Below are 115,343 nucleotides of genomic sequence, written 5' to 3'. Positions count from 1 at the left end.
GTTTCCTCGTGAGCGAGGGCGTGCTCTCCTCCGCCGACGACGTGCGGTCGATCGTGTACTGCGCCGGGGCGACGGACGACGGCTCGAACACGTACAACGTCGTGGACGTGCGGCTCGCCGAGGGCGTGCCCCTCCCCGACTTCACCCTCGAACGGAACGTCTACACGTCCTCGTCGTGCGGCCTGTGCGGAAAGGCGAGCCTGGACGCGGTCCGTACGCGGACCCACTTCCCGCTCGCCGAGGAGGCCCCGCCCCTGCGCCTCACCCCCGCCCTCCTCTCCGCCCTCCCCGACCGCCTCCGCGCCGCCCAGCGCGTCTTCGACCGCACGGGCGGCCTCCACGCGGCGGCCCTCTTCTCGGAGTCCGGCGAACTCCTCGACGTCCGCGAGGACGTGGGCCGCCACAACGCCGTCGACAAACTCGTGGGCCGCGCCCTCACCGACGCCCGCCTCCCCCTGAGCCGCACGATCCTCCTGGTCTCGGGCCGCGCCTCCTTCGAGCTGGCCCAGAAGGCGGCGATGGCGGGCATCCCGGTCCTGGCAGCGGTCTCGGCCCCGTCCTCCCTGGCGGTGGACCTGGCCGCGGAGACGGGGATGACGCTGGTGGGTTTCCTGCGGGGGGACTCGATGAACGTGTACGCGGGCGAGGAGAGGGTGGTGACGGAGGAGGGCGCGGGGGTGCGCTGAGCACGCGCGACGCCGGTGTTCCCGGCCGCCGTTTCCCTGCCCGCCGCCGTCGCCAGAGGAGAACCGCGCAGCCCGTCGTCGCCGGGTTGCCGGGGTGCCGGGTTGCCGGGGTGCCGGGGTGCCGGCGAAGGAGACCGGGGCGATGCCCAGCTCCGGGAGGAGCGCACCGGCGCCCAGGGCCTTCGCGCGGCCGAAGCGGGCCACCACCGGGCCCCCGGCGAAACGGCCCGCCGCCCTCGTGGCAGCGAAGCCCGTGTGGACGAGCGAGCCGGGTCCGGCGGCGGGCATGTCGTGGCCGTCGACCATCAGGAGCGGGGGCCCGTCCGTCGCCGCGGCGCCCTCCGCGAGGGTCATGCCGGGGACGACGCCGCCGAGGAGGAGCGGGAGACCCCCCGCCACCAGGAGCGCCGCGGGCACCGCCGTGCCGAGCGCCACGGCGCCGACGCCCGGCGGGACCAGCGTCATGCCCGCGATGACGACGGGGCGGGTCGCGTACCGGGCCACCCGTGCGCCCGCGGCGAGACCAGTGCGCCCGCGGCGAGGATGCCGGGCATCGAGCAGATCGACAGGCCGGAGAGCACGAGCCCCATCCCGGCGGTCGAGGCGCCGAGGCTGTCGCGTATGTCGGGGTGCGGGTGACCCACGTGGCGAGCGAGACGCCGGGGACCGCGAGGCACAGGTTGCGGGCGGCGCGGTGACGGCGGACGTGCGGGCCCGGCGGGACGGAACCCATGAGGGCGGGGGTCTCCGGGAAGGAGCGGGACTGCGGGGCCGTACTCCCGCCCCCTCCTCACCCCCGGTCGCTCCCCGTCCCCACGGCCACCTCGCCCTCCGTCTCCGGGACCGCGTCGGCGGCCCTCCTGCGCGCGATCACCGCGCACACCATCAGCTGCGTCTGGTGGAACACCATCAGCGGCAGCACCGCCAGCGAGGCGTGGGCGCCGAAGAGGACGCTCGCCATCGGCAGCCCCGAGGCGAGGGACTTCTTCGAGCCCGCGAACTGGATCGCGATGCGGTCGGCGCGCGGGAAGCCGAGGCGTCCCGCGCCCCACCACGTGAGGCCGAGCATCGCGGCGAGGAGCGCCGCCTCCGCGAGGAGCAGGGCGAACAGGCGCGGGACGGTGACCTGGTGCCAGATGCCTCGCACCATGCCCTCGCTGAACGCCGTGTAGACGACGAGGAGGATCGAGCCCCTGTCCACGTACCCGAGCACCTTCTTGTGCCGGGTCAGGAAGCCGCCGAGCAGGCGGCGCAGGAACTGGCCCGCGAGGAACGGCAGGAGGAGCTGTACGACGATCTTGCCGAGCGAGCCCGCGGAGAGGCCGCCGCCGCTGTCGCCGAGGAGCGCGGCGGCGAGCAGCGGCGTGAGGACGATGCCGAAGAGCGAGGAGAAGGAGCCCGCGCAGATCGCGGCGGGGACGTTGCCGCGCGCGAGCGCGGTGAAGGCGATCGAGGACTGGACCGTGGAGGGCACGAGCGTCAGGAAGAGGAAGCCCGTGAAGAGGTCGGGGCTCAGGAGCCAGGGGCGCAGCGCGTAGGCGGCGAGGCCGAGCAGCGGGAAGACCAGGAACGTCGCGGCCAGGACGGTGACGTGCAGCCGCCAGTGCCGCACCCCGTCGAGTGCCTCGGCGGTGGACAGGCGCGCCCCGTACAGGAAGAAGAGGAGCGCCACGGCCGCCGTCGAAGCGCCCGAGACGCCGCTCGCGAAGCCGCCGCGCGCGGGAAGCAGCGCGGCGAGCGCGACGGTGCCGAGGAGCGACAGGATGTACGGGTCCAGCGGGAGCCGCAGGCGTTTCATGAGCGGGGGCCGTCCTCGGGGCGTACGGGGTGGGTGAGGGCGCCATCGATCGTGCCGCACCCCGCCGCTGATCGGGAACCCCGTACACCGCTCTGACTGTTATCGCATGACGCGATAACCGGCGACTAGACTCCCCCACCGTGTACGAGCCCTCCCACCTGCGCACCTTCCTCACCGTGGCGCAGACGCTGAGCTTCACGCGGGCCGCGCAGCGGCTCGGGGTGCGGCAGTCGACGGTGAGCCAGCACGTGCGGCGCCTGGAGGAGCAGACCGGGCGGCCGTTGTTCGGCAGGGACACGCACTCGGTCGCGCTCACCGAGGACGGCGAGGCGATGCTCGGCTTCGCGCGACGGCTCCTCGCGGTGCAGGAGCAGGCTGCGGCGCACTTCGCGGGGACGCGGTTGCGCGGGCGGCTGCGCTTCGGGGCATCGGAGGACTTCGTCCTGACCCGGCTCCCGGAGATCCTGGAGTCGTTCCGGCTGGCGCACCCTGAAGTGGACCTGGAGCTGACCGTGGAGCTGTCCGGGACGCTGCACGAGCGGCTGGCCCAGGGGCGCCTCGATCTCGTGCTCGCCAAGCGCCGCGCCGGGGAGACGCACGGGGTGCTGGTGTGGCGCGACGCGCTCGTGTGGATCGGGGGCGAGCGGCTGCGGCTCGACCCGGAGCGGCCGCTCCCGCTCATCGTGTACCCGCCGCCCGGCATCACACGCGACCGGGCGCTGCGCGTCCTGGAGCGCGAGGGGCGCGCGTACCGCGTCGCGTGCACGAGCGGCAGCCTGAACGGGCTCGTCGCCGCCGCCCGCGCGGGCCTCGGGGTCATGCCCCACGCGCGCGGCCTGATCCCGCCGGGCCTGGTCCGCGTTCCCGAGCGGACGGGCCTCCCCGCGCTCGGTGACGTCGATTTCGTCCTGGTCCACGACGACCGGCGCCCGGAGGCGCGGGAACCGGGGCGGGCGCTGGCGGAGGCGATCCTGGCGAGCGGGGACCGGCTGCACGGGGGCGGCGATACTCCGTACCGGCCGTCCGACCTGGCATGACATATTCCTGCCATGCGCGCAGAGGCGGCGGGAAACAGGGTGGGGACGAGCGGCGAGGGCGACGGCGGGGAGTGGGCGCTGCGCGCCGCCACCACGGCCGACCTCGACGCGCTCGTGGAGATACGGGCCGAGGTCATGCGCCCCGATCTGGAGCGGCTCGGACGCTACGACGAGCACCGGGTGCGGCAGCGGCTGCGGGACTCCTTCTCGCCGCGCCACACCTCGGCGATCGTGCACGGGGGCGCCCTCGCGGGCTGTGTCACGTTCCGGCCCGCCGGTGCGGGCCACTGGCTCGAACACTTCTACCTCGCCCCGCGCCACCAGGGCAGGGGCCTCGGCGGCGCCGTCCTGCGGTCGCTCCTGGAGCGCGCGGACGGGCGGCCCGTGCGCCTGCACGTGCTGCGCGGCAGCGCCGCCCAGCGGCTCTACGCCCGCCACGGCTTCGTCGTCGATGACGAGGGTCCCGTCGACGTACGGATGGTACGACCGGCGGGCGCCCTGATGCCGGGAGGGGCCCCCGCGACGGCTCAGGCGTGAACGAGGCGGACCCGGTCCACCCCCATCAGGCCGGTGAGCGGCACCCGCGCGGTGCGCTGCCGGGGGTCGACGACGAGTCCTGCGGCCCTGATCATGTCCAGGAGCATTTCGGCGAGGGGCAGGACCATGTGCCGTCCCCAGCAGCGTTCGGACGAATGCCCGAAAGGCAGATATCCGGGGGTGCGGTCGGGGTCCAGTTCCTCCCAGCGTTCCGGTCTGAATTCCTCGGGATTCTCCCACAGCGCAGGATCACGATGGCTGAGGAAAGGGAGGACGAGAACGTCGTCGGCGGGCGTGATACGGGCGTCGATCGCGGGATATTCGGGCGAGGAATTGCGCAGGACATTCCACGAGGGGGGCAGCAGGCGCAGGGACTCGTGGACGAGGTGACGGCTCGGGACCCCGGGAGCGAAGGGGGCGCCGAGCCAGAGCGCGTTGGCGACGAGCGTGGAGATCGTGAAGCACACGGGGGCCGCCGTGCGCCGGTAGAGCCCCATCGCGTACCTGCGCTCCTGGTACGTGGCGGCCCCGGTGCTGAGCGCGCCGAGCCGGGTCGTGCCGGTGCGGCGGCGCGGGGCGGGGAGGGCGGCTCCGGCCGCGATGACGGTCCAGGTGAGCTTCGGGGTCAGCTCCAGGGCGCGGTTCATCAGGACGCGCAGGCGGCGCGGGTCCCCGCCGAGTATCAGGTCCCGCAGGTAGACGTGCCCGACGTGGGGCCAGGGGCCGGAGAGGTCGGGGGCGCGCGGCGCCTCGCGCTTCAGGGCCGCGCGCACGTCGTGGCCGATGGCCTGCATCTGGCTCGCGGCCTGCTGGTGCGGGATCGCGCGGCCGAGGAGCGGTTTGAAGGTGGGGCGTTCGGTCTTGCCCGCCGGGCGCGCGGCCAGTACGCGATCGACGAGTTCGGGTCCCGCGACGCCGACCGTGTCGGCCTCCAGGCGGAAGAGGTCCGCGCCGAGGTGCGTGCGCAGCAGGGCGTCGAGGCGCGGCGCGAAGAGGGTCTCCCGCTCGCGACGGCGCGTCCGGGTGTGTGACGTCATCCGTGCAGCTCCAGAGGGCCGGGAGGGCGGCGCACGGCGGGCCTGCCGCCGCGCGCCGCCCCGGCCGAAGATGCGCTCCCGGAAAGAGAACGCGGCCGAGGGGGATCAGTACCAGATGTACCAGGCGTGCGCCTTCAGGCTCTTCTGCTGGGACATCTTGTTCTTGAGCGAGAAAAGCAGCCGCATTTCTTTCCTTCTTTCCGGGTGGGACGGTCAAGGAAAACATCGTGCGCCGCGCGGTCGATCGGTCGGATTTCCCTCCGGCGCGCCGATGATCACAGTGAAGCCCAGCAATTGATGGCCTGTCAACGCTCCTGGGAAGGATGTGACGTCGACGGGCTTCTCCGGCCTTTTTCCGGGCCCCGGGTGTCCGAAAGGGGCCTGGCGGGGTTTATTCGCTCGCCGCGGCGGGGAGCCCGTACGGAATCGGCGCGCCGATACGGGCGGCGCGGCACGCTCAGCCGGCGGTGCCCTCCTCGTACACCAGCTGCTTGACCTGCCGGAGGATCGGCGTGCACTCGACGCGGCGGACGCCGGGGAGCGGGCCGAGTGTGTCGCTGAGGTAGGCGTACAGCGCGCGGGTGTCGCGGCAGACGAGGACGGCGGTGAGGTCGCAGTCCCCCGTCACGGCGGTGACGCTCGCGATCTCGGCGTGGGCCGCGAGTGCCTCGCCCGTGCGGTGCCTGGCGCCCGGCTCGGTCTCGATCCACAGCAGCGCGGCCGTGCCGAAGCCGAAGGCCGCCGGGTCGTACTGGACGTCGAGGAAGAGCGCCCCCGAGGCGAGGAGCCGTGCCGTGCGGCGCCGCACCGTCGCCTCCGAACGGCCGGTCAGTTCGGCGAGACGGGGGAAGGGCAGCCGCCCGTCGCGTGCGAGTGCCGCGATGAGCGCGGCGTCCTCGGGCGCCGGGTCCGGTCCGTCCTCGTACGGCGGAGGTACCGGCGCGGGAGCGGGCGCAGGCCGCGAGCCCTCCCCCGGCCCCGCCCCGGTTCCCTGCCCCGGGCCTGCTCCCGGCCCCGGCCGCTGCCCCGCCCTCGGCCCCTGGCTCAGCGCGGCGCGCTGCTCCGCGCTGAGCGCCCCGGCCTTGGCGAGCCAGCCGCTGGGGCCGCCGAAGAAGCGGTGCAGGTGCTGGTGGGCGCGGATGCCGTCGAGCGCGGGGGTACGGGGCAGGGTGCCGAGCAGCAGGGCGTCGCGCGCGGCGGCGGAGTCGGCGCCTGTCGTGACGACGACCTCCGTGCCGCCCGACACGAGCACGATCCACGAGGTGTCGGCGCGCCGGGCGAGGGCGCGGGCGAGCCCGGGGGCCGCGTCGGGGGAGCAGCGCAGGCGCAGCGTCCACGACGCGACGACGGCCCGCGTACGGTCGCGTACGGCGACGACCCTGGCCCCCGCGTGCGCGCGCATCCGTGCGAGCCGCCTGGCCACGGTCTGGTCGCTGATCCCGAGCGCGGCGCCGATGCGGCTGAACGAGGCGCGCCCGTCGATGTCGAGCGCCTGGAGGACAGCGAGGTCGGTCCGGTCGAAGGCGGGGCGGGAGGCCGCCGCGCGGATGTCGGAAGGCATCGCCGGCACCCCCTTCTGTGTCGGATCACGTCGGTGCGGCCGTTCCGGCTGGTGCGGGTACGCGCCTCCGCCCATCGTACGGAGCGCATTCCGTCCGCCGGGCGGGAGTTGACCGGAGGGTGTGGGGACATGCGGAAGTGGGGACCGCTCGTGGCGGTCTGCCTGGGGGCGTTCATGCTGCTGCTCGACACGACGATCGTGGTGGTGGCACTGCCCGCGCTCGGCGAGAGCCTGGGGGTCTCGCCGAGCGGGCTCCCGTGGGTGATGGACGGGTACGCGCTCGCGCTCGCCGCGCTGCTGCTCGCCGCGGGGGCGCTCGCGGACGCGTGGGGCGGGCGCGCGGCGTACCTCGCGGGGACGGGGGTGTTCGCGTGCGCCTCGCTGGGCTGCGGGCTCGCAGGTTCGGCCTCAATGCTCGTGGCGCTCCGGATCGTGCAGGGCGTCGGAGGCGCGGCGATGCTCGCGACCTCGCTGGCGCTGCTCGGACAGGCCTACCAGGGGCGGGACAGGTCAGTGGCCCTCGGGGTGTGGGGCGCCTGCTCGGGCGCGGCCGCCGCGCTGGGTCCCGTGCTCGGAGGGCTGCTCGTGGACGGTCCGGGGTGGCGGTGGATCTTCCTCGTCAACGTGCCGGTGAGTGCCGTCGCCGTGGTGCTGACGCTGCGGTGCCTCGCGCAGGGGACGCGGCGCAGGGGGGTACGGGTGGACCTCGCGGGGACCGTGACGTTCACGGTGTTCGCCGGGGCCACGACGTACGCGGTGGTGCGGGCCGGGGAGCACGGCTGGGGTTCGGCGGGCGTGCTCGGGGAGCTGGGGCTCGCGGCGGCGGGGCTCGTGGCCTTCGTGCTCGCGGAGCTGCGGCGCGCGCGGCCGATGCTGGACCCGAGGCTCTTCCTGCGGCCCGCCTTCGGTGTGGTGATGTGCGCGGCGCTCGCCTACAACGCGGGGGCCTTCGGAGTGCTCCCGTACACCTCGCTGTGGCTTCAGACACTGCTCGGCCGCGACGCGACGGGGACCGGGCTCGCGCTGCTGCCGCTCGCCGCCACGTCCTTCGTGGTCGCCGCGCTCGGCGGGCGGCTGCTGCACGGGGTCTCCGCGCGGTGGGTGCTGGGCGGAGGGCTCGTACTGACCGGCGCGGGGACCGCGGGGCAGGCGGTGCTCGGCCCCGGCTCGGGACCCGGGAGCCTGGTCGTGGGGCTCGTGGTGGCGGGGGCCGGGGTGGGGCTCGCCGCGCCCGCGCTCGGCGGCGCCGCGCTCGCGTCGGTGGCGCCGGAGCAGGCGGGAACGGCGGGCGGCGCCGTCAACACGTTCCGGCAGCTGGGGTACGCGCTGGGGGTAGCGGTCTACGGCACGGTCCTCACCGCGCGGGTCGGCGACGACCTGCCAGGCCCGGCGGCGCACGCCCTCGTGGGCGGGGGCGCGGGGGCGCTGCGCGAGACGTTCCCCGAGCACGCGCTGCGCGGGGCCTTCGCTGCGGGCCTCGACAGGGCGGCCCTGGTCGCGGGGGCGACGGCGCTCGTGGCGGGACTCCTGGTGCTGCTCGCGCTGCGGGAGCGGGGGGCGCAGTCGCCCGGCGGGCGGGGGGTCGAGGAACCCGGCGGGCGGGGGGGCCGAGGAACCCGGCCGACGGGGGGCCGCGGACGCGGGCCGGCCGAGGGCGGAGGGGCGGGAGGAGCCGGGGGCGGGCGGGCCCGCTGAGCCGGGCGCGCGTCCCGCCCGTACCCCCGCGGGCGCCCCCGCTCCCCCACCCGCCTCCGCCTGACAGCCCAGCCGCCCCGCTCCCCCGCCTGACACCTCAGCTCTCCCGCTCCCCCGCCTGACACCCCCTCACCTGCGGAAACCCTCCGTGCCACGTGCGGCTTCGGTACAGATTCCGTGGAGGAGGGCCGCGCGGTACTTACCCATCAGTCAGTAATCCCCCGCGATTCTCCTCGGGTCCTGTCCCGCTGCGCCCCGGTTGGGGCGGGTTCCGGGGAGAGATCCGGGCATATGCGGGCGGGACAGACGCCGCGCGAGGGCTCCCCTGGTGGCGCTTACCTGCGGTAGCGTCTCGGCGCCGCACCCCCGCACCAGCCCGGCGCAGGGGTGCGCGGCGCCAGGGCTTGTCGCCACCGTCCCGTCGTCGCCCGGAGGGCGGCCGCACGGCGTCCGGTGCGCTCTTTCGGCGCGCCGCCCCCAGCCCCTCGTACGGGACGTACGCGGACGGGAAGGTGACGACGGGCCCTGAGAGGAGCAGCTTTGCGCGAGTTCAGTCAGCCCCCGCTGACCCGGGCGCGGCCGGTGGGCGGCCTCGCCGACTGTGTCTTCGACCATGCGAGCGAGGACCCGGGCCGTGTCGTGCTCGCGCGCAAGAGCGGCGGGCGCTGGCAGGACGTGACGGCGGCCGGTTTCCGCGACCAGGTCCTCGCCGTCGCGAAGGGACTGCTCGCCGAGGGCATCCGCTTCGGGGACAGGGTCGCGCTCATGGCGCCGACGCGGTACGAGTGGACGCTGCTCGACTTCGCGCTGTGGACGGTGGGCGCGCAGGTCGTCCCCGTGTACCCGACGTCGTCGGCGGAGCAGGTGTACTGGATGCTGCACGACGCGCAGGTCGCCGCCGCGTTCGTCGAGCACGAGGACCACGCGATGACCGTCGGCTCGGTCATCGACCGGCTACCCCACCTGCGCCGCCTGTGGCAGTTCGACGCGGGCGCCGAGCAGGAGCTGATGGCGGCGGGCGCGCAGCTCGACGACGAGGTGGTGCACCGGCACCGCAGGGCGGTCACGCCCGAGTCGGTGGCCTCGATCATCTACACCTCGGGCACGACGGGCCGTCCCAAGGGCTGCGTCCTGACCCACGGCAACTTCATGTTCGAGGCGGACACGCTGCTCGGCGCATGGGAACCGGTCTTCCAGCCGCAGCGCGGCGAGGAGGCGTCGACGCTGCTCTTCCTGCCGCTCGCGCACGTCTTCGGACGCGTCGTGGAGGTCGCGGCGGTACGCGGGCGGGTCCGTTTCGGGCATCAGCCACGGCTCAGCGCGGACGCGCTCATACCCGAACTGGCGTCGTTCCGGCCGAGTTTCGTGCTCGCGGTGCCGTACATCTTCGAGAAGATCTACCGCGCGGCCGCGCGGAAGGCGGAGGCGGAGGGGCGCGGCGGGGTCTTCGCGAAGGCGGTCGAGGTCGCCGTGCGCTACGCGGAGGCGCGCGAGCAGCGGGCGCTGGGGCTCGGCCCGGGGCCGGGGGCCCAGCTGCGGATGCAGCACCAGCTCTACGACAAGCTCGTGTACGCGCGCCTTCGCGCGGTGCTGGGCGGGCGGATGCGGTACGCGATGTCGGGCGGTTCGGCGATGGACCGCAAGCTCGGGCTGTTCTTCTCGGGCGCGGGCGTGACGGTGTACGAGGGGTACGGGCTCACCGAGTCGAGCGCGGCGGCCACGGCGAACCCGCCCGGCCGGGCCCGCTTCGGCACGGTGGGGCGTCCGCTGCCGGGGACGACGGTGCGGATCGCGGAGGACGGGGAGGTGTGGCTGCGCGGGGACCACGTCTTCCAGGGCTACCTCAACACGCCGCGCAGCGGGCACGCGGCGCTGCGCGAGGGCTGGCTCGCGACGGGTGACATCGGGCGGCTCGACGAGGACGGCTATCTCACCATCACCGGCCGCAAGAAGGAGATCCTCGTGACCTCGGGCGGCAAGAGCGTCTCGCCCGGGCCGCTGGAGGACCGCGTTCGGGAGCACCCGCTCGTGGCGCAGTGCGTCGTCCTGGGCAACGACCGCCCGTACATCTCCGCGCTCGTCACGCTCGACGAGGACGCGGTGGCCCACTGGCTGGAGATGCGCGGGCAGCCGGTGCGCGAGCCGGCGGCCGTGGTGCGCGACCCGGAACTGGAGCGCGAGGTGCGGCGCGCGGTCGTCGCGGCGAACACCCTCGTGTCGCAGGCCGAGTCGATCCGTACCTTCCGCATCCTGTCGCGGCCCTTCACCGAGGAGCAGGGGCTCCTGACCCCCTCGCTCAAGCTCAAGCGGAAGGCGATCGAGGACGCGTACGCGCGGGAGATCACGGCGCTGTACCACGGCTGAGGCAGGGGCCGCGCCGGCGGCACCCGGGCCGAGCGGCGGCGCCCCGGGAACACAGGTCCTGGTGGGCGTCGTTAAGGTCGGTGAGCATGACATCCGGTACGGGTGCGCGCGGCCCGCGTGGGCGCGGCCCCGTACCGGCCGATGAGAAGCCGACGAAAGCTAAGGATCGACAGACGCAGTGAGTGCGCACAAGGTGGTTCCCCCGATCGTCCTGAACAATGGCGTCGAGATGCCGCAGCTCGGCTTCGGCGTGTGGCAGGTGCCCGACGAGGAGGCGACGACCGCTGTCGGGCACGCGCTCGACGCGGGTTACCGCTCGATCGACACGGCCGCGATCTACGGCAACGAGCGCGGTACGGGCAAGGCCATCGCGGCCTCCGGGCTCGCCCGCGACGAGCTGTTCGTGACGACGAAGCTGTGGAACGAGGAGCAGGGGTACGACTCGACGCTGCGGGCCTTCGACGCCTCGCTCGACAAGCTGGGCCTCGACTACGTGGACCTGTACTTGATCCACTGGCCGTGCCCGGCCAAGGACCGCTACGTCGACACGTGGCGCGCCTTCGAGAAGCTCCTCGCCGACGGGCGCACCCGCGCGATAGGCGTCTCCAACTTCACGCCCGCGCACCTGAAGCGGCTCGTCGAGGAGACCTCGGTCATCCCCGCGGTCAACCAGATCGAGCTGCACCCGCACCTCCAGCAGAGCGAGGCGCGCGCCTTCCACGCCGAGCAGGGCATCGCGACCGAGGCGTGGTCGCCGCTGGGCCAGGGCAAGGGCCTCCTGGAGGTGCCCGCGCTCGTGGCGATCGCCCAGAAGCACGGCCGCACCCCGGCGCAGATCGTGCTGCGCTGGCACGTCCAGCTCGGCAACGTGGTCATCCCGAAGTCCGTGACCCCCTCCCGGATCACGGAGAACATCGACGTGTTCTCCTTCGAGCTGGACGAGGAGGACATGGCAGCGATCCGCGCCCTCAACGAGGAGCACAGGCTCGGCGGCCACCCGGACGACGTCAACTGACGCCGTTCCGTACGCGAGTACGCGAGTACGGGGGAACGGGGGAACGCGAGAGGGGACGCGCGGCGCGCACGCCGGGCGTCCCCTCCTCGTCTTCCGGGGCGGCGCGGCCCCGGCCCGCGGCGCGGCCCCGCCTCAGCCCCGGTTCCGCTTGCGCAGCGCGAGCAGCGTGTACGAGGGGTCCCCGCGCGGCACGTCGGGGCGGGGCAGCGCTTCGAGGCGACGGGCCAGGTCCTCGCCGCCCGCCGCGTACAGGCTGCCCTCGCGCACGCGCGCGGCGGTCTCGCGCGGGCTGCGGCCCTGGCCGTGCCCGGTGAAGCGGGCCGAGCTGTGCGGGCGCAGATCGTGCGCGGCGGCGAGCGCGGTCACGCGGCCGGCGCCGTCGGGGAGTTCGACGGGCCGGTACGGGGCGAGCAGCGCGTCCATGTCGCTGTCGCCCGCGTGCGCCGCCGACTTGTCGACCGTCGTCACGAAGAGGCCCCCGGGGCGCAGGACACGGGCGACCTCGGCGACGAAGGGCGCGGCGTCGTCGACGAGGTTGAGGAGCCACACGGCGGTGACGGCTTCGGCGCTGCCCGACGCGAGCGGCAGGGCGCGCCCGTCGGCACGTACCACGGCGTCGAGGCGCCCGGCGGCCTGCCGGAGCATCCCGGCGGAGAGGTCCAGACCGAGCACGGTGTACCCGGCCTCGCGCAGGCGGCCGCCGACGATGCCCGTGCCGCAGGCGAGGTCCACGACGGTGCGGGTGCGGCGCGGCAGGAGTCCGGCGAGCGCTTCGGCCGCGGCGCGGGCGCGCGGCAGGCCGCCTCTGCTCTCGTCGTAGCTGGCGGCCTCCTCGTCGTAGTCGAGCATCCTCAGCTCCGCACCCCGTGGGCGGCGGACAGTTCCTCGACGCGGCGCGCGAGCGTGACGTCGAGCGCGGTGATCTTCCCGCCCGCGCTGTGCGTGTGGGTCGCCACCTCCACGGTGTTGTAGCCGAGGGTGAGGTCGGCGTGGTGATCCATGTCCTCCTGGACGGAGGCGATGTGGAGCACGAAGGCGGCAGCGGCGAGGTGGCTGGGGAGGCGGTAGACGCGGGTGAGGCGGTCGTTCTCGCCGCTCCAGCCGGGCAGCGTGGCGAGGGCGGTGCCGATCTCGGCGGCGGGCAGCGGGCGGGCGGCGGGCAAGGCTGCTCCTCGGGAGGTACGTCCGGCCGGGGACGGGGCCGGTTGATGCGGGCTCAGGTTACCGGCCGGTCCACGCCGGTGGGCAGGCGGGCACGCGGGGCCGCCGGGGTGACGCGTTCGGCGGTATCGGGCCACCCGTGAGGCGCCACGCGGGGTGTGCCGTACGCCCCCTGGGCTCTCCGGCTGCCTAGCGTGCGCCGCACGAGGGCGAGCGAGGGAGCAGGGTCTTGACCGATACGCACAGCACCGCCACGCACAGCACCGCGGCGCGCGGCACCGCGGCGCGCGGCACCGCGGGCGCCGGTGCGCCCCCGGCCGAGCCCGGCGCGGCCCTGCTGCGCGCCGGGCGCTTCCTCCGCAGGGGCACGGCATCCCCCGACCTGCACAGCGTGGCCCTGACGGGCGGCAGGCAGGCGGACGGCTTCTACCGGGACCGCTGGAGCCACGACAAGGTCGTCACCTCCACGCACGGCGTGAACTGCACGGGCTCGTGCCGCTGGAAGGTGTACGTCAAGGACGGCATCATCACGTGGGAGACGCAGGCGACGGACTACCCCTCGGTCGGCCCCGACCGGCCCGAGTACGAGCCGCGCGGCTGCCCGCGCGGCGCCGCGTTCTCCTGGTACACGTACTCCCCCACGCGCGTGCGCTACCCGTACGTGCGCGGTGTGCTCCTCGACCTGTACCGGCACGCGAAGGCGGAGCACGGCGACCCCGTCAGCGCCTGGGCGGCCGTCGTCGGGGACCCGGAGCGGCGGGCGCGCTACCAGCGGGCGCGCGGCAAGGGCGGGCTCGTACGGGCGAGCTGGGACGAGGCCATCGAGCTGGTCGCCGCCGCGCACGTGCACACGCTCAAGACGTACGGTCCCGACCGGATCGCCGGGTTCTCGCCGATCCCCGCGATGTCGATGGTGTCGCACGCGGCCGGGGCGCGGTTCATGGGACTCATCGGGGCGCCCATGCTCTCGTTCTACGACTGGTACGCGGACCTGCCGGTCGCCTCGCCGCAGGTCTTCGGGGACCAGACGGACGTGCCCGAGTCGGGCGACTGGTGGGACGCCGCGTACCTCCTGATGTGGGGCTCGAACGTGCCCGTGACGCGCACCCCCGACGCGCACTGGATGGCGGAGGCGCGCTACCGGGGACAGAAGGTCGTCGTGGTCGCGCCGGACTACGCGGACAACGCGAAGTTCGCCGACGAGTGGCTGCACCCGCACCCGGGGACCGACGGGGCGCTGGCGCTCGCGATGGGGCACGTGATCCTGCGGGAGTTCTTCGTCGAGCGCCCCGAGCGCTTCTTCCTCGACTACACGCGGAAGTACACCGACCTGCCGTTCCTCGTGACCCTGGAGGAGCGCCCCGGCGGCGGACTCGTGCCCGCGAAGTTCCTGCGCGCCTCCGACCTCGGGCAGACCGGGGAGGGCGCGGAGTGGAAGACGGTCGTGCTCGACGCGGCGAGCGACCGGCCGGCCGTGCCGAACGGCTCGCTCGGCTTCCGCTGGACCGAGAGCGGCAAGGGCAGGTGGAACCTGGACCTCGGCGAGGTGGTGCCGCGCCTGAGCCTGTACGGGGAGCGCTACGCGGCCGGGGTCGAGGTGCTGCTCCCCCGCTTCGACACCGAGGGCGGGGAGCACGGGCAGGGGCGCGGCGAGGTGCTGCGCCGCGGCGTGCCTGCGACGCGGCTCGGGGGTGCCGAAGGCCCGCTCGTGACCACGGTGTTCGACCTGCTCCTCGCGCAGTACGGGGTGGGGCGCGCGGGCCTGCCGGGGAGCTGGCCGACGGGTTACGGGGACGCGAGCGCGCCCGGGACCCCGGCGTGGCAGGAGACGCACACCTCGGTTCCCGCCGCGCGGTGCGCGCGCATCGCACGGGAGTTCGCGCGCACGGCGGCGAAGACCGGGGGCCGCTGCATGATCCTCATGGGCGCGGGCACGAACCACTGGTTCCACTCCGAGACGATCTACCGCGCCTTCCTCGCCCTGCTCCAGCTCACCGGGTGCCAGGGGCGCAACGGGGGCGGCTGGGCGCACTACGTGGGCCAGGAGAAGTGCCGCCCTTCGACGGGCTGGGCGACGCTCGCGGGGGCGCTCGACTGGCAGCGCCCGCCGCGGCACATGATCGGCGCCGCGTACTGGTTCCTGCACACCGACCAGTGGCGGTACGACCGCTTCGGGGCCGACGTGCTCTCCTCGCCGCTCGCCAAGGGCACCTTCGGCGGGATGACGGCCGCCGACTGCCTGGCGCAGTCGGCGCGCCTGGGCTGGATGCCCTCGTACCCGACCTTCGACCGCAATCCGCTGGATCTCGCGGACGAGGTGGACGGGGATGTCGGGAAGGTCGTCGAGAAACTGAAGGACGGCTCGCTGAACTTCGCCTGCGAGGACCCGGACGCGCCGGGGAACTGGCCGCGCGTGCTGACGCTGTGGCGCGCGAACCTGCTCGGTTCCTCGGCGAAGGGCGCCGAGTACTTCACGAAGCACCTCCTCGGCACGCAGTCCTCGCTGCGCGCCGAGGAGGCGGAGCCTGGGCAGCGGCCCCGCGATGTGACGTGGCGCGAGGAGGCCCCGGAGGGGAAGCTCGACCTGCTGCTCTCGCTCGACTTCCGGCAGACCTCCTCGACGCTCCTGTCCGACGTGGTGCTCCCGGCGGCGACCTGGTACGAGAAGCACGACCTCTCCACGACGGACATGCACCCCTTCGTGCACGCCTTCACCCCGGCCGTGGACCCGCCGTGGCAGGCACGCACCGACTTCGAGACCTTCCAGGACCTCGCGCACAAGGTCAGCGAACTGGCCGCCGGGCACCTCGGGACGCGCAAGGACCTCGTGGCGAGCGCGCTCCAGCACGACACGCCGGGCGAGACCGGGCAGCCGGGCGGCGTGGTGCGGGACTGGCGGCACGGGGACTGCGAGGCCGTGCCGGGCAGGACGATGCCCGCGCTCGCGGTCGTGGAGCGGGACTACACGAAGATCGGCGAGAAGTTCGACGCGCTCGGACCGCTCGCCGAGGGCCTGGGGCTGCCGGCGAAGGGGGTCGTGCTGCGGCCCGGGCAGGAAATCGCCGAGCTGGGGCGGCGCAACGGCACGGTACGGGAGGGGGTCGCGGCGGGGCGCCCGCTGCTCGACACCGCCGTCAAGGCGGCGAACACGATCCTCGCGCTCTCGGGCACGACGAACGGGCACCTCGCCACGCAGGGCTTCCGCACCCTCGAACAGCGTGTCGGCACCCCGCTCGCGCAGCTCGCCGAGGGCCACGAGGGCGTCCGGATCACGTACGCGGACACGCAGGCAGCGCCCGTACCCGTCCTCACCTCGCCCGAGTGGTCGGGCAGCGAGAACGGCGGGCGGCGGTACACGGCGTTCACACAGAACGTGGAGCAGCTCAAGCCGTGGCACACGCTGACCGGGCGGCAGCACTTCTTCCTCGACCACGACTGGATTCACGAGCTGGGCGAGGCGCTGCCGGTGTACCGGCCGCCGCTCGACATGCACCGCCTCTTCGGCGAGCCGCGACTCGGGCCGGAAGGCGAACGGCAGGTCACCGTGCGGTACTTGACGCCGCACAACAAGTGGTCGATCCACTCCGAGTACCAGGACAACCTGTTCATGCTCGCGCTCTCGCGCGGTGGCCAGACGATCTGGATGGCGCCGCGGGACGCGGACGCGATCGGCGTGAAGGACAACGACTGGATCGAGGCCGTCAACCGCAACGGCGTCGTGGCGGCCCGGGCGATCGTCTCGCACCGGATGCCCGCGGGGACGGTCTACATGCACCACGCGCAGGAGCGGACGGTCAACGTGCCGAGGACCGAGACGACGGGCAAGCGGGGCGGCATCCACAACTCGCTGACCCGGCTGCTCCTCAAACCCAGCCATCTCATCGGCGGCTACGCGCAGTTGACGTGGGCGTTCAACTACCTGGGCCCGACGGGCAACCAGCGCGACGAGGTCACGGTCATCCGGCGGCGCGCGCAGGAGGTGAGCTACCGGTGAAGGTCATGGCGCAGGTCGCGATGGTCATGAACCTCGACAAGTGCATCGGCTGTCACACGTGTTCGGTCACGTGCAAGGAGGCGTGGACCAACCGCGAGGGCATGGAGTACGTCTGGTTCAACAACGTGGAGACGCGCCCGGGTCAGGGCTATCCGCGCCGCTACGAGGACCAGGGGAAGTGGCGCGGCGGCTGGGAGCTGAACCGGCGCGGAAAGCTCGATCTCCGTTCGGGGGGCCGCTTCCGGCGGCTCGCCTCGCTCTTCTCCAACCCCGTCCTGCCCGGGATCAAGGACTACTACGAGCCCTGGACGTACGACTACAAGAACCTCACGGACGCGCCGCTCGGCGACGACTACCCGGTCGCCGAACCGCGTTCGCTCCTCACCGGCAAGCCGATGAAGATCGAGTGGTCGTCGAACTGGGACGACGACCTCGGCGGCGCGCCCGAGGCCGGGCACCTCGACCCGATGGTGCAGCGGATGCGCGAACAGGCATCCGAGAAGGTGACGTTCGCCTTCGAGCAGTCCTTCATGTTCTACCTGCCGCGCATCTGCGAGCACTGCCTCAACCCGTCCTGCGTCGCCTCGTGCCCCTCGGGCGCGATGTACAAGCGCAGCGAGGACGGGATCGTGCTCGTGGACCAGGACCACTGCCGGGGCTGGCGGCAGTGCGTGACGGCGTGCCCGTACAAGAAGGTGTACTTCAACCACCGCAGTGGCAAGGCGGAGAAGTGCACGCTGTGCTACCCGCGCATCGAGGTGGGCCTTCCCACGGTGTGCTCGGAGACGTGCGTGGGACGGCTGCGGTACCTCGGGGTGCTGCTCTACGACGCGGACAAGGTCGCGGAAGCGGCGGCGACCCCGGACGAACAGGACTTGTACGAGGCGCAGTTGCGGGTCTTCCTCGACCCGTCCGATCCCGGGGTGGTGCGCGCGGCCGAGGCGGCGGGCATCCCGCACGACTGGCTGGAGGCGGCGCGGCGCTCGCCGGTCTTCTCGCTCGTCAAGCGGCACAGGATCGCGCTGCCGCTCCATCCCGAGTACCGCACGCTCCCGATGGTCTGGTACATCCCGCCGCTCTCGCCCGTCGTGGACGCGCTGAGCGAGACGGGGCACGACGGCGAGGACGTCGGCAACCTCTTCGGCGCGATCGACACGCTCCGCATCCCGCTCGACTACCTCGCGGGGCTCTTCACCGCCGGGGACGTCGGACCCGTACGGGCCACGCTGGAGAAGCTCGCGGCGATGCGCTCCCACATGCGGGCGGTCAACCTCGGCGACATCCCCGACCCGGGAATCGGCGCGCGCGTCGGCATGGACCCCGCGGGCATCGAGGACCTGTACCGGCTGCTCGCGCTCGCCAAGTACGAGGAGCGGTACGTCATCCCGACCGCGGCCGCGGGGGACGCGCGGCGCCTGGAGGAGTCCGCGGTCCCTGGCGAGTGCAGCCTCGACCACCTGGACACGGGTGAACAGCACAGCGGGGACGGGCCGTTCGGGCAGGACTCGGGGCGCAGGGAACTGCCGCTCGTGACGCTGGAGAACTTCCACCTGCGCACGCGGCGGCAGACGAGCGACCGCGAACCCGCCGTATCCGAGGTGAAGGAGCAGCGTTGAGCATCACGAAGGAGCGGGCCGCGCTCGTGCACCAGGCCGCCGCGCTGTGCCTCCTCTACCCGGACGACCGACTACCCCACCGGCTCGGCCTCGTGGAGGCCGTACGGCTCGGGGCGCCCGGCATCGACGCCTTCACGGCGTGGGCGCGCGCGACCGAGGCGGGCGAACTCGCGGCGCACTACGTCGCCGTCTTCGACTTCAAGAACCGGCACAGCCTGTACCTGAGCTGGTGGCGCGACGGCGACACGCGACGGCGCGGCACGACGCTCGTCGCCTTCAAGGAGGCGTACCGCGCGCACGGATTCGAGTGTACCGACGAGGAGTTGCCCGACTTCCTGCCCGCCGTCCTGGAGTTCAGCGCGCAGGCGGGACCCGCGCTGCTCCTGGAGCACCGTCCCGGGCTCGAACTCCTGCGGCTCTCGCTCGCGGCCCACGGCACGCCGTACGCGGGCGTACTCGAAGCGGTGTGCGCGACGCTCCCCGGGCCCTCGCCCGCCGACCTCGCCGAGGCCCGCCGGATGGCGCGCGTCGGGCCACCGCGCGAGGCCGTGGGCCTGGACGGGTACGGCGGTACGGGGGCGACCTCACCGGCCGCGTTCGGGCCGCCCGCCGCGTTCGGGCCGCCCGCCGGTCCGCCCGGCGCCTTCGGCCCGCCCGTCGGAGCGCGTACGCGTACTCCCCTGCCCCTGCTCAGCGAGGACCGCCCCGAGGAGGGGACCCCGTGAAGACCCTGCTGTGGGGCGCGCTGCCCTACGTCGCTCTCGCGCTGCTCGTCGCCGGGCTCGCGTGGCGCTGGCGCTACGACAAGTACGGCTGGACGACGCGCTCCTCGGAGATGTACGAGTCCCGCCTCCTCGGCATCGCCTCGCCGCTCTTCCACTACGGCATCCTCTTCGTCCTCGCCGGGCACCTGCTCGGGCTCTTCGTCCCCGCCTCGTGGACGGACGCGATCGGCGTGAGCGAGCACAGTTACCACCTGCTCTCGCTCTTCAGCGGCACCCTCGCGGGGGTGCTCGCGCTCGCGGGGATCGCGATGCTCCTGTACCGGCGCCGTTTCCGCGCCCCGGTGTTCCGCGCGACGACCGCGAACGACAAGACGATGTACCTCTTCCTGACGGCGGCGCTCGTTCTCGGGATGTGGTCGAAGCTCGCCCACTCCTCGCTCTCGGGCGGCTACGACTACCGCGGCTCGATCGCCCTGTGGGCCCGCAGCCTCTTCACGCTCCAGCCCGACACCGGGCGCATGGAGGGCGTGCCCGTGCTCTACCAGGTGCACGCGGTCGTCGGCATGGCGCTCCTCGCGATGGTCCCGTACACGCGCCTCGTGCACGCGTTCAGCGCCCCCGTGCAGTACGTCTTCCGCCCGTACCTCGTCTACCGCAGCCGTGACCCGCGCCTGCTCGGGGCGCGCGCCGAGCGGCCGGGGTGGCGGCGGATCGGGGGCTGAACGCCCTTACGGCGCACGGGAGTCGGGGGCGAAACGGGACATCCCGAGCGCAGGGTCAAGACTTCCTTTTGGTCTAGGCCAATCCATTGACGTGTTCGTTACAACGGCGGGACAGTCGAGGCGCCTCATTCACCCCCCGGGAGATTCCGTGAGACGTCTTCGTGCCCTGCTGTGCACCGCCGCCGCCTCCGCGCTCGCCGCGGCCGGGCTCACCGCACTGCTGCCCGCCTCGGCCGCCGGTGCCGAGAGCGCAACGCTGGACAAGCGCTGGTACGCCGCAGCGCCCTACCTCATGCCGCTCGACAACGATCCGCCCAGCGCCACCGCGATCATGGACGCCTCCGGGCTCAAGGCGTTCCAGCTCGCCTTCGTCCTCGCCCCCGACGGCGGCGGGTGCAGCCCGACCTGGGACGGCACGGCGCCCGTCTCCTCGGACACCGCCGTCGGTTCCGTCATCGACGCGATCCGCGCCAAGGGCGGCGACGTCTCCGTCTCGATCGGCGGCTACGGCGGCACCAAGCTCGGCCAGGCCTGCGCGGACGCCGCCTCGACCGCCGCCGCCTACCAGCAGGTCATCACGAAGTACCAGCTCAAGGCCATCGACTTCGACCTGGAGGAGCCCGAGTACGAGAACACGGCGGCGATCGCGCGCGAGATCGGCGCCGCGAAGATCCTCCAGCAGAACAACCCGGGGCTGTTCGTCTCGGTGACGACGGCAGGGACCGCGGACGGTACGGGCTGGTTCGGCCGGCAGATGCTGAACGAGGCGAAGGCGCAGGGCTTCACGCCCGACAACTTCTCGATCATGCCGTTCGACGGCGGCTTCGACGGGGCCGCTTCGCAGACCGCGGCGCTCACCGCCTTCAACGGCGTGCTGCGTTCGACCTTCGGGTGGAGCGAGGCGACCGCGTACGCGCACGAGGGCTTCTCGGGCATGAACGGCCGCAGTGACACGGGCGAGTACTTCGGCCAGGCCGACTTCCAGACCGTCCTGGACTACGCGACCGCGCACGGCATGGCCCGCTTCACCTTCTGGTCACTCAACCGCGACCGGCAGTGCAGCCCCGCCGACAACGGCGGCCGTACGAGCGGTACGTGCAGCAGCGTCCCGCAGTCCTCGTGGGACTTCGCCAAGTTCTCCGTGAAGTTCGCGGGCGCGACCCCGCCCACCGACCCGCCGGCCGACCCGGGCGGCCCGACGGACCCGCCCACCGGCCCCGGCCAGTGCGCCGCCGCTCCCTGGAGCGCGAGCGCGGTGTACGTGAAGGGCGACAAGGTCACCCAGGACGGGCACACGTGGGAGGCGAAGTGGTGGACGACGAACGAGGAGCCCGGCACGACGGGCGAGTGGGGCGCGTGGCAGGACGACGGCCCCTGCTGAGCAGGCGCCGAACGGGCCCGCGTACGGACTGAACGGGCCCGCGTACGGGCCGGGGCGACCGCACACCGTGGGGTCGCCCCGGCCCGCACCGCCCGCACCGCCCGTCGGCCCCGCTCCTTCAGTGCTCGTGGTGCGCGTGGACCACCGCGTGGCCCTTGCCCCGCCCGATCATCCACCGGTTGACCGGCGTCGTGACGACGAAGGCGAGGGCGAGGGAGCCCGCGAGCGAGAGCCAGAACAGGGCGTCGGCGAGCCCCGCGTCCATCGCGCCGGGGACCGCGACCATCGCCGTGTTGTCGATCAGCTCCATGACGGCGATCGAGACCGTGTCGGCGGCGAGCGCGACCTTGAAGGCGGCGCGCGGGCTCAGCCCGGCGCGCAGGACGCCGCGCATCGTGAGCGCGTAGCCGAAGACGAAGGCGAGCACGATCGACAGGGCGACCGTGGCCCCGTTGTGCAGCCCGGCAGCCGTGCCGATCACCATGCCGAGGATCTCGCCGATCGCGCAGCCGGTGAGGCAGTGCAGGGTGGCCTGCGCGGCCATCGACCAGGACGTCCCCGACCAGCCGGCCGGGCCCTCGTGCGCGCCGTGGTGGTGGCCCTCCTGGTGCGTGTCGTGCGCGTGCTCCATCGTGCTCCCCCTTCTCGTGCGTCCGCCGCGGCGTGCGCGGCGGCTCGGACAGCGCCGCGCACCGGAGGGAACACCATACCCCCCAGGGGTATTCCCGAGGGGGGTACGGTGCGGCGGTTCGCGGCTCAGTGCGCCACGGTCACGCGGGCTTCGGCGCGTACCCCCGAGACGGTCACCGCCAGCGTGACCGTGCCGGGGCGCAGCGCGGTGAGCCGGCCCGTCGCCGGGTCGTACGCGGCCGTGTCGCGCGGTCCCGCCGTGCGCGCGGGGCCGAGGTGCAGCCCGCGCGACGCGGACCAGTCGGCGCTGACGGGCCAGCCGAGCGGCACCGTCCGGGTGCCCTGGGTGAGGCTCGCCTCGACGGTCGCCCCGGCCCCTGCCCCGAGGCGCGCGGGCGCGTCGATACGGAGCGCGTCGGTGTGCGGGCGGGTCTGGACCCCGAGCCAGTCCGCGGGGAGCGCGGCGCCGGGGCGCGCCGCGCGGTCGACGCCGATGAGGCTCCACCCGGTGAAGCCGCCCTCGTCGGCGGGGGTCGCCGGGTCCTTGCCCGAGTTGCCGTTGACGAGGTACGGGACCCCTTCGGCGTGCGAGGCGTCGAAGGTGCCGACGTGCCCGGCGACGTACGCGACGCCCTTGCCGCTCGACCGGCGGAAGCCGGCGAGCCACGACTCGACGAGCGCGGCCTCCTTGCGGTCGCCGAGCTGACTGCCCTTCTGCGGGGTCGGGTCGCGCGGGGGCACGTGCGCGACCACGACGACCGAGTCGACGGCCCGGTCCTTCGCGGCCGCGTCGAGCGCGGCGCGGAGCCTTCCGAGCTGCGAGAAGTCGGAGGCGCGCAGGCCGAGCCCGGAGGTGTCGAGGGTCAGGAAGCGGGTCCGGGCGTGGTCGAAGGTCTGCTCGGCGGGCCCGAACTCCTTCGTGAAGTTGGCGATCTCACCGCCCATGACCTCGTGGTTGCCGGGGACGTAGTGCCAGGGCACCGCGTCGCCCAGCTCCTCGTCGAGCATGCGGTGCGCGAAGGCCAGGTCCTCGGGCGCGCCCTCGTCGACGAGGTCCCCGTCGACGAGGAGGAAGTCGGGCTTGGCGGCCTTGATCTCGCGCAGCGTGCGCCGCGCCTGCACGGCGTTCTCGCCGTCGGGATCGCGCGCGACGAATTGCGCGTCGGACATGACGGCGAACCGCCAGTCCTTGCCCCGCACATCGCGTGCGGTCGAGATGAGCGGGTCGTGGGCGCGTGCGCTCGCCGGCAGGTCCACTTCCGGCGGGACCTGCGCGGTGAGGTCGTCGAGTTCGACCTCGCCCGTGTACTGCTTCGTCGCGTCGGTCTCCGCGAGGTAGAAGCGGACGACGGAGACGGGGTAGGCGACGGACTGCGGCACGGGGAAGGTCACGCGGCGCCATCCGGTCCAGTCCACGTAGGGGCCGCGCAGCAACTGGTCCGTGCCGGTCGCGTCCTTGAGGTGGAGCGTCGCCCAGGCGCCGTGCCCGTCGCCCTTGAGCCACAGTGTGAAGCCCTGCGGCTGCCCGGGGACGGCGAGGGGCGCCGCCGGGCTCGCGTAGGCGGCGCGGGTCGCCGTGGACTGGGTGAAGTCGTACGTCATGCGCAGCCCGGTGCCGTCGTGGCTGTCGGCGACGGCGCTCAGCGAGCCATCCGCGCGGGCCTGGCTGAACGTCCAGTCCGCCGCGTCGTCGAAGCCGGTGAGGGCCTGGTCGGTGAGCCCGGCGGAGACGGCGAGCGCCGTGGAGTGCCCGGCGACCGTCGCGGTGACCGTGCCCGCCGCGCCTTCCGCGCGCGCCGTGACGGTGAAGCCGTCCGCGTCGGCGGTGACCGTGAACTGCTCGCGGTCGTACGTCAGGTGGACGTCGGAGGGCTCGATGGGGGCGCTGTTCCCCTCGGCGTCGAGCCCGGTGACGCCGAAGCGGGCGCTCGACTCCGCGTCGGGGAGCGAGAGGCGCCCGGTCCCGGTGTCGACGCGGTCGAGGGGGCCGAGCACGGTGAGCTTCGTGGTGCCCTCGGCCTTGCCCCTGCGGGCGGTGATCTCGGCGGTGCCCTTCGTGCGGGGCGCGGTGTAGCGGCCCGTCCGGTCGACGGAGCCCCCGCCCCGCACCGCCCACGCCGGAGTGCCCCGGGCGGGCCCGTACGTCTCGTCGTACCCCTCGGCGGTGAGCAGCCGGTGCAGTCCGGGGAAGACGCGGTCGGGGTGGCCGCCGGCGACGGGGTCGGCGGTCGGGGCGCCCAGCGGGTCCATCGCGGTGCTCACCCAGTAGCCGGTGAGGCGTCCGGAGCCGTCGGGCGCGGTGAGCACGAGGCCGTTGGGGACGGGGCGTTCGCTGCCGTCGGACGGCTGGTTGCCGACCTGGAGCGTGTCGGTGCCGGGGGCGCGTGCGAGGAGCGTGGACGAGCCGCCGCCGTCGAGGTTGATGGCGTTGTAGGCGCCCGTCTTCTTCAGCATGAGGCCGAGTTCGGTGAGCGTGACGCCGCCGCTGTCGGCCTGGCGGCCGTCCACGGTGACGACGTGCAGGGTGCGGCCGTCGCGGCTGAAGCCGACGGCGGTGCGGGGCGCGGCCGCGTCGTTGCCCTCGCCCGTGTGGTCGACGGGCTTGCCGTCCGTCACGAGGTATTCGTTGGCGCCGATCGCCTCGCGCGGCACCGCCGAGCCGTCGCCCGTGCGCGGGTGGTAGGTCCAGCTCACGGGCGCCCCTTCGGGCAGCGCGCGCAGCGCCTCGGCGCCCTTGCCCGCGCCGACGAGCGCGGTCGCCCCGGCCGGAAGGCGGCCGCTGCCGGGCCGGTGCGCGGTGTCCGTCGTCCGCCCGTCCACGACCGTGACCTCGGCGCTGTCGCTCGCGCTGTTGACGGTGAGGGCGCGGTCGGCCTCGCCCCACTGGGCGGTGTAGGCGCCGATGCCGTCGGCGGGGACGTCGGCCGCGTTGAGCGCGGTGAGCGGCCGGTCACCCGAAGGGAGGGTGAGGGTCCCTTCGAAGTAGAGGTCGAGCACGCGGCCCGCCTGCGCGGTGTCGAAGCCGATCGCGCGGGTGTGGGAGGGCTGCGGCGAGTTGAGGAGCGTGCCCGCGTGCAGCCCCGAGCCCTCGGGGGCACCCGTCTCGTTGATGTCGAAGAAGTCGCCGTTGAGCGCGGCGACAGTACGCCGCCCCTTGCCCGGGTCGTGCCCCGCGGCGAGCCCGGAGACGGGCTCGCGCGCGGAGACGCCCTTCGCCGAGCTGAGGTACTGCGCGCGCACGTCGGCGCCGAGTGCGGCGGACAGCTCGTGGACGCGCAGCCACTTGTCGCTCTCCAGGCGGTCGTACGAGGTGAGGCGCGCGCCGGGGGCGAGCGGACGGCTCGACCGGGCGGTCTCCAGTCCGTCGCCGTCGGGGTAGGCGCGCGGGGCGGGCGTGCCGGGGGCGGCGAGGGTGCTCGCGGCGGGCGGGGCCGCCGGCCCCGCGGTGGCGGGCGGGGGCGTCGCGGGCGCGGGCCCTGCCGCGTGGGCGCTCTGGATGCCGGCACCTGTGCCGAGGAGAGCGAGCGTCAGGGCGAGGGCGCTGAGGGTGGTGGAGCGGAGTGTTCCGGAGTGGGAGGTTCTGGAACGGGAGGTTCTGGAACGGGTGGGGCATGGGGGCACGTACTCCTCCTCGGACCGGGCCCCCGGGCGGGGGCCGCACCTCACCTTGACCCGTCCGGCTCCCCCGCACCAGGGATGCCAGAGGACGCACCATTGAACAGCGCGTGACGCGGCGGTCCCGGCTGCCCCGGTGGGGGCGGCCGGGACCGGACGGTGGCTCAGGCGAGCTTCGCCGACAGGGTGATGGTGGTGCCTGCCAGGGCCTGGCTCACCGGGCAGTTCGCCTTGGCGTCGTTGGCGGCGGCGGTGAAGGCGGCCTCGTCGATACCGGGCACGGTGCCCTCGACGGTGAGGTGGATGCCGGTGATGCCCGTGCCGGGCTGGAAGGTGACGTCCGCCGAGGTGATGAGGCGGGTCGGCGCGTGCCCGGCCTGGGTGAGGCCGTTGGAGAGGGCCATCGAGAAGCACGAGGAGTGCGCGGCGGCGATCAGCTCCTCCGGGCTGGTCTTCCCGTTCGGCTCCTCGGCGCGCGAGGCCCAGGAGACGGGGGTCGAGCCGATACCGGAGGAGTCGAGCGTGACGGTGCCGCTGCCCTTGAGCAGGTCGCCTTCCCAGACGGTGTGCGCGGAGCGGGTGGTGGCCACGGTGCGGTCCTTTCGCGAGCGAGGGGCCCGGTGCTGCCCGGGGCGAGAGCCCGGGGGCGGGGCCGGTCCGCCCGGCGGGGCGGTCCGTGGCCTATACGATCACATTCCGCCCGCGCCGGGCGGAGTTGGCGGCACCGGTACGGGTGCGGCCGCCGCCTCCGCGGGGCGGCTGGGCAGCGGGATCTGCGGGCCGTGGCTCTCGCGCAGCCAGCGCCGCAGCACCTCGTGCACCCGCTCCGCGCCGACGAGTTCCTCGCCGTCGGCGACCGGGGCGCTCAGCACGAGCGGCGAGAGCAGGAAGGGCCTGGACTGGTCGCCGCCGAGCCCGCCGTGCGAGCCGATCTGCTCCTCGAAGGCGAGGACTTCGCCGGTCTCCGGGTCGTACCAGGAGTTGACCATGATGTCCGCGCAGTGCGGGAAGGAGTCCGTGCGCCGTACGGCCTCGACGGCGCCGGGCCCGAAGACGGCGAGCGGTCCCAGCTCCTCGGCCGTCGGGTGCTCGCCGAGTTCGTCGACGCGCACCTCGGCCCCGTAGGCACCGAGCACGACACCGCCGTGCTCCTCGTCCCGTACGAGCAGGAAACCGATGCCCGGGTGGTGCGCCAGCGTCGAGAGCAGCGCGGGGTGGCGGCGCTCGATCTCCTGCCGGGTCATGCGGTGCGGGACGTCGGGGAAGGAGACGAGACCGAGGTTGCCCGAGGCGAGGACGACGGGCTCGGAGCGGCGCGGGGACGCGTGGTGCTCCTCGGCGTGCTCCTCGACGGGGCGGTGCAGCGCCGCGCGTACGGCGGCGCGCGCCTCGTTGCCCGAGTGCGTGCGGCGCACCTTGCGCGGCACGGGCAGGCCGCAGCCCGCGCGGACCAGCTCCCCGAGGCTGAGCCCGTAGCGCATCCGGAAGGTCTCGCCCGGGCTCTGGCCGTGGTCGGACAGGAGGACGATCCGGTACGGGCGCGGGGCGAGTTCGGCGACCTTCAGGACGAGGGCGAGGGAGCGGTCGAGGCGGCGCAGGATCTGCGCGGCGTCGCGGCTGCGCGGACCCGAGTGGTGCGCGACCTCGTCGTACGCGACGAGGTCGGCGTAGATCGCGGTGCGGCCCGCGAGCAGGTCGCCCATGACGGCCGCGACGACGACGTCCCTTTCGACGACCGTCGCGAAGGCACGGACGAAAGGGTAGAGGCCGCCGCGCCCCATGCGGGGGCGTTCGCGGCGCAGCCGGGCCCTGACCGACTGGCACATCTCGCGGCCGACCTCGGCGACGAAGGACAGGACGGTGCGGACGGCGTTCGCCGGGTCGCTGAAGTACGCGAAGTACCCGGCGCGCGAGCGGTTCTCCTTGCCGCGCCGTACCGCGACGGACAGGACGAGCGCGAGCTGGTCGGCTCCGCCGCCGAAGAGGTTGCCGCGGCTCGCGCCGTCCAGGCTCAGCAGCCCCGAGTCCCCGGTCCGCTCGACGGCGCGGCGTTGCAGTTCGGCCGCGCTCGCCGGGCGGTTCGACACGACGACCTCGCGGGTCTCCTTCTCGTACCAGCGGAAGGCGGGCACGTCGAAGTTGCTGCCGTGCAGGATGCCGAGCTGGCTCGCGCCCGTCTGGCTCGACCAGTCGGTGCGCCACGGCGTGAGACGGTGGGTGGGGAGGCCGCCGATGAGCCCGGCGACGGTCGGCATGAGGCCCTTGCCGACCGCGTCCACGAGGACGTCGTGGCCGAGCCCGTCGAGCTGGAGGAAGACCGTGCCCGGCGGCGCCGGGGTGCCGCTGGGGCGGCCGTAGCGGCGGTAGGCGAGGCGGTGGAGGCGGCGGCGGTAGGCGTTGTCGTCCCGTACCGCGAGCGCTCCCCCGGTCGCCGAGGCGACGGCGGACATGACGGCGGCGACCACGACGGCGGTCTCCGGGTTGACCTCGCCCCTGTTCACCGGGACGAGCCGCAGTGCGAGGAGCAGCAGCGAGCCGTTGAGGAAGAAGACGAGCACCGCGAGGACGAAGGCGGGCACGAGCAGCAGCGTGCGCACGAGCAGCGGCCACACGAGCGCGCCGAGCAGCCCGAAGACCCCGGCGCCGAGCGCGGCCGTCACGGCGATGCGCGTCGCGCTGTCCCCGTCGGCCGACTGGAGCTTGAAATCCGGCAGCAGCCCCGCGAGCACCAGCATCGTCAGGGTGCTCACCCCCCAGACCGCGAACATCCGCAACACGGCGCTCCCGGCCCCGCGCCACCTCTCCTCGTTCACCGCTCACCTTTTCCACACGTGGTCCGCGCGGAATGCCCTCGGACCGTCCCCCCCACCTTCGCACACCGCCCCGTACCGGCCGTGCGGACGGCGTGACGGTGGTACGACGGCGTGACGGTGGTACGGGGTCGGCCCCGCCCGGAGTCCTCCCCGCCCGAGAAGGACGCCCGCGGGCGGCCACGGGGTTCAGCGGCCGTCGTACCCGGCCGTCGGCATGGACAGCCTGCGGTGGATACGGGCCTTGTGGGCGGCGTCGTACCGGGGCTCGGGGAGCGCGGCGAGCGCGAGTGGGACGCCCCGCAGCGCGCACAGCGCGCGGAACTCCTCCACCGGGTGCACGGCCTCGGCGAGCGCCGCGGCCTCAGCGACGACGAAGAGGTCGACCTCGCCGCGGTCGACCGGGTCCCACAGCGCCTCGTGCGCGGGCGGGAGCCCGTGCGCGAGCACTTCCCGCACGAGGGTGTGCCCGCGTGCGGCCGCCCACTGCGCGCAGTGCGCGAACTGGCTGCGGATGTCGACGAGGTACGGCTGCGTGTCGAGCCGTTCCAGGGGTACGAGGGCGGCGATCGCCACCGCGCGGTGCCCGTTCACAGCACTCCCCCGATCCGCTTCGCTGCCGGTGGCCTGCCTCCGCCACGTGCGGCGCCCGGCCGAGGCACTTGTCCGGATGAGTGACGACTCTACTGGAGCCCGTACGCTCGACGGGAGCCCGCGGGCGGTGAAGCGCGCCGCGGGCGGGCCCGCGGGCGGCCCGCGGCGGTGGCGAGGAGGAGCGACGACGGTGGAGATCACCTGGTGGGGGCATGCGACCTGCACCGTGGAGGACGCGGGGACCCGGCTGCTCACCGATCCCGTGCTGGTGCGGCGGCTCGCCCATCTGCGCCGCCGTCAGGGCGCGCTGCCCCCGCCCCTCGCGCTGCGCGCGGACGGGGTGCTCGTCTCGCACCTGCACAGCGACCACCTGCACGTGCCCTCGCTCACGCGCCTCGCGCCGGGCACGGTGGTCCTGCTGCCGCGCGGCGCGCTGCGCGCGGTGCCTGGGCTCGGGCGGCGGCTCGCGCGCCTCGAACTCGTCGAGGTGGCCCCGGGCGACAAGCAGCGGATCGGCGGGCTCGACGTCCGTGCGGTCCCCGCCCGGCACGACGGGCGGCGCTTCCCCGTGGGTCCGCGTCACGCGCCCGCGCTCGGTTACGTCATCAGCGGTACGGCCCGCACCTACTTCGCCGGGGACACCGGGCTCTTCGCCGGGATGGCGCGCGAGGCGGGCCCCGTCGACGTCGCGCTGCTCCCCGTGGGCGGCTGGGGGCCCGGACTCGGGCACGAGCACCTCGACCCCGAGCGCGCCGCGCTGGCGCTGAGCGAGCTGCGGCCGCGCGCCGCGGTCCCGGTGCACTACGGCACGTACTGGCCGATCGGCCTCGACGCGGTGCGCCCGCACGAGTTCCACTCGCCCGGCGTCGACTTCGTACGGCAGGCGGGACGGCTCGCGCCCGACGTCGCGGTGCACCTGCTCGCGCACGGCGAGAGCGTGCGCCCCGAGGTGGCGCGGTGAGCGCGCGCGTGGCGGCCTGGGACCTGGCCGTGACGCACGCGCGGGGCGCGGCCTGGGACGGGGCGCGGGCGCTCTCGCAAGCGGCCGACCGTGTCGCCGACAAGGTGCCGGGGGTGACGCAGCAGGCGGTGGGCTACCCCTCGCTCTTCCTCCTCGTGCTGCTCGGCGCGCTCGTCCCCGTGATACCCACCGGCGTGCTCGTCAGCTCGACCTCCGTGGTGGCCCTCCACCACAACCTGCTCAACCTGCTCCTCGTCTTCGTGACCGCCGCGCTCGCCGCGTTCCTCGGGGATGTGGGCCTGTACTGGCTGGGGCAGCGCGGGATGCGCTCGAAGAACGGCTCGCGCTGGCTCGACGCGCTCCGCGACCGGGCCCCCGACGACCGCCTCGCGCAGGCCCAGCGCGGCCTGGAGAACCGGCGCGTCCCGGTCCTCGTGCTCTCCCGCCTCGTCCCGGGCGGGCGCGTCCCCGTCATGCTCGCGTGCCTCATGGCGCGGATGCCGTTGCGCGTCTTCGTGCGCGGCAACGCCCCGGCGTGCCTGGCCTGGGCGGTGACGTACCAGCTCGTGGGCATCCTCGGCGGCTCGCTCTTCCCCGAGCCGTGGCAGGGCGTCCTGGCGGCGGTCGTGCTGACACTGCTGATCAGCGGGGGGCCGCCGGTGTGGCGGCGGCTGCGGGGGGACCGGCGGAAGGACGCGGCGGCGGCGGGGGACGGCGCGGGGGCGGCGAGCGGTACGGAGGAGGGGCGGGCACGGGCCTGAGCGGGTCCGCGTGCCCCGTTCGTCCCGCCCCGTACCGCTCCGCCGGCTTCTGGCTCAGGTCCACGTCGTACACGTCGGAGGCGTCGTCCCACACGTCGGAGGCGTCGTCTTACACGTCGGAGGCGTCGTCCTCCTCCTCCTGGAGGGTGGCCTCCCCCGGTCCGTCGGTGTCCACCACGAACTGATCGTCCGGGATCGTCCCGTCGTCGAAGGCCGTCTCCTCGTCCGTGCCCCCGAACAGGACCTCGGGCGGTATCCCGAAGATCGTGCCCTTCTTGCCCTTGGGCAGTGCCTTCGCCCCGGCGGGAGCGACGATCTCGCCCGGGTCGGCGAAGCGGAGGACGATGTCGAACTTGTCGCCCTTCTCGAAGCCGTCGCCCGGCTCGGCGAACTGCGTGACGTCGAGGGTGATCCCGGACAGGGTGCCGTCCTTCAGGGCGAAATCGACGCCGGCCTTCTTGTTGGGCACCTCCTTGAGGTCCTTCTTCGTGGGGAGCGAGGGCAGCTTCCCGGCCGGGAGTTCGTCGGCCACGCCGCGCAGTGCCGCCACGACGTCGGTCACCAGCGCGCGGGCGGGGGCCTCGGCGCGGATGTGCTGGGTGCCGTCCTTCGTCCCCTGGTCGTCGAAGGTGACCCGGCGCGTGACGATCGACTTGAGGTCGGTCTTCAGCTTGCGCCCGGTCTTCGGCGAGATCGGGTCGCCGGTCTCGCCGGAGTCGTCGCCGCCCGCGAGGTCCTTCAGCGTGCCGGTGTCGGTCTTGACCCACTTCCCGAGGAACAGGTCCCGGAACGAGCCCATCTCGGGGGGCAGCTCGTCCGCGCCCGGCATCGGCTCGTCGACGGTCTCGCCCAGCTTCGGGAAGTCGGCCCGCAGGTACAGGGTCTTGTCGACCATGCGGACGTCGAGCAGTTCCTCGCCCTTCCCGGAGCCCAGGGAGAGCGCCACGGCCTTGATGTCCTTGTCCCCGGCCTCGGAGAGCGGCTTGGACGCCTGCACGGACACGGAGACGCGCAGCTGGGAGACCGCCTTCGCGGCCTTGGGCGAGAGCGCGTCCTCGGGGTCCCCGGAGTCGCTGACGCGCTCCAGCAGCTCCGGGTCGGCGTCGAAGCCGAACTCGACCGTGAGTGCCTTCTGCTCGCCCAGCTTGTCGGCGGCCTTCTGGATCTTCTGCGCGGCGCTCAGGTTCTCGACGGTGCCGCAGGCGGCGATCCCGGTGAGGGCCAGCGCGGCCGAAGCGGCGACGGCGAGGGTGGTACGGCGTGCGGTGTTGATGGTTCTCCCCTGTCCTCGTAGTACACACAGGAGACCCATCGGGTCTTCACACGGTTGCAGGGATACGGGGCTACGAATGCGTAACGGCCGGCGTGCGGGCTCACCCCGTACCCGCGCCGTCCTCCCGCACCCGCGCGAGGACACGCGAGGCGCCCACCGGAAGGTCCCACAGGTCCTCGCGGGCGCGTCCGGCGGCGCGCCAGGCGGCGCGCGTGCGCAGGAGGGGTTCGAGCACGGGCTCGGAGGAGAGCAGGAAAGTGCCCCAGTGCATGGGCACCATGCGGGCGGCGCCGAGGTCGCCCGCGGCGCGCACCGCCTCCTCGGGATCGCAGTGCACGTCCCCCAGGCACCAGCGCGGGTCGTAGGCGCCGACCGGGAGGAGCGCGAGGTCGGTGCCGGGCAGGCGGCGGCCGATCTCGGCGAAGGCGGGCCCGTAGCCCGTGTCCCCCGCGAAGTAGAGGCGCGCGCCGTCCGGGGCGGTGAGGACCCAGCCGCACCACAGGCTGCGGCAGGTGTCGGTGAGGCCGCGTTTGGACCAGTGGTGCGCCGGTACGCAGTCGAAGCGGACGCCGTCGAGGACGGCGGCCTCCCACCAGTCCAGCTCAGTGACCCGCGTGAAGCGGCGCCGCCTGAACCACGGGGCGAGCCCGGCGGGGCAGAGGACGGGTGTGGTGCGGGGCAGGCGGCGCAGCGTGGGGGCGTCGAGGTGGTCGTAGTGGTTGTGGCTCAGGACGACCACGTCGACACGGCCCAGCGCGGCCCACGGGACGCCGACGGGCGTGATCCGCGCGGGCGTGCCGAGGATGCGGCGCGACCACACGGGGTCGGTGAGCACGGTGAGACCGCCGATCCGCACGACGAAACTCGCGTGCCCGGCCCATGTGACGGCGAGTTCGCCGGGGCGGGGCTCCGGCAGCGGCGCGGGCGCGTACGGGATGCGCGGCACGTCCGCGAGCCCTGCGGCCCTCGGCCGCACGCCCCCCTCGCGGACCAGCCGCGCGTACGCGCGCACCCCGGGCAGCGGCGCGCTGAGCCGGTCGCTGAAGTCGCGCGGCCACACCCGCCGTTCACCGAGCGGCCGGGGTTCGGGCGGGGCGGGGTCGCCGGGGCGCCCGAGCGGGCGCGGGGCGTCCGACGGCGCGGGGGCCGTCATGCGGGGCCGCCCGTCCCCGCGCGGTGAGGGGGTCCGGGCCTCCCGCGTCCCTGGCCGCGGCCCGCCTGTGCCGGGGCCTCTCGCACCCCACCCCGGCACAGGACGGTCGACTTCGCGCGGGGGCCCACGTTCATTCCGTTCCCTTCCCTGTGCCTGTGCCCTCCTGCCGGTGCCCCGGCGCGGGAGCGTGCGGTGGCTCCGCTGCCGCGAGGTCGCGCAGGACGGCTTCGAACATGCTCAGGGCCCGGCGGGGCTCCGGCAAGGCGAGGGGGTCCGGGGAGGTGAGCGCGGGGGCGCGGGCGGCGGGCGAGGGCCCGAGGAGCCCGGCGGTCGGTACGCGCACGCGCAGCGCGGTGAGCGGGTCGCCGAAGCGGTGACCCCCGTGCACGGGGAAGGGGAGGCGGGCGCCGAGGTCCGCTTCGAGGTCGACGGCGTCGAGGACGCCGCGCGCGGCGAGGGCCTCGCGGAAGGGGCCGAGGTCGACGAGGAGCGAGCGGCCCGCGCGCGGGGGCAGCGCGAGGGCCCCGGCGGCGGTCGCCCGCGCGTGGGCGGCGCGCGCCACGATGCCGTGGGCGCGGGCGCTCGCGCGGGTCCCCACGCGCAGTGCGCGGGGTTCGGCGAGGGCGTGCGCGGCGGGCGCGAAAAGGGGCGCGGCGGGGCGGGCGCCCTGCGCGGTGAGCGCGTCGGCGGTACGGGCGCGGAGCGCGCGGCCCGCCGGGGTGCCGGGGAAGCGGGCCAGAGCGAGGGGCCACCCGGCGGGGAGGAGGGCTCCGGCGAGGTCGCTCAGGACGACGACGTCGTCCGGGTACGCGTGCGCGGGGCTCAGCACGAGGAAATGGTGCGGGGAGTGCGGGGTGTCGCGCAGCGACTCGTCGGCGACGACGGTGAGCCCGCAGCCGGCCGCCGCCTCAAGGGCCGCGTCGATCGCTTCGGGCCCGGGCACGGTCCCCGTCGGGTCGTCGACGACGCCGAGCACGAGGAGGCGCGGGTCGCCGCCCTCGCGCCGCACCCGCCGTACGGTCTCCAGGAGCGCGTACGGGTCGGGGACGCCCCCGTACGCGGCGGGTGTGGGCACGGGATGGGCCGCGCGCCCGAGCAGCGGCGCCTGCGGCAGCCACCAGGCGGCGCAGGGGCGCGGTACGAGGACGTCGCCGCCGCGTGCCGCGAGCAGCGCGAGCAGCAGGGCGCTCCCGCCGGGCGCGACGAGCACGTGTTCCGGGCGGGTCCCCAGGCCGCGCCGCCCCCAGTAGCCGCACGCCGCCGCGACGACGTCCTCTTCCCGCGCCGCGTCCCCGAGTCGTCCCCTCAGCTCGGCGGCCGCCGCGAAACCGGCCACGGCGTACGACGGCTCAAGGAACCCGGCATCGTGCTCGCCTCGACTGCCCACGCCCCCTACTGTGCCGCGCGGGCCCGCACCGCGCGCGGGGAGACGTCGGCGACCAGGTCCTCACCGGTGACCGGCTCGCGCGGGCCCGCACGGCGCGCGGGCAGACGTCGGCGGCAGGGCCCGGGCCCGCGCCGGTACGGCGGAGAGCCGCCCGATACCGGCGCGGCGCCGCGTACGGACCTCTCGCCGATCCACCGCTTTGCCGCCTTGCCGCCTTGTCGCCCGCGGACCCCGCCGCCGTGGCGCGGCGGCCCCGTCACCTCGCTCGTGCCACCCGCCGCTCGTCCCAGACGGGCTCGGGTGTCTCGCGGACGCGGCCGTCCTCGCCGAAGACGAGGTAGCGGTCGAAGGAGCGGGCGAACCAGCGGTCGTGCGTGACGGCGAGGACCGTGCCCTCGAAGGCTTCCAGGCCCTCCTGGAGGGCTTCGGCGCTCTCCAGGTCCAGGTTGTCCGTCGGCTCGTCGAGCAGGAGCGCGGTCGCGCCCTCCAGTTCGAGCAGGAGGATCTGGAAGCGGGCCTGCTGGCCGCCGGAGAGGCGTTCGTAGCGCTGCTCGGCCTGCCCCGTCAGCTCGTAGCGCCGCAGCCGCGACATCGCGGCGCCCCGGTCCTTGGCGTGCTCGGTCCACAGGATGTCGAGGAGCGTGCGGCCCTCCAGCTCGGGGTGCGCGTGCGTCTGCGCGAAGTGCCCGGGGACGACGCGGGCGCCGAGCTTCCAGGCGCCCGTGTGCGCGACGTCGTCGCCCGCGAGGAGGCGCAGGAAGTGCGATTTGCCCGAGCCGTTGGAGCCGAGGACCGCGACGCGCTCGCCGAAGAAGATCTCCAGGTCGAAGGGCTTCATGAGGCCCGTCAGTTCGAGCTTCTCGCAGGTCACCGCGCGGACCCCGGTGCGTCCGCCGTGCAGCCGCATCGTGATCTCCTGCTTGCGCGGCGGCTCGGGCGGCGGGCCGGCCTCCTCGAACCGGCGCAGCCGCGTCTGCGCCGCCTGGTAGCGCGAGGCCATCGCGTCGCTGTTCTTCGCGTACTGGCGCATGTCCAGGACGAGCTTCTTGAGCTGCGCGTGCTTCTCGTCCCAGCGGCGCCGCAGTTCCTCGTACCGCTCGAAGCGCTCCTTGCGCGCCTCGTGGTACGTCGCGAAGCCCGCGCCGTGCGTCCACACCTCGGCGCCGTCCGGACCGGGCTCGACGCTGATGATGCGCCGCGCGGAGCGGGCGAGCAGTTCGCGGTCGTGACTCACGAAGAGGACGGTCTTGCGGGTCTGTTCGAGCTGTTCCTCCAGCCAGCGCTTGCCCGGCACGTCGAGATAGTTGTCCGGCTCGTCGAGGAGGAGGACGGCGTCGGGGCCGCGCAGGAGCGCTTCGAGGACGAGGCGTTTCTGCTCGCCGCCCGAGAGCGTGCGCACCTCGCGCCACTGCGCCTTCTCGTACGGGACGCCGAGCGCGGCGACCGTGCACACGTCCCACAGCGTCTCGGCCTCGTAACCGCGCGCCTCCGCCCAGTCCGAGAGGGCCTGCGCGTACGCGAGCTGCGCGGCCTCGTCGTCGACGGTCATGATCGCGTGCTCGGCCTTGTCCACGGCGCGCGCGGCCTCGCGGACGCGGGGCTGCGCGACGGAGACGAGCAGGTCGCGCACGGTGGACTCGTCGCGCACGGAGCCGACGAACTGCGGCATGACGCCGAGGCCGCCGCTCGACGTGACCGCGCCGCCGTGCGGCTGGAGTTCACCGGAGAGGAGGCGCAGGAGCGTCGTCTTGCCCGCCCCGTTGGGACCCACGAGCGCGGCGACGACGCCCTCGCCGATACGGAACGACACGTCCCCGAGCAGCGGCCTCCCGTCGGGAAGGAAGTACTCCACGTGCCCTGCTTCGAGATGCCCCATGCCGCGCATTGTCCGCGTCCGTCCGGGTGCCGGGCAAACTCATTTCGGTCGCCCCGCGCAGGTCGTCAGGGGTGAGGCGGGGCGGCCGGGGTACGTGTGCGCCATGACCGCAGACGTCACCTCATCGCCCTGGCGGGACCGCCTCACCTCGCTCGACTCCACCGTCTTCCGTATCGCCGCCAGCCACCGCTGGCCGGGCGCCGAGCAGGTGCTCCCCCGGCTGAGCCGGTCCGCCAACCACGGCGTGCTGTGGTTCGCCGCGGGCGCCGGGCTCTACGCGACGCGCTCCCCGCGCGCCCGCCGCGCCGCCGTGCGCGGCCTCGTCTCGCTGGGGCTCGCCTCGGCGACCGTCAACACGATCGGCAAGCGCGCGGTGCGCCGCGCCCGCCCGCTGCGCGACGCGGTCCCCCTCGTACGGCAGCTCAAGCGGCAGCCGGTCACGACGTCGTTCCCCTCGGGGCACGCCGCGTCCGCCGCCGCCTTCGCCGCCGGGGTCGCCCTGGAGTCGCGGGCACTTGGCGCGCTCGTCGCACCCGTCGCCGCCTCCGTCGCCGCTTCGCGCGTCTACACGGGCGTCCACTACCCGAGCGACGTCCTCGCGGGCGCCGCGCTCGGCGTCGGCGCGGCGCTCGCCGTGCGGGGACTGGTGCCCACGCGCGACCAGATGCCGCTGCCCGCGCGCCTCACCGTGAGCGCGCCGCGGCTGCCGCGCGGGGCCGGGCTCGTCGTCGTCGTGAACACGGGCGCGGGCTCGCCCGACCGCGTACGGAGCCTGCGCGACGCGCTCCCGGACGCGGAGGTCGTCGCGTGCGAGGGGCCGGGCCTCGCCGAGGAGCTGGAGAAGGCGGCCGGGCGGGCGAAGGCGCTCGGGATCAGTGGCGGCGACGGCTCGGTCAGCACGGCGGCGGGGGTCGCGCTGCGGCACAAGCTCCCGCTCGTCGTGCTGCCCGGCGGCACGCTCAACCACTTCGCGTACGACCTCGGGATAGAGGACGTACGGGACGCCTACCGTGCCGTCGAGCTGGGCGAGGCGGTCCTGGTGGATGTGGGGCGCTGGCGCACCGCGTGCCGCGACGCCGAGGACGGCTGGACCTCGGGGCTCTTCCTCAACACGTTCAGCCTCGGCGTGTACCCGGAGCTGGTCCAGGAGCGCGAGAAGTGGTCCGGCAGGCTCGGCGGGCGCCTCGCCGACGTCGCCGCGGCCGTGCACGTCCTGCGCCGCGACCGGCCGCTCCTCGCCGACATCGGCGGCCACCGCGAGCCCCTGTGGCTCCTGTTCGCCGGCAACGGCCTCTACGGTCGCCCGGGCCTGACGGCGGGCCGCCGCACGGATCTCGCGGACGGTCTCCTGGACGTCCGGACGGTACGGGGCGGGGGCCGTCCCTCCGCCCGCCTCCTCGGCGCGGCTCTCGCCGGTCCCCTCACCCGCTCCCCCTTCCACGCCGCGCGCCGCCTGCACCGCCTGCGTGTCACGGGCATCGAGCCGGGGACGCCGCTGGCGCACGACGGCGAGGTGGCGGAGGCGGGCAGCGTCGTCGAACTGGACAAGCTGCACGAGGCGTTGACGGTGTACCGGCCGATAGACGTGTGAGGGCGGCTCCCTCGGCCCCGGAAGCCTTCGCGTCTCGTATCACAAGACGCCTGTCTCACGAAGCGACATGCGGCGTAGCGTGAACGCACCGAATCCTCCGGGACCGAAGGAGTTCCGTCATGCCGGAAACCGCTGAGACCCCCGCCGAAACCCCGGCCGAGACGGCCGTCTACACGCACGGCCACCACGAGTCCGTGCTGCGCTCGCACCGTTGGCGGACCGCCGAGAACTCGGCCGCCTACCTGCTGCCGCACCTCAAGCCGCACATGCGCGTGCTGGACCTGGGCTGCGGGCCGGGGACGATCACGGCGGACCTCGCCGCGCTCGTCCCGCAGGGGCACGTCACCGGGATCGACGCCTCGGAGGAAGTGCTCGCCAAGGCGGCGGCGGAGGCGGAGCGGCGCGGGCTCGCGCACGTGGACTTCACGACAGGGGACGGGCACGCGCTCGCGTACCCCGACGACACCTTCTGCGTCGCGCACGCGCACCAGGTGCTCCAGCACGTGGGCGATCCGGTGGGCGTGCTGCGGGAGTTGCGGCGGGTCGTGAAGCCGGGCGGCATCGTGGCGGTACGGGACGCGGACTACGCGGCGATGACGTGGTACCCCGAGGTGCCGGGGCTCGACGACTGGCTCGACCTGTACGCGCGCGTGGCGCGCGGCAACGGCGGGGAACCGGACGCGGGGCGGCGGCTGCGCGCGTGGGCGCACGCCGCCGGCTTCACGGAGGTCACCTCGTCGGCGAGCACGTGGTGCTACGCGGAGCCGGACGAGGTGGCGTGGTGGAGCGGCCTGTGGGCGGACCGCACGCTCGCCTCGGCGTACGCGGAGCGCGCGACGAGCGGCGGGCACGCCGACGCCGCCGGGCTCGAAGCGATCTCGGCGGCGTGGCGGGAGTGGGGACAACGCCCGGACGCGTGGTTCGGGGTGCTGCACGGGGAGATCCTGTGCCGGGTCTGAACCGGGGGCGGGCCTGGGACCGGGGGCGGGTGTTCGCGGGCTGAGGGCGCGGGCGGCCCGTCCCGGGGCGGGGGCGACGGGGGCTCGCGCGGGCAGCGGGCCTCGCGCAGGCGGCGGGGCGGCACCGGCTCCGTACCCCTCGTGGCACCGCCGCCGACGCGCCCCGCGCGAGCCGCCGCCGTCAGTTCACCAGCATCCGCACCGAGGCCGTGATCGCGTCCGCGTCGATGCCCGCCGCCGCGAGGCTCTGCGCGGGTGTCGCGGAGCCGGGCATGTTGCGTACCGCGAGGCGGACCAGACGCGGCGTGGGGCGGCCGTCGTCGAAGGCGGAGGCGACGGCGTCGCCGATGCCGCCCTCGGGGTGGTGGTCCTCGACGGTGACGAGGCAGCCGGTCTCCTCGGCGGCCTTCCCCAGCGTCTCGCGGTCCACGGGCTTGACCGAGTACAGGTCGATGACGCGGACCGCGATGCCCTCGGCGGCGAGCCGGTCCGCGGCGGCAAGGGCCTCGTGGAGGGTCTGGCCCGCGGCGACGAGGGTGAGGCGGTCCTCGCTGCCCGAGCGGAGCGTCTTGGAGCCCCCGACGGGGAACTCCTCGTCGGGTCCGTAGAGAACGGGGCTCGCGCCGCGCGAGGTGCGCAGGTAGGAGACGCCGTCCGTGCCGGCCATCGCGGCGGTCAGGTGCGCGGCGGAGTTGGCGTCGGCCGGGTAGAGGACCGTGGAGCCGTGCACGGACCGCATCATGGCGAGGTCTTCGAGGCCCATCTGCGAGGGTCCGTCCTCGCCGATGGCGACACCCGCGTGCGAGCCGCACAGGGCGAGGCTGACCTGGCTCACCGCTGCCATGCGGATGAAGTCGTGGGCGCGCGTGAGGAAGGCGGCGAAGCTCGCGGCGAAGGGCCGCCAGCCGCGCGCCGCCATGCCGACGGCCGCACCGACCATCTGCTGCTCGGCGATGTACATCTCGAAGTACCGCTCGGGGTGTTCCTTCGCGAAGAACTCGGCGCGGGTCGAGTCGCCGACCTCGCCGTCGAGGACGACGACGTCGCGGCGTGCGGTACCGAGCGCGGTGAGCGCCTTGCCGAAGGCGTCACGGGTCGCGACGTCGTCGCCTCCCTTGTCCCAGCGGGGCAGGTCGAGTGCGCCGGGGACCGGGTTGCGCTGGCCCGGGGAAGCCTTCGGCTTGTGGACGGAGACGCGGATGTCGCGTACGCCGCCGAGTTCGGCGATGGCACCCTCGGGGTCCTTCAGCGGCTTGCCGTGCAGGCCCTCGTGGTCGGCGGCGGCACGTACGCCCTGCCCCTTGACGGTGCGGGCGAGGATCACGGTGGGCTCGCCGCGCGTGGACTCGGCCTCGCGGTAGGCGGCGTCGATCTCGCCGACGTCGTGGCCGTCGATCTCGATGGTGTGCCAGCCGAAGGCGCGGAAGCGGCGGGCGTAGGCGTCGAGGTCGTGGCCGTGGCGCGTGGGGCCGCGCTGGCCGAGGCGGTTGACGTCGATGATCGCGGTGAGGTGGTCGAGGTGGAGGGCGCCCGCGGCCTCGGCCGCCTCCCACACGGAGCCCTCGGCGATCTCGCTGTCGCCGCACAGGACCCACACCCTGCTGTCGGTACGGTCCAGATCGCGTGCGGAGAGCGCGAGGCCCACGCCGACGGGGAGCCCCTGGCCGAGGGAGCCCGTCGCGACGTCGACCCAGGGGATGCGCGGAGTGGGGTGCCCGTCGAGGCGGCTGCTCTCCTTGCGGAAGGTGAGCAGTTCCGCGTCGCTGACGGCCCCGGCGGCCTTGAAGGCCGCGTAGAGGACCGGTGAGGCGTGCCCCTTGGACAGCACGAAGCGGTCGTTCGTCGCCAGGTCGGGGGCGTCGAAGTCGTAGTGCAGGTGCCGGGCGAAGAGCACCGCGACGAGATCCGCCGCGGACATCGACGAGGTCGCGTGCCCGGAGCCCGCGGCGTCTGTCGCGCGCACCGAGTCCACCCGCAACTGCTGGCCGAGTTCCGCGAGCGCGTCCAGGTTCTCGGGGTCGAGCGGCGTGGCGGTGCCGGTTTCACTCGGCATGGTGGCTCCTTTCGTACGCTTTCGTACGCGAGGTGCACGGGTCGTGCACGAGCGCGGCTCTTCGGGTCCCCGTGGGCACGAGGGGCAAACGTGCGCGCGAGGCGTTTCTCCCAGTTCTCCCAGTATGGAAAGGGAGGCGGCATCGCGCGCGGCGAGCCGGTTCGCGGCCGGAGGGCGGGGGCGCGATGGGGTGCGTGGGCGCGGGCAGGGCGGTGGAGCGCGGCGGGATGGGCGGGCGCGGGTAGGGCGGCGGGGCACGGGCACGGTGAGACGAGCGGGGCGTGGTGGGGTCGCCGGGGTGCGGCGGGGTGGCGGCCGAGGGGCCACGGCTGTGGAGTGGGGCGACGGGGGGGCGGGGCGGCGGCGGGGGCGCGCGTGGGGCTGCGGCGGCGGAGGGCGTGGGGCGTGAGACGGCGGAAAGCGGGTTGGCGGCCGGAAACGATCACCTTGCGCGGGCGCGCCAACTAGGCTCGGGCTCATGGAGATTCTGGGTACCACGCTCCGTGTCTGTGTCGATGACCTGGACCGCACGGTGCCGTTCTACGAACGGCTCGTCGGCCGTCCCGCCGAGCGTTTCGACCGCGGGAACGTATCGGTGGCCGCGGTGGGGTGTTTCTTGCTGATGAGCGGCCCCGCGGCCGAGATCGAGGTGTTGCGCCAGGTACGGGCGACGCTCGCGGTCCCCGACGTGGAGGAGGCGGCGGTCGCGCTGCTCGCCTCGGGAGGCCGCGTCCTGGCGGGACCGATCGGCTCCCCGGCGGGGCGCACGCTGGTCGCGCTGCACCAGGACGGCAGCATTTTCGAGTACGCGGACCGGGGTGGGGCGGAACGGGGGTGAGGTGAGGCCCGGCGCCCCTGCCCCACCCGAGACCGAGGCCGACCGCCCGTGCGGATCGCCCCACTTGGTGGCGCGGTGGCAGGCGGCGCGGTGGCGGCAGGTGGCGCGGTGGCGTGGTGGCAGCGGCTGGCGGCGTGGTGGCTGGCGGCGCGGCGGCAGGCGGCGCGGTGGCGTGGTGGCAGCGGCTGGCGGCGTGGTGGCTGGCGGCGTGGTGGCGCGGCGGCAGGCGGCGTGGTGGCGGCAGGCGGTGCTGTGGCGTGGTTGCAGGTGGCGCGGTGGCCGCGGCGGCAGGTAGCGCGGCGGCTGGCAGCACGGTGACGGTTGGCGCGCGGCGCTGGTGGCGCGGCGGGGGCAGGCGCGCGGCGCTGGTGGCGCGGCGGCGGCAGGCGGTGTGTGGCGCGGCGGCTGGCGGCGTGGCAGCAGGTGGCGCGGCGGGCGAGCTGCCATTCGGTGGGCGGCTCGGTGCGCTGCACAGCCCCCTCCCGCCCGGGGGGCGACCCCTATACAAGTCTCCCAAATCCCCCTCCCCGCCCCCCGCCCTCCCGCGACATCTGTGGATAACCTCGGTAAACCCACACAACCGCTCACCGGAACGAGTGAGCCGATGCGAGGATTCGCCGGAGTTATCCACAGGCGCGAAGGGTGGGTGAGCGCTCACTCACCTCGACGAGGCGCCATCCGGCCCCCGGGCGGGAGGGGCCGTGCAGCGCCCCCCTGCGACGAGGAAGCTGCCCCCCTCGGCCTCCGCCCCTCAAGCCCCCCAAGCCCTCTCCCCGCCCCGCCCCCGCCCCCGCCCCCGCCTCAACTCCCTAAGCCCCAAACCCAACCCGGTCATTCCCCCACCCCCATCACCCCCTCACACCCCCGCCGCCCCAACCCATAAGCCGCCGTGACCGCCACCCCCCGGTCCTCGTCCCCCGTGAGCGCTGTCAGGACCCGCGTCGCGCTCTCGCCTGGGATGTCCGTGAGCGCCTGAGCGATCCGCCGCCTCACCGCAGGCTCGCCGCCCTCCGCCACTAGCGCCTCGGCAAGCAGCCCGACGACGCGCTCCGCCACCCCTGCCGCACCACCCCGCCCCCCACCTCCCGCAAAGACACCAGCCACCTCTCCCCCACCCTCATCCCCATCGGCCCCCGCCACCCCCGGAAGCGCACCCGGAACCCCCGGAAGCGCCCCCTCGCCCTCATCCCCCGCACCCCCCGCCAACCGGCTCAGCACATCCGCCGCGTCCACGTCCTGGCGCCCCGCCACGACCAGGCCCACGAGCGCCGGTACCGCTTCCGCGTGCCCCCGCGCCCCCAGCGCAAGGGCCGCGTGGCCCCGTACCTCGGGGTCGGGGTGGCCGAGGGCCTCGCGCAGCGGTGCCGTGGACCCGGCGCCGGGCGGGAGCGCGGCGAGGGAACGCGCCGCTCGCTCCCGTACCTCCGCCGCCGGTGAGCCCAGGCCCCGCGCCAGCGGCGCGAGCGCGCTCCCTCCCGCCCGTGCGAGCGCCCAGCGCAGCGTCCCCGCCACGTACGGGTCCGGCTCGCGCAGTACCGCGTCCGCGAGCATCTCCCCCGGTACGGGCCCGCCCTCGGCCGCCGCGAGCGCCGCGCGCTGCCTGTCGTCCGCGTTCCACGCGCTCAGCGCCCGCAGCAGCGCGGCGCCGCGCAGGACGTCGTCCCAGCCGGCCGGTTCGGCGGCGCTGATGCGGTCGAGCCTGGTGAGCAGTTCGGTCTCCGCCGCGATGCGCTCCCGCGTCCGCCTGGCGAGTTCCCCGACGAGGCGCGCGGGCGCGAAGTCCGGGTCGTCGAGCGCGCGCCCCACCTCGCGCAGCGACAGGCCGAGCGAACGGAGGCTCTCGATGTGGAAGACGCGCCGCACGTCGTCGGCCGAGTACTCACGGTAGCCGGAGGCGCTGCGGCCCTGCGGTCGTACGAGACCGAGCGCCTCGTAGTGCCGCAGCATCCGGGCACTGACCCCGGACCGCCGCGCCAGCTCACCGATCAGCACCGTCCACCACTCCTCGCGGCCTCCGCTTCCCTCATACTCCCTCGCCCCCGGGCTCCTCACCCCTGCGGCGGCCCAGGGGGCCCGTCGGGCCCCAGCGCGACGGCGCGTTTCGCCGCATCGATCACCGAGGCGAAGCCGAGCGAGGGGTCCTGCCGCAGCCGCGCGGTGGCCAGAGCGTGCGCGCGGACCTCCGGGTCGGCGTCCTCCTCCTTCCGCGCGAGGACCGGCAGCGCCGCGTCGCCGAGCGCGATCAGCGCCCGGCTCAGGCTGAGCCGCACATCGAGGTCACCCCGGCCGAACTGCGCCGACAACGCTACGGCCAGCGCGGCTTCCCCGCCCTCGGGAACGAGTACGACGGCCGTGCGCCAGGCGGTGCGCGCCACCTCGTCGTCCGGGTCGTCCAGCAGGGCGGGCGTGATCGCCTCCCAGGTCGCCGGGTCGGCGATCTTCGACAGCGTGTGCAGGGCCTGAGCGCGTGCCTGAGCGGGCTCCGTCCGCAGCGCGGCAACGAGCGGCGGCACGGTCACCGCCTCCGGGTGCCTGAGCAGCGCCCACGTCAACATCTCCCGTACGCCGAACTCCGGCTCGACCGCGCATCGCGCCACGAGCGTGCCGACGTACCCGGGGTCCGGGTCCGTGCCCGCCGCGAGCGCCGCGCGCAGCCGTACGGACTCGTCCTCGCTCTCCAGCGCCCGCACGAGCCGCGTCGTGTACGGGAGCGCTTCCCGCATGGTCATGGGACCCCTCTCCTCGCCCCCCGTGGGAGGGCTTTCGTCGTCTCTCCAGTGAAGGGCTTGCCACCGTGTCAAGGTCAAACACCGACGGCAGGGTGCCCCCGCAGGGACGGAACCTGACAGGGGCGGTACGAGACGCGGCGCGTGTACGGGACGAGCCCGCCCGCACAAGGTCCAGCCCGCCCCGCACACGACCACCCCGCCCCGCACAGCACCACGGCACCACCCCACACAGCACCACGCCGCCACCCCGCACCACCCTCCCGTGCGGTCGCGCCCCTCTCAGTCGCGGGTGAACGCCGCCGTGAGCAGGTCGGCCAGCGTGTCCCCCGCCGTTCCGTCCGGGTCCTTGTCCGGGTCGTAGATCGTCACGTTGAGCCCCACACAGTCGGGGCTCGCGAGCAACGGCCGGAGCAGGGAGGCGAGTTCGTCCGGCTCCAGGCCATCGGGGTCGGGGCTGTCCACGGCCGGCATGACGGCCGGATCGAGTACGTCCGCGTCGCAGTGCACCCAGTACCCCGCCCGTCCCCCGCCGCCCAGCTCGGCCGCGAGCGCCGCCCCGACGGCGTCCGGGCCCCGCTCGCGCAGGGCCCCGATCGTGACGACGCCCATCCCGAGCGAGGTCAGCTCGGGGATGTCGGCGTCGCCGTCCCTGATGCCCGCGTAGCGGATGTCCTCCTCGCGCAGGTAGGGGCGCAGCCCGTCGATGTCCGCGAGGTCCGCCTGCCCGCGCCCGGTGGCGATCGCGACCTCCTCGCCGGCCGCCGCGCCGACGGCGGGCGCGTTGCCGAGGTGCCGGAAGTCGGCCGAGGCGTCGGCGGCGAGGAGCCCGTAACGACCCCTGCGGCGCAGCGCGAGCGAGGCGCCGAGCTGGATCGCGCAGTCGCCGCCGAGCACCACAGGGAAGTCGCCCGCCGCCAGGGAGGTCCCGATGCGGTCCGCCAGTCGCCTTGTGTACACGGCGAGTTGGGGTGCGTGGAAGACGCCGTCGCCCGGGCGCCAGTCGCCGCGGTCGTACGCGGGGGCGGGGACAGCGCCCCCGTCGTGGGCGCCGATCCGCCGGGGCAGGTCTCGCGCGCGCAGCGCCGCGGCGAGGCCGTGGCACCCGGGCACCGCGCCGGGCGCGGGGGGTCGCAGGCCGAGGTTGGAGGGCGCGTCGATTATCACCGTGCGTCGCATACCGCCCATCCTCTACGGTGGCGCGGCACGCTTCACCTCTGTTTCCGGGAAGGCACCATGAGCAGCGCCACCGCACCCGCCGGGCCCCAGGACGGGCAGCACACCTACCGCGTCACCCTGCGCGGGGTCTGGGCACCTCGCGACGAGGCCGAGCGCGAGACGCTGCGGGGCGGGCTCGCGGAGGCGGACGGTCTCGGCGCGATGCGGTTCACGCCGGAGGGCTCGCTCGCCTACGACCGGACGCTGAAGGCGTTCTCGTTCCGGATCGAACTGCGCTCGGACGCGGAGGACGGTGAGGAGATGGCCGCCGCGCTCGCCGAGGAGCGTCTTGAGCACATCCTGCGTGAACGAGGCTTGCACTGCGGTGAGTTGCGGTCGGCCGTGACCGATCTCGACACGATGAAGGTCAACCGCAGGCGGCGCGGCTGACGTTACGCGACCGCGGACACCATCTCGCTGGTGAGCGCGAAGCGTTCGTGCCCGCGCCAGGCCCCGTCGACGTACAGGAAGTCGGGCGAGTAGCCCTCGTGGCGGAAGCCGAGGCGGCGGGCGAGGGCGCACGAAGCGGTGTTCTCCGGCTGGACGTTGATCTCCAGGCGGTGCAGGCCGAGCGCGGTGAACGCGTACCGGATGACGAGGCCGAGCCCCTCGGTCATGAGGCCGCGTCCCTCGGCTCCCGCGAAGGCGCCGTAACCGAGCGCGCCGCAACGGAACGCTCCGTGAACGATGTTGTTGATGTTGACGAAGCCCGCCAGGGTGCCACCCGCCACGGCACCACCCGTCGTCGCACCGCCCGCCCCCACACCGCCCGTCCTCGCACCGCCCGCCACGGCGTCGTCCGCGCGGGTGCGCAGCAGGAATCCCGCCCGCTCGGGCTCGGCCAGGCGGTCCGCGTAGGCGGCGAAGGCGTTCGCGTCGGCGGGCATCGACAGCCACGGGTGGTGCAGTGCGCGGCTCGCGCGCACCCGCGCGACGAACGCGGGCCCGTCCTCGTGCCGCAGCGCGTGCAGCGTCGTACGGGGTCCTTCGGCGAGGACCGGGGCGGGCCCGGGCGCGGGAAACGCGGGAGGGGTCGCGAGGAGCGCGGCGGGGCCAGGGGACACGGGGGGTACGGGGCCTTCGGTCACCGCCGTACGCTAGCAAAGCCCGTGCGATCCGTGGCAGGCTCACGCACATGCGCAAGACCCCGCTCCTCCGCGCCGTCCTGCTCGACGTGGACGGTGTCCTGCTCGATTCGGCGGCCGTGCACCGCCGCGTGTGGGACGCGTGGGCGGCACGCAACGGGCTCGACCCGGACGCGGTGTGGCCCCTCACCTTCGGCAGGCGCCCCGAGGACACGGTCCGCGCGGCGGCACCCGGCCTCGACGTGATGGCTGAACGGCGCGTGCTCGACGGCATGTTGGCGGCCGAGGGGGACGCGGTGCCGCCCGTGCCCGGAGCCGGCCGGCTGCTCGCCGCGCTCGACGCCGCGCGCGTGCCGTGGGCGCTCGTCACCTCGGGGGATCGCGCCACCGTACCCGCGCGCTTCGCCTCGGCCGGGCTGCCGCTGCCACGGGTGCGCGTGTACGGCGAGGACGTCGTACGGGGCAAGCCCGCGCCCGACTGCTACGCGCTCGCCGCCGCCCGGCTCGACGTGCCGCCGCCGGTGTGCGTGGCCGTCGAGGACGCGCCCGCGGGCGCGCGGGCGGCGCGCGAGGCCGGGTGCCACGTCATCGGGCTCACCACGGCGTACGGGCCCGAGGCGCTCACCGCCGCGCACGCGCACGCCGCGAGCCTCGCCGAGGTCCACGCCGCGCTCTCCGCCCTCGGCGTACTCCCCGCGCCCGGCTTGAACCCCGTGAACGGCGCGGCGAACATGACCGGATGAGCCATCCCGCACGTTCCGTCGCCGTGCTCTCCGACATCCACGGCGTCCTGCCCGTTCTGGAAGCGGTCCTCGCCGAACCGGATGTCCGCGACGCCGAACTCGTGGTTTTCACCGGTGACTTGGCAGCGGGGCCACAGCCGGTCGCGGTCCTGGACCGCTTGACGGGCCTCGGCGGGCGCGCCGTGCTCGTACGGGGCAACGCGGACCGCGAACTCGTCGCCCTCGCGCGCGGCACGCTCCCCGGCGAAGCGGCCTGTGCCGTCGACCTGTGGGCCGCCCGGCAGCTCACGCCCGCCCACCTCGCCCTGCTCGACGGCCTCCCGCACCCCGTGGTGCGCGAGGTCGCGGGCTTCGGGCCTGTCGTGTTCTGCCACGGCACCCCGCGCGACGACGAGGAAGTGGTGCTCGTGGACACCCGCCCGGCGCAGTGGGCGGAGGTCTTCGCGGGGCTCCCTGACGAGGTGCGGACCGTGGTGTGCGGGCACACCCACATGCCCTTCGTGCGGCTCGTCGGCGGGCGCCTCGTCGTCAACCCGGGCAGCGTCGGAATGCCGTACGGCCGTCCAGGCGGCTCCTGGGCGCTCCTGCGCGACGGGCAGGCGGCCGTGCGGCACACGCCCGTGGACGTCCCTGCGGCGATCGACGCGGTGGTGGCGGGATCGGCGTACCCCGGGGCGCGGGCCTGGGCGGAGACGTACCTGCGGGCCGGAATCGGCGACCTGGAGGCGCTCGCGGCGTTCGGACCGCGCGACGGAAGGGAGATGCACAAGTAACTTGACAAAGTTACTTGTGCATTTTTACTCTCCTCGTATGCCCGACCCGTCCAGCTCCCCCGACCCGTCCAGCTCCACCGGCTCCCCCGACCCGGTCTCCCCCACCCCTGAGACCGCCCAGCGCCTCAATGACGCGATCCGGCGCCTCCGCGCCCGGCTGCGCACCGCGTCGGGCCAGCACGCGACCGGGCTCACGCCGACCCAGCTCACCGTCCTCGCGAGCGTCGTGCGTGAGGGCCCCGTGACCGCCGCGCGGCTCGCCGCGCTCGACCACGTCAGCGCGCAGTCCATCGCCCAGAGCCTCACGGTGCTCAAGGCCGCCGGGCTCGTCCGCACCGAGCCCGATCCCTCCGACGGCCGCAAGAAGCTCACGAGCGCGGCCCCCTCGGCCGCCGAGCTGATCGAACGGCTGCTCGCGGGCCGCGCCGCCTTCCTCGCGCGCGCCATCGACGAGGTCGTGCGCCCCGATGAGCGGCCCGTCCTGGACAAGGCCATCGAGCTGCTCGAACGCCTCGCCCGCGCGGGCCTCGACGACGAGGAACCGGTGTGAGGGCCGTGCGGCAGCGCCAGGAGGCCACCGGCGAGGACGCACCGGGCACCCCCGAAGCGCCCCGCACGCCCTTCTCGTGGCGCTTCACCACTCCCCTCTACCTCGGCTCCAGCCTCAACCCCGTCAACAGCTCGATCATCGCGACCGCCCTCGTCCCCCTCGCCACCGATCTGGGACTCGCGGTCGGCGCCACCTCCGTCCTTGTCTCCTCGCTCTACCTCGCGAGCGCGGTCGCGCAACCCACGGCCGGCAAGCTCGCCGAGGTCGTCGGGGCGCGCCGCGTCTTCCTCGGCGGCATCGTGCTCGTGCTGCTCGGCGGGATCGTCGGCGGCCTCGGGCAGGATCTGGCGACGCTCACGGTGGCCAGGGTCCTCATCGGGCTCGGTACGTCCGCCGCGTTCCCGTGCGCGATGGTGCTGATCAGGCGCCGTGCCGAGGAGGCCCGGATGACGAGTCCGCCGGGCTCGGTGCTCGGCGGCGTCGCGATCTCAGGGATGGCGACAGCGGCGTTCGGGCCGCCGCTCGGCGGTCTTCTCGTCGGCGCGGCCGGCTGGCGCTGGGCCTTCCTCGTCAACATTCCCTTCACCCTCCTCGCGCTCGCCATGACCGTGCGGTGGCTTCCGGCCGACCCTCCGCCCGACCGCTCCCCGCACCCCTTGCGCCGCGTCGCCGCACGGATCGACCTCGCAGGAGTCCTCGGTTTCGCCGCGTCGATGACCGCGCTCGTCGTCTTCCTCATGGGCCTGCCGCACCCCTCCTGGCCCGCGCTCGCGGTCTTCCTCGTCGCCGCCGTGCCGACGGTGTGGTGGGAGCTGCGCAGGCAGGACCCGTTCTTCGACCTGCGGGGCCTCGCGGCGAACGGCGCGCTGTCGCGCACCTACCTGCGCCAGGCGCTGTCGCTGCTCGGCACGTACACCGTCATGTTCGGAGTCACGCAGTGGACGCAGGACACCTACGGGATGTCCGCGCTGAAGACGGGGCTGATCCTGCTGCCGATGGGCGCCGTCTCCGCGCTCCTGTCGCGGCCGCTCGCGGGCCGCAACCTCGTCCGGGGGCCGCTCGTCGCCGCGGCCGTGTCGATGCTGCTCGGCCCGGCGGGCATCCTGCTCCTGGACGCGGACAGCCCGGTGTGCGTCCTCGTCCTCGTGTCCCTCGTCTTCGGGATCACGACCGCGACGACGACAGTCGGCAACCAGACGATGCTGTACGTCGCCACCCCGCCGGAGCGGATCGGCACCGCGTCCGGGCTCTTCCGCACCTTCGGCTACCTCGGCACGATCACGTCGTCCGTCATCGGCGGCATCGTCTTCCGCGGAGGCACGAGCGACGGCGGCCTGCACACGCTCGGTCTCGTCCTGGTCGGCGCGGGTCTCGCCGTCCTCCTGCTCACCGTCCTCGACCGGCGCCTCATGCGCGGCGGTGGTACGGGCGGCACGGGAGCCGGGACGGGCGGTACGGGGCACGGCGCCCCCGTACCGCACCCCGCCCCCGTACCGCCCCCCCGCCCCCGTACCGCACCCCGGGCCCGTACCGCGCCCCGGGCCCGAGTAGCGGGCGCCCACGGGTCTCAGGCGAGCGCGGGTTCCGCGAGCGTCAGCGTCCCCGCGTCCGCGTCGAGCACGGCCCGCACCCCGAGCGGCATCGTGAGCGCGCCGGTGCCGTGCCCGAAACCGAAGTTCTCGATCACGGGGACGCCCAGTCCTCCCAGGCGGTCGGCGAGCAGCGGGCGGACCTCGCTCTCGTACGGGCCGCACTTCTCCCAGGAGCCGAGGAGGATGCCGCGCACGCCGTCGAGCAGCCCCGTGCGCAGGAGTTGCGTGAGGACGCGGTCGATGCGGTACGCCCCCTCGCCGACGTCCTCCAGGAGGAGCAGCCCGCCCGCGCCGGTCGGTCTCGCGTGGGGGGTGCCCCGTTCGGCGGCGAGGAGGGAGGCGCAGCCGCCGAAGGTGATGCCCTCCGCGCGTCCGGGGACGAGGGCGCGGGCGCCTTCGGCGGCGTGCAGGACCTGGACGGTCTCGGGTGCGAAGAGACTCGCGCGCAGGTGGGCGCGGGCCCCTTCGTGCTGGAGGAAGTCGATCCCGGCCGCCATCGGGCCGTGCAGCGTGGCGAGGTGCAGGCGCGTCGCGAAGTCCTCGTGCAGCGCGGTGATGTCGCTGAAGCCGAGGAAGGGCTTGGGCCCCGCGGCGCGCATCGCGTCCCAGTCGAGCAAATCGCTCGTGCGCTGCGCCCCGTACCCGCCGCGTGCGCACAGCACGGCGTCCACGGCCGGATCGCACCACGCGGCCCGGAGATCGGCCGCGCGGTCCGCGTCCGTGCCCGCGAGGTACCCGAACTCCGGGTGCCTGTCGAGGACATGGTCACCGACGACGGGATCGAGGCCCCACTCGCGCAGGAGGTCGATGCCCGGCTTGAGACGGTCATGGGGTACGGGGCCGCTCGGCGCGACGACAGCGACGCGCGCGCCGGGTGTGAGGCGGGCGGGGCGGGTGAGCGGTTCGAGGCTCACCGCTGCTCCGCCCTGCGCAGCTCCAGGTGCGGGATGCCTGCGGCTTCGAAGCCGAACGTCTGCGCGTACAGCGAGAGTTCGGCCTCCAGGCAGCGCACCATCGTGTCGAGCCTGCGGAAGCCGTGGCCCTCGCCGTCGAAGGTGAGGTATGCGTGCGGGACACCGCCGCCGGGGGCGCTCGCGAGCGCGGCCAGGAAGCGTTCGCACTGCACGGGCGGGCAGATGGGGTCGTCGAGGCCCTGGAGGAGCACGAAGGGCGCGGTGACCTGCTCGGGGTGGTTCGCCGGGGAGCGTTCCTCGTAGCGCGCGGGGACCTCGGCGAGCGGGCCGATAAGCCCTTCGAGGTACTGGGACTCGAAGTCGTGGGTGCCGCTCGTGGCCCAGCCTGCGAGGTCGAGGATGGGGTAGAGGATCGTGCCGCAGGCGTAGACGTCGGTCGCGACGAGCGAGGCGCCCGTGGTCCAGCCGCCCGCGCTGCCGCCGCGCACCGCGAGGCGCTCCGGGTCGGCGAGGCCCTCGTCGGCGAGGGCGCGGGCGACGGCGGCGCAGTCCTCGACGTCGACGATCCCCCACTGCTCGCGCAGCCGCTCGCGGTACTCCTTGCCGTAGTGCGCGGAGCCGCCGTAGTTGACCTCGGCGACGCCGATGCCGCGCGAGGTGAAGTAGGCGATCTCCAGGTCGAGTACGCAGGGCGCGTAGCCGGTGGGCCCGCCGTGCGCCCACATCACGTACGGCGCGGGCGTCCCCGCGGGGCCGGTGGCCTCGGGGTGGTGCGGCGGGTAGAGGTGTACGTGGATGTCGCGGCCGCCGGGGCCGGTGAAGACGCGTTCCTCCGCGACGGGGTAGTAGGCGGGGTCGACGGCGTCGTGGTGCGGGGCGGCGACGACGCGGGCGTGTCCTGTGCCGGTGTCGAGTTCGACGATCTCGGCGCCCGAGGCGGGACCTGCGGCGACCCCGGTGACGCGGCTGCCGTGCACGGCGAGGGTCGCCGACCACTCGGTCCAGGGCCCCGCCGCGTCCACGAGGGTCCCCGCCGCGGGATCGAGGATGCCGAGCGCGTTGCCGCCGCGCCCGTGGAGCATCGCGACGAGCCCGCCTTCCAGGGGTGCGAACCAGCGCAGTCCCGCCTTCCACAGCGGGCCGCCCGTCTCCTCCTCGCGCGGGCACAGGTTGACGGCCTCGCCGCTCGCGGGGTCGACGCGGTGCAGGTTCCACCAGTTGCCGCGCTCGGTCGCCGCGAGCAGCGCGCCCTCGGGCGTGAACTCGGCCTGTGCGACAGCCTCCCCGGGCCCGCCGATGAGGGTGCGCGGGTCGGTGAGGGTGCCCTCGGGAGTGATGCTCGCGTGACGCAGCTCGGTCCCGTCCCAGGGCATGCGGGGGTGGTCCCAGGCGAGCCACACGGCCTGCGTACCGTCCGGGGAGAGCTTGGGCCCGGTGAGGAACCGGTGGGCGTCGTCGGTGAGTTCACGCACCGCCGTACGGTCCTCGGCGGCCGAGCCGTCGAGCGGTACGGCCGCGAGCACGCGCCGCAGGTCCGTCGGCCCCTCGCCCGTGAACTCCTCCAGGACGCACCACACTTCGTCGCCGCTGGGCGCGAACACCGGCTCGCACCAGCGCAGTCCCGCCCCGACGCCGGAGAGCGGTGTGAGCGGGCGCGGCGCGCTGTCGGGCGCGTCGGGCTCGACGGCGTACAGGCGCTGGTCGCCGAAGTGCGTGAAGACGACGAGTGGCCCGTGCTCGCCCGTGCGTCCCGTCCACGGGAAACCCCCGTACCCCATCACGCTGTTGCGCACGTTCCACGGTGCGGGCAGCGCGCTCTCCTCGGTGCCGTCGGCGCGCCGCCGCACGAGTGTCCTGCGGCCGCCCTCGGCGGGGCGCGGCGCGGTCCACCACAGCTCGTCGCCGACGTGGCCCAGGTGGTCGGGCGAGCCGTCGTGGCTCGCGGCGGTCGCCGCGTCGATCGGCGACGGCCAGGTGCCGTAGGGGAGTTGTGCGGGGGTGCTGCTGCCCATAGGGGCCCCTCTCGGAAGGTGCGTACGACGGAGTACGGGAGCCTCGCCGCGTCCGCTCAGGCGGTGCGCAGGAAGCGGTCCAGGACGCGGACACCGAAGTGGAGGGCGTCCACGGGGACGCGCTCGTCGACGCCGTGGAAGAGCGCGTTGTAGTCGAGCCCCGGCGGCATGCGCAGCGGTGAGAAACCGTAGCCCGTGATGCCGAGGCGCGAGAACTGCTTCGCGTCGGTGCCGCCCGACATGCAGTACGGGACCGGGATGCCCTCGGGCGCGAACTCCCGTACGGCTTCCCGCATCCGCGCGTACGTGGGCGAGTCGAGCGGGGCCGTCAGCGCGGTCTCGCGGTGGTGGAACTCCCACTCCACGTCGGGCCCGGTCAGCTCGTCCATCGTGGCCCGGAACTCGTCCTCGTGCCCGGGCAGGAACCGGCCGTCGATCATCGCCGTGGCGCTGCCGGGGATCACGTTGACCTTGTAACCGGCGTCGAGCATCGTGGGGTTGGAGCTGTTGCGCACGGTCGACGCGACGAGCGAGGCGGCGGGGCCGAGCTTGGCGAGGTAGGCGTCGACGTCGAAGTCCGGTGCGTCCAGGTCGGCTTCGAGCCCGTAGACCGCGCCGATGTCCTTGAGAGCGGCGCTCACGACGGGCGTGAGGCGGACGGGCCACCGGTGGGCGCCGATGCGCGTGACGGCGGCGGCGAGGCGGCTCACGGCGTTCTCCGCGTTCGCCTTGGAGCCGTGCCCGGCACGGCCTCGCGCGGTCAACTTCAGCCAGGCGGTGCCGCGTTCGCCTGCGGCGATGGGGTACAGCTCGTTGCCGGAGCCGTCGTGGAAGGTGAAGGCCCCGGACTCGCTGACGCCCTCGGTGACCCCCTCGAAGAGGTGGCCGTGCTGTTCGGCCAGGAACTCGGAGCCGTCCTCGGCGCTCGCCTCCTCGTCGGCGGTGAAGGCGACGACGACGTCACGGCGCGGGCGAACCCCGGTGCGGTGCCAGGAGTTGAGGACCGCGAGGATCATCGCGTCCATGTTCTTCATGTCGACGGCACCGCGCCCCCACACGAGCCCGTCGCGCACCTCGCCCGAGAACGGGTCGACGCTCCAGTCGGCGGCCTGCGCGGGCACGACGTCGAGGTGGCCGTGCACGAGGAGCCCGGGCGCCGTGGGGTCGGTGCCGGGGACGCGGACGACGACGTTCGCGCGGCCCTTGGTGCGCTCCAGGAGCACGGGCTCGTGCCCGGCCTCGGCGAGGCGGGCCGCGCAGTACTCGGCGGCGGGGCGTTCCTGGCAGTCGCCACCGCCCCTGTTCGTGGTGTCGATGCGGATGAGGTCCGACGTGTAGGTGACGACCTCGTCGAGGGAAAGGGCGTCGGGGCTCCCGGCCGCGGGGCTCCCGGCCGCGGGGGTCTGCTGCTCAGCCATACTGCTCCTCCACTGCTCCGGAGGCGATCGAGCACACCGACTTGAAGGTGCGGTACGCCTCGTACATGGTCGGGCTCTCGAAGGAGACCTTGCGTTCGCCCGCGCGCTCGACGCCGGGGATCGCGGTGACGGACTGCGAGAGGTGGGCCGCGTCGAACTCGACTTCGACCGTGTGCGGCGCCGCGGGTACGGGCTCGTGGCGGCCTGCGAGCGCGACGGCCTCCCTCGCCGCCGCGTGGATGTCCCTGGCCGTACGGGTGGGGGTGCGGCAGATCGCCGCGTACCGCGAGACATGGTCCTTGACCGCGACCTTGCGGGCCTCGGGCGCGTAGCCGTCGGCGTCCCGGCAGGCGAGGTCGTCACCGGTGACGAGGATGACGGGGATGCCGTACTCGGCGACGAGCGCGGCGTTGAGCAGGCCCTCGCTCGCGCGCCGCCCGTCGAGCCACACGCCGGTGATCTGGTTGGCGAGGAAGGTGTGCGCGAGGACGCCCTCCATACCGGCCCCCGCGTGGTAGCCGACGAAGGCGATCGCGTCGGCGGCACGGGCGCCCTCGTACTGCGCGCCCTCGACCATGCTGAGGTCCTTGTGCTTGCCGGTGAGCATCTCGACGCGCTCGTCCATCCGCTCGATGAGCAGATTCCGCATCGACCAGTGCGCCTCGTTGACGAGCACGGAGTCCGCGCCGCCGTCGTAGAAACCGCGCACGGCGGCGTCGACGTCGGAGGTGAACATCGGCCGGCACCGCTCCCAGAGCGGGGTGCCGGGGAGTACGTCCCCGGGCCAGGTGACCCCGGTGGCGCCCTCCATGTCGGCGCTGATCAGAATCCGCACGCGTCCTCCTTCCCTCGGGGGCCGGGCCCGTGCCGGGCGGCCCCGTCAGAGTAGATCTTGCGGCAGGCGCGCAGGTCAATGGCCTTCCCACCGAGGTGAAGGCACCGCCAATGGCCGTACCGGTGACGGCACGGCTGCCGCGTGCCGGCCCGGGGTCCTGCCGCGGGACGGCCTCAGCACGGCCCCCGGCCTCCCGCGCCCGGCGGGCGGAGCACGCGTGCGCCTCGCCCGTGTCGGCCCGTGCCGTGCGGCACGGGCGCGAGCCGGCGGTGAGGGCCGCGGGGCCGGGAGGGCGGGCCGCCGCGAACGCAGTGGGCTCGGCGACAGCGTCCGGCGGGGGCGGCGCGGGGGCCGGGGGCGTACCGGGCACGGCACCCGCGGAGCGCGGCACCCGGGCGCGCCAGCCAGGGCGTGGAAAGACGCCCGCCCTCCTCCCGGAAGCGCTCGGGAAGGAGGGCGGACGCCGGGGCGGCCCGGCAGGGGAGGCGGCCGGGACCGCCGGTCTGTGCGGCCGTCAGCGGCCAACGACGCCATCAGCGGCCATCAGCGGCGTCAGCGGCCATCGGCGTCAGCGGCCATCGGCGTCAGCGGCCATCAGCGGCGGCGGCCTTCGGTGGCGGCGGCAGGCCCGCCGTTCGGGGCCCGCCCGGCACGTGTGCACGGGCGGCCGCACCCGGCCGGGCAGGTCAGTCCTCGTGGCCCAGGAGGAGGTCGCGTTCCGTACGGCCGCCGCCCGCCACCTGGAGGACCGTGGCGACCGGCGGGTAGCCCGCCGCGATGACCGTGTACTCGCCGGAGGACAGGTCCACGAAGCGGAAGCTGCCGTCGGCCTCGGTCGTGAGCGAGTCGACGACGTTGCCCGCCGCGTCGAGCAGCGTGACGCGCGCGTCCTCGACGGGGCGCCCGCCCCTGGCCCGTACCGTCCCGCGCAGCACCGCTCCCCCGGCCAGCTCGATGTCCTGCCGCGTCTCGCGCGCCGCCTGCACGCTGAGCGGCAGTGCGGCGGGCCGGAAGGCGGTCGCGCTCGCGGCGAGCGTGTACTCCCCCGCGACGAGGTCGTCGAGCACGTACGCCCCGTCGTGCTCCGCGCGCGCGTGCCCGACGACCTCGCCGCGCACGTCCGTGAGCGTCACCGACGCGCCCGCCACAGGCGTGCCGTCCGCCGTGACGACCCGCCCCGCGAGCCGCCCCGCGCCGCCGAGCACGACATCCAGTTCCACGGGCCGCTCCGCGACGGTCACCGTGACCGCCTGCGGCTGGTGCCCTCCCGCGGCCGCGATGAGCACGTACGAGCCGATCCCCGGCGTCGCGAGCGCGTACCTGCCGTCCTCGCCGCTCGCCCCGCGCCCGACCTGCTGCCCCGTGATGTCGATGAGCGTGAGCGCGGCGCGCGGTACGGGGCTGCCGTCCGGGTGCTGGACGCTGCCGCACACGGGGACGCCGGGGCCCGCGTGCGGGGTGCGGCTCGCGGGGAGGCGGACTTCGGTGGTGTCGGCGAGCGTCTCGGGCCCCGGCTCGGCGGGCTGCTCTGCGGGGGTGTGCGCGGCGGCGGTGGACACGAGGGGGGTCTCCTTCAGGAAGCAGGCGATCAGCAGGCCGAGGGCGAGCACCGGCACGAGGTAGAGGAAGATCCTCGGCATCGCGTCGGCGTACGCCTGGATGAATCCGTCCCGCAGCGCCGCCGGGAGGTGGTGCACGAGCTGCGGGGTCACGGACTCGGGGTCGGGCAGGGTGTCACCGGCGCCCGCGGGCAGCCGGTCGGCGAGCGCGTCGGCGAGGCGGCTCGCGAAGAGGGTGCCGAAGATCGCGGCGCCGACGCTGCCGCCGATCTGCCGGAAGTAGTTGTTCGCGCTCGTCGCCGTGCCGAGGTCCCCGGGGCGCACGGCGTTCTGCACGGCGAGGACGAGGACCGGCATGATGAGCCCGATCCCGGCGCCGAGCACGGCCATCCACACGCTGTAGGTGAACCGCGAGGTGCCGATCTCCAGGCGGGACAGGAGCCACATGCCGAGCGTGGAGAGGACCCCGCCGAGGATCGGGTAGATCCGGTAGTGCCCGGTGTGCGTGATGAGCTGGCCCGCGACGATCGAGGCGATGACGACGCCGCCCATCATCGGCAGCATGAGCAGCCCGGACTCGGTGGCGCTCGCCCCGTCGACCATCTGGAGGTACGTGGGCAGGTAGCTCGCCGCGCCGAAGAGCGCGACGCCGACGACGGCCCCCACGAGCCCCGTCACGTTGAAGGCGCGTTCGCGGAACAGGCGCAGCGGGATGAGCGGTTCGGCGGCGTAGTGCTCGGCGAGCAGGAAGAGCGCGGAGCTGACGACGGCGCCCGCGCCGAGCCCGATGATCATGCGCGAGCCCCACGCGTACTCGGTGCCGCCCCAGCTCGTGAGCAGCACGAGGCACGCGGACGCGACGGCGAGCAGGGTCGCGCCGAGCAGGTCGAGCTTCGCCTTGCCGCGCGGCTTGGGCAGTTTGAGCACGACGGTGACGACGGCGAGGGTCAGCAGTCCGAAGGGGACGTTGAAGTAGAAGCACCAGCGCCACGAGACATGGTCGGTGAAGAAGCCGCCGAGGAGCGGCCCGGCGACCGAGGCGAGCCCGAAGGCGGCGCCGATGAGGCCCATGTACCTGCCGCGTTCGCGCGGCGGCACGATGTCCCCGATGATCGCCTGCACGCCGATCATGAGCCCGCCCGCGCCGATGCCCTGGATGGCGCGGAAGGCGATGAGCTGGTCCATCGAGCGGGACCAGCCCGCGAGCGCGGAGCCGACGACGAAGACGAGGATCGCGAACTGGAAGACGCCCTTGCGCCCGAAGAGGTCGCCGAGCTTCCCGTAGATCGGCAGGCCCACGGTCGAGGTCAGCAGGTACGCGGTGATCGCCCACGACATGCGGTCGAGGCCGTGCAGTTCCCCGACGATCTTGGGGAGCGCGGTCGCGACGATCATCTGCTCAAGCGCCGCGAGGAGCAGCGCGAGCATGAGCCCGAGGAAGACGGTGCGGATCTGGGCCCGGGTCAGGGCGGGCGCGGGTTCCCGCGGGGGCGGGTCTTCGGTCCGCGGGGGTACGGGGCTGGGGTGCGCCGGCTCGGCGAGGGGCGCGCCTCCCCGTTCGTCGAGCCCCGGCCAGTTCTCCGCCAGCGTCGTACCGCTCACCCTTGTCCCCTTCGTCCGCCCGTGCGGGGACCGTTCTCGCATCGCGTTCCGTGGCGACGCAAGTACGAAGAGTGGGGAGAAAGGGGTGGTGGTGCGCGGGCGCGCGGGCATCTGCGCCGGTGAGGGCCTTACGGCGTATGGCGGGAGGGATACGGAGATCCACTCGTCTCAGTGACATTCCTCCGCGGGCGGGAGGGGACGCGGGTTGACGCCCGCCCGGCTTGCGGCGACTCCGCCCGGGACCCCGTTCACCGAACGCCGGAGGGGCTGGGCACGCCCAGCCCCTCCCGAACGCGCCGCGGGCTGGTCACGCCCCGAAGTGCGCGGCCAGCTTGGCGAGTTCCGCGTCATAGATCCGCGCGAGCCCCTTCGGCGCGAACGTCTTCTCGAAGAAGCCGCCGATGCCGCCCGCCCCGTCCCACGTCGTCGTCACGACGACCCGCGAGGCGCCCTCGCCGCTCGGGGTCACCGTCCACGTCGTCACCATCGAGGAGTTGCGGTCCTTCTCGACGAGCTGGCCGTCCTGCGGCTCACCGACCTCCAGGAGGCAGTCCCTGATCCGCTTGCTCGTCGCCTGGAGCTTCCAGTGCACGAGGGTGCCCTCGCCGTCGCCGCCCTCGCGCACCTCGTACTCGCTGAACTGTTCGGGCAGGAGCTTCTCGCGCGTGCCGCTGTAGTCGGCGAGCGCGTCGAAGACATCCTCGGGGCCGGCCGCGATGATCCGCTCCGTCGTGGCCTCGACCTGCGCCATTGCACTACCTCCAGGGACTTCGCCGGGTGTTCCCGCACGCCCGCCGGGCGGCGGTGGGGCCCACCCAACCATCGCGGGGCCACGCCGCCAAATCCAGCGTCCCGGCGATCAAGGGAACAAATGTTCTATTGTTCGAGCGCAGCCGGTCCGCTACCCCGAGGAGGCCGCCATGCGCTGGGACAACCTGAACGACACCGTCAACGACGCGACGACCGCGAGGAACGCGCTGTTCTCCGCCGAGTCCGTCACGACCCGCACCTTCGACACACCCGAATTCGCGGGCATCACCTTCCACGAGATACGCGCCCGCTCGATCGTCAACCGCGTCCCCGGCGCCTCGCGGATGCCCTTCGAGTGGACCGTGAACCCCTACCGGGGCTGCTCGCACGCCTGCGTCTACTGCTTCGCGCGCAAGACGCACAGCTACCTCGATCTCGACACGGGCCTCGGCTTCGACAGCCAGATCGTCGTCAAGGTCAACGCGCCCGAACTGCTCCGCAAGCGCCTCGCCTCGCCGCGCTGGCACGGCGAGCACATCGCGATGGGCACCAACGTGGACTGCTATCAGCGCGCCGAGGGCCGCTACGCGCTGATGCCGGGGATCATCACGGCGCTCACCGAGCACGCCAACCCCTTCAGCATCCTCACGAAGGGCACGCTGATCCTCCGCGACCTGCCGCTGCTCGCCGAGGCCGCGCGCGTGACGCAGGTCGGCGTCTCGGTCTCGGTCGGCTTCACGGACGAGACGCTGTGGCGCACGGTCGAGCCCGGCACCCCGGCCCCCGCCAGGCGGCTCGACGTCGTACGGCGCCTCGGCGAGCGGGGCCTGGACTGCGGCGTCCTCATGGCCCCCGTCATCCCGTACCTGGGCGACAGCCCCGAGCAACTGGAAGCGACGGTACGGGCCGTCGCCGAGGCGGGCGCCACCTCGGTCACCCCGCTCGTGCTGCACCTGCGGCCCGGCGCGCGCGAGTGGTTCATGTCCTGGCTCGCCCGCGAGCACCCGCGCCTGGTCGGCCCCTACCGGCGCCTGTACGGGGACGGGGCCTACGCGCCCACGTGGTACCAGCGCCGCATCACGCGCCGGGTCCACGAACTCGCCCGGGCCTACGGCATGGGCGAACGGCGGGCCGCGTCGTGGCGCGCCCAGGAGCACAGGGACGGGCGCGCCGGTTCGGGCGAGGGCGTACCGCTCGCCGAGCAGGCGCACGTACCGCCTCCGCACGCCCCGGAGCGCGCGCGGGGGCCCGAACCGGCGGGCCCCACCCAGCTCACCCTTCTGTGAGCCGGTGGCGCACGGCCCGCACGCCCCTGCCCCGGGGACCCGAACGGCCCTCAGCCCCCGGTCCCGGCCTCCTTCTTGCGCAGTTCGGCGGGGCGCCGGTTCCGCGGCGCCGGGATGCGGGCGAGCGCGGCCGAGGCGGCGGCGCCGAGCCCAGGGTGCTGTTCGGCGGCCTGGAGCACCCGGCGCGCCCGCCGGTCCCCGAGCACGCCGAGCCCGGCGACGCACGCGAGCGCGACGTTGCGGTAGGGGTCGTTGCGCACGAGCCGGCGCTCCAGCGTCGCGATGAGCGCGGGGACGGACTCGGGGGCGCGGAGCGTGGTGAGGAGCCGTACGGCCTGTCCCGCGTAGGCGACGCGCAGTTCGTTGGTGGCGAGCGCGGCGGCGGCGCGCGCCGTCCTGGGGTCGCCGAGCGCGGCGAGGGCCTGTGCCGCCGTGGCGCAGCGCTGGGGGTCGCGGTGATTGAGGAAGAGGACAAGGGTCTCGAAGGCGCGCGGGTCCTTGGCGAAGCCGAGGCGGTAGGCCGCCAGCTCCCTGGCCCACAGCGGGCGGCCGGGGTCGCTCAGCACCCCGGCCAGTTCCTCGGGCCCGGCCGCGCGTGCCAGTCGTTCGCACTCGTCGACCGCCCGCTCCCCCTCCACCACCGCCTCGCACCGTAAGCGGTCCGTGAGCGCACGCAACTCTTTGTTCATGGCAGCCGAGCGTAGCGGCTGAGGCGGCGCAGGGTCAGGGGGCCAGGAAGAAGGAAAAGCCCTTCCTCCTCGCCCAGTTCACCCGTGCCGGGGACGGCGGGCACGCACGGCCGCTCATCACGTGCGAGGGTCGCTCATCGGAGCGCGACGGCGAGGGGCGGGAGGGGCGCGGGGCCACCCCCGGGCCCGTACGCGGTCGGCGCGCGGCGCGCGCGAGGGGCGTACGGGCGGGGTCGCGAGCGGCGGGCAGCGCACACGCGCGCGGCGCGATGCAGTACGTTCGGGAGCATGTCCCAGTCGGCCACGCCTCCGTCGCCCCCCTCCGCACCCCGTACCGCCACGCCCCAGGCCCCGGCAGGCACCGAGAACGGCTCCGGCGGCCGGGCCGCGGCCCAACGCCTCAAGATGCGCCGCGAGCTGGCGTCCGCGGCGATGGAGCTGTTCGCGACGAAGGGGTACGAGGCGACGACCGTCGATGAGATCGCCGCGGCCGCAGGGGTCGCCCGCCGGACCTTCTTCCGCCATTTCCGGTCGAAGGAGGAGGCGATCTTCCCCGACCACGACGACACCCTGGTCCGCGTGGAGGACGTCCTCAAGGCGGCGCCCGCGCACGAGCACCCGCTCGACACGGTCTGCCGGGGCATCAAAGAGGTCATGAAGATGTACGCGGCAGCCCCTCAGGTCTCGGTCGAGCGCTACAAACTGACACGCGAGGTGCCGACGCTGCGCGAGCGCGAGATCGCCTCGGTCTCGCGCTACGAGCGGCTCTTCACGCGCTACCTCCTCGGCCACTTCGACGAGCACGAGCAGAACGGCAACGACGAGCCGCTGCTCGCCGAGGTCGCCGCTTCGGCCGTCGTGACCGCGCACAACCACGTCCTGCGGCGCTGGCTGCGGGCCGGCGGCGAGGGCGACGTCATGTCCCAGCTCGACCGCGCCTTCGCGATCGTACGGGCCACGGTCGGCGCCAACTTCGCCGTCGGCGGCCTCACGCCCGGCAGGCCGGGCCCCGCGGCGACGGCGAGCGCGCGCGGCGAAGTGCTCGTGACGGTGGCACGCACGGACGCGCCGCTCGACGAGGTCATGCGCACGATCCAGCAGGCGCTGCGCCCGCAGGGGGACTGAGCGCACGGGGACTTCACCGCGAGGGGTGGCGGGCCGCACAGGTCCCGCCGCCCCTTTTCGTTGTCCCCGCACCACCCCCGTGGGTGCGGCACGCAGTGCCAAGATCGCGTTGGCTCCCCCATCGTGCCACGCCTCCGCCTCCGCACGGAAGCCCCTGCTCCACCCCGCCGCGATCGATCATTTCCGCCCACCTTGGCCGCACATCCCTTTCCCCACTTGGGATGATCGATCATCGCTCATGTGAGCACTCTCTTTGCCAGATTAATACTCGCGAGTAGCTTCACCGCCTTGCTGACTGACACCGCGTGCCATACGTTGAGGAAGTCCGGGCGGCCCCTCCAGGAGCCGCATCGCCGCAGCCCCCCGCCGGAGGCACTCGTGAAGGACACCACCGACCTCTCCAGGACCACAGGGACGGCCGCACTCGCCCTCGTGTGCGACGCGCCGACGCGTGCGGGCTTCGACCCGGGCGAGGCGGCGGGCGGCGCCTTCGGGCGCGCGGGGGTGTCGCTCGCTCACCTCGGTGACGTACGGCGGCTGTTCGACGGGGTCCCGCTCGGCCGCGTGCGTCTCGCCCTCCCCGGCGGTCCCACCGGGATGTGGCTGCTCGCGCTGTGCCTGGTCGCCGCCGAGGAGCAGGGCCTCGCGCCCGACGAGCTGAACGGGACGACGCACGAGGAGCGGCCCGCCGCGACGGCGCTCGCGCTGCGCCTGCGCGGCGACCTCACCGCCTACGCCTCGGCCTCCCTGCCCCTGTGGTCCTTCCGTACCGGCACCCTGCCCGGGAGCGGCCCGTCGGCCGCCGGGGAGGGCGAGGAGTGCGCCGCGGTCGCCGCCCTCGCGCGCTGGCGGGAGACCCGCGAGGAGTCCACCGACCGGCAGGGCCTCGCCGACCCGTACCTGTGGCCGAGCGTGCGCCAGAGCCTCGAACGGCTCGCGGACGCGGCCATCGAAGGGGACTGCCTCATGGAGGCCACGCTGGACTGCGTGCGCGCCGGGGTGACGACGGGCGAGTGGGCGCGCACGCTGCGGGCGGCGCTCGGCACGTACGAAGCGCCCGCGACGTCCCCGCGCGAAACCCCCGGGACGCCCTCGCGCGCGCCGTCCGCGCCGCACCCGTTCCCGCCCCGGGGCGGGCGCCACCGTGCCCCCGCCGGAGTGCGGTGATCACCCCCCGTAGGGTCGGGGGGAGCACGTACCCGCCGCTCCCCCGGAGGTCCCCGCATGACCGGCATGCCAGGCCCGCGTCCCGTCCGCCCGCGCCGCTCCTGTCTCGCCGTGCCCGGCAGCAACCCGCGTTTCCTGCGGAAGGCGCAGTCGCTGGCCGCCGACGAGGTGTTCCTCGACCTGGAGGACGCCGTGGCCCCGCTCGCGAAGGCGGAGGCGCGCGAGAACGTGGTGCGCTTCCTCAACGAGGGCGACTGGGGCGGCAGGACGCGGGTCGTGCGGGTCAACGACTGGTCGACCGAGTGGACCTACCGCGACGTCGTGACGGTCGTCGAGGGCGCGGGCAGGCACCTGGACTGCCTCCTGCTGCCGAAGGTGCAGGACGCGCAACAGGTCGTCGCGCTCGACCTGTTGCTCACGCAGATCGAGAAGGCCACGGGTCTCGACGTGGGCCGCATCGGCATCGAGGCGCAGATCGAGGACGCCCGGGGTCTCGTCGCCGTCGACGCGATCGCCGCCGCTTCCCCGCGCCTGGAGGCACTCGTCTTCGGCCCGGCCGACTTCATGGCGTCGATCGCCATGAAGACGCTCGTCGTCGGCGAGCAGCCGCCCGGGTACGGCGCGGACGCCTATCACTACATCCTCATGAAGATTCTCCTGGCCGCGCGCGCCCACGGGCTCCAGGCGATCGACGGCCCCTACCTCAAGATCCACGACGTGGACGGCTTCCGCGCCGTCGCCGGGCGCTCCGCCGCGCTCGGCTTCGACGGGAAGTGGGTCCTGCACCCGGCGCAGATCGAGGCGGCCAACGAGGTCTTCGCGCCCGCGCAGGAGGACTACGACCACGCCGAACTGATCCTTGACGCGTACGCCCACCACACCTCGGCCGCGGGCGGGGCCAGGGGCGCAGCGATTCTCGGCGCGGAGATGATCGACGAGGCGAGCCGCAAGATGGCGCTCGTCGTCGCGGGCAAGGGCCGCGCCGCCGGCCTGACCCGTACGGCATCGTTCTCCGCGCCGGAGTGAACGGCGCGTGCGCGGAGCGCTGCCCCGTACCGCCCGTCGAGATCCCTGTCACACCGCACGGTGCCGTGGGATGATGAGAAGACTGACGGAAGGACTGACGGGTTTACCTCGCACGTACGGAGGTGCCCCTGATCACATCCGGTGAGGGCCGTTGGCCCGTCGACTCGCTTCCTGGCTTGCCCAGTTGCGGGCCGCAACCGATACCATCCCCGGAAAGCCGCCGTCCCCCGTCTCATCCGCGCGGCATTCATCCGCTACGAAGGTCATCCATGCCCGACAGCCACACCCCTGTAACTCGCGGCCGGGTCCGCCTGGCCCGCGGCGCCTCTCCCTGGCTGCTGCCCACCGTCGCCACGGCGGCCCTCTCCCTCGGCCGCGCCCGCCGCTCCGGGCGCGCGGCGGCGCTCGCGGTACCGGCCACGGCCCTCGCCGCGGGGATGCTGTGGTTCTTCCGCGACCCCGAGCGCGAGATCTCCGAGGGCAGGGTCATCTCGCCCGCCGACGGAGTGGTGCAGAGCATCATGCCGTGGAAGGACGGCCGCACCCGCGTGGCGATCTTCATGAGCCCGCTCAACGTGCACGTCAACCGCGCTCCGCTGGCCGGCACCATCACCTCCGTGGAACACGTTCCCGGTGGTTTCGTGCCCGCCTTCAACAAGGAGAGCGAGAACAACGAGCGTGTCGTGTGGCACTTCGACACGGAACTCGGCGACATCGAGATGATCCAGATCGCCGGGGCCGTGGCGCGCCGCATCGTGCCGTACGTGCCGAGCGGCACCAAGGTCGAGCAGGGCGAGCGGATCGGCCTGATCCGGTTCGGCTCCCGCGTGGACCTCTACTTGCCGGAGGGGGTCGAGGTCGCCGTGGAGGTCGGGCAGCCGACGCTCGCGGGGGTGACTCGCATTGACCGTGACTGACCGCGGTACCCACGACCGCGAGACACACGACCCCGAGACGGGGAGCCCCTGGGGGCTCGACGCCGAGGAGGCGGGCGAGCCGGAGATGCCGCTCTCGCTGCGCCTGTCGATAGCGGACGCCCTCACGCTCGGCAACGCGACGTGCGGCTTCATGGCGGTGTACTTCACCACCACGGGCATCCTCATCCCGCACCTCACCGGCAGTGACGAGTTCGGCATGGCGCGTCACTCGGCGGCGACCGCGGTGATCCTCATGCTGTGCGCGGCGGTCTTCGACCTCTTCGACGGCCTCGTGGCCCGCAAGCTGCGCAGCTCGCCGATGGGCGCCGAGCTGGACAACCTGTCGGACCTGATCAGCTTCGGTCTCGCCCCGGCCTACTTCGTACTCGTGTACGGGCTCGTCGCGGACGACGCGCATCAGAGAGTCGCCGCGCTCGGGGCGATCGTCGTGCTCCTCGCCGTGGTGCTGCGGCTCGCCCGTTTCTCCTGCGTGACGCTGCGTGACGGCGTCTTCCAGGGGATGCCGAGCCCCTTCGGGGCGCTCACGGTCGTGTCGGTCGTACTCCTCGAACTGCCGTTCGTGGCGACGCTGCTCGCGATCATCGGGACGGCGTGGCTCATGGTGAGCCGCGTCGAGTACCCGAAGCCGCGCGGGCCGCTCGCCGGGGCGATGCTCAGCTGGATCGTCGCGGCGATGGGGCTCCTCGCCGCCTGGGCCTTCGACGCGCCCGGCGGGCAGCTGCTGCTCCAGACGGGGTGCGCGCTCCAGCTCGTGCTCGCCGCCGTCATCCCGCTCTTCGCGACGGCGCGCCGGGTCAACAACTTCCGGGGCAACCGTCGCGAGGCGCGCGCGGTACGGCTGCCGTAGGCGTTCCCGGTACGTGCCAGGGCCCCGCACCTCGCGAGAGGTGCGGGGCCCCGCGCGTACCGCGGCCGCGGGCCCCGCGCCTGCCGCGCGTACCGCGGCCGCGCGCGCCGTCCTACAGGCGCTCGGTCGCGATGCGGCCCGCGAGGCGTTCCAGGAGCGGGCCCGCTTCGCGGACACAGGTGTCGACGTCGGGTTCGATCGACGTGAGGGGGTACGCGGCCGCGATGCCCGCCGCGCGCAGCTCGGCCTCCTCCAGCGCGAGCCTGCCGCACACGGCGACGACCTCGACGCCGCGCGCGCGGGCGGCGGCCGCGACCCCGGCGGGCGCCTTGCCGCGCAGCGTCTGCGCGTCGAGCGAGCCCTCGCCCGTGATGACGAGGTCCGCGCGCTCCAGCGCCGCCGCGAAGCCGAGCACGTCGAGCAGCACGTCGATGCCCGGCCTGAAACGCGCGCCGAGCCCCACGAGCGCCCCGTAGCCGACGCCGCCCGCGGCTCCCGCGCCGGGCGCCGTCGCGCGCTCGCCCCCGTCGAGTACCCGCGCGTAGTGCGCGAGCGCCGCGTCGAGCGCGGCGACGTCCTCCGCGTCGGCGCCCTTCTGCGGGCCGTAGACGGCGGCGGCGCCGTGTTCGCCGGTCAGCGGGTTGTCGACGTCGGAGGCGAGGACGAGATCGGCGGCGGCGAGGCGCGGGTCCAGGCCGCTCAGGTCCGCGCGCGCGAGCGCGGCGAGCCCTCCGCCGCCCGGGCCCACGGGGGCGCCCGCCGCGTCGGTGAACCGCGCGCCCAGCGCCGTGAGCATCCCCGCGCCGCCGTCCGTGGTCGCGCTGCCCCCGACGCCGAGCACGAGGCGCCTCGCGCCCGCGTCGAGCGCGGCGCGCAGCAGCTCGCCCGTCCCGTACGTCGTCGCGGTACGCGGCGCGAAGCGCCCGGCCGGCAGGTGCTGGAGCCCGCTCGCCTCCGCCATCTCGACGACGGCGGTGTCCGCGCGCAGCGCGAAGGCCGCGGTACGTGGCTCGCCGAGGGGACCCGTCACGGCCACCTCGTGCCGTGTGAAGCCGGCGGCGACGGCGGCGGCGACCGTGCCGTCGCCCCCGTCGGCGACCGGCAGCGCCTCCACGGCGATCCCGGGGCGCACCGCGCGCAGCCCCGCGCCGACGCGCTCGGCCACGTCGACGGCGGTGAGCGAGCCCTTGAACTTGTCGGCGGCGATCAGCACCCTCGGGTGCCCGTGCTCCTCGGTCACAACTCTCCTTCGCGCGGCTGCTCGGTCGCGTACGCGCCCTCGGACCGGCCCGGTCGCGCACGCCGCAGCGACCCTAACCGGCGCGGCGGGCGGGAGCCGGGGCGCGTCCGGGGAGTGGGCAGAGGACCGGGCGGGTCCGTGCGGGGGCCACTAAGGTCGGTGACCGTGAGTCGGAACGAAGTGGACAGCGCGTACACGCACTACATCGCGGGCCTCCCCCACGTGCTCGCGGCGGCGGCGACGCTCTTCAGGGACACGGAGGGACGGGTGCTCCTCGTCGAGCCCAACTACCGGGCCGGGTGGGGTCTGCCCGGCGGGACGGTGGAGGCGGACGCGGGCGAGTCGCCGCGCGAGGGGGCGCGGCGCGAGACGCGCGAGGAGATCGGGCTCGACCTGCCGCTCGGGCGGCTCCTCGCGGTCGACTGGTCACGCAGTCCCGTGCGCCCCCCGATCGTCATGCACCTGTACGACGGCGGGGTGCTGACCGAACGGCAGCTCGGGGCGATCCGGCTCCAGGAGGCCGAGCTGCTCTCGTGGCGCATGGTGCCGAGAGCGCGCCTCGCCGACTTCCTTCCCGGGCAGCCGGCGGCGCGCGTCACGGCGGCGCTCGACGTGCTCGACCGCGGCGAGGGCACGGTGGAGCTGGTGGACGGGGTGCTGCCGCCCGGGATGGAGGACTGAAATCCCTTCGCCGCGCGCCCGGCCCCCGTCCTCCGCTCGCCCCCATGACGACCACCCGGCTCCCCCTTCTCGCCCTCCTCACCGGCGCCGGGATCTCGACGGACTCCGGCATTCCCGACTACCGGGGGCCGCAGGGGGTGTGGCGGCGCGATCCCGAGGCGGAACGCCTGGTCACGTACGAGGACTACGTGGGCGATCCGGACGTGCGCCGACGCGCCTGACGGTTGCGGCTCGGCCACCCCGCGCGCGGCGGAGCCGAACGCGGCGCACCGGGCGATCGTGGACCTGGAGCGCGCGGGCGCCCCGCTGCGGGTTCTCACGCAGAACGTGGACGGCCCGCACCAGCGCGCGGGGCTCGCGCCGCGCACGGTCTTCGAGCTGCACGGGAGCGCGCACCGCACGGCGTGCGTGCGCTGCCACGCGCGGCGGCCGATGGAGGAGGCGCTCGCGCGGGTCGCGGCGGGCAGCCCGACCCCTCCCGCGCCACCTGCGGCGGCGTCCTGAAACCGGCCACCGTCATGTGCGGGGAAGCACTCGATCCGCAGGTGCTCGCGCGCCGTCGCCGTGACGAAGGCGGCGGACGTCTTCCTCGCCGTCGGCACGACGCTCCAGGTGCACCCGGTCGCCTGGCTCGTGGAACTCGCCGTGCGGCACGGCGCCCGGTTCCTCGTCGTCAACGCCGAGCCGACCCCGTACGACCACCTGGCGAGCGAGGTGGTCCGGGAGCCGATCGGCACGGCGCTGCCGGAACTCCTGGAGCGGATCGGGGGCCGCGCGACGGCATGACGTGGCTCGGGGCGGGGGCGGGGGCGGGGCGGTCCCGCCGGAGGCCGGGGCCTCAGGACGCAGGGCTCAGTTCAGCGCGAACAGGGCCTCCTCGCCGACCGGGCCGCTTCCCGTGGCCGCCGTCGCCCCCGTACGCGCCCGCTCGAAGGCGAGCAGCGCCTTCTTCTTCTCGACGCCGCCCGCGTACCCCGTCAGGCTTCCGTCGGCGCCGACGACGCGGTGGCACGGGACGATGATGCTGATCGGGTTGCGGCCGTTGGCGAGTCCCACGGCGCGCGAGGCGCTGGGTTTGCCGAGGGCGGTGGCGAGCTGTCCGTAGCTGCGGGTCTCGCCGTACGGGATGCGGACGAGCGCGTCCCAGACGGTGCGCTGGAAGGGCGTGCCGTCCTGGTGCAGCGGCAGGTAGAAGGTCGTCAGCTCGCCGGCGAAGTAGGCGCCGAGCTGGTCGAGTGCCGGAGCGAAGGGGCGTGCGTCGCGCTCGCCGAAGGTCTCGTCGGCGGGACGGTGGCGGTGCCGCGGCAGGTAGAGGCCGCTCAGCACGCCGTCCGTCGCGACGAGCGTGAGCGTGCCGTAGGGGCTGTCGGTCAGGGTGTGCTGTCGGCGCACGGGGAACACTTCCTCACGATCGGGTGGGGGGGTCAGGAACCTGGCATGACGTTGATGGGGTGCGTGGACGTCGCCCACAGGTACTGCGTCGCGTAGGCGCGCCAGGGGCGCCAGCCGGCGGCGCGGCGGGTGAGCGCGGCGGGGGTGGCGGGCAGCCCGAGCGCTTCGGCGGCCTGGCGGACACCGAGGTCGGTGACGGGGAAGGCGTCGGGGTCGCCGAGCGCGCGCATGGCGATGATCTCGATGGTCCAGGGGCCGATCCCCGGCAGTTCGGCGAGGCGCGCGCGGGCGAGGTCCCAGTCGCTGTCCGCGCCGAGCGCGAGAGTGCCCGAGGCGAGCGCGTCGACGAGGCCGAGGAGCGTGCGGCGGCGGCTGCGGGGCATCGCGAGCTGCTCGGGGTCGAGCGCGGCGAGCGCGGCCGGGGCGGGGAAGAGGTGCGTGAGCCCGCCGTCGGGGTCGTCGACCTCCGTACCGTACGAGGCGGCCAGGCGCCCCGCGTGGGTGCGCGCGGCGGCGGTGGAGACCTGCTGCCCGAGCACGGCCCGTACCGCGAACTCGGCCTCGTCCGTCGTCCTCGGGACGCGGCGGCCCGGGGCCTTGCGCACGAGCGGCGCGAGTTCGGGGTCGGCCGCGAGCGCCGTGTCCACGGCCTCGGGGTCGGCGTCGAGGTCGAGGAGGCGGCGGCAGCGGCTGATCGCCGCGGGCAGGTCGCGCAGCTCGCGCAGGCGCAGGCGGCAGTCCACGTACTCGGGCATCGGGCTCAGCGCGACGATGCCGGGGCCGTGCGGGAGGTCGATGGTGCGGCGGTAGGCGCCGTCGCGCCACTCCTCGACGCCGGGCACCGCGGTCGCGACGAGGTGGCCGAAGAGGTTGTCGGGCGTGAAGGGGCCGCGCAGCGGGAGCCGGAGGCGTACCGTGCCGGCGCCGGGCTCGGCGGTGGCCCCCGCGCGGGCGCGCAGGGCGGAGGGCGGGAGCGCGTAGACCTCCTGGACGGTCTCGTTGAAGGTGCGGACCGAGGAGAAGCCGGAGGCGAAGGCGATGTCCGCCATCGGCAGGGCCGTCGTCTCGATGAGCAGGCGCGCGGTCTGCGCGCGCTGGGCGCGGGCGAGGGCGAGCGGGCCCGCGCCGAGTTCCGCGTTGAGCTGGCGCTCGATCTGGCGGGCGCTGTAGCCGAGGCGCGCGGCGAGTCCCGGCACACCCTCGCGGTCCACGACGCCGTCGGCGACGAGGCGCATGGCGCGGGCGACGAGGTCGGCGCGGTGGTTCCACTCGGGCGAGCCGGGGCTCGCGTCGGGGCGGCACCGCTTGCAGGCCCGGAACCCGGCCTGCTGGCAGGCGGCCGCGCTCGGCAGGAAGACCATGTTCTCGGGCCGGGGCGTGAGCGCCGGGCAGCTGGGACGGCAGTAGATACCGGTGGACGTGACCGCGGTGAAGAACCACCCGTCGAACCGCGCGTCCCGCGAACGCACGGCGCGCACGCAGCGCTCCCTGTCGGCGTGCAGCCCGCCCTGCGGGCCGCCGACGACGGCGCTGGTCGCTGCGGCCTCTGGGGCCGCCCCTGGAGTAGCTGACATGCCTCAAGGATGCGGCATCCCGGAGGGCGGAGCTGGCGGAAATCCGACATGGCGATGCGCAACCGGAACCCGCGGGCTGCGGGCCCCGGGGCCCGCGGCCACGGGACACCCCGGACACCCCGGACGCACGGACGCTCCGGACGCACCCCACGAGCAGCCCGCCCCCCCTCCCCGTCGTCCCTCCCCCGCCCGTCCCGATCCCCGCGAATTCCCCCCATTCGCCCGCACCCTCGGAACGGGGCGTTCCGTGGTCCCTCCGTCACACGCAGGAAACCCCGCCACCACCTCTTTACAACGATGTAATCCGAGTGCTGACATGAGATCCCACCAAGTGATGTCCCAAGTGGTGTCCCCGCGAGGAGAGTTCATGCCCGAGTACGACGGCATCTGTCCGCATCCGCTCGACGCCGGTCCCGAAGTGCCCCGGCCCGAGTACCCGCGTCCCTCTTTCGCGCGTGCGGAGTGGCTGAATCTCAATGGCACGTGGGAGTTCGCGCGCGACCCCGGTGACAGCGGTCTCGAACGCGGTCTCGTCGGGCAGGAGCTGCCCGAGCGGATCACGGTGCCGTTCTGCCCCGAGTCCGCGTTGTCGGGCATCGGGGACACCGACTTCCTGCACGCCGTGTGGTACCGCCGCACCGTGACGATCCCGGCCGAATGGGCGGGGCGCCGCCCCGTCCTGCACTTCGGCGCCGTCGACCACGACGCGACGGTGTGGGTCAACGGCACCGAGGTGGCGCGGCACAGCGGGGGTTTCACCCCGTTCAGCGCGGATCTGGGCGGGGTCGCCGCGCCCGGTGAGGAAGCCGTCGTCGTCGTGCGGGCGCGGGACGCCGCGCACGGGCCGCAGGCGCGCGGCAAGCAGTCCACCGAGTACGCCAACCACGCGTGCAACTACACGCGTGTGACGGGGATCTGGCAGACGGTGTGGCTGGAACCGGTCGCCGACGTGCACCTGCGCCGCCCGCGCGTCACGCCCGACCTCGCGGGCGGCTGCTTCCACCTGGAGCTTCCGCTCTCGGCCAACCGGCCGGGGCACCGCGTACGGGCGCGACTGCTCGACGCGGAGGGAACGGTGGCACAGGCGGCGGTACGGGCCGATCTCGACCTCGCGCCCCGCCTCGTCCTCGCCGTACCGCCCGCGCGGCAGCGCACGTGGTCGCCCGATGACCCGCACCTGTACCGGGTCCTGCTCGAAGTGACCGACGCCGAGGGCGAGGTCGTCGACCGGGCCGTGTGCACGGCGGGTCTGCGTGCGGTCTCGCTCGACGGGAAGCGGTTCCTGCTCAACGGAAAGCCCGTCTTCCAGCGCCTCGTGCTCGACCAGGGCTGGTACCCGGACGGGCTCATGACGGCGCCGGACGACGCGGCGCTCGTGCGCGACATCGAGCTGTCGCTCGCCGCGGGCTTCAACGGGGCGCGGCTGCACCAGAAGGTCTTCGAGGAGCGCTTCCTGTGGCACGCCGACCGGCTCGGCTACCTCGTGTGGGGCGAGTTCGGCGACTGGGGCGCGCACACGGGCGGCGGCACGGCCTGGGACAACCAGCAGCCGACGGCCGGTTTCGTGCACCAGTGGCTGGAGGCCGTGGAGCGGGACCAGGCGCACCCCTCGATCGTCGGCTGGTGCCCGCTCAACGAGACGCACCAGCGCCTCCACGACCGCCGCACCCAGCTCGACGACGTGACACGGGCGATGTTCCTCGCGACGAAGGCCGCCGACTCCTCGCGCCCCGTCATCGACGCCTCCGGCTACGCGCACCGCGTCGCCGAGACGGACGTGTACGACGCGCACAGCTACGAGCAGGACCCGGCCGCCTTCGCGAAGCAGATGGCGGGTCTCGCCGACGACGCCCCGTTCGTGAACCCGCAGGACCAGAGCCCGGATCAGGTGTGGTCGCTCCCGTATCGCGGACAGCCGTACTTCGTCAGCGAGTTCGGCGGCATCTGGTGGAACCCCGAGGAGGCGGCGGCGGCGGGCGAGGACCGCGACGTGTCGTGGGGATACGGCCACCGGCCGCGTGACGAGGAGGAGTTCCACGCGCGCTTCACGGGGCTCACCGGGGTCCTGCTCGACGACCCGCTCATGTTCGGCTACTGCTACACGCAGCTCACGGACGTCTTCCAGGAGCAGAACGGTGTCTACCGCTTCGACCGCACGGACAAGCTCGACGTGAGCCGGGTGCGCGAGGCCCAGCTGCGGCCCGCGGCCTACGAGAGCACCAGCGCGAGCACCGGTGGGAACACCGCGCCCGCGGGGGAGGAGCGGTGACCCTCACGACGACCAGGCGCGGTCTGCTGCGCGGCGCCCTCGCCGGGCTCTCGGCCGCCGCGCTCGCGCCCGCGCTCGCCGCCTGCGGCTCGGTGGCGGGCTCGGTGTCCTCCTCGGCGGGCAAAGTGCGGTTCTGGCACCTCTTCCAGGGCGGCGACGGGGCGCTCATGCGCCAGATGCTCGCGAAGGTGCGCGAGGACGTCCCCGGGCTCGACCCCGAGGACACGGTCCTGGACTGGGGCGCCGCGTACTACACGAAGCTCGCGATGGCCTCGGCGGGCGGTCGCGCCCCCGACCTCGCGATCATGCACCTCTCCCGGCTCGCGGGATACGCGCCGGGCGGGCTGCTCGACCCGTGGGACACCTCGCTCCTCGAAGAGTTCGGCGTCCCGCAGGAGCGGATCAACCCGCGCGTGCGCGCGCTCGGGCGGTTCGAGAAGCAGCCGTACGCGATCCCCCTGGACACGCACCCCTTCGTCGTCTTCTACGACCGCACGGTCATGGACAAGGCGGGGCTGCTCGACAGCGACGGGCGGCTCCTGCCGCCCGAGTCGCCCGCGCACTTCCTCGACATGGCCGAGCAGCTGCGCAAGGGGAAGGGGAAGCTCGGCCCGATCATGGGGCTGTTCAACGACACGGCGCAGGCGTGGCGCATGTTCTGGGGGCTCTACAGCCAGACCGGTGCCCCGTTCGGCCTCTCGGGCCGGAAGCCCGACGTCGACCGGGGAAAGATGGCCGACGTGGTGGAGTTCTTCCGGAAGGTGGCCGTCGACTCGCGGACGATGGACTACCCGGCGGGGGTCGCCGCCTTCACCACGGGGCAGTCGCCTTTCATCTTCTCGGGCGAGTGGGAACTCCCCACGTTCCAGGGCGCGAAGTTCGACCTCGGGGCCTCGCCCATGCCGACCCTGTTCGGCTCGCCTGCCTCGTACGCCGACAGCCACTCCTTCGTGCTGCCGCACCAGGACAACGCGGACGAGGGGCGGCGGCGCGACGCGCACCGGCTCGTGGCGGAACTCCTCAAGGGCAGCATGACGTGGGCGCAGGCAGGCCACATCCCCGCCTACCTGCCGGTCGTCGGCTCGAAGGCGTACGCGAAGCTCGACCCGCAGTCCTCGTACGCCCCCGCGGCCGAGCACCCCGCGATCGACCCGCCCGCGTGGTTCACGGGCGCGGGCTCCGACTTCCAGGCGCGGATGTGCAGTGCCCTCCTCCAGGGGGTGCGCGGCGCCGACTCCGCGCAGCGGACGGTCGCCGAGATGCTCTCCGGGCTCGACTTCTTCCTCTCCAAGCCCAATCCGGCCTGACCGGGACAGAAAGGCGCTCAATGATGAGTACGGTCCCCACCACGGGCCCCGCGAGCCTCGCGCCCGAGGCCGCCACCCCTCCCGATGCCGGCGCCAGCGGCGCGCGCGGCCTCGGGAAGCGCTCGGCGAAAGGCGGTTCGGGGGGTCTCTTCGTCGCCCCGTTCATGATCTTCTTCGGGCTCTTCCTGCTCGTCCCGCTCGGCTACGGGCTGTGGATGAGCTTCACGGACGCGAGCCTGACCGGGCACGGTGACGGCTCCTTCGCCGGGCTCGGCAACTACGCCGAGGCGCTCACCGACTCCGAGGTGTGGAAGAGCCTCGGCAACACCGCCGTCTTCACGGTGCTCTCCTCCGTACCGCTCGTCGTGCTCGCGCTCGCGATGGCGCTCCTCGTGCACGCGAACCTGCCCGGGCAGTGGCTGTGGCGGTTCGCGTTCTTCGCGCCGTACGTGCTGCCCGTCGCCGTCGTGTGGCAGGTGTGGTCGATGATGTTCCAGCCCGATCTGGGACTGGTCAACAACTTCCTCAACGCGATCGGTCTCGACAGTATCGGCTGGCTCGTCGACGAGAAGTGGGCGATGTACGCGGTCGTCCTCGTCACGGTGTGGTGGACGGCGGGCTTCAACTTCCTGCTCTACCTCGCGGCCCTCCAGGCCGTCCCCGACCACCTCTACGAGGCGGCGGCGCTCGACGGCGCGGGCGCCTGGCGGCGCCTGTGGTCGATCACGCTGCCGCAGCTCACGCGCACGACGGGGCTCATCGCCGTGCTCCAGATCCTCGCCTCGCTCAAGGTGTTCGACCAGATCTACCTGCTGACGCGCGGCGGCCCGAACGGCTCGACGCGGCCGATCCTGGAGTACATCTACGACACCGGCTTCACCGGTTACCGGCTCGGCTACGCCTCGGCCATCAGCTACGTCTTCTTCGCGATCCTCGTGATCCTCTCGCTCGCGCAGTTCAAGCTCTTCTCGCGCAAGGAGGCGTGACACATGAGCACCCAGACCGTTCCGTCCGCCGGGCGGCCGCCCGTGTCCCCGCCCCGTCGCTCGACCTCGCCCGTCCCGCGCGGGCAGCGCTTCTCCGTACGCCCCGGGCCCGTGCTCGGCTCCGGACCGCTGCCGAAGGTCATCGCGCTGCTCGCCCTGCTCGTGGCGACCGTGCTGTGGCTGCTTCCGCTCGCGTGGGGGCTCGTGACGTCCTTCAAGAGCGAGACGGACGCGGCGACCCCCGACGACGGCTGGATACCCGCGCACGGTTTCACGCTCGGCGCGTACCGCAAGATCCTCGACCAGGGGAACCTTCCCCTGTGGGGGCTCAACAGCCTGCTCGTCACGGTCGTCGTGACGGCCCTGACCGTCGCCGTCTCGGCGCTCGCCGCGTACGGCTTCTCGCGCACCCTCTTCCGGGGCCGCAAGGTGCTCCTCGCGCTGACGCTCGCGTCGATCATGGTGCCGCCGCAAATCCTCATCGTGCCGCTGTTCCGCGAGATGATCACCGCACACCTCGCCGACACGTACTGGGCGGTGATCCTGCCGCAGGTCGTGGCGCCCGCGATGGTGTTCATCCTGAAGCGCTTCTTCGACGGGGTGCCGCGCGAGCTGGAGGAGGCGGCGCGCATCGACGGGGCGGGGAGCCTGCGGGTCTTCTGGAGCATCGTGCTGCCGCTCTCGCGCCCGATCCTCGCCGCGGTCGCGATCTTCGTGTTCATCACGACGTGGAACAACTTCCTGTGGCCCTTCATCAGCACGAGCGACCCGAACCTCATGACGCTCCCGGTCGGTCTCTCGACGGTGAAGGACTCCTACGGGCTCCAGTACGCGCAGTCGGCGGCGGCCGCGATGCTCGCCTCGCTGCCGCTCGTGATCGTCTTCATGGTCTTCCAGCGCCAGATCGTGAAGTCGGTGGCGACGACGGGGCTCGGCGGGCAGTGAGCGCACGCCGTACGGGGCCGGGGCTCCGCGGGGCCACGTCCCCGCCCCGTACGGCGTTCTCGCCGGCCGGATAGCCTCCTGGCATGTCGAACGATGATCACACCATCCTCTCCGCGGGCATCCTCCTGCGCCCGCTGGCCGGGGGCGACGCCCCCGCGCTCCTCGACGCCTACGTGCGCAACCGCGACCACCTCCGGCCGTTCGAACCGGTGCGGACCGAGGAGTTCTACACGCTCGCGGGGCAGCGCGAGCGGCTCGCCAACCAGCTCGCCGCGCAGGAGGCAGGGACGCTCTTCGGCTGGGTGTTCGTGGACGGCGAACGCATCGTCGGCACGATCACGCTGACGCAGCTCGTACGCGGCCCGCTCAACAGCGCGAACCTCGGCTACTGGGTCGACAAGGAGTACGCGGGCCGCGGCCTGACCGGCGCCGCGGCGGCCTTCGTCGTCCGGTACGCCGACGACGTGCTCGGCCTGCACCGTCTGGAGGCAGGGACCCTGCTCGACAACCTCGCCTCGCAGCGCGTCCTCGCGAAGGCCGGGTTCACCGAGTTCGGCGTGGCCCCCCGCATGCTCCACATCGACGGCGCCTGGCGCGACCACAAGCTCTTCCAGATCCTCCTCAACGACCTCCCGCCGCGCTGAGCCCCGCGGGGGACGGCGTGCCGCACACGCCCACTCGCCCGCGCAGCCTGTAGGAAAGCCGCAGGCGCGGTTAAGAAAACCTCGATGGACCGGGTGGCGTGCGGAGCGGCAGGATCTTGATGCCGGTCGTGCGCACCCTTCCGCGGGCCGCGGCCGTCCCCCACCCCTCCGTACCGCCACCGGCCCCCGCGGCCGCGCGGTACGGCGCGCACAGAGCACAGAAGAGGAGCCGCCGGAGTGAAGGCACTGGTCAAGGAGAAGGCGGAGCCCGGACTGAGCCTCGTGGAGGTCCCGGAGCCCGAGGCCGGTCCCGGGGACGTGCTCATCAAGGTGCTGCGCACCGGGATCTGCGGCACCGACCTGCACATCCGCGCCTGGGACGGCTGGGCCCAGCAGGCCGTCAGCGCGCCGCTCGTCGTCGGTCACGAGTTCTCCGGCGAGGTCGTCTCGGTCGGCCGCGACGTCAACGGCATCGCGGCGGGGGACCTGGTCAGCGGCGAGGGTCACCTCGTGTGCGGCAAGTGCCGCAACTGCCTCGCGGGCCGCCGCCACCTGTGCCGCGCGACGGTCGGGCTCGGCGTCGGGCGCGACGGCTGCTTCGCCGAGTACGTCGTGCTGCCCGCCTCCAACGTGTGGGTCCACCGCAACCCGGTCGACCTCGACATCGCCGCCATCTTCGACCCCTTCGGCAACGCCGTGCACACCGCGCTGTCCTTCCCGCTCGTCGGCGAGGACGTGCTCATCACGGGCGCGGGCCCCATCGGCCTCATGGCGGCGGCCGTCGCCAAGCACGCGGGGGCGCGCAACGTCGCGATCACCGACGTGAGCGAGGCGCGGCTGGACCTGGCCCGCAAGGTCGGCGCGGATCTCGCGCTCGACGTCTCCTCGGCGTCCATCGCGGACGGCCAGCGCCTCCTGGGCCTGCGCGAGGGCTTCGACGTCGGCCTGGAGATGTCCGGGAACCCGGCGGCGATGCGCGACATGCTCGCCAACATGACGCACGGCGGCAGGATCGCGATGCTCGGCCTGCCCTCGCAGGAGTTCGCCGTCGACTGGGCCCGCATCGTCACCTCGATGATCACGATCAAGGGCATCTACGGCCGCGAGATGTTCGAGACGTGGTACGCGATGTCCGTCCTCCTCGAAGGCGGCCTCGACCTCGCCCCGGTCATCACGGGCCGCTACCCGGCCGCCGAGTTCGAGGCCGCGTTCGCCGACGCCGCGAGCGGGCACGGCGGCAAGGTCGTCATGGACTGGACCACGTGAGCCGCTCCCGTACGGCCTGATCGCTACGTACCGCCCCCGCACCCACCCCTCCGGAGGAAACCCCATGTTCGGCTCCGTGCGCGACCAGCTGCGTGCCACTCTCGACGAGATCACCGCCGAGGGCCTCTACAAGCCCGAGCGCGTCATCGGCACCCCGCAGTCGGCGACCGTCGACGTCACCGCCGGGGGCCGCCCCGGCGAGGTCCTCAACTTCTGCGCCAACAACTACCTCGGCCTCGCCGACAACCCCGAGGTCATCGCCGCCGGGCACGCGGCGCTCGACCGCTGGGGCTACGGCATGGCCTCGGTCCGCTTCATCTGCGGCACGCAGGAGGTGCACAAGGAGCTGGAGGAGCGTCTGTCCGCCTTCCTCGGGCAGGAGGACACCATCCTCTATTCCTCGTGCTTCGACGCGAACGGCGGTGTCTTCGAGACGCTGCTCGGCGCCGAGGACGCCGTCATCTCGGACGCGCTCAACCACGCGTCGATCATCGACGGAATCCGCCTCTCCAAGGCTCGCCGCCTGCGGTACGCGAACCGCGACATGGCCGAGCTGGAGCAGCGTCTCAAGGAGGCGGGCGACGCGCGCCGCCGCCTCATCGTGACCGACGGCGTCTTCTCGATGGACGGCTACCTCGCGCCGCTCCAGGAGATCTGCGACCTCGCCGAGCGGTACGAGGCGATGGTCATGGTCGACGACTCGCACGCGGTCGGCTTCGTCGGCGAGAACGGGCGCGGCACCCCGGAGCTGGCGGGCGTGAGCGACCGGGTCGACATCATCACGGGCACGCTCGGCAAGGCGCTCGGCGGCGCTTCGGGCGGCTACGTGGCGGCGCGCGCCGAGATCGTCGCGCTGCTGCGCCAGCGCTCGCGCCCGTACCTCTTCTCGAACAGCCTCGCGCCGGTCATCGCGGGCGCCTCGCTCAAGGTCATCGACCTCCTCGAAAGCGCCTCCGACCAGCGCGTGCGGCTGCGCGAGAACACCGCGCGCTTCCGCACGGCGATGACCGAAGCCGGGTTCGAGCTGCTGCCCGGCGAACACCCGATCGTGCCCGTCATGTTCCACGAAGCGGCGCTCGCCGGCCGCATGGCGGAGCTGCTGCTCGAACGCGGCGTGTACGTGACCGCGTTCTCGTACCCGGTCGTGCCGCAGGGACAGGCACGCATCCGCGTGCAGCTCTCCGCCGCGCACTCGGCCGAGGACGTCGACCGCGCGGTCGCCGCGTTCGTGTCGGCGCGCGAGGCCTCGGAGACGGACAAGCCCGCGGTCTGAGCGAGGGACCCCTCGCGCGGGCGGCTCGGGGAAGTGTCCCGAGCCGCCCGCTCCGCCGATTTGCGACAATCGTTCCCATGATCGAGGCACGGCGGCTGCACATCCTGCGCGCGGTGGCGGACCACGGCACGGTGACCGCTGCCGCCGCCGCGCTCTACCTGACCCCTTCGGCGGTCTCGCAGCAGCTGAGCGCCCTGGAGCAGGAGACGGGGCACCGGCTCGTCGAGCGCGGGGCCCGCGGCGTGCGGCTCACGCCTCCCGGCGAGATCCTGCTCGCGCACACGCACGCGGTGCTCGCCCAGCTGGAGCGCGCGGAGGCCGAGCTGGCGGCCTACCGCACGGGCGCCTCCGGCACCGTCACGGTGACGTCCTTCGCGACCGGCATCAATCTCGTCGTGGCCCCGGCGCTCGCCGTCCTCACCGACACGGCACCGGGGATACGGGTACGGGTGAGGGACGCCGAGGGTGACGCGAGCCTGCGGATGGTGCTCGACCGCCGTACGGACGTCGCCGTGGCCGTCGAGTACCGGGGCGCCCCGGGCGCCGACGACCCGCGCCTGACCCGCGTCCCGCTCTACGCGGAGCCCTTCGACGCGGTCCTCCCGCCGGGCCACCCCCTCACGGCCGCCGTACGCGTCCCGCTCGCCGACCTCGCGGCCGACCCGTGGATCGGGCCCTTCCCCGGCAACCCGTGCCACGACGTGGTCGTCCTCGCCTGCGAGCACGCCGGTTTCCAGCCGCCCATCGAGCACCTCTCCGACGACTTCCGCGCGGTCGTCGCCCTCGCGGCGGCGGGCGCGGGCGTCGCCCTCGTCCCCCGCTCGGCGCTGCGCGGCATGGACCTCGACGGCGCCGTGGTCCGCCCGGTGGACGGCGTGGCCCCCACCCGCAGGGTCTTCGCGGCGGTGCGCTGCGGAGCGGAGGACCACCCGCTGATCCGGCCGGTGCTGGAGGCGCTGGGGAAGGCGGCGGGGTGAGAGCGCGGACCTGGCACGCGGGACGGGTGGCGCCGAGGGAGACGTGCGGGGTGCGGTTCGGGGCGGGAAAACCCGTCGCGGCGCCGCGGGCCCGGTGGTAGACCTCCGGCGTGCGAGAGATCCTGGACCGCCCTGACCCGCCGCGGTCGAACGACGAGCGTCCCTCAGCCCTCCAGAAGCCGGCATGCCCCGGCCCGACGCGGTCCCAGCCGGTCCAGCGCCGCCCGGACACGGTACGCGGGGCCCTCCCCGTCGGCGGTCGGCACCGGCGCCACGACGACCGGCTCGTGGCCGGGGAACCGGACGAGACGTGACGGACCTGTTCTTGCTGGTCGGCCTGCCCGGGGCCGGTAAGACGACGCGAGCCCGGCGGCTCGCGGAGGAGCACGGCGCCCTGCGCCTGACGCCCGACGAGTGGATGCTCCCGCTCTTCGGCGCGTCGGACCCGGACGGAAAACGGGACGTGCTGGAGGGCCGGCTGCTGTGGCTGGCGCTGGAGGCGGTGCGGCTCGGCACGCACGTCGTCCTCGACTACGGATGCTGGTCCCGCGCCGAGCGCTCCGCGATCCGCTGCCTGGCGGAGGCCGAGGGGGCTCGCTTCCGCATCGTCCACCTCCCGGTCACCGAGGAGACCAGGCGCGCCCGCATCGCCCACCGCCGGGCGACCGCGCCCGGCGAGACGTTCCCGATGACGGAGGCCGAGATCGCCTTCGGCCGAGCGCACTTCCAGGAGCCCGACGCGGCGGAAATCGACGGGACCGCGACGTACGATCCGCCTGCGGGCTGGACGACGTGGCGGCAGTGGGCGGCATGGCGGTGGCCGTCGTTCGGGTAACGAGGTCTCCCGGGCCGGCCGTCCGGGGCGCCCGTGGGCCGCCGGGGCTCGGGCGGGGTGGGAGGACCGCGTCTCGCGGGCGAGCGCCCCGTGGGGCCGGACCCCTCGGTGTCTCAGTCCCCGTTCGTCATCGCGCCGCGTCCCGCGCTCTCAGGGCTCGCCACACCGCTCGTGCCGCGTTGTGGCCGCTCATGCCGTGGACGCCGGGGCCCGGCGGGGTCGCCGATGAGCAGAGGAAGACGGCGGGGTGGCGGGTGGCGTAGGGGCGGAGGGTGGGGCGGGGGCGGAAGAGGAGCTGGAGGCCGCTCGCCGCGCCGCAGGCGATGTCGCCGCCGACGTAGTTGGCGTTGCGCGCGGCGAGTTGGGGTGGGCCCGCGGTGGCACGGGCGAGGATCAGGTCGCGGAAGCCGGGCGCGAAGCGTTCGATCTTGCGCTCGATGACGTCGGTGAGGTCGCCCTCCCAGCCGTGCGGGACGTGCCCGTACGCCCAGAAGACGTGCTTGCCCTCGGGGGCGCGGCCCGGGTCGACGAGGCTCGGCTGGACGGTGATGAGGAAGGGGTCGGCGGGCGGGACGCCGCGCCGCGAGACGTTCACAAGGGCGCGGGAGATGTCGTGGCTGCCGGGGCCGAGCTGCACCGTACCGGCGCGGCGGGCCGCCTCGGAGGTCCAGGGGACGGGCCCGTCGAGTGCGTAGTCGAGCTTGAAGACGGAGGCACCGTAGCGGTAGCGCGGGTAGGCGCGGTCGCCGAGCCCGGCGATGCGGGCGAGGGCGTGCGGGGAGGTGTCGAAGAGGTAGGCGCGCGCGGGCGGGAGGTCGTCGAGGCGGCGGACCTCGAAGCCGGTCTCCACGGTGCCGCCGAGGTTCTTGAGGTACGCGGCGAGGGCGCCGGTGATCGCGCCTGAGCCGCCCGCGGCGACCGGCCAGCCGCGCGCGTGCGCGGCGAGCGCGAAGAGGAGCCCCACGGCGGAGGTCGCCGGGCCGCTCAGCGGGGCGATGACGTGGCCGACGAGCCCGGCGAGCAGCGCGCGGGCGCGGTCCTCGCGGAAGCGGGCGAGGAGGACATGGGCGGGGGGCAGCCCGGCGACGCCGAAGCGGGCGAGGGCGAGCGGGTCGCGGGGCAGCGCGGTGGAGGGGAGCGCCATGAAGTCGCGCAGCACGGCGTCCCAGTGCCGCAAAAGCGGGGTGACGAGGCGCCGGTACGTGCCCGCGTCGCGCGCGCCGAGCGAGGCGGCGGTCTCGCCGACGGACCGGGCGAGCACGGCGGCGTCGCCGCCGGGCAGCGGGTGCGCCATCGGCAGCTCCGGGTGGAGCCAGCGCAGCCCGTACCGCGCGAGGGGCAGCGCCCGGAAGGCGGGCGAGGCGATGCCGAGAGGGTGGGCGGCCGAGCAGGGGTCGTGGTGGAAGCCGGGGAGGGTCAGCTCCTCGGTGCGCGCGCCGCCGCCGACCTCGGACGCGGCCTCGAAGACGGCGACGGAGAGGCCCCTGCGGGCCAGTTCGACGGCGGCGGTGAGCCCGTTGGGTCCCGCTCCCACGACGACCGCGTCCAGCAAAGTCGACACCTTCGGACTCCTCACGTCAGCCGACGGCCCGGCGGTCAGGATATGCCGCGGGGCACCGCCCGAAGCCACGCTTTCCCGGCCCTTGACGCTCCCTCACGCCGCGCTGTCCCTCGTCTCGCCCGCCAGCAGCGCGCGGACGCGCTCGGCCGTGGCCGCGTCGCGCGCGGTGGTGAAGGGCAGCGCGTTGCCCCCGGTGATACGGAACGGGGCGCCGTCGGTCGTCAGGTGCGCCCCGCCGGTCTCCTCGACGAGGAGGAGCCCGGCCGCGTGGTCCCAGGCCAGCTCCCAGCCGAAGGCCGTGGCGTCGAGTTCGCCGCGCGCCACGGCGAGGTATTCGAGCCCTGCGGAGCCGCAGGGGCGCGGCGCGAGGCCGGGCACGTCGAGGCGGCGGAGCTGGGCCTGCTGGGGTCCTGTCGTGTAGTCGGGGTGCGAGCAGGCGACGCTCAGCGGCTCGCCGGGCACGGCGGCCGTACGGGTCAGGGGCTCGCCGTTGAGCTGGGCGCCCCTGCCCCGCACGGCCACGGCCATGAGGCCGAGGACGGGCGCGTACGTCCAGGAGGCGACGACCTCGCCTTCGAGCGCGAGCGCGACGAGCGTGCAGAAGCCGGGCTCGCCGCGGACGAACTGGCGGGTGCCGTCGACCGGGTCGACGATCCACACGGGCGCGGCGCCGCGCAGCGCCTCGTACCTGCCCGGGTCCTCGGCGACGGCCTCCTCGCCGACGACGACGGAGCCGGGCAGGAGGGCGGGCAGGCTCTCGGTGAGGAGCTGTTCGGCCTCGCGGTCGGCGACGGTCACGAGGTCGTGGGGGCCTGACTTCGTGCTGACCTCGCTGTCCGTGAGGTGGCGGAAGCGCGGCAGTACGGCGCGGTCGACGGCGGCGCGCACGGCGGCCTCGACGGCGGCGAGGAGGCCGGTGTCGAGGCGGGCGGCGAGCGGCGCGGCGGAGGCGGGAACGGCGACGGCGCGGCCGGCGGGGTGGGCCGGGGCGGAATCGCGCAGGTCTTCGAGCATGGGTTCATGAGAGCACGGGGCACTGACAACCGGGAGCAGGAGGGGGAACGGGGGCTTGCGGGCAGGGGAACGGCGGGCGCCGGGCACGGTCGCTGTCTCCCGCCCCGCCACGCGTCACCCCCGCCACGGGAATCCCGCACCCCCCGCTAACGTTGCCCTGTCCGCAGGGAAATGACCGAAGTGCCCGTCCCGGGCCCGGAACAGTTGGAGGCGGCGGCCGTGCACGGTGAGTACAAGATCCCGGGCGGGAAGCTCGTGGTGGTGGACCTCGACGAGGAGGGCGGGGTCCTGCGCGACGTGCGCGTGGCCGGGGACTTCTTCCTCGAACCCGACGAGGCGATCGACGCGATCAACGCGGCGCTGGAAGGCGCCCCGTCCGGCACGGACGGCAGCGGGCTCGCCGCGCGGGTGCAGGCCGCGCTGCCGCCGGGCACGGTCATGTACGGGCTGACCGCCGAGGGCATCGGCATCGCGGTGCGCCGGGCGCTCGCGCGGGCGACGGACTGGACCGACTACGACTGGCAGCTCATCCACGACGGGCCGCAGCCCGTGGGCCTGCACCTCGCACTCGACGAGATCCTCACGCAGGAGGTCGCCGCGGGGCACCGCCCGCCGACGCTGCGGGTGTGGGAGTGGCAGGACCCTGCCGTCGTGATCGGCAGCTTCCAGTCGCTGCGCAACGAGGTGGACCCGGACGGCGCGGCCAAGCACGGCGTGACGGTGGTGCGCCGCGTGACGGGTGGCGGGGCGATGTTCATGGAGGCGGGCAACAGCATCACGTACTCGCTCTCCGTGCCGAGCGCGCTCGTCGAGGGCCTGTCCTTCGCGGACAGCTACGCCTACCTCGACGACTGGGTGCTCTCCGCCCTGGGCGACATGGGCATCAAGGCGTGGTACCAGCCGCTCAACGACATCGCGACCGACGCGGGGAAGATCGCCGGTGCCGCGCAGCGCCGCGTCGCCGCGCCGCAGGGCGGCGTGCCCGCCGTGCTGCACCACGTCACGATGGCGTACGACATGGACGCCGACAAGATGACCGAGGTGCTCCGCATCGGCAAGGAGAAGCTCTCCGACAAGGGCACGACGAGCGCCAAGAAGCGCGTCGACCCGTTGCGCCGCCAGACGGGTCTGCCGCGCGAGGCCGTCATCGCCAACATGGTCGCCTCCTTCCGCAGCCGGTACGGGCTCGCGGAGGGCTCCGTGACGGAGGAGGAGATGGCGCGGGCGCGTGAACTGGCGCGGACGAAGTTCGACTCCGAGGAGTGGACGGCGCGGGTCCCCTGACGGGTCCGCGCGGACCGGGGCGGTCGCACCGCTCCCGGGTCCGCGCGCACGACCCGCCCTCATGACGCGGACGTTCCCCACGGGGGCGTCCGCGTCGTCCTTTTCCGAGCGGGTACGGGCCCCGCTCCCCCGCACGCCTCGGCGCGACCGTCCGGCTGTCGAGACGCCCGTTGACCGCCTGTGGCCCACCTCGCTACGTTCGGCGGCATGTTGCGTTCAGCTCTGCTCACCTCGCGTGGTCACATCGACCTGCTGCTGGTGGCCTCGGCCGCGTGTCGTCGCGACCGCTGACGCCTTTCTCCCCCTCGTTCTCCCGCCTTCCCGCGACCTGATCAACCGGGCCGTGCGCCGAGGCGTACCCGTGTGCCGGTGTCCCGGCGCGCCCGCGGCGCCGCGTACCGCCCCGGTTCCTCGTCCGAGCGCCGGGTAACCGCCCGCACCCACGCGGGTCCTCGGCGTGCCCCGACGCCATCGCCCGGCCCCGCATCGCCTCCCTGGAGACGTCATGACTGTCGGCCATCCCCCACCAGGCCCCACCCCCACCCCCGTCCCCGTCACCGCAGACGCAGACGCAGTACCAACCCCGGACACAGGAACAGAGACAGGCGCAGGCAAAGGCTCCGGCGTAGCCGCCGCGCCGGCCGACGGGAAGCCGGAATCCGATACCGCGCGGGCGGCGGACGACCCCGAACTCGTGCCGCTGGCCGCCGTCGCCGGGCGGCGGGCGCGCGTACCGCGCTGGCTGCGGCGCACCTCGGGTCCCTTGCTGCTGCTCGCGGTGTGGGAGGTGCTGAGCGCGAGCGGAGCGCTGCCCGCGCACATCCTCGCCCCGCCCGCGACCATCGCCCGTGTCGGCGCCGATCTCGTCGCCGACGGTTCCCTGCCCTCCGCCATGCTGGTCTCGCTCCAGCGCGTCGCCCTCGGGCTGCTGCTGGGGCTCGTGGTGGGGGTCGGGCTCGCGCTGCTCTCGGGGCTCTTCCGGGCCGGTGAGGACCTGGTGGACGCGAGTGTGCAGATGCTGCGCACCGTGCCCTTCGTCGGACTCATCCCGCTCTTCATCATCTGGTTCGGGATCGGCGAGACCCCCAAGGTCGCCATCATCACGCTCGGTGTGACCTTCCCGCTCTACCTCAACGTCTACGCGGGCATCCGGGGCGTCGACGCGCAGCTCATCGAGGCCGGTGAGTCGCTCGGCCTCTCGCGCTGGGGCCTCGTCAGGCACGTCGTCCTGCCGGGGGCGCTGCCGGGCGCGATGACCGGGCTGCGTTTCTCGCTGGGGATCGCGTGGCTCGCGCTGGTCTTCGCCGAACAGGTCAACGCGGACTCGGGCATCGGTTTCCTCATGGTGCAGGCGCGGGACTTCCTGCGCACCGACGTCATCGTCGTGTGCCTCATCGTCTACGCCTTCCTCGGCCTCCTCGCCGATTTCGTCGTCCGCGCTCTCGAAAGGCTGTTGTTGCAATGGCGACCGACGTTCACCGGCCGGTGACCCCCGCGCGGGCCCGGGGAGCGAGCGCCCCGGGTGCGGCCGTCCGGGTCGAAGGGCTGAGCCGCGTCTTCGACGGGCGCCCCGTACTCGACGGGCTCCATCTGACCGTGCGTCCGGGGGAGTTCGTGGCGCTGCTGGGGCGCAGCGGCTGCGGGAAGTCCACGCTGCTGCGGATTCTGGCGGGCCTCGACCGGGAGATCGAGGGGACCGTTCTCGTGCCCCGGCGCAGAGCCGTGGCCTTCCAGTCGCCCCGGCTGATGCCGTGGAAGCGCGTGTGGCGCAACGTCCTGCTCGGGCTCGACGGGCCGCTCGACCGTTCCCGCGCCGAACGGGCCCTCGCCGAGGTCGGCCTGGGCGAGCGGGCGGGGGCGTGGCCGAAGACACTCTCGGGTGGCGAGGCCCAGCGCGCCTCGCTGGCCAGGGCACTCGTGCGCGAGCCCGAACTCCTGCTTCTGGACGAGCCGTTCGGGGCGCTCGACGCGCTCACCCGGATCAAGGCGCAGCGGCTCGTGGACGAGGTGTGGCAGCGGCACGGCTGCGCGGTGCTCCTCGTCACGCACGACGTGGAGGAGGCGGTCCTGCTCGCCGACCGTGTCCTCGTCATGGACGGCGGGACCATCGCCCACGAGGTGCCCGTCACGCTCGACCGGCCCCGCGAGCTGACCGACCCGCGCTTCTCCGCACTCCGCGCCGATCTCCTGGAGCGGCTCGGGGTCACCCCGACGGCCACCGCCGAAGAAGCCCGCGCCTGAGCGCGCGGGGGACGCGACCCGGGCCTGTGCGCCCCTCCCCTTCCACCCGATCGGACTCCTCATGCCACCCCGCACACCCCGTACACCCCGTACACCCCGTACACCCCGCCCACGCCGCCTGACGCCCGCCCTCTTCCTCCTCGTCCCGCTCGCGCTCCTCGCCTCCGCCTGCGGTGCCTCCTCCTCCGCCTCGACCTCCGGTTCCGGCTCCTCCGGGCGGACCGACGGAAAGGGCTCGGTCACCCTCGACGTCGGTGACCAGAAGGGAGGTTCGGAAGCGCTGCTGCGCGCGAGCGGCGAGCTGGACGACCTCGGCTACCGCATCAAGTGGTCGACGTTCACCTCGGGTCCTCCGCTCCTGGAGGCGGTCAACGCGAAGGCCGTCGACATCGGCGGCGTCGGCAACACGCCGCCGGTCTTCGCCGCGGGCGCCGGGTCGAAGGTCACGGTGGTCGCGGCCTCGCACGGGGACAGCTCGGCCGAGGCGATCCTCGTACCGCCGGACTCGCCGCTCACGAAGGCCCCGCAGCTCAAGGGCAAGTCCGTCGCCGTGGCGCAGGGTTCGTCCGCGCACTTCCAGCTCGTCGCCTCGCTCAGGAAGGCCGGGCTCACGCTCTCCGACGTCAAGGTCAAGTACCTCCAGCCCGCCGACGCGCTCGCCGCCTTCACGAGCGGCAAGGTCGACGCGTGGGCCGTGTGGGACCCGTACACCTCGCAGGTCCTCACCGCGAAGCAGGGCCGGGTCCTCACCGACGGCCGGGGAGTCGTGAACGGCCTCAACTTCCAGGTGGCGGCGCCCTCCGCGCTGTCGGACGCGAAGAAGTCGGCCGCGATCGCCGACTACTTGAAGCGGCTGCGGCGGGCCGAGAAATGGGTCGTGGCGCACCCCGAGGCGTGGGCGAAGGTCTGGGCGAAGGACACGGGGCTGCCGTACGAGGTGGCGCTCGCCGCCGTGAAGCGCTCGTACGGGACACGGATCACCGTCGCCGTGGACAAGGACGTGGTGGCCTCGGAGCAGGCCATCGCCGACACCTTCGCCGAGCTGGACCTCATCCCGCGCCGCATCGACTTCGCGCGGTACACCGACACCCGGTTCAACGAAGGGCTCCCGCCCTCGACCACCGAGCCCCGCACTGTGAAGGAGTCCTCGTCATGAGTGTCCGCCTGCACTGGTTCCTGCCCACGGGCGGCGACGGCCGCACCCTCGTCGACCGCCACGCCTACACCGACGGCGGCGTGTCCCGCGCGCGGGTCACGCCCGTGAGCGGGGTGAGGCCGCCGGACATCGACTACCTCGCGCAGATCGCGAAGGCGGCCGAACACCTCGGGTTCGAAGGCGTGCTGACCCCGACGGGCACGTGGTGCGAGGACGCCTGGCTGACGACGGCCGCCCTGGCGCAGCACACGGAGCGGCTCAAGTTCCTCGTCGCCTTCCGGCCCGGGGTGCTCTCGCCGGTCCTCGCCGCGCAGATGGCCGCCACGTACCAGCGTGTCACGCGGGGGCGGCTGCTCCTCAACGTCGTGACGGGCGGGGACGCGACGGAGCAGCGGCGCTTCGGCGACCACGTGGGGCACGACGAACGGTACGCGCGCACCGACGAGTTCCTGTCCATCGTGCGCGGGGCGTGGTCGGGGAAGCCGTACGACTTCGAGGGGAAGCACTACCGGGTCGACGGCGGGCTCACCGCGCTGCCGCCCGACCCGCTGCCCGAGGTGTTCTTCGGCGGCTCCTCGGCCGCGGCAGGCCCGGTCGCCGCGCGTCACGCGGACGTGTACCTGACGTGGGGCGAACCGCCGGCGCAGGTGCGCGAGAAGATCGACTGGGTGCGGGGGCTCGCGGCGCGCGAGGGCCGTACCGTGCGCTTCGGCATCCGGCTGCACACGATCTCGCGGGACTCGTCCGCGGAGGCGTGGCGCACCGCGCGCGGGCTGCTCGACGACCTGGACGCGGACACCGTCGCGGCGGCGCAGGAGGCGCTCGGGCGCAGCGAGTCCGTGGGGCAGCGACGGATGCTCGCGCTGCACGGCGGCTCGCGCGAGAGCCTGGAGGTCTCGCCCAACCTGTGGGCGGGTGTGGGGCTCGTGCGCGGGGGCGCGGGGACCGCGCTCGTGGGCAGTCACGCGGAGGTCGCCGACCGCGTCGAGGAGTACCACGCGCTCGGCGTGGACCACTTCATCTTCTCCGGGTACCCGCACCTGGAGGAGGCGTACTGGTTCGGCGAGGGGGTGATGCCGGAGCTGGCGGCGCGGGGGCTGTGGCAACGGCCCGGCGCGGCGGCCTTCGGCGGCGGGGTGCCGCTCACGGTGTCGGGCGGTCGCTGAGCGGACCGGCGCGGCAGGGGCCACGTACCGCGAACGCGCGAAGCCGGCGCGCGTGGCCCCTGCCCGCACCACTGGGCCCGTCAGTCCCCGTCCGGCAGCGTGAGGTGGAAGGAGTCGCCGGGGCGCAGCGTCACCGTGCGGTCCACGAGGCGGATGTCGAGCGAGGGACGGTTGGCCTCGGGGAGGCTGATGTCGAGGCCGCCCGAGCGCATCCGGAAGCGCACGCCCCACAGGTGGCGGTAGTGGATCGCGAAGTCGTAGCCGGACAGCTCCGGTTGGGGCACGGGGTCGAGGCTGAGGGCGCCGTCGGAGCGGATGCGCAGCCCGGTGAGGCAGCGCTGCACGAGGTCGAGCGTCCCCGCCATCGCGCCGAGGTGGATGCCCTCTCCCGTCGTACCGCCCTGGAGGTCGGCGACGTCGCCGCGCAGCGCCTCCTGGAAGAAGCCCCACGCCTGCGTGGGCCGCACCCGGGCCAGCACCCAGGCGTGCACGAGTCCGCTGAGCGTCGAACCGTGGCTCGTGCGGGCCACGTAGTAGTCGACGGTGCGGCGCCACGTCTCGTCATCGAGGCGGTGGCCCAACCGGGCGAAGAGCGCGCGCAGTTCGCGGGGCGGGAAGAGGTAGCCGAGCATGAGCGTGTCGGCCTGCTTGGAGGCCTGGTAGCGGTTGACGGTGTCGCCCTCGGCCTCCAGGACGCGGTCGAGGCGGCGGATGTCGCCGTACTTGGTGGACATGCCGACCCAGTCGAGTTCGCGCAGTTCCCCGTAGCCGTCGAACTGGCTGACGACGCCCTGGTGGAAGGGAACGTGGAGACGGCGCGAGATGTCGTCCCAGTGGGCGAGTTCGGTGTCGTCGAGCCCGGTGTGCTCGGCGAGTTCCGCGCGGCGCTCCTCGGGGAGCGCGGCGAGCGATTCGAGGGTCCGCTGGAGGACCCAGGCGGCGGTGACGTTGGTGTACGCGTTGTCGTCGAGCCCGGGTTCGGCCGCGTCGGGGTAGGCGTCGTGGTACTCGTCGGGACCGACGACGCGGCGGATGCGGTAGCGCCCGAGGTCGCCGTCCCACTCGGACTTCGAGGCCCAGAAGCGGGAGATCTGGAGGAGCATCTCGGCGCCCTCGTGCTCCATGAAGCGGGTGTCACCCGTGGCGCGCGCGTAGCTCCACACGTTGTACGCGACGGCCGAGCCGATGTGGTGCTGGAGCCGCGAGTTGTCGGGCAGCCACCGCCCGGAGCTGGGGTTGAGGTGGAGTTCCTGGGTCTCCTCGCGGCCGTCGCTGCCGGACTGCCAGGGGTACATCGCGCCGTCGTACCCGGCGTCGCGTGCGAGGCGGCGGGCGCGGTTCAGGCGGCGGTGCCGGTAGCGGAGCAGGCCCTTGGAGACCTCGGGGAAGTGCAGGTTGAGGTAGGGCAGGACGAAGAGTTCGTCCCAGAAGACGTGTCCCCTGTACGCCTCCCCGTTGAGGCCGCGCGCGGGTACGCCCGCGTCGAGGTCGGCGGTGTGCGGGGACACGGTCTGGAGCACGTGGAAGAGGTGGAAGCGCAGGATGTGCCCGGCCTCGTCGGGGACTTCGAGGAGCGCGCGGTGCCACAGGCGCTGCCAGGCGAGGCGGTGGTCGAGGAGCAGCTGGTCCCAGCCGGGCACGTTGCGCACGCCGTCGAGCGCGGCGTCGAGCGGGTCGCTGATCGCCGAGTCGCGCGAGGTGTGCAGCGCGACGATCTTGTCGACCGTCGCCGTCGCACCCTGCTTCAGGTCCAGGTTCAGGCGGGTCGCGGGCCGGTGCGGGCTGCCGGTGGAAGGGCGCGGTGCGCACGGGGGGCCCTCGCCGCTGTACGTACGCGCGGCGACCGCCACCGTGATACCCGAGCTGACCGTGCGCGCGCGGACCCACACGGTGCAGTCCTCGGGGTAGCCGCTCTTGATCTCGGCGAGGTGCTGCCCATTCAGCTCGCGGTAGCGGGCCACGCCGTCGTTGGTGACGCCCGCGTCGAGCGCGGACTCGACTTCGAGGGTGCCGTCGAAGTTCTCGGCGGTGAACTCGGTGCGCAGCGCGGCGAGATGGGGGTCGTCCATGTGGACGATGCGGAGCTGGCGCACGCGCAGTCGGCGGCCCGATGCGTCCTCGTACACGAGGTGGCGTTCGAAGACGCCCGCGCGCAGGTCGAGGAGCTGGCGGTAGGAGTGCAGCCCGGCGTCGTCGGGCGTGTACCAGTCGGTGCCGCTGCCGCCTTCGGGCGGGGTGAGCCGGTAGCGCAGGGGCAGCCAGTTGGGGAGGTTGACCATGTCCTCGTTGGACACGGTCTGCCCGGCGACCTCCGAGGTGAGCCGGTTGTAGACACCGGCGGCGTAGGTGCCCGGGTAGTGCGCGCCGCCCGCGGCGCACTCGGGGGCGGCGCCCCGGGTCGCGAAGTAGCCGTTCCCGAGGCTGCACAGGGATTCGCGCAGCGTCTCCTCGGCGGGGTCGTAGCCCTCGTACTCCCACGTCCACTCGGACATGTGGTCACTCCTTGCCGTCGGTGCCGGGTGCGCGCAGAAGGTCGGCGAGGTCGTCGACGACGAGGTCGGCGCCGTGTTCCCGCAGGTCCCTGGCGGTGTCGGTGGTGTGGGCGCGGTCGACGCCGACGACGAGCCCGAAGCCGCCGCGCCGCCCCGCCTCGACCCCGGCGAGGGCGTCCTCGGCGACGGCCGCGTGCGCGGGTTCGGCGTCGAGCCGCTTCGCCGCCTCCAGGAAGAGCGCCGGATCGGGCTTGCCCGGCAGGCCGAGGCGCTGGGACTCGTCGCCGTCGACAAGGGTCACGAAGTAGTCGATGAGCCCGGCCCCCGCGAGGACGTCGCGGGCGTGGTGCGAGGACGAGGCGGCGGCCAGCGGGATGCCCGCGGCGCGCAGGGCCTTCAGGAGCCGCACGGAGCCGGGGAAGGGCTCGATGCCGTTCTCGCGCACGCGGCGCGTGAACATGCCGTCCTTGAGCGCGGCGACGGCGGCGACCGAGTCCGTGCCGGGGGGATCGGCAGGGCTGCCGTCCGGGATCGGCACCTCGCGGGCGTGCAGGAAGGCGGCGGCGCCGTCGGCCCTGGGCTTGCCGTCGACGTAGCGGAGGTAGTCGGCGGCGGCGTCGAAGGGCTTGTCGAGTGCCTTGTCGGCGGGGGGATGCTCCCGCAGGCAGGCGTCGAAGGCCTCCTTCCACGCCTCGGCGTGGACGCGCGCGGAGTCGGTGAGGACTCCGTCGACATCGAACACCATCGCGGCGATGCCCGCCATGACGGGAGCGAGCCCGTGCTCGGCGGCGGTCACCGCGTGGTTCCCGCGGCGGTACGGGTTCCGGTACGGGGCGTTCGCATGGCACACGTCCTTCCGGCTCGGGACCGACCGGCCGGGAGGGCCCAGCCCTCCGCCCACGCTAACCGCAAGGGCGGGGAGCCGCAGCCGGGAGCGGCCCGGGCCGCACGGGCGGTACGGGCGGTACGGACGGTACGGGCGGTACGGACGGTACGGGCGGTACGGACGGTGCGGACGGTACGGACGGTGCGGACGGTACGGGGGGGCCGCACGGGCGGTACGGGGCACGGGCCCCGTACCGGCGCGCGCGCCTCTCACGCCCGCTCCGCCCGCCTTCCCGCGCGCCCCGCGAGGAGTACGTAGACGAGGAGCGAGGAGGCGAAGCCGATCGCCCAGCCGTAGTCGGCGAGCGGCTTCAGGAGGGGGACGAGGCCGTCCTCGGGGAAGGGGCCCTTGCCGGGCGCCGAGTGGGAGCCGCCGACCGCGAGGACGCCGCCGGCGAGGAAGGCCACGACCGCCGCGGGGTGCCAGCCGCCGCGGTACCAGTAGCGGCTGTCGCGCCGGTACAGCTCCACGAGGTGCAACGAAGTGCCACGGACCAGCCAGTAGTCGGCGATGAGGATGCCCGCGACCGTGCCGAGCAGCCCGCCCACCACACCCAGCCACGTGTAGATGTACAGCTCCGGCGTCGCGATGAGCTTCCACGGCATGATGAGCACGCCCACCACGCCGGTGATGAGCGCCCCCGTGCGGAAGCTGATGAAGCGCGGGGCGAGGTTCGCGAGGTCGTACGCGGGTGAGACGACGTTCGCGGCGAGGTTCGCCGAGATCGTCGCGACGAGCACCGTGATCAACGCGAAGAGCAGACCGAAGGTGTTGTCCGCGCGGGCCGCCAGGTCGACCGGCTCCCAGACGGGTTCGCCGTAGACGGCCTGCGAGCCCGAGGTGACGAGGACGGAGAGGAGCGCGAAGGCCGTCATCGTGGTGGGCAGGCCGAGCGACTGGCCCCAGACCTGGGCGCGTTGGCCCTTCCCGAAGCGCGTGAAGTCGGGGATGTTGAGCGAGAGCGTGGACCAGAAGCCGATCATGCCCATGAGCGCGGGGAAGAAGACGGGCCAGAAGGCGCTGCCCCAGCCGAGCTTCGACGGCTGGTCGAGCAGCGGGCCGAAGCCGCCCGCCTCGTTCGCCATCCACACGAGGAGTGCGAGCGCGCCGAGGAACACGAAGGGCCCGGCCCAGTTCTCGAAGCGCCGCAGCGTCTCCATCCCCCGGTGGATGATGAGGAGTTGGAGCAGCCAGAAGATGCCGAAGCAGACCCACAGCGGCCACGGCTGTCCGCCCACGTGCGAGGCGCCCGCCCAGGTCCCCGGCAGGAGCTTGTCGAGCAGGACGAAGACACCCTGCCCGCCGATCCACGTCTGGATGCCGAACCAGCCGCAGGCCACGGCGGCGCGCAGGAGCGCGGGCAGGTTCGCGCCGCGCAGCCCGAAGGAGGCGCGCGCGAGGACGGGGAAGGGGATGCCGTACTTGGGGCCCGCGTGTCCGGTGAGCAGCATCGGGAGCAGGACGACGACGTTGGCGAGGGCGATGGTGAGGACGGCCTGCTTCCAGTCCATGCCGAGCGCGACGAGTCCCGAAGCGAGCGTCCAGGAAGGGATGTTGTGCGCCATCCCGATCCACAGCGCAGTGAAGTTGTACGTGCCCCAGTGGCGTTGGGCGACGGGGATCGGGCGCAGGTCCTCGTTGGCGTGCGGCGAGTCGGCGGGGAAGGCACCCGGGTCGAGTGCGACACGGCCGTCGGGAGTGAGGTGCTGGCCCGGCGCGGTGGCCGCGTGGGCGGGGGACGGAGGGCCGGGTGGGGTGCCCGGCGGGGTGCCGATGGCGTCGGTCATGGCGGACCCTTCGGGGAGAACGGTGCGGGGAGGATGCGGTGCCGTGCTCGGGTGCCGTGGGGTGCCGTGCGGGTGCGGGTGCGGGTGCGCGGGTGCGGGTGTCCAGGTGCGCGGTGGTGTGTGCGGTCGGGGTGTGGAGCCGGGATGTGCGGCCGGGGTGTGCGGTCGGGGTGTGCGCTAGGAGTTGAGGACCGGGATGACGTCCTTTCCGTACACGTCGATGAGCTGTTCGCGCGCGTCGTGCATCGCGTAGACGGCGAACTGGTCGACGCCGATGGCGCGCAGTTCGCGCAGCTTCTCGATGTGGGCTTCGACCGGCCCGAGGACGCAGAAGCGGTCCACGATCTCGTCGGGCACGAAGTCGGTCGAGCTGTTGCCCACGCGGCCGTGGTGGCGGTAGTCGTAGCCCTCGCGACCCGCGATGTACGCGGTCAGCTCGGAGGGCACGGAGGCGGATTCGCTGCCGTAGCGGGCGACGAGGTCGGCGACGTGGTTGCCGACCATGCCGCCGAACCAGCGGCACTGCTCGCGCGCGTGGGCGAGGTCCTCGCCCACGTAGGCGGGCGCGGCGACGCAGATCGTGACGGCGCCGGGGTCGCGGCCCGCGTCCGACGCGGCGGTACGGACCTGCTCGACCATCGCGGCCGTGAGGTAGGGGTCGGCGAGCTGGAGGATGAAGCCGTCGGCGCGGGCACCGGCGAGGGCGAGCGCCTTCGGCCCGTACGCGGCGGCCCAGACCGGGAGCCGCCCGTCCCGCACCCACGGCAGGCGCACCTCCGTGTCGCCGAGCCGCGCCGTGCGGCCCTCGGCGAGGTCGCGGATCGTGTCGATCGCCTCGCCGAGGCGCGCGAGGGTGTTCGGCGGGCGCCCCGCGACGCGCATCGCGGAGTCACCGCGCCCGATGCCGCACACGGTGCGGTTGCCGAACATGTCGTTGAGCGTCGCGAAGGCCGAGGCGGTGACCTCCCACGTGCGGGTGCCCGGGTTGGTCACCATCGGGCCGACGACGAGCCGTTCGGTGTGCTCCAGGATCTGGCTGTGGATGACGAAGGGCTCCTGCCACAGGACGGCGGAGTCGAAGGTCCAGCCGTGCGTGAAGCCCTGCCGCTCGGCGCGGCGCATGAGGTCGACGACGGTGGAGGCCGGTGGGTCGGTCTGGAGAACGAGTCCGAAGTCCAAGACAACTGCTCCTGTGGTCGGGGCTCCTGAGGTGGCGTCCTACGGCCGGACCGCGGACGAGGGTGCGCACGATGGTGTCGGACGATACCGCGCGAAGGGGGCCAATCGGGCTCCGAAGGCTCCGTGCCCGTACGGGTCCCGCCCCCTGCCGCCGCGCCGCGCGCCGGGTCAGCTCCCGTAGGCGCTCAGTCCCCTCGGCACGTACACCCCGTGCCCCGCGCGGCCCACGTACTCGCGGTCCTCCAGGACGGGGACGCCGCGCGAGAGGACGGTGCGGACGCGGCCCGTGACACGCTTGCCCTCGTAGGCCGAGTAGTCGACGTTCATGTGGTGCGTGCCTGCCGAGAGGACCTGCTCGGCGTGCGGGTCGTAGATCACGATGTCGGCGTCCGCGCCGGGGGCGATCGTGCCCTTCCTCGGGTACAGGCCGAACATGCGGGCGGGGGCGGCGCAGGCGAGGTCGATCCAGCGGCGGCGGCTGAGGTGGCCGTCCACGACGGCCTGGTGGAGGAGGTCCATGCGGTGCTCGACGCCGGGCATCCCGTTGGGGATCTTCGAGAAGTCGCCCCGGCCCAGTTCCTTCTGCCCGCTGAAACAGAAGGGGCAGTGGTCGGTCGAGACGACCTGGAGGTCGTCGGCGCGCAGTCCGCGCCACAGCGCCGCCTGGTGCTCCTCGGGGCGCAGCGGCGTCGAGCACACGTACTTGGCGCCCTCGAAGTCCGGTTCGGCGAGGTTGTCGGTGGACAGGAAGAGGTACTGCGGGCAGGTCTCGCCGTACACGGGCAGGCCCGTGTCGCGCGCGGCGGCGATCTCGGCGAGGGCCTCCTCGGCGGAGACGTGCACGATGTAGAGCGGTACGTCGCCCGCGACGCGCGCCAGCTGGATCGCGCGGTGCGTGGCCTCCGCCTCCAGGAGGGTCTTGCGGACCTCGCCGTGGTGGCGCGGGTCCGTACGGCCCGCGGCGAGCGCCTGTTCGACGAGGACGTCGATCGCGATGCCGTTCTCGGCGTGCACCATCGTGAGGCCGCCGTTCTCGCCCGCCCGCTGCATCGCGCGCAGGATGCGGCCGTCGTCGGAGTAGAAGACCCCCGGGTAGGCCATGAAGAGCTTGAAACTCGTGACGCCTTCGCCGACGAGGAGGTCCATCTCCTTGAGGGTGTCCTCATTGACGTCGGCGAGGATCATGTGGAAGCCGTAGTCGATCGCGCAGTTGCCCTCGGCCTTCGCGTGCCAGGCGTCGAGGCCCTCGCGCAGGCCCCGCCCGACGCTCTGCACGACGAAGTCGACGATCGTCGTGGTGCCGCCCCAGGCGGCGGCACGGGTGCCGGTCTCGAAGGTGTCGGACGCGTAGGTGCCGCCGAAGGGCATCTCCATGTGCGTGTGCCCGTCGACGCCACCGGGGATCACGTACATGCCGCTCGCGTCGATGACCCGTTCCGCCGTCCACGCCTCGGCGGCGGCCGATCCTGTCGAGGCGAGCGCGGCGACCCGCCCGTCCTCGACGAGCACGTCGGCGTGGGACTCCTCCGCCGCGGTGACGACGAGTCCGCCGCGGATCAGGGTGCGCTTGCTCATGGGGCTCCTTCTCCTTCCGGTTCAGGACGGTTCGGGGGCGATTCGGGGGCGGTCGTTGACGTTCAGGGGCGGTCCGGGGGCGATTCGGGGACGTTCAGGGCGGCCCGGGGGGCGGTTCAGGCCGCGGCGCGCAGCGCCGAGAGCAGCAGGTCGCCGCCCTCCTCGGCCTCCGCGACCGTCAGGCTCAGCGGCGGCGCGACGCGCAGCACGCTCGTGTCGTGGCCCCCGCCCTTGCCGAGGAGCAGCCCGGCCGCACGGGCGGCCTCCAGGACGGCGCTCGCGCGCGCCGGGTCGGCACGGTCCGTGCCGGGCTCGACGAGTTCGACCCCGAGCATGAGTCCGCGGCCGCGCACCTCCCGTACGTGGGCCATGCCGGCCGTCCCCGCCCGTACCCGTTCGCGCAGCAGGCCGCCGACACGGCGCGCGTTGCCCTGCAGGTCGTGTTCCAGGAGGTACGTGAGGTTGGCGAGCCCCGCGGCCATCGTGATGGGTGAACCGCCGAACGTGGAGAGCGAGTTGGTGTCGATCACGTTCATGATGCCGGCGCGCGCGACGACGCCGCCGATGGACATGCCGTTGCCGATGCCTTTGGCGAAGGTGAGCAGGTCGGGTGGCCCGGCCCGGTCGTGGGCCTGCCAGCCCCAGAAGTGGTCGCCCGTACGTCCCCACCCGGTCTGCACCTCGTCGGCGATCCAGAGGATGCCGCGCTCGGCGAGGACTTCGCGGAACGCGGCGTACAGTCCGTCCGGCGGCGAGGTGAACCCGCCGACGCCCTGCACCGGTTCGGCGATGAGCGCGGCGACCTGCCCGCGCGCCTGGCCGAGCAGGTCGCGCAGGTCGGCGACGCTGCCCGCGATGAACTCCCGGTCGTCCAGGTGCGCGTACGGGCCGCGCCCGCGCACGGCCCCGTGCGCCCACAGGGTGTGCAGGGGCGAGTAACTCGTCGGGGACCAGCCGCTGTTGCCCGTGACGCCGACCGCTGAGAAGGAGCGGCCGTGGTAGCTGTTGCGCATCGCGATGATCTGGTTGGAGCGGCGGTACGCGGTCGCGAGGAGCAGCGCGGTGTCGTTGGCCTCGGTGCCCGAGGTGGTGAAGAAGACGCGCGCGTCGGGGATGCCGGAGAGGCCCGCGATCCGCTCGGCGAGGTCGATCATCGGGCGGTTGAGGTAGAGCGTGGAGGAGTGGACGAGCCTGGCGGCCTGCTCGCCGACCGCCTTCGTCACCTCGGGGAGCGCGTGCGCGGTCATCGTGGTGAGGATGCCGCCGAAGAAGTCGAGGTAGCGGCGGCCCTCGGCGTCCCACACGTGACGGCCTTCGCCGTGGGTGAGTTCGAGGGGCTCCTCGTAGTAGAGGGCGAGCCAGTCGGGCAGTACGGCGCGGTGTCGCGCGAGGAGTTCGCTCACGGACGGGTCAGCCCCTCGTAGGCGTCGGGGCGGCGGTCGCGGTAGAAGGCCCACTGGTGGCGCACCTCGTCGATGAGGCCGAGGTCGAGGTCGCGCACGACGAGTTCCTCCTCCTTGTCGCTCGCCGTCTCGCCGACGAACTGCCCGCGCGGGTCGACGAAGTAGCTCGTGCCGTAGAAGTCGTTGTCGCCGTACTCCTCCTGCCCGACGCGGTTGATCGCGGCGACGAAGTACTCGTTGGCGACGGCCGCCGCGGGCTGTTCGAGCTGCCACAGGTAGCTGGAGAGGCCGCGCGAGGTGGCGGACGGGTTGTAGACGATCTGGGCGCCGTTCAGGCCGAGTTGGCGCCAGCCCTCGGGGAAGTGCCGGTCGTAGCAGATGTAGACGCCGACGCGGCCCACCGCGGTGTCGAAGACGGGCCAGCCCGCGTTGCCCGGGCGGAAGTAGAACTTCTCCCAGAAGCCCTTGAGCTGCGGGATGTGGTGCTTGCGGTACTTGCCGAGGTAGCTGCCGTCGGCGTCGATGACGGCGGCGGTGTTGTAGTAGAAGCCCTCCGCCTCGCGCTCGAAGACCGGCACCACGATCACCATCCCGGTCTCGCGGGCGAGGTCCCGCATCCGGCTCACGGTCGGCCCGTCGGGCACGGCCTCGGCCCAGCGGTAGTGCTCCTCCTCCTGCACCTGGCAGAAGTAGGGGGCGTTGAAGACTTCCTGGAAGCCGATGATCCCGGCGCCCTGCCGGGCGGCCTCGCGGGCGTGTTCCTCGTGCTTGGCGATCATGGATTCGGTGTCGCCGGTCCAGGTGGCCTGGACGAGTGCGGCGCGGACGACGGAGGCAGCCATGAGCAGTGCTCCTTCGACAGACGTCAGAGAGCCGCTACCGCCCGGGACCCCGGGCCGTAGAGGCACGAACGTAAGCCCAGTGCGGTAACCGGGCAAGACCGCCGGGTCGCCGGACACGGTGGATGCCACCCCAGCGGGTGAGCGGGAGGGCGGGGACGGGAGCGAGCGAGGGGCACGGAGGCGAGTGCGGGGCGGGGCGGCGCGGGGCGGCGCGGCGGTGGGGCGGGGCGGCGCGGCGCGGCGGTGGGGCGGGGCGGCGCGGCGGTGGGGCGGCGCGGCGCGCCGTGGCGCGGCGGTGGGGCGGCGCGGCGTGAGGCGGCGGTGGGGCGGCGCGGCGTGAGGCGGCGGCGCTGAGGACGGCGGAGGGGGCGGCGCAGGTGACGGGCCGCCGGTGAGGACAGGGGGCGGGCGGCCCGTGGCCCGTACCCGCTCCGCCCCCTCAGGGCCCCGCCACCCCTGCCACTCTCAGCGCGTGGGTGAGCGCCTCGTGGCGGAGGTCCGATGTGCGGGCCGCCGCGGCGAGGAGGGGGGCCGTGAGGGTCCCGGGCGCCGAGGCAGCGATACGGGCGAGGTCCTCGGCGCTGCGGGCGGTCACGCAGGAGTCGGCGAGGCGGTCGAGCGCGCCCGGCACCGCCGTGACGGCGGGATCGGCGAGAGCCGCGGCGACCTCGCGGAGCGGCCGTACGACGCCCTGCCGCAGGATGCGTGCGGCATCGGCGTGGTACCCCGCCGTCTCCAGCGCCGTCGCGAGGGCGGTCAGGCGCGGCAGCGGGAGCGCGGCGGCCTCCCAGAGCACGGTGCTCCAGTCGGCGGCGAGCCCGTCGGCGGCGAGCCGGGAGCCGAGGGCGAGGACGTGGGCGGGCGGCCAGTGCGCGGCGTCCACGAGGAGCATGTGCGCCTCGCCCTCGCGTTCCTCCGCGCGCAAGCGGTCCAGCAGCCCGAGGAGTTCCCCGGCGCGTCGCAGCCCCTCGGCATCGGGCGCCGCCGCCTCACGCTCCTCGGCGGCCGCGCCCCCCGCGAACCGCGCCCCCGTGGGCGCCTCCCTCGCCGCAGGTCCCGCCGCGAGCGGCGCCCCGCTGGGCGGCAGCACACTGCCCGGCCCGACGAGCGCGTCGTCGACCCCGGCGAACCGAGCCGAACGCCTGCGTCGTCGAGGGGACCTGACGGGTTTTGCGGGCTCGGCGTCCGTCGCGGGGAGGTCCGGCGCCGGCTCGGGTACGGGGATGCCCGCGGGACCGGCGGGCTCGCGTGTCCCGTACGGGCCGGGCTCGCGCGGAGAGCCGTAGGAGGCGGCCGGTTCACGCCGTGGCCCGAACGAGGCGGCGGCTCCGCGCGGTGCCCGTGCCGAGGAGCCGGACTCGCGCCGCGCCCCGTACGGCTCGGCCTCGCGCCCGTACTCGTCCGGTGTCTCCAGCCGTCCCAGCCGCTCCGCGAGTTCCCCGCACCGGGCCTCGGCGCGCCGCAGGTCGTCCCGCGCCCACGCGAGGTGCCCGTGCAGGTGGGCCGCCGCGGTGCCCTCGGCTGCGGCGAGTCCGCGTTCGAGTTCCGTGACGCGCGCGGCGGCGCGCTCGCGTTCGCGCACCATCCGGGGGAGCCGCCTGGCGAGTTCGGCGCCCGCGCCGGGGCGGGCATCGCGCGCGGCGAGGGCCGCCAGGTAGGCGCCGCGCAGCCCGGCGGCGACCTGGCGCGGGTCCGTACCGGGCGCCGCGCGCGCCACGTGGTCGTCGACGAGCGCTTCGACGACGTCCCACGGCGGCGTCTCCGTACCGTCGACGCAGGCCCGCATCCCCCGGGGGTCGCGCGCCCAGAACACCTCGCACCAGCCGGCACCCGGATCGAGCCCCGCGAGCAGCCCGCCGAACGCGCGCGCGAAGTCCGCGACCGGGTCCCGTACCTCGCTGTTCTCGAACTGGTCGATCCGGAAGGGAAGTTGTCCCACCACGCGTGCCCCGCTCCCACTGCGGCTTCCTTTGGTGCGGAAGGAAACACCCGCCGTGTTACGCGGCGGCTACACGGGCTTTTCGGGGAGCGACGGAGTGACGGGCGGGGAGGACGAGGCGCGTTCGGCATCGCGGAGATCGCCGGGGGGGGGAACCCGGCTCCGGGCAGCGCGCGCTTCACGCACCTCCAAGCCTTCACCGGCCGCCCCGGCCACCGGAGCGCCCGGCCCGGCGGACGGGGACGTGATCTTCGTGGCGTACCGGGGCGAGTCCCCCGTCCCGGTTTCCGGTTACCAGCCGTTCCGGAGCATGGTGGACCCAGCAGGTGGCGGGGCATGGCGCCGCCAGGCGCGGGCACAAGAGCCCCGGGCCCGCACGACGGAGGAGTCGCCCAGGATGACACAGCACGACGCGACGCACTGGATCGGCCTCTCGGTACCCGGGCTCGACTGGCTCCTCGTGCTCGGCCTGCTCCTCGCGACGGCGGTCGCCTGCGTCGCGGTGCCACTGCGCATCGAGATGAGCCGCTCGCACGGCGGCGGCTCCTCCGAGGACACCCCGGCCGGTGCGCGGTACGAGGACTGACGCCTCATGACGCCGCGCCTGCTGTACGTGACCGACCTCGCCTACCAGGCGGCGGGCCGCCGTTACGCGGACGAGGATCTGGAGCTGTCGGCCCGCCTGCGTGCGCACTTCCCGCTCGCCCTGTGCGACCCGCGCGACGCCGCCCGCCTCGTCGACGGCTTCGACGCCGTTCTCGTCCGCAACAGCGGCCCCGTCCTCCACTACCGCGCCGCCTACGCGGAGTTCCGCGCCGAGGCGCTGCGGCGCGAGGTGCCCGTGTACAACCCGCTCACGGGCCGCGCCGACATGGCGGGCAAGGGCTATCTCATCGAGCTGACGCGCGCGGGACTGCCCGTCATCCCGACGTACGCGGGCGACACCGCCCCCGGCGAGCTGCCCGCTTCGGACGCGTACATCGTGAAGCCCGTCGACGGCGCGGACTCGGTGGGCCTCGTGCGCCTCGACGCGGCCGCGCTCGCCGCCCGTACCCCCGAAGCGGGCACGCTCGTCCAGCCGTACGTCCCGTTCCGGTACGAGGTCTCCTTCGTCTTCGTGGACGGCGACTTCCAGTACGCCCTGTACGCACCGGACCCCGCGCGCCGCTGGGAGCTGGCCCCCTACCGCCCGAGCGCCGCGGACCTCGCCTTCGCGCGCCGCTTCGTCGACTGGAACGCCCTGCCGTACGGCATCCAGCGCGTGGACGCGTGCCGCACGCGGGAAGGGGAACTGCTGCTCGTCGAGCTAGAGGACCACAACCCGTACCTGTCGCTGGGGCTGCTCGACGAGGAGACGCGTTCGGCGTTCGGGCGCGCGCTCGTGGCCTCGCTCAGGCACTGGGCGACACGCCCGTAGCCTCTCCGGCGCCCGCGGGACGGGGAGTGGAGGCGCGGGACGGGGCCCGGGAAATGCCCCGCGCCGGGGCGTCTCAGCTCGCGGCGCTCAGCGCCGCGGGGCCACACGCCTCTTCGATGGCGTCGAGCGACAGCTCAAGCGCCCGGGCCAGCGCGGCCACCGTGAAGAAGGCGGGCGTGGGCGCCCGCCCCGTCTCGATCTTGCGCAGGGTCTCGGCGGAGATCCCCGCCTCGATGGCGACCTCGGCCATGCTGCGCCCGCCGCGCGCGTCCCGGAGGAGCGCCCCGAGCCGTTCGCCGCGGGCGCGTTCCTCGGGGGTGAGCGGAGTACGGACCATACGGCGATTCTACGGGGCCCGCACCGCGCGGAGGGCGCGATCAGGACGGAGCCGGAACCGTGACGGGGCGTGCGCGACCGGTATAAGAATTGCGGTATAGTAATTGGCATGGTGCGAAGGAAGACAGCAGCCGAGATTCTTGAGATGCGCGAGGCCGGGCGGGTGGTGGCGCGTGGCCTGCACGCCGTGCGGGAGGCCGCGGCGCCCGGCGTGCGGCCGCGGGAGCTGGACGAGGTGGCACGCGAGGTACTGCGCGAGGCGGGCGCGGACTCGCCCTTCCTCGACTACCACCCGCACTTCGCCCCGGTCCCGTTCCCCGCGACGCTCATCATCTCCGTCAACGACGCGATCGTGCACGGCATCCCCGGCGACGTGCCGCTGCGCGACGGCGACCTCGTGAGCGCGGACTTCGGTGCGCTGCTCGGTGGCTGGGCCGGGGACTCGGCGATCAGTTTCACGGTCGGCACGCCGCGCCCCGAGGACGTCAGGCTCATCGCGACCGCCGAGCGCGCGCTCGCGGCCGGGATCGAGGCGGCGAAGGCGGGCGCGCGGATCGGCGACATCGGGTACGCGGTGAGCACGGTGTGCCGGGCGGAGGGGTACGGCATCCCCGAGGACTTCGGCGGGCACGGCGTGGGCCGCGCGATGCACGAGGACCCCGGCGTGCCCAACGAGGGACGACCAGGGCGCGGCATGGTGCTCCGCCCCGGGCTCGTCATCGCCATCGAGCCGATGGTCATCGCCGGCGGCACCGACGGCTACCACCCGGACCCCGACGGCTGGACCCTCCGCACGAACGACGGCTCCCGCGCCGCCCACGTCGAGCACACGGTGGCGGTGACGGAGGAGGGCCCACAGATCCTGACGGCGCTCTAGCCCCCCGGGCGGGACGCGCAACCCCGGGCCCGCCCGGCATCCACACCGCCCGCCTGCCACCCGTCACGCACGACGCCCCGTCCGCACGACGCCCCCGCCCGGGCTACGCGCCGCCCGCCTCGCCGCCCGCCCCGCGCACGGTCACGAGTCCGTCGACCAGGAGGCCGACGAGGCGGGAGGCGAGAGCGGGATCGTCCTCGTAGCCGCTGATCATGGTGACGCCACCGAGCGCCATGAGCACGTCGCGCGCCGTGACGTCGGAGCGCAGCACCCCGGCGGCGGCGCCGTGGCGCAGCAGCGTGGCGACCGCCTCGCCCAGCAGCTCGCGGCTGCGCAGGCGCAGGCCCTCCCGCGTGGCGAGGATCGCGGGCAGCGCCTCGGCCATGCCCCGCTTGGTGCGCATGTACTCGACGAAGTCCTCCATCCAGGCGGTCAGGGCCTCCACCGGGGGCCGCGCGGCGAGGAGAGCGTCCGCGGCGGCGGCGAGACGGGCCGTCTCGGCGCGGTACGTGGCCTCGACCAGGTCCTCGCGGGCCGGGAACCGCCGGTAGAGGGTGCCGATCCCGACGCCCGCCTCGCTCGCGATGGCCTTGAGCGAGGCGTCCGCACCCTCGCGCGCGAACGCGCGCGCCGCCGCCTCCAGCAGACGGTCGTGATTGGCCTGCGCGTCGGCGCGCAGTGAACTCCCCATGACTCCTCCTCGCGATCCCGGCACGCGTGCGACCCGGGCGACCCTCGCGTCCCGCGCCGATTCTCGCGCACCTTGCAAAGCGGACCCGGCTCCGCTTACGGTGGGGACACCACAAGCGGACCCTGCTCCGCTTATCGTACGCCCGGGCCGCGCCGCCCTCCCCTCCCCGCCCCGTTCCCGGGGGCCGGGCGGCGCCCCGCAGAAGGAGTCCCCCATGTCCTCTCCCGCTTCCGCTCGCGTCACCACCCCCTTCGGTGCCACCAGCACCGCCGCCGACGTCCTCGCCGGGGTCCGGCTCGACGGACGGCGCGCGGTGGTCACCGGGGGCGGCGGCGGGCTCGGCCGCGAGACGGCGCGCGCCCTGGCCGCCGCCGGGGCCGAGGTCGTCCTGGCGGCCCGTCGCCTCGGGGGCGCCGAGGAGGCGGCGCGCGAGATCGCGGCGGCCACCGGGAATCCCGCCGTGCGCGCGGCGGCCCTCGATCTCGCCGATCCCACCTCGGTCGCCGCCTTCGTCTCCGGCTGGTCGGGTCCCCTGCACGTCCTCGTGAACAACGCGGGCGTCATGGCGACCCCGGAGGCCCGTACCGCCGCGGGTCGCGAGCTCCAGTTCGCGACGAATCACCTCGGCCACTTCGCCCTCGCGACGGGCCTGCGCGCGGCGCTCGCGGCGGCCGGGAACGCCCGTGTCGTATCGGTGAGTTCGGTCGGTCACATCAACGGGCCGGTGCGCTTCGACGACCCCGACTTCACCCGGGAGCCGTACGATCCCTGGCTCGCCTACGCGCAGTCGAAGACGGCGAACATCCTCTTCGCCGTGGAAGCGGCGAGCCGTTGGGCCGGGGACGGCATCGCGGTCAACGCGCTCAACCCGGGCCGCATCGCGGAGACCTCGCTGGGCCGCCACCTCCAGACCCCGCCCGCCTCCTTCGACCCGGCGGGCGCGACGGGCGTGTCCGTGAAGAACACGGAACAGGGGGCCGCGACCTCCGCGCTCCTCGCGGGCTCACCGCTGGTCGAGGGCGTCACGGGCCGCTACTTCGAGGACTGCCAGGAGGCCGGGCCGCACGAGGAGGGCGTGCGGCGCGGAGTCGCCGCGTACGCCCTGGACCGCGCGCACGCCCGCCGCCTCTGGGAGCTGTCGGCCCGCCTGACGGGTACCGGCGCCTGAGCGGGCGGCCCGGCGCCCGGAAGCGGGCGGCCGGTGCGCCCCTCGCGGGACCCCGGCCGCCCGTCGCCGCACGCGCGTCTACCGCGTCGGCGAGACCACCATCGCGCTGCCGCCCCCGCGCCGTACGGGCTCGGCCGCGGCACGCCAGCGGCCGTCCTTCAACCGCTCGATCCCGGTCGCCGCGCCGATCTCGGGGACCTGTGCGAACGTGTGCCCGATCGCCTCCAGCTTTCCGCGCACCGCGCTGTCGTACAGCGCGGGCTCCAGTTCGGTCGCCGCGGCGTTGCGCTGGCTCGCGCGCGGCGCGGCGATGGCGTCGACGAGCGGGAGGCCGCGGTCGAGGTAGCCGGTGAGGGACTGGAGCACGGTCGTGATGATCGTCGCGCCCCCCGGTGAGCCCAGCGCGACGACGGGCTCACCGTGCCGGTCGAGGACGATCGTCGGGGAGATGGAGGAGCGCGGCCGCTTGCCGGGGCCCGGCAGGTTCGGGTCGGGCACGGCCGGGTCCGCCTGGGCGAAGGAGAAGTCCGTCAGCTCGTTGTTGAGCAGGAAGCCGCGGCCGGGCACGGTGATCGCGCTGCCGCCGGTCTGCTCGATGGTGAGGGTGTACGAGACGACGTTGCCCCAGCGGTCGGCGGTCGTCAGGTGTGTCGTGTTCTCGCCCTCGTACGTCGTGTCGACCCCCTTGCCCGCGGGCGCGCAGCCCTTGCCGGGGTGGCGCGGGTCGGCGGGGGCGAGCGGGCTCTTCAGGACGGCGTCGTCCTGGATGAGGCACGCGCGCGAGTCGGCGAAGCGCTGCGAGAGGAGTTCCTTCGTCGGCACCTTCTCGCGGCTCGGGTCGGCGACCCAGCGGCCCCGGTCGGCGAAGGCGATACGGCTCGCCTCGATGAAGTGGTGCAGGTACTGGGTCTGCGAGAGCTTGCCGAGCCTGTCGTTCTCCAGGATGTTCAGCGCCTCGCCCACGGTCGTGCCGCCCGATGAGGAGGGCGCGATCGAGTAGACGTCCAGCCCCCGGTAGGCGGTGCGGGTCGGCGCCTGGTGCTTGGCGTCGTAGGCGCGCAGGTCGGCGAGCGCGAGCTTGCCCGGCCGCGCCTCGCGCGTCGAGCCGGGGGCGAGCGGCGGGTGCGTCGCGGTGCGCACGATGTCCCGGGCGAGGGCGCCGCCGTACAGCGAACGGAGTCCCTTGCGGGAGAGTTCGTCGTAGGTGCGGGCCAGGTCCGGGTTCTTGAGGGTGGTACCGACCGCGGGGGGCTCGCCGCCGGGCAGGAAGAGCTTCGCGCTCGCGGGGAAGTCGCGGAAGCGGTCGGCGTTGTCGGCGGTCTGCTGGCGGAAGGTCTCGTCGACGGTGAAGCCCTCGCGGGCGAGGCGGGTGGCGGGCGCGAGGACGTCGCGGGTGGACTTGCGGCCCCAGGAGCGCAGCGCCTCGTCCCACGTCGCCGGTGTACCGGGAGTGCCGACGCTCAGGCCGCTCGTGACCGCGTCGGCGAAGTCGAGCGGTTCGCCGTTCTCGACGAAGAGGTTCTTGTCGGCGGCGCGGGGCGCGGTCTCGCGGCCGTCGAGGGTGTGGACGCGGTGGGTCCGCGCGTCGTAGTAGACGAAGTAGCCGCCTCCGCCGAGGCCGGAGGAGTAGGGCTCGGTGACGCCGAGCGCGGCGGCGGTCGCGACGGCAGCGTCGACGGCGTTGCCTCCCTTGCGCAGCACTTCGATCCCGGCGGCGCTCGCGTCCGCGTCGACGCTCGCCACGGCTCCGCCCCAGCCCGTGGCGACCGGGGTCTTCGTGGGAGGCTTCGGCGCACCGTGCTGCGGTGGCGCCGCGCCGATGCTGAGCGCCCCGGCGACAACGGCGGTCAGGGACAGGTACGAGAGGGTGCGGCGACGCCCGACGCGCCGCGCCGCGGAATGTGACATCCGGTCTTCCTCCAGTCAACAGCCGTCCGCGCAGCGTAACTTGACACCCACGACACCACCAGAACGCCACGCCGCCCCCTGGCCGCCCCACGAGGGCGAGCGCGCGGCCGTCCTCCGCTCGCGCCTCAACCCTCCTTCCACGCACGCGGGTTGCGGGCGCGAGCCGGTACGATCGCGCGCCATGACGGACGACGTACGTGACCTCCTGCTCGGCCTCCTCGCCTCGGGCCTCAGCGCCGCGCTGGCGTGGTCGGCGCGCGCCTTCGTCGGGCGCCGGCGTCTGGGCCGTACGCGGGAGTTCTTCGGGCTGCCCGCGCACAGCGAGGCGCTGCTCGTGGTGAACAAGGACGCGGGCGGCGCGGATCTGGCCGTCGCCCGCTACGACACCTACGCGCTGCTCGAACTCGCCGCGCTGATCAAGGAGTGCGGGGCGCGGGCCCAGGTCCTCGCCCACGACGAGGCCAGGCGCGGCTTCGGCGAGCTGGCCGAGTTCTGCGTGGGCGGCCCGTACTCGAACCGGCGGACGGCCGCCCACCTGGCCGCGCTGCTGCCCGGGATACGGGTGGAGACCGACCCCCGCCCCGAGCGCAACGCCTTCGTCATCGGCGACGAGCGGTACGCGCTCGACCACGGCCGGTCCGAGTACGTACTGCTCGCGCGGCTGACGACGGGCCGCGAGGAGCTGTCGCGCCCGGTGTTCCTGCTGTGCGGGCAGCGCTCGGTGAACAACCAGGCGGCCGCGCGCTACCTCGTGAACCATCAGGAGCGCCTGCGCCGCCGCTACCGCCGCGACTCCTTCGTCCTGCTGCTGCGCGTCGTCAACTCGGCGGCGTACGGCCCCGACGTGGTCGAGCTGGTGGGCGACGTGACGCACGCGGCCCTGACCCGGGCGGAGCCCGTACCGGAGCCGAGGAGCGAGGCCGGGACCGGGGCCGCGGCCTCGGCCGAGTCCGAGACCGAGTCCGAGTCCGAGTCCGACGGGGGTTGAACACACCATCCGCGAGGACACCTTGCGGTTCCGTCGCGGCGACTGGGCCCGCCACGCATCGCGCCTTCGGCGAGCAGGGCCGTCGGCAGGACGCGACGGGAAGCCGCCGCACCGCAGGCCCGGGAGGCGGAGACACCGGGACCGGGCACCGGGCGCGGCCGAAACGGGCCCCGCCCGGACCCGACGCAGCCCCGCTTGCACCCTCCGTACGACAGTGTTTGGGTGGTGAAGTCGATGTATTCCCATTTGTCCGCACGCCCGTATCCGGACGTCCGCATGAAGCACGTACACCGCATGCGGCAGTCGCGCAGGGGTGCGTGCGCGCAGGTCCACAGGGAGCGCCATGTCACTGTCGTCCTTCGGGCCCCTCGGCGGCCAGGACCCCTTCTCCGATCTGCTCAACCGCTTCTTCGGCATGTCCCCGGGCTCCTCGCCGCCCGCCGTGCAGCGGGTGCCGATCGGGCGGCTGCTGAGCGATTCGGCGCGTGAGCTGCTGGCGCGGGCCTCGCGGCGGGCGGAGCAGGACGGCAGCGCCGACCTGGACACGGAGCACCTGCTGTGGGCGGCGACCCAGGTGGAGCCGACCCGCGCACTCCTCGCGCGCGCCGGGGCCGATCCCGATGCGCTCGCCGAGCGGCTCGCGCGGGTGCTGCCGGGCGAGAGCGCGGTCCCCTCGGCCGAACCGGGGCTCACCCCGGCGGCGAAGCGCGTGCTGATCGGCGCGCACGCGCGCTCGCAGGCGGCGGGGGTCTCGTACATCGGCCCGGAGCACATTCTCGCGAGCCTGGTCGACGGCTCGTCCCCGGCCGTCGAACGGGTACTCGGCGACAGCGGCGCCGACGCGGAGCGGATGCGCGCGGAGACCGGGCGCGCCGGGGAGCAGGGCGCCGGGGCGGGCACGGGGCGGCAGGGCGGCGCAGGGCGCGAGGACAGCGCCACGCCGACGCTCGACGAGTACGGGCGCGACCTCACCGAGGAGGCGAGGGCGGGCCGCCTCGACCCGGTGGTGGGACGCGCGGAGGAGATCGAGCAGACCGTCGAGGTCCTCTCGCGGCGCTCGAAGAACAACCCGGTGCTCATCGGCGAGCCGGGCGTGGGCAAGACAGCGATCGTCGAGGGGATCGCGCAGCGCGTCGTGAGCGGCGACGTACCGAAGACGCTCAAGGACCGGCGCGTCGTCGCGCTCGACCTGCCGGGACTCGTCGCGGGCTCGAAGTACCGGGGCGAGTTCGAGGAGCGCCTGAAGAAGGTCATCGACGAGGTCCGCGCGGCGCGGGACTCGACGATCCTCTTCATCGACGAACTGCACACCGTCGTCGGCGCGGGCGCGGGCGGCGAGGGTGCGATGGACGCGGGCAACATCCTCAAACCCGCGCTCGCGCGCGGCGAGCTGCACGTGGTCGGCGCGACGACGATCGACGAGTACCGCAAGAACATCGAGAAGGACGCGGCCCTCGAACGCCGTTTCCAGCCCGTCATGGTCTCCGAGCCGAGCGTCGAGGAGACGGTGCAGATCCTTGAGGGGCTGCGCGACACGTACGAGGCGCACCACCAGGTGCGTTTCACCGACGAGGCGCTCGCCGGGGCCGCCGAGCTGTCGGACCGCTACGTCACCGACCGCTTCCTGCCGGACAAGGCGATCGACCTCATCGACACGGCGGGTGCGCGGGTGCGGCTGCGTTCGCTCGGCGGCTCCACGGAGGCGACGGAGCTGGAGGACAGGCTCGCGAAGCTCGGCCGCGAGAAGGACCAGGCGGTCGCCGCGGAGGACTTCGAGAAGGCGGACGGGCTCAAGCGCGAGATCGAGACGGCTCGCGCGGAGCTGGACGGGATCGCCGAGCGGCGTGAGGGCGTGCGCGAGGTGACGGTCGACGACATCGCGGAGGTCCTCTCGCGGCGTACCGGCATCCCGGTCGCGCAGCTCACGGAGGACGAGAAGCAGAAGCTCATGAAGCTGGAGGAGGCGCTGCACTCGCGTGTCGTGGGGCAGGACGAGGCGGTCACTGCCGTCGCGCAGGCGGTGCGGCGCAACCGGGCGGGGATGGGCGACCCCGACCGGCCCGTGGGCTCCTTCCTCTTCCTCGGCCCGACCGGGGTGGGCAAGACGGAGCTGGCGAAGGCCCTCGCGGAACTGCTCTTCGGGGACGAGAACCGCATGGTGCGCTTCGACATGAGCGAGTTCCAGGAGAAGCACACCGTCTCGCGCCTCGTCGGCGCCCCGCCCGGCTACGTCGGGCACGAGGAGGCGGGGCAGCTCACCGAGAAGGTGCGGCGCAGCCCGTACAGCGTGCTGCTCTTCGACGAGGTCGAGAAGGCGCACCCGGACGTCTTCAACACACTGCTCCAGGTCCTCGACGACGGGCGGCTCACCGACGCGCAGGGCCGCACGGTGGACTTCCGGCACACCGTCGTCATCATGACGTCGAACATCGGGGCGCAGCGCATCCTCGACCACCACGGCGACGTCAGCGGCATCAAGGGCGAGCTGATGGCGGATCTGCGGGAGCGCTTCCTGCCGGAGTTCCTCAACCGCGTCGACGAGGTCATCGTCTTCCACAGCCTCGGCGACACCGAGCTGACCTCGATCCTCGACCTGCTCCTGGACCGCAGCGAGCGGCGGGTGCGCGCCCAGGGCCTGGGCCTGGAGATCACCCCGGCGGCGAAGAAGCTGCTCGTCGCGCACGGCACGCAGCCGGAGTTCGGCGCGCGGCCGCTGCGCCGCACGCTCCAGGCCGAGCTGGACAACCGCATCGCGGACCTGCTCCTCGGCGGCGAGGCGGACCCGGGGGACACGGTGGTCGTGGACGTGGGGGACGAGTCGCTCCAGACCTCGGTACGGAAGGGGGACGCGGGCGGCGGCGCGGCTCCGGGGGAGGCGAAGGCGGCGGCCTGAGCGGCACGCACCGCGCGGCGCCCTCGGTCCGTACGGGCCGGGGGCGCCTGGGCGTGTACGGGGGGTGAGGGCGCCCGGCGTATACGGGGGTGGGGTGCACGGGGGCGGGAATGCCTCGGCGTGTACGGGGGGTGGGGTGCCTCGGCGCGGACGGGGACCGGAACGGGGGGACGGGGACGGGGACGGGGACGGGGACGCGCGAGCTTTTCGTGTACGAGGGCGGGTGCCCGCACGCAATCGTTACCCGCGCGTAACATACCGACCGGTTACCTCCGGTAAGTCGCTCCGGTTACCGTCGGGTCACTTAGCGGTCCTCACCGCGTCGCTCACCCTTCCCGAGAGGTGACCCATGCGCGCTCCCCGCTCCTCCCCCACGCTCGCCGTCCTCGCCGCGGCACTCCTCCTCACCGGGCCCGCCGCCGCCGGAGCCGTCGCGGCCCCCGCCGCCGCGGCCGCCGCGGCGACCGTCCGTTTCGCCGACATCCCTGGCGCCGGCGGCACCGTCCTCAAGGGCAACGTCGTCGCCCCGGCCGACACCAGCCGCACGTACCCCCTCGTCGTCCTGCCGACCAGCTGGTCGATGCCGCAGGTCGAATACCTCGCGCAGGCGCAGAAACTCGCCGAAACGGGGTACGTCGTCGTCACGTACAACTCGCGCGGCTTCCTCCAGTCCGGCGGCGAGATCGAGGTCGGCGGCCCGAAGGACGTCGCCGACGCCTCGGCCGTCATCGACTGGGCGCTCGCCAACACCCCCGCCGACGCCGGGCACATCGGCATGGCGGGCGTCTCGTACGGGGCGGGGATCAGCCTGCTCGCCGCCGGGCACGACTCCCGCATCAAGGCGGTCGCCGCGCTGAGCGGCTGGGGCGACCTGATCGACTCGATCTACAGCGGCCGCACCCAGCACGCGATGGCGGGCGCGCTCCTCGGTGGTCTCGGCTTCCTCACCGGACGTCCGAGCGCCGAGTTCCAGCAGATCCTGAAGGACTTCCTGGGCTCGAACCTGGCCAAGGAGGACGAGATGATCGCGTGGGGCAAGGTCCGCTCCCCCGCGACGTACCTCGACGGCATCAACCGCAACAAGCCCGCCGTCTTCCTCGGCAACGCGTGGGGCGACTCGTTCTTCCCGCCCAACCAGTACGCGGACTTCTTCTCGAAGCTCGCGGGCCCCAAGCGCCTGGAGTTCCGCCCGGGCGACCACGCGACGTCCGAGGCGACGGGCCTGCTCGGCCTGCCCAATGACACGTGGACCGACACCCGCCGCTGGCTCGACCACTACCTCAAGGGCGAGGACAACGGCGTGCAGAACGAGGCACCCGTGCACATCTCCTCGCGCTCCGGCGGTGGTTACGAGGACTACGCGAGCTGGCAGGACGTCGGCAAGGCCACGACCAAGCTCGACCTGGGCGGCAGTCAGCGCATCGTCACGAACCTCGACTCGGGCGCCAACGGGGGCGTCACCCTCCTGTCCAACGCGCTCGACCAGCTCATCAAACTGCCCCCGACCGTCTCGGTGCCGCTGCTTCCGCGCGCCTGGACCGGCGTGTGGCAGTCGTCCGCGTACGGGAGTGAGCGGCACGTACGCGGGACGACGCGCCTGCACACGACGGTGACCCCGACCAAGGCCGACGGCACCTTCGTCGCGTACCTCTACGACGTGGGCCCGCTCGGCGTCGGCAAGCTCGTCACCCACGCCCCGTACACCTTCCACGACCGCACGCCGGGTCAGTCCTTCCCCGTGGACCTGGACCTCTACTCGACGGCCTACGACGTTCCCGCGGGCCACAAACTCGCCCTCGTCGTCGACACGGTCGACCCCCTGTACATCGAGCACAACCCGCTGGGCGCCGAACTGACCTTCTCGTCCCCGGCGAACGACCCCTCGTACGTGTCGGTGCCGCTGCGGGAGGAGTGAGGGCGCGGGCCGGGGAGCGGCGGAGGCGGGCCGGGAGCCGGATGGAGTGGGGTCCCTCGGCCGGTCGGCCACCGTCCGCCCGCGCGCCCGCGCCCCGGCTCCTCGTGACCCGTGCCCCGGCCCCTCGTGAGCGGGGCGCGCCGGCGTCAGCACGCAGACGAAAACGGACGGTCGTGTCTCCGTCCGTGGAGAAGTTCGGGAACAGCAGCGCAGCCGACGCGATGACCAAAGTCAGCAGAAGGGCCGCGCGGGCCGAGTCCGCGAGGAAACGCCCGCGTCCGCCCCGCGTCCGCGTCCGCCCCGCGTCCGCGTCCGCCCCCGCGTCCGGCGCACGCTGCGCACTCCCGGCGCGCCCGGAGCCGTCGACCTCGCCGACGGCGAGCGGCATCGTCGTGTGCCGCGGGTTCTCCGCGCCCGGAGCCGTCCCTCCGCTTCTCCGCGGCACGTCCGGAACCGTCTTTCCGCCGCACCGGGACCCCCGTTCCCCCTGTCGCGGCGCCGCGGCCTCGGCCGGATGCCGGGCCCTCGGCGGCGGTACCACGGGGTGTGCC

General features: G+C 74.1%; 92 protein-coding genes and 2 pseudogenes (1 of these 94 only partly in view). 51 read left to right on the top strand and 43 right to left on the bottom strand.

Translation table 11 applies throughout. The annotated features are described in order from the left end of the window. Positions 1–686 carry the 3' portion of a formate dehydrogenase accessory sulfurtransferase FdhD gene (gene fdhD, locus ACQYWQ_RS26580; protein ID WP_431038103.1) on the top strand. It extends 166 nt beyond the left edge of the window, so the window shows 686 of its 852 coding nt (coding positions 167–852); its start codon lies off the left edge, out of view; the stop codon is at positions 684–686. Between the two features lie 255 nt (positions 687–941). Next, the gene (locus ACQYWQ_RS26575) at positions 942–1,325 is read left to right on the top strand and encodes a hypothetical protein (protein ID WP_431038102.1); all 384 of its coding nucleotides are present in this window, start codon (positions 942–944) and stop codon (positions 1,323–1,325) included. A 151-nt stretch (positions 1,326–1,476) separates the two neighbouring features. Here ACQYWQ_RS26575 and ACQYWQ_RS26570 read toward each other — a convergent pair whose 3' ends face one another. After that, a complete protein-coding gene (locus tag ACQYWQ_RS26570) occupies positions 1,477–2,484 on the bottom strand; it encodes a bile acid:sodium symporter family protein (protein WP_431038101.1) in 1,008 nt (335 codons plus the stop codon). A 140-nt stretch (positions 2,485–2,624) separates the two neighbouring features. Between ACQYWQ_RS26570 and ACQYWQ_RS26565 the strand changes: the two genes are divergently transcribed. Next, positions 2,625–3,521, top strand: a complete 897-nt coding sequence (locus tag ACQYWQ_RS26565) for a LysR substrate-binding domain-containing protein (protein WP_431038100.1) — start codon at positions 2,625–2,627, stop codon at positions 3,519–3,521. 12 nt (positions 3,522–3,533) lie between these two features. Next, on the top strand, positions 3,534–4,058 hold the full coding sequence (locus ACQYWQ_RS26560) for a GNAT family N-acetyltransferase (RefSeq protein ID WP_431038099.1): 525 nt from the start codon (positions 3,534–3,536) through the stop codon (positions 4,056–4,058). On the opposite strand, the gene ACQYWQ_RS26555 is transcribed toward ACQYWQ_RS26560, so the two are convergent. From ACQYWQ_RS26555 to ACQYWQ_RS26545, 3 genes are all read right to left on the bottom strand, one after another. Then, positions 4,049–5,095: a cytochrome P450 gene (locus ACQYWQ_RS26555; RefSeq protein ID WP_431038097.1), complete on the bottom strand. Its 1,047-nt coding sequence runs from the start codon at positions 5,093–5,095 to the stop codon at positions 4,049–4,051. The genes ACQYWQ_RS26560 and ACQYWQ_RS26555 overlap by 10 nt on opposite strands. Positions 5,096–5,200: 105 nt before the next feature. Further along, complete coding sequence (locus tag ACQYWQ_RS26550) at positions 5,201–5,281, bottom strand: tryptorubin family RiPP precursor (RefSeq protein ID WP_218105334.1); 81 nt, start codon at positions 5,279–5,281, stop codon at positions 5,201–5,203. A 271-nt stretch (positions 5,282–5,552) separates the two neighbouring features. Continuing rightward, complete coding sequence (locus ACQYWQ_RS26545) at positions 5,553–6,656, bottom strand: Lrp/AsnC family transcriptional regulator (RefSeq protein WP_431038096.1); 1,104 nt, start codon at positions 6,654–6,656, stop codon at positions 5,553–5,555. A 129-nt stretch (positions 6,657–6,785) separates the two neighbouring features. On the opposite strand from ACQYWQ_RS26545, the gene ACQYWQ_RS26540 reads away from it, so the two are divergent. The 3 genes from ACQYWQ_RS26540 to ACQYWQ_RS26530 all read left to right on the top strand — a co-directional run bounded on the left by ACQYWQ_RS26540 (position 6,786) and on the right by ACQYWQ_RS26530 (position 11,730). After that, complete coding sequence (locus ACQYWQ_RS26540; RefSeq protein ID WP_431038094.1) at positions 6,786–8,351, top strand: MFS transporter; 1,566 nt, start codon at positions 6,786–6,788, stop codon at positions 8,349–8,351. A gap of 540 nt (positions 8,352–8,891) precedes the next feature. Beyond that, positions 8,892–10,715, top strand: a complete 1,824-nt coding sequence (locus ACQYWQ_RS26535) for an AMP-dependent synthetase/ligase (protein ID WP_431038092.1) — start codon at positions 8,892–8,894, stop codon at positions 10,713–10,715. A 178-nt stretch (positions 10,716–10,893) separates the two neighbouring features. Continuing rightward, the gene (locus ACQYWQ_RS26530; protein ID WP_431038090.1) at positions 10,894–11,730 is read left to right on the top strand and encodes an aldo/keto reductase; all 837 of its coding nucleotides are present in this window, start codon (positions 10,894–10,896) and stop codon (positions 11,728–11,730) included. A gap of 132 nt (positions 11,731–11,862) precedes the next feature. Here ACQYWQ_RS26530 and ACQYWQ_RS26525 read toward each other — a convergent pair whose 3' ends face one another. Together ACQYWQ_RS26525 and ACQYWQ_RS26520 are read right to left on the bottom strand one after the other, a co-directional pair. Next, complete coding sequence (locus ACQYWQ_RS26525) at positions 11,863–12,579, bottom strand: class I SAM-dependent methyltransferase (protein ID WP_431038088.1); 717 nt, start codon at positions 12,577–12,579, stop codon at positions 11,863–11,865. Positions 12,580–12,581: 2 nt separating this feature from the next. After that, positions 12,582–12,893 carry a 4a-hydroxytetrahydrobiopterin dehydratase gene (locus ACQYWQ_RS26520; protein WP_431038087.1) on the bottom strand — a complete coding sequence of 104 codons (312 nt, stop codon included), beginning with the start codon at positions 12,891–12,893 and terminating at the stop codon, positions 12,582–12,584. A 332-nt stretch (positions 12,894–13,225) separates the two neighbouring features. Here ACQYWQ_RS26520 and ACQYWQ_RS26515 point away from each other — a divergent pair, with 332 nt between their 5' ends. From ACQYWQ_RS26515 to ACQYWQ_RS26495, 5 genes are all read left to right on the top strand, one after another. Then, complete coding sequence (locus ACQYWQ_RS26515) at positions 13,226–16,885, top strand: nitrate reductase subunit alpha (protein WP_431039357.1); 3,660 nt, start codon at positions 13,226–13,228, stop codon at positions 16,883–16,885. Then, positions 16,882–18,501 (top strand): nitrate reductase subunit beta, encoded by a 1,620-nt coding sequence (gene narH / locus ACQYWQ_RS26510; protein ID WP_431038085.1) that lies wholly within the window; start codon positions 16,882–16,884, stop codon positions 18,499–18,501. The genes ACQYWQ_RS26515 and narH overlap by 4 nt, the downstream gene beginning before the upstream one ends. 2 nt (positions 18,502–18,503) lie before the next feature. Beyond that, entirely contained in the window at positions 18,504–19,226 is a 723-nt protein-coding gene (gene narJ / locus ACQYWQ_RS26505) for a nitrate reductase molybdenum cofactor assembly chaperone (protein ID WP_431039356.1), read from the top strand. Next, complete coding sequence (narI, locus tag ACQYWQ_RS26500; protein ID WP_431038083.1) at positions 19,223–19,948, top strand: respiratory nitrate reductase subunit gamma; 726 nt, start codon at positions 19,223–19,225, stop codon at positions 19,946–19,948. Before narJ ends, narI begins: the two co-directional genes overlap by 4 nt. Before the next feature lie 148 nt (positions 19,949–20,096). After that, positions 20,097–21,329 (top strand): carbohydrate-binding protein, encoded by a 1,233-nt coding sequence (locus tag ACQYWQ_RS26495; RefSeq protein ID WP_431038081.1) that lies wholly within the window; start codon positions 20,097–20,099, stop codon positions 21,327–21,329. Between the two features lie 118 nt (positions 21,330–21,447). On the opposite strand, the gene ACQYWQ_RS26490 is transcribed toward ACQYWQ_RS26495, so the two are convergent. The 5 genes from ACQYWQ_RS26490 to ACQYWQ_RS26470 form a co-directional block, all read right to left on the bottom strand. Further along, a complete protein-coding gene (locus ACQYWQ_RS26490) occupies positions 21,448–21,960 on the bottom strand; it encodes a DUF4396 domain-containing protein (protein WP_431038080.1) in 513 nt (170 codons plus the stop codon). Between the two features lie 125 nt (positions 21,961–22,085). After that, the gene (locus ACQYWQ_RS26485) at positions 22,086–25,490 is read right to left on the bottom strand and encodes a phosphodiester glycosidase family protein (protein ID WP_431039355.1); all 3,405 of its coding nucleotides are present in this window, start codon (positions 25,488–25,490) and stop codon (positions 22,086–22,088) included. Positions 25,491–25,738: 248 nt separating this feature from the next. Continuing rightward, positions 25,739–26,164 (bottom strand): OsmC family protein, encoded by a 426-nt coding sequence (locus tag ACQYWQ_RS26480; RefSeq protein WP_431038078.1) that lies wholly within the window; start codon positions 26,162–26,164, stop codon positions 25,739–25,741. 99 nt (positions 26,165–26,263) lie between these two features. Continuing rightward, positions 26,264–28,387, bottom strand: a complete 2,124-nt coding sequence (locus ACQYWQ_RS26475) for an alkaline phosphatase family protein (protein WP_431038077.1) — start codon at positions 28,385–28,387, stop codon at positions 26,264–26,266. Positions 28,388–28,573: 186 nt separating this feature from the next. After that, positions 28,574–28,978, bottom strand: a complete 405-nt coding sequence (locus tag ACQYWQ_RS26470; protein ID WP_431038075.1) for a hypothetical protein — start codon at positions 28,976–28,978, stop codon at positions 28,574–28,576. A gap of 190 nt (positions 28,979–29,168) precedes the next feature. Between ACQYWQ_RS26470 and ACQYWQ_RS26465 the strand changes: the two genes are divergently transcribed. Both ACQYWQ_RS26465 and ACQYWQ_RS26460 read left to right on the top strand, forming a co-directional pair. Then, positions 29,169–29,939 carry an MBL fold metallo-hydrolase gene (locus ACQYWQ_RS26465; RefSeq protein WP_431038074.1) on the top strand — a complete coding sequence of 257 codons (771 nt, stop codon included), beginning with the start codon at positions 29,169–29,171 and terminating at the stop codon, positions 29,937–29,939. Positions 29,940–30,043: 104 nt separating this feature from the next. Continuing rightward, positions 30,044–30,700 carry a DedA family protein gene (locus ACQYWQ_RS26460; protein ID WP_431039354.1) on the top strand — a complete coding sequence of 219 codons (657 nt, stop codon included), beginning with the start codon at positions 30,044–30,046 and terminating at the stop codon, positions 30,698–30,700. Positions 30,701–30,809: 109 nt separating this feature from the next. Here the strand turns inward: ACQYWQ_RS26460 and ACQYWQ_RS26455 are convergent, their stop codons facing one another. The 4 genes from ACQYWQ_RS26455 to ACQYWQ_RS26440 all read right to left on the bottom strand — a co-directional run bounded on the left by ACQYWQ_RS26455 (position 30,810) and on the right by ACQYWQ_RS26440 (position 36,389). Beyond that, positions 30,810–32,012 carry a hypothetical protein gene (locus ACQYWQ_RS26455; protein WP_431038072.1) on the bottom strand — a complete coding sequence of 401 codons (1,203 nt, stop codon included), beginning with the start codon at positions 32,010–32,012 and terminating at the stop codon, positions 30,810–30,812. Between the two features lie 61 nt (positions 32,013–32,073). Then, positions 32,074–33,126, bottom strand: a complete 1,053-nt coding sequence (locus ACQYWQ_RS26450) for an MBL fold metallo-hydrolase (RefSeq protein ID WP_431038070.1) — start codon at positions 33,124–33,126, stop codon at positions 32,074–32,076. 130 nt (positions 33,127–33,256) lie between these two features. After that, positions 33,257–34,513 carry a hypothetical protein gene (locus tag ACQYWQ_RS26445; protein WP_431038069.1) on the bottom strand — a complete coding sequence of 419 codons (1,257 nt, stop codon included), beginning with the start codon at positions 34,511–34,513 and terminating at the stop codon, positions 33,257–33,259. 256 nt (positions 34,514–34,769) lie between these two features. Further along, positions 34,770–36,389, bottom strand: a complete 1,620-nt coding sequence (locus tag ACQYWQ_RS26440) for an ABC-F family ATP-binding cassette domain-containing protein (RefSeq protein ID WP_431038067.1) — start codon at positions 36,387–36,389, stop codon at positions 34,770–34,772. A 103-nt stretch (positions 36,390–36,492) separates the two neighbouring features. Here ACQYWQ_RS26440 and ACQYWQ_RS26435 point away from each other — a divergent pair, with 103 nt between their 5' ends. Together ACQYWQ_RS26435 and ACQYWQ_RS26430 are read left to right on the top strand one after the other, a co-directional pair. After that, entirely contained in the window at positions 36,493–37,980 is a 1,488-nt protein-coding gene (locus tag ACQYWQ_RS26435) for a bifunctional phosphatase PAP2/diacylglycerol kinase family protein (RefSeq protein ID WP_431038066.1), read from the top strand. A 119-nt stretch (positions 37,981–38,099) separates the two neighbouring features. Continuing rightward, the gene (locus ACQYWQ_RS26430; RefSeq protein ID WP_431038063.1) at positions 38,100–38,939 is read left to right on the top strand and encodes a class I SAM-dependent methyltransferase; all 840 of its coding nucleotides are present in this window, start codon (positions 38,100–38,102) and stop codon (positions 38,937–38,939) included. 181 nt (positions 38,940–39,120) lie between these two features. On the opposite strand, the gene ACQYWQ_RS26425 is transcribed toward ACQYWQ_RS26430, so the two are convergent. Next, positions 39,121–40,992, bottom strand: coding sequence for a transketolase (locus ACQYWQ_RS26425; RefSeq protein WP_431038062.1), 1,872 nt, complete (start codon positions 40,990–40,992; stop codon positions 39,121–39,123). Positions 40,993–41,470: 478 nt separating this feature from the next. Between ACQYWQ_RS26425 and ACQYWQ_RS26420 the strand changes: the two genes are divergently transcribed. Next, the gene (locus ACQYWQ_RS26420) at positions 41,471–41,830 is read left to right on the top strand and encodes a VOC family protein (protein WP_431038061.1); all 360 of its coding nucleotides are present in this window, start codon (positions 41,471–41,473) and stop codon (positions 41,828–41,830) included. A gap of 831 nt (positions 41,831–42,661) precedes the next feature. Here ACQYWQ_RS26420 and ACQYWQ_RS26415 read toward each other — a convergent pair. From ACQYWQ_RS26415 to ACQYWQ_RS26405, 3 genes are all read right to left on the bottom strand, one after another. Further along, positions 42,662–43,822: a HEAT repeat domain-containing protein gene (locus ACQYWQ_RS26415; RefSeq protein WP_431038059.1), complete on the bottom strand. Its 1,161-nt coding sequence runs from the start codon at positions 43,820–43,822 to the stop codon at positions 42,662–42,664. Between the two features lie 56 nt (positions 43,823–43,878). Next, entirely contained in the window at positions 43,879–44,559 is a 681-nt protein-coding gene (locus ACQYWQ_RS26410; RefSeq protein WP_431038057.1) for a HEAT repeat domain-containing protein, read from the bottom strand. A gap of 279 nt (positions 44,560–44,838) precedes the next feature. Then, positions 44,839–45,735, bottom strand: a complete 897-nt coding sequence (locus ACQYWQ_RS26405) for an arginase family protein (protein ID WP_431038055.1) — start codon at positions 45,733–45,735, stop codon at positions 44,839–44,841. A gap of 57 nt (positions 45,736–45,792) precedes the next feature. On the opposite strand from ACQYWQ_RS26405, the gene ACQYWQ_RS26400 reads away from it, so the two are divergent. Then, positions 45,793–46,164 (top strand): DUF6204 family protein, encoded by a 372-nt coding sequence (locus tag ACQYWQ_RS26400; protein ID WP_431038053.1) that lies wholly within the window; start codon positions 45,793–45,795, stop codon positions 46,162–46,164. Positions 46,165–46,166: 2 nt separating this feature from the next. Here ACQYWQ_RS26400 and ACQYWQ_RS26395 read toward each other — a convergent pair whose 3' ends face one another. Beyond that, positions 46,167–46,862, bottom strand: coding sequence for a GNAT family N-acetyltransferase (locus ACQYWQ_RS26395; protein WP_431038051.1), 696 nt, complete (start codon positions 46,860–46,862; stop codon positions 46,167–46,169). Between the two features lie 47 nt (positions 46,863–46,909). Between ACQYWQ_RS26395 and ACQYWQ_RS26390 the strand changes: the two genes are divergently transcribed. From ACQYWQ_RS26390 to ACQYWQ_RS26375, 4 genes and pseudogenes are all read left to right on the top strand, one after another. Further along, on the top strand, positions 46,910–47,602 hold the full coding sequence (locus tag ACQYWQ_RS26390; RefSeq protein ID WP_431038049.1) for an HAD-IA family hydrolase: 693 nt from the start codon (positions 46,910–46,912) through the stop codon (positions 47,600–47,602). Then, complete coding sequence (locus ACQYWQ_RS26385) at positions 47,599–48,375, top strand: metallophosphoesterase family protein (RefSeq protein ID WP_431038048.1); 777 nt, start codon at positions 47,599–47,601, stop codon at positions 48,373–48,375. Before ACQYWQ_RS26390 ends, ACQYWQ_RS26385 begins: the two co-directional genes overlap by 4 nt. A gap of 37 nt (positions 48,376–48,412) precedes the next feature. Then, positions 48,413–48,925: a MarR family winged helix-turn-helix transcriptional regulator gene (locus tag ACQYWQ_RS26380; RefSeq protein ID WP_431038046.1), complete on the top strand. Its 513-nt coding sequence runs from the start codon at positions 48,413–48,415 to the stop codon at positions 48,923–48,925. Beyond that, a pseudogene (locus tag ACQYWQ_RS26375) lies at positions 48,922–50,148 on the top strand (MFS transporter); the annotation flags it as partial. The gene ACQYWQ_RS26380 and the pseudogene ACQYWQ_RS26375, both read left to right, overlap by 4 nt. A 344-nt stretch (positions 50,149–50,492) precedes the next feature. Here the strand turns inward: ACQYWQ_RS26375 and ACQYWQ_RS26370 are convergent. The 6 genes from ACQYWQ_RS26370 to ACQYWQ_RS26345 form a co-directional block, all read right to left on the bottom strand. Continuing rightward, positions 50,493–51,431, bottom strand: a complete 939-nt coding sequence (locus ACQYWQ_RS26370; RefSeq protein WP_431038045.1) for a S66 peptidase family protein — start codon at positions 51,429–51,431, stop codon at positions 50,493–50,495. Beyond that, entirely contained in the window at positions 51,428–53,443 is a 2,016-nt protein-coding gene (locus ACQYWQ_RS26365) for a S9 family peptidase (protein ID WP_431038043.1), read from the bottom strand. The genes ACQYWQ_RS26370 and ACQYWQ_RS26365 overlap by 4 nt, the downstream gene beginning before the upstream one ends. A gap of 56 nt (positions 53,444–53,499) precedes the next feature. Further along, a complete protein-coding gene (locus ACQYWQ_RS26360; protein ID WP_431038042.1) occupies positions 53,500–54,861 on the bottom strand; it encodes a M20/M25/M40 family metallo-hydrolase in 1,362 nt (453 codons plus the stop codon). Continuing rightward, a complete protein-coding gene (locus tag ACQYWQ_RS26355) occupies positions 54,854–55,696 on the bottom strand; it encodes a M55 family metallopeptidase (protein WP_431038041.1) in 843 nt (280 codons plus the stop codon). The genes ACQYWQ_RS26360 and ACQYWQ_RS26355 overlap by 8 nt, the downstream gene beginning before the upstream one ends. A gap of 686 nt (positions 55,697–56,382) precedes the next feature. Continuing rightward, the gene (locus tag ACQYWQ_RS26350) at positions 56,383–58,857 is read right to left on the bottom strand and encodes an MFS transporter (protein ID WP_431038039.1); all 2,475 of its coding nucleotides are present in this window, start codon (positions 58,855–58,857) and stop codon (positions 56,383–56,385) included. 307 nt (positions 58,858–59,164) lie between these two features. Beyond that, complete coding sequence (locus ACQYWQ_RS26345; protein WP_431038038.1) at positions 59,165–59,608, bottom strand: SRPBCC family protein; 444 nt, start codon at positions 59,606–59,608, stop codon at positions 59,165–59,167. A 169-nt stretch (positions 59,609–59,777) separates the two neighbouring features. Between ACQYWQ_RS26345 and ACQYWQ_RS26340 the strand changes: the two genes are divergently transcribed. Continuing rightward, positions 59,778–60,893 (top strand): Rv2578c family radical SAM protein, encoded by a 1,116-nt coding sequence (locus tag ACQYWQ_RS26340; protein ID WP_431038037.1) that lies wholly within the window; start codon positions 59,778–59,780, stop codon positions 60,891–60,893. Positions 60,894–60,943: 50 nt separating this feature from the next. Here ACQYWQ_RS26340 and ACQYWQ_RS26335 read toward each other — a convergent pair whose 3' ends face one another. Further along, a complete protein-coding gene (locus tag ACQYWQ_RS26335; RefSeq protein WP_431038035.1) occupies positions 60,944–61,582 on the bottom strand; it encodes an adenylosuccinate lyase in 639 nt (212 codons plus the stop codon). Between the two features lie 288 nt (positions 61,583–61,870). Here ACQYWQ_RS26335 and ACQYWQ_RS26330 point away from each other — a divergent pair, with 288 nt between their 5' ends. The 5 genes from ACQYWQ_RS26330 (at position 61,871) to pssA (ending at position 66,685) form a co-directional block, all read left to right on the top strand. Next, positions 61,871–62,707: a TetR family transcriptional regulator gene (locus tag ACQYWQ_RS26330; protein ID WP_431038034.1), complete on the top strand. Its 837-nt coding sequence runs from the start codon at positions 61,871–61,873 to the stop codon at positions 62,705–62,707. Positions 62,708–63,085: 378 nt separating this feature from the next. Further along, complete coding sequence (locus ACQYWQ_RS26325; protein ID WP_431038032.1) at positions 63,086–63,874, top strand: methylmalonyl-CoA mutase family protein; 789 nt, start codon at positions 63,086–63,088, stop codon at positions 63,872–63,874. 57 nt (positions 63,875–63,931) lie between these two features. Next, complete coding sequence (locus ACQYWQ_RS26320; RefSeq protein ID WP_431038031.1) at positions 63,932–64,900, top strand: HpcH/HpaI aldolase/citrate lyase family protein; 969 nt, start codon at positions 63,932–63,934, stop codon at positions 64,898–64,900. A 269-nt stretch (positions 64,901–65,169) separates the two neighbouring features. Beyond that, positions 65,170–65,817 carry a phosphatidylserine decarboxylase gene (locus tag ACQYWQ_RS26315; protein WP_030997063.1) on the top strand — a complete coding sequence of 216 codons (648 nt, stop codon included), beginning with the start codon at positions 65,170–65,172 and terminating at the stop codon, positions 65,815–65,817. A gap of 85 nt (positions 65,818–65,902) precedes the next feature. Next, positions 65,903–66,685, top strand: coding sequence for a CDP-diacylglycerol--serine O-phosphatidyltransferase (gene pssA, locus ACQYWQ_RS26310; protein ID WP_431039353.1), 783 nt, complete (start codon positions 65,903–65,905; stop codon positions 66,683–66,685). A 112-nt stretch (positions 66,686–66,797) separates the two neighbouring features. Here pssA and ACQYWQ_RS26305 read toward each other — a convergent pair whose 3' ends face one another. Next, positions 66,798–67,925, bottom strand: coding sequence for a glycerate kinase (locus ACQYWQ_RS26305; protein ID WP_431038030.1), 1,128 nt, complete (start codon positions 67,923–67,925; stop codon positions 66,798–66,800). Between the two features lie 180 nt (positions 67,926–68,105). Between ACQYWQ_RS26305 and ACQYWQ_RS26300 the strand changes: the two genes are divergently transcribed. Next, entirely contained in the window at positions 68,106–68,606 is a 501-nt protein-coding gene (locus ACQYWQ_RS26300) for an NUDIX domain-containing protein (protein WP_431039352.1), read from the top strand. 44 nt (positions 68,607–68,650) lie between these two features. Continuing rightward, positions 68,651–69,392 (top strand): annotated as a pseudogene (locus ACQYWQ_RS26295) (SIR2 family NAD-dependent protein deacylase). Between the two features lie 66 nt (positions 69,393–69,458). Here the strand turns inward: ACQYWQ_RS26295 and ACQYWQ_RS26290 are convergent. Both ACQYWQ_RS26290 and ACQYWQ_RS26285 read right to left on the bottom strand, forming a co-directional pair. Further along, the gene (locus ACQYWQ_RS26290; RefSeq protein WP_431038028.1) at positions 69,459–69,998 is read right to left on the bottom strand and encodes a methylated-DNA--[protein]-cysteine S-methyltransferase; all 540 of its coding nucleotides are present in this window, start codon (positions 69,996–69,998) and stop codon (positions 69,459–69,461) included. A 32-nt stretch (positions 69,999–70,030) separates the two neighbouring features. Next, positions 70,031–71,500 carry an AlkA N-terminal domain-containing protein gene (locus tag ACQYWQ_RS26285; protein ID WP_431039351.1) on the bottom strand — a complete coding sequence of 490 codons (1,470 nt, stop codon included), beginning with the start codon at positions 71,498–71,500 and terminating at the stop codon, positions 70,031–70,033. 439 nt (positions 71,501–71,939) lie between these two features. Between ACQYWQ_RS26285 and ACQYWQ_RS26280 the strand changes: the two genes are divergently transcribed. The 9 genes from ACQYWQ_RS26280 to ACQYWQ_RS26240 all read left to right on the top strand — a co-directional run bounded on the left by ACQYWQ_RS26280 (position 71,940) and on the right by ACQYWQ_RS26240 (position 82,074). After that, entirely contained in the window at positions 71,940–73,841 is a 1,902-nt protein-coding gene (locus ACQYWQ_RS26280; protein WP_431038027.1) for a glycoside hydrolase family 2 protein, read from the top strand. Further along, entirely contained in the window at positions 73,838–75,148 is a 1,311-nt protein-coding gene (locus ACQYWQ_RS26275; RefSeq protein WP_431038025.1) for an extracellular solute-binding protein, read from the top strand. The genes ACQYWQ_RS26280 and ACQYWQ_RS26275 overlap by 4 nt, the downstream gene beginning before the upstream one ends. 23 nt (positions 75,149–75,171) lie before the next feature. Beyond that, entirely contained in the window at positions 75,172–76,134 is a 963-nt protein-coding gene (locus ACQYWQ_RS26270; RefSeq protein WP_431039350.1) for a carbohydrate ABC transporter permease, read from the top strand. Positions 76,135–76,137: 3 nt separating this feature from the next. Then, on the top strand, positions 76,138–77,079 hold the full coding sequence (locus ACQYWQ_RS26265; RefSeq protein WP_431038023.1) for a carbohydrate ABC transporter permease: 942 nt from the start codon (positions 76,138–76,140) through the stop codon (positions 77,077–77,079). An 83-nt stretch (positions 77,080–77,162) separates the two neighbouring features. Further along, complete coding sequence (locus ACQYWQ_RS26260; RefSeq protein WP_431038021.1) at positions 77,163–77,723, top strand: GNAT family N-acetyltransferase; 561 nt, start codon at positions 77,163–77,165, stop codon at positions 77,721–77,723. A 237-nt stretch (positions 77,724–77,960) separates the two neighbouring features. Continuing rightward, positions 77,961–78,989, top strand: a complete 1,029-nt coding sequence (gene tdh / locus ACQYWQ_RS26255) for an L-threonine 3-dehydrogenase (RefSeq protein WP_431038020.1) — start codon at positions 77,961–77,963, stop codon at positions 78,987–78,989. 64 nt (positions 78,990–79,053) lie between these two features. After that, positions 79,054–80,262 carry a glycine C-acetyltransferase gene (locus ACQYWQ_RS26250; protein WP_431038018.1) on the top strand — a complete coding sequence of 403 codons (1,209 nt, stop codon included), beginning with the start codon at positions 79,054–79,056 and terminating at the stop codon, positions 80,260–80,262. Between the two features lie 77 nt (positions 80,263–80,339). Beyond that, complete coding sequence (locus ACQYWQ_RS26245) at positions 80,340–81,239, top strand: LysR substrate-binding domain-containing protein (protein ID WP_431038016.1); 900 nt, start codon at positions 80,340–80,342, stop codon at positions 81,237–81,239. Positions 81,240–81,549: 310 nt separating this feature from the next. Continuing rightward, the gene (locus ACQYWQ_RS26240) at positions 81,550–82,074 is read left to right on the top strand and encodes an AAA family ATPase (protein WP_431038014.1); all 525 of its coding nucleotides are present in this window, start codon (positions 81,550–81,552) and stop codon (positions 82,072–82,074) included. Positions 82,075–82,201: 127 nt separating this feature from the next. On the opposite strand, the gene ACQYWQ_RS26235 is transcribed toward ACQYWQ_RS26240, so the two are convergent. Then, a complete protein-coding gene (locus ACQYWQ_RS26235) occupies positions 82,202–83,635 on the bottom strand; it encodes a phytoene desaturase family protein (RefSeq protein ID WP_431038013.1) in 1,434 nt (477 codons plus the stop codon). Positions 83,636–83,728: 93 nt separating this feature from the next. Continuing rightward, positions 83,729–84,649, bottom strand: coding sequence for an inositol monophosphatase family protein (locus ACQYWQ_RS26230; RefSeq protein WP_431038012.1), 921 nt, complete (start codon positions 84,647–84,649; stop codon positions 83,729–83,731). A 219-nt stretch (positions 84,650–84,868) separates the two neighbouring features. Between ACQYWQ_RS26230 and ACQYWQ_RS26225 the strand changes: the two genes are divergently transcribed. The 5 genes from ACQYWQ_RS26225 (at position 84,869) to ACQYWQ_RS26205 (ending at position 90,496) form a co-directional block, all read left to right on the top strand. Further along, positions 84,869–85,933: a lipoate--protein ligase family protein gene (locus ACQYWQ_RS26225; protein ID WP_431039349.1), complete on the top strand. Its 1,065-nt coding sequence runs from the start codon at positions 84,869–84,871 to the stop codon at positions 85,931–85,933. A 694-nt stretch (positions 85,934–86,627) separates the two neighbouring features. Further along, positions 86,628–87,422 (top strand): ABC transporter permease, encoded by a 795-nt coding sequence (locus ACQYWQ_RS26220; RefSeq protein ID WP_431038010.1) that lies wholly within the window; start codon positions 86,628–86,630, stop codon positions 87,420–87,422. After that, positions 87,395–88,174 (top strand): ABC transporter ATP-binding protein, encoded by a 780-nt coding sequence (locus tag ACQYWQ_RS26215; RefSeq protein ID WP_431038008.1) that lies wholly within the window; start codon positions 87,395–87,397, stop codon positions 88,172–88,174. Before ACQYWQ_RS26220 ends, ACQYWQ_RS26215 begins: the two co-directional genes overlap by 28 nt. Positions 88,175–88,235: 61 nt before the next feature. Continuing rightward, on the top strand, positions 88,236–89,330 hold the full coding sequence (locus tag ACQYWQ_RS26210) for an ABC transporter substrate-binding protein (protein WP_431038006.1): 1,095 nt from the start codon (positions 88,236–88,238) through the stop codon (positions 89,328–89,330). Then, entirely contained in the window at positions 89,327–90,496 is a 1,170-nt protein-coding gene (locus ACQYWQ_RS26205; RefSeq protein WP_431038005.1) for an LLM class flavin-dependent oxidoreductase, read from the top strand. Before ACQYWQ_RS26210 ends, ACQYWQ_RS26205 begins: the two co-directional genes overlap by 4 nt. An 80-nt stretch (positions 90,497–90,576) precedes the next feature. On the opposite strand, the gene ACQYWQ_RS26200 is transcribed toward ACQYWQ_RS26205, so the two are convergent. The 8 genes from ACQYWQ_RS26200 to ACQYWQ_RS26165 all read right to left on the bottom strand — a co-directional run bounded on the left by ACQYWQ_RS26200 (position 90,577) and on the right by ACQYWQ_RS26165 (position 102,602). Beyond that, on the bottom strand, positions 90,577–92,988 hold the full coding sequence (locus tag ACQYWQ_RS26200) for a glycoside hydrolase family 65 protein (RefSeq protein WP_431038004.1): 2,412 nt from the start codon (positions 92,986–92,988) through the stop codon (positions 90,577–90,579). 4 nt (positions 92,989–92,992) lie between these two features. Beyond that, positions 92,993–93,784 carry an HAD family hydrolase gene (locus ACQYWQ_RS26195; RefSeq protein WP_431038002.1) on the bottom strand — a complete coding sequence of 264 codons (792 nt, stop codon included), beginning with the start codon at positions 93,782–93,784 and terminating at the stop codon, positions 92,993–92,995. Positions 93,785–94,083: 299 nt separating this feature from the next. Further along, positions 94,084–95,661, bottom strand: coding sequence for an NCS1 family nucleobase:cation symporter-1 (locus tag ACQYWQ_RS26190; RefSeq protein WP_431038000.1), 1,578 nt, complete (start codon positions 95,659–95,661; stop codon positions 94,084–94,086). Positions 95,662–95,838: 177 nt separating this feature from the next. Next, entirely contained in the window at positions 95,839–96,840 is a 1,002-nt protein-coding gene (locus ACQYWQ_RS26185; RefSeq protein WP_431037998.1) for a TIGR03842 family LLM class F420-dependent oxidoreductase, read from the bottom strand. Positions 96,841–97,008: 168 nt separating this feature from the next. Next, the gene (gene hydA, locus ACQYWQ_RS26180; RefSeq protein ID WP_431037997.1) at positions 97,009–98,415 is read right to left on the bottom strand and encodes a dihydropyrimidinase; all 1,407 of its coding nucleotides are present in this window, start codon (positions 98,413–98,415) and stop codon (positions 97,009–97,011) included. A gap of 116 nt (positions 98,416–98,531) precedes the next feature. Next, positions 98,532–99,818 (bottom strand): aspartate aminotransferase family protein, encoded by a 1,287-nt coding sequence (locus ACQYWQ_RS26175; RefSeq protein ID WP_431037995.1) that lies wholly within the window; start codon positions 99,816–99,818, stop codon positions 98,532–98,534. Then, positions 99,815–100,660, bottom strand: coding sequence for a nitrilase-related carbon-nitrogen hydrolase (locus ACQYWQ_RS26170; RefSeq protein WP_431037994.1), 846 nt, complete (start codon positions 100,658–100,660; stop codon positions 99,815–99,817). The genes ACQYWQ_RS26175 and ACQYWQ_RS26170 overlap by 4 nt, the downstream gene beginning before the upstream one ends. Positions 100,661–101,099: 439 nt before the next feature. Continuing rightward, positions 101,100–102,602, bottom strand: coding sequence for a hypothetical protein (locus tag ACQYWQ_RS26165; protein WP_431037992.1), 1,503 nt, complete (start codon positions 102,600–102,602; stop codon positions 101,100–101,102). Between the two features lie 394 nt (positions 102,603–102,996). Here ACQYWQ_RS26165 and ACQYWQ_RS26160 point away from each other — a divergent pair, with 394 nt between their 5' ends. Both ACQYWQ_RS26160 and ACQYWQ_RS26155 read left to right on the top strand, forming a co-directional pair. Continuing rightward, complete coding sequence (locus tag ACQYWQ_RS26160; protein WP_431037990.1) at positions 102,997–103,185, top strand: hypothetical protein; 189 nt, start codon at positions 102,997–102,999, stop codon at positions 103,183–103,185. 6 nt (positions 103,186–103,191) lie between these two features. Then, complete coding sequence (locus ACQYWQ_RS26155; RefSeq protein ID WP_431037989.1) at positions 103,192–104,016, top strand: hypothetical protein; 825 nt, start codon at positions 103,192–103,194, stop codon at positions 104,014–104,016. 73 nt (positions 104,017–104,089) lie between these two features. Here ACQYWQ_RS26155 and ACQYWQ_RS26150 read toward each other — a convergent pair whose 3' ends face one another. Beyond that, positions 104,090–104,353 carry a helix-turn-helix domain-containing protein gene (locus tag ACQYWQ_RS26150; RefSeq protein WP_431037987.1) on the bottom strand — a complete coding sequence of 88 codons (264 nt, stop codon included), beginning with the start codon at positions 104,351–104,353 and terminating at the stop codon, positions 104,090–104,092. Positions 104,354–104,461: 108 nt separating this feature from the next. On the opposite strand from ACQYWQ_RS26150, the gene map reads away from it, so the two are divergent. Beyond that, entirely contained in the window at positions 104,462–105,229 is a 768-nt protein-coding gene (gene map / locus ACQYWQ_RS26145) for a type I methionyl aminopeptidase (RefSeq protein WP_431037986.1), read from the top strand. A gap of 103 nt (positions 105,230–105,332) precedes the next feature. Here the strand turns inward: map and ACQYWQ_RS26140 are convergent, their stop codons facing one another. Beyond that, positions 105,333–105,920 carry a TetR/AcrR family transcriptional regulator gene (locus ACQYWQ_RS26140; protein WP_431037984.1) on the bottom strand — a complete coding sequence of 196 codons (588 nt, stop codon included), beginning with the start codon at positions 105,918–105,920 and terminating at the stop codon, positions 105,333–105,335. 214 nt (positions 105,921–106,134) lie between these two features. Between ACQYWQ_RS26140 and ACQYWQ_RS26135 the strand changes: the two genes are divergently transcribed. Next, positions 106,135–107,088 (top strand): SDR family NAD(P)-dependent oxidoreductase, encoded by a 954-nt coding sequence (locus ACQYWQ_RS26135; protein WP_431037982.1) that lies wholly within the window; start codon positions 106,135–106,137, stop codon positions 107,086–107,088. Between the two features lie 78 nt (positions 107,089–107,166). Here the strand turns inward: ACQYWQ_RS26135 and ggt are convergent, their stop codons facing one another. Next, on the bottom strand, positions 107,167–108,996 hold the full coding sequence (gene ggt, locus ACQYWQ_RS26130; protein WP_431037981.1) for a gamma-glutamyltransferase: 1,830 nt from the start codon (positions 108,994–108,996) through the stop codon (positions 107,167–107,169). Between the two features lie 181 nt (positions 108,997–109,177). On the opposite strand from ggt, the gene ACQYWQ_RS26125 reads away from it, so the two are divergent. From ACQYWQ_RS26125 to ACQYWQ_RS26115, 3 genes are all read left to right on the top strand, one after another. After that, a complete protein-coding gene (locus tag ACQYWQ_RS26125) occupies positions 109,178–109,984 on the top strand; it encodes a hypothetical protein (protein WP_431037979.1) in 807 nt (268 codons plus the stop codon). A gap of 343 nt (positions 109,985–110,327) precedes the next feature. Beyond that, positions 110,328–112,877 (top strand): ATP-dependent Clp protease ATP-binding subunit, encoded by a 2,550-nt coding sequence (locus ACQYWQ_RS26120; RefSeq protein WP_431037977.1) that lies wholly within the window; start codon positions 110,328–110,330, stop codon positions 112,875–112,877. Between the two features lie 349 nt (positions 112,878–113,226). Then, entirely contained in the window at positions 113,227–114,792 is a 1,566-nt protein-coding gene (locus tag ACQYWQ_RS26115) for an alpha/beta fold hydrolase (protein WP_431037975.1), read from the top strand. Positions 114,793–115,343: the final 551 nt, after the last annotated feature.

Origin of the sequence: Streptomyces sp. P6-2-1, assembly GCF_050613165.1 — a bacterium.
Lineage (GTDB): Bacteria > Actinomycetota > Actinomycetes > Streptomycetales > Streptomycetaceae > Streptomyces.
Note: the sequence above shows the minus strand (reverse complement) of the source record. Positions and strands in the feature narration are given on the sequence as shown.

What these genes read in the sequence shown, in the direction of transcription:
- ACQYWQ_RS26315 (WP_030997063.1), top strand. Translation starts at nt 65,170, where the DNA reads ATGCCCGACAGCCACACCCCTGTAACTCGCGGCCGGGTCCGCCTGGCC.
- ACQYWQ_RS26215 (WP_431038008.1), top strand. Translation starts at nt 87,395, where the DNA reads ATGGCGACCGACGTTCACCGGCCGGTGACCCCCGCGCGGGCCCGGGGA.
- ACQYWQ_RS26450 (WP_431038070.1), bottom strand. Translation starts at nt 33,126, where the DNA reads ATGACGGCCCCCGCGCCGTCGGACGCCCCGCGCCCGCTCGGGCGCCCC.
- ACQYWQ_RS26435 (WP_431038066.1), top strand. Translation starts at nt 36,493, where the DNA reads ATGACCGCAGACGTCACCTCATCGCCCTGGCGGGACCGCCTCACCTCG.
- ACQYWQ_RS26440 (WP_431038067.1), bottom strand. Translation starts at nt 36,389, where the DNA reads ATGGGGCATCTCGAAGCAGGGCACGTGGAGTACTTCCTTCCCGACGGG.
- ACQYWQ_RS26380 (WP_431038046.1), top strand. Translation starts at nt 48,413, where the DNA reads ATGCCCGACCCGTCCAGCTCCCCCGACCCGTCCAGCTCCACCGGCTCC.
- ACQYWQ_RS26140 (WP_431037984.1), bottom strand. Translation starts at nt 105,920, where the DNA reads ATGGGGAGTTCACTGCGCGCCGACGCGCAGGCCAATCACGACCGTCTG.
- ACQYWQ_RS26340 (WP_431038037.1), top strand. Translation starts at nt 59,778, where the DNA reads ATGCGCTGGGACAACCTGAACGACACCGTCAACGACGCGACGACCGCG.
- ACQYWQ_RS26405 (WP_431038055.1), bottom strand. Translation starts at nt 45,735, where the DNA reads ATGCGACGCACGGTGATAATCGACGCGCCCTCCAACCTCGGCCTGCGA.
- ACQYWQ_RS26135 (WP_431037982.1), top strand. Translation starts at nt 106,135, where the DNA reads ATGTCCTCTCCCGCTTCCGCTCGCGTCACCACCCCCTTCGGTGCCACC.
- ACQYWQ_RS26200 (WP_431038004.1), bottom strand. Translation starts at nt 92,988, where the DNA reads ATGTCCGAGTGGACGTGGGAGTACGAGGGCTACGACCCCGCCGAGGAG.
- ACQYWQ_RS26170 (WP_431037994.1), bottom strand. Translation starts at nt 100,660, where the DNA reads ATGGCTGCCTCCGTCGTCCGCGCCGCACTCGTCCAGGCCACCTGGACC.
- ACQYWQ_RS26205 (WP_431038005.1), top strand. Translation starts at nt 89,327, where the DNA reads ATGAGTGTCCGCCTGCACTGGTTCCTGCCCACGGGCGGCGACGGCCGC.
- ACQYWQ_RS26190 (WP_431038000.1), bottom strand. Translation starts at nt 95,661, where the DNA reads ATGACCGACGCCATCGGCACCCCGCCGGGCACCCCACCCGGCCCTCCG.
- ACQYWQ_RS26385 (WP_431038048.1), top strand. Translation starts at nt 47,599, where the DNA reads ATGAGCCATCCCGCACGTTCCGTCGCCGTGCTCTCCGACATCCACGGC.
- pssA (WP_431039353.1), top strand. Translation starts at nt 65,903, where the DNA reads ATGCCGCTCTCGCTGCGCCTGTCGATAGCGGACGCCCTCACGCTCGGC.
- ACQYWQ_RS26250 (WP_431038018.1), top strand. Translation starts at nt 79,054, where the DNA reads ATGTTCGGCTCCGTGCGCGACCAGCTGCGTGCCACTCTCGACGAGATC.
- ACQYWQ_RS26490 (WP_431038080.1), bottom strand. Translation starts at nt 21,960, where the DNA reads ATGGAGCACGCGCACGACACGCACCAGGAGGGCCACCACCACGGCGCG.
- ACQYWQ_RS26245 (WP_431038016.1), top strand. Translation starts at nt 80,340, where the DNA reads ATGATCGAGGCACGGCGGCTGCACATCCTGCGCGCGGTGGCGGACCAC.
- ACQYWQ_RS26425 (WP_431038062.1), bottom strand. Translation starts at nt 40,992, where the DNA reads ATGCCGAGTGAAACCGGCACCGCCACGCCGCTCGACCCCGAGAACCTG.
- ACQYWQ_RS26330 (WP_431038034.1), top strand. Translation starts at nt 61,871, where the DNA reads ATGTCCCAGTCGGCCACGCCTCCGTCGCCCCCCTCCGCACCCCGTACC.
- ACQYWQ_RS26545 (WP_431038096.1), bottom strand. Translation starts at nt 6,656, where the DNA reads ATGCCTTCCGACATCCGCGCGGCGGCCTCCCGCCCCGCCTTCGACCGG.
- ACQYWQ_RS26390 (WP_431038049.1), top strand. Translation starts at nt 46,910, where the DNA reads ATGCGCAAGACCCCGCTCCTCCGCGCCGTCCTGCTCGACGTGGACGGT.
- ACQYWQ_RS26420 (WP_431038061.1), top strand. Translation starts at nt 41,471, where the DNA reads ATGGAGATTCTGGGTACCACGCTCCGTGTCTGTGTCGATGACCTGGAC.
- ACQYWQ_RS26540 (WP_431038094.1), top strand. Translation starts at nt 6,786, where the DNA reads ATGCGGAAGTGGGGACCGCTCGTGGCGGTCTGCCTGGGGGCGTTCATG.
- ACQYWQ_RS26365 (WP_431038043.1), bottom strand. Translation starts at nt 53,443, where the DNA reads ATGGGCAGCAGCACCCCCGCACAACTCCCCTACGGCACCTGGCCGTCG.
- ACQYWQ_RS26430 (WP_431038063.1), top strand. Translation starts at nt 38,100, where the DNA reads ATGCCGGAAACCGCTGAGACCCCCGCCGAAACCCCGGCCGAGACGGCC.
- ACQYWQ_RS26210 (WP_431038006.1), top strand. Translation starts at nt 88,236, where the DNA reads ATGCCACCCCGCACACCCCGTACACCCCGTACACCCCGTACACCCCGC.
- ACQYWQ_RS26570 (WP_431038101.1), bottom strand. Translation starts at nt 2,484, where the DNA reads ATGAAACGCCTGCGGCTCCCGCTGGACCCGTACATCCTGTCGCTCCTC.
- ACQYWQ_RS26320 (WP_431038031.1), top strand. Translation starts at nt 63,932, where the DNA reads ATGACCGGCATGCCAGGCCCGCGTCCCGTCCGCCCGCGCCGCTCCTGT.
- ACQYWQ_RS26335 (WP_431038035.1), bottom strand. Translation starts at nt 61,582, where the DNA reads ATGAACAAAGAGTTGCGTGCGCTCACGGACCGCTTACGGTGCGAGGCG.
- ACQYWQ_RS26455 (WP_431038072.1), bottom strand. Translation starts at nt 32,012, where the DNA reads ATGGGTCTCCTGTGTGTACTACGAGGACAGGGGAGAACCATCAACACC.
- ACQYWQ_RS26230 (WP_431038012.1), bottom strand. Translation starts at nt 84,649, where the DNA reads ATGCTCGAAGACCTGCGCGATTCCGCCCCGGCCCACCCCGCCGGCCGC.
- ACQYWQ_RS26160 (WP_431037990.1), top strand. Translation starts at nt 102,997, where the DNA reads ATGACACAGCACGACGCGACGCACTGGATCGGCCTCTCGGTACCCGGG.
- ggt (WP_431037981.1), bottom strand. Translation starts at nt 108,996, where the DNA reads ATGTCACATTCCGCGGCGCGGCGCGTCGGGCGTCGCCGCACCCTCTCG.
- ACQYWQ_RS26400 (WP_431038053.1), top strand. Translation starts at nt 45,793, where the DNA reads ATGAGCAGCGCCACCGCACCCGCCGGGCCCCAGGACGGGCAGCACACC.
- hydA (WP_431037997.1), bottom strand. Translation starts at nt 98,415, where the DNA reads ATGAGCAAGCGCACCCTGATCCGCGGCGGACTCGTCGTCACCGCGGCG.
- ACQYWQ_RS26115 (WP_431037975.1), top strand. Translation starts at nt 113,227, where the DNA reads ATGCGCGCTCCCCGCTCCTCCCCCACGCTCGCCGTCCTCGCCGCGGCA.
- ACQYWQ_RS26125 (WP_431037979.1), top strand. Translation starts at nt 109,178, where the DNA reads ATGACGGACGACGTACGTGACCTCCTGCTCGGCCTCCTCGCCTCGGGC.
- ACQYWQ_RS26120 (WP_431037977.1), top strand. Translation starts at nt 110,328, where the DNA reads ATGTCACTGTCGTCCTTCGGGCCCCTCGGCGGCCAGGACCCCTTCTCC.
- ACQYWQ_RS26550 (WP_218105334.1), bottom strand. Translation starts at nt 5,281, where the DNA reads ATGCGGCTGCTTTTCTCGCTCAAGAACAAGATGTCCCAGCAGAAGAGC.
- ACQYWQ_RS26555 (WP_431038097.1), bottom strand. Translation starts at nt 5,095, where the DNA reads ATGACGTCACACACCCGGACGCGCCGTCGCGAGCGGGAGACCCTCTTC.
- map (WP_431037986.1), top strand. Translation starts at nt 104,462, where the DNA reads ATGGTGCGAAGGAAGACAGCAGCCGAGATTCTTGAGATGCGCGAGGCC.
- ACQYWQ_RS26265 (WP_431038023.1), top strand. Translation starts at nt 76,138, where the DNA reads ATGAGCACCCAGACCGTTCCGTCCGCCGGGCGGCCGCCCGTGTCCCCG.
- ACQYWQ_RS26280 (WP_431038027.1), top strand. Translation starts at nt 71,940, where the DNA reads ATGCCCGAGTACGACGGCATCTGTCCGCATCCGCTCGACGCCGGTCCC.
- ACQYWQ_RS26560 (WP_431038099.1), top strand. Translation starts at nt 3,534, where the DNA reads ATGCGCGCAGAGGCGGCGGGAAACAGGGTGGGGACGAGCGGCGAGGGC.
- ACQYWQ_RS26360 (WP_431038042.1), bottom strand. Translation starts at nt 54,861, where the DNA reads ATGGCTGAGCAGCAGACCCCCGCGGCCGGGAGCCCCGCGGCCGGGAGC.
- ACQYWQ_RS26525 (WP_431038088.1), bottom strand. Translation starts at nt 12,579, where the DNA reads ATGCTCGACTACGACGAGGAGGCCGCCAGCTACGACGAGAGCAGAGGC.
- ACQYWQ_RS26410 (WP_431038057.1), bottom strand. Translation starts at nt 44,559, where the DNA reads ATGACCATGCGGGAAGCGCTCCCGTACACGACGCGGCTCGTGCGGGCG.
- ACQYWQ_RS26150 (WP_431037987.1), bottom strand. Translation starts at nt 104,353, where the DNA reads ATGGTCCGTACTCCGCTCACCCCCGAGGAACGCGCCCGCGGCGAACGG.
- ACQYWQ_RS26345 (WP_431038038.1), bottom strand. Translation starts at nt 59,608, where the DNA reads ATGGCGCAGGTCGAGGCCACGACGGAGCGGATCATCGCGGCCGGCCCC.
- ACQYWQ_RS26260 (WP_431038021.1), top strand. Translation starts at nt 77,163, where the DNA reads ATGTCGAACGATGATCACACCATCCTCTCCGCGGGCATCCTCCTGCGC.
- ACQYWQ_RS26155 (WP_431037989.1), top strand. Translation starts at nt 103,192, where the DNA reads ATGACGCCGCGCCTGCTGTACGTGACCGACCTCGCCTACCAGGCGGCG.
- ACQYWQ_RS26270 (WP_431039350.1), top strand. Translation starts at nt 75,172, where the DNA reads ATGAGTACGGTCCCCACCACGGGCCCCGCGAGCCTCGCGCCCGAGGCC.